91 protein-coding genes and 1 pseudogene (1 of these 92 only partly in view) are annotated in these 87,580 nt (G+C 64.2%); 46 read left to right on the forward strand and 46 right to left on the reverse strand.

Annotated features, from left to right (window positions below; genetic code table 11):
* Both LB572_RS18775 and LB572_RS18780 read right to left on the reverse strand, forming a co-directional pair.
* Window positions 1-22, reverse strand: partial view of a cold-shock protein gene (locus tag LB572_RS18775; protein WP_006202521.1) — the beginning only. The gene continues 191 nt to the left of window position 1, outside the view; only the first 22 of its 213 coding nucleotides appear in the window; it begins with the start codon at window positions 20-22; its stop codon lies off the left edge, out of view.
* A 236-nt stretch (window positions 23-258) separates the two neighbouring features.
* Window positions 259-471: a cold-shock protein gene (locus LB572_RS18780; RefSeq protein WP_006202520.1), complete on the reverse strand. Its 213-nt coding sequence runs from the start codon at window positions 469-471 to the stop codon at window positions 259-261.
* A 452-nt stretch (window positions 472-923) separates the two neighbouring features.
* Between LB572_RS18780 and LB572_RS18785 the strand changes: the two genes are divergently transcribed.
* Both LB572_RS18785 and LB572_RS18790 read left to right on the forward strand, forming a co-directional pair.
* A complete protein-coding gene (locus LB572_RS18785; RefSeq protein ID WP_224668742.1) occupies window positions 924-1,319 on the forward strand; it encodes a Kazal-type serine protease inhibitor domain-containing protein in 396 nt (131 codons plus the stop codon).
* 191 nt (window positions 1,320-1,510) lie between these two features.
* Window positions 1,511-3,145 (forward strand): tetratricopeptide repeat-containing sulfotransferase family protein, encoded by a 1,635-nt coding sequence (locus LB572_RS18790; RefSeq protein ID WP_140808764.1) that lies wholly within the window; start codon window positions 1,511-1,513, stop codon window positions 3,143-3,145.
* Window positions 3,146-3,217: 72 nt separating this feature from the next.
* Here LB572_RS18790 and LB572_RS18795 read toward each other — a convergent pair whose 3' ends face one another.
* From LB572_RS18795 to LB572_RS18830, 8 genes are all read right to left on the reverse strand, one after another.
* Entirely contained in the window at window positions 3,218-3,787 is a 570-nt protein-coding gene (locus tag LB572_RS18795; RefSeq protein WP_140808763.1) for a dihydrofolate reductase family protein, read from the reverse strand.
* 155 nt (window positions 3,788-3,942) lie between these two features.
* A complete protein-coding gene (locus LB572_RS18800; protein WP_224668743.1) occupies window positions 3,943-4,296 on the reverse strand; it encodes a DUF1428 domain-containing protein in 354 nt (117 codons plus the stop codon).
* Window positions 4,297-4,488: 192 nt separating this feature from the next.
* A complete protein-coding gene (locus LB572_RS18805; protein WP_140808759.1) occupies window positions 4,489-4,905 on the reverse strand; it encodes a VOC family protein in 417 nt (138 codons plus the stop codon).
* Window positions 4,906-5,055: 150 nt separating this feature from the next.
* Complete coding sequence (locus tag LB572_RS18810; protein WP_224668744.1) at window positions 5,056-5,238, reverse strand: hypothetical protein; 183 nt, start codon at window positions 5,236-5,238, stop codon at window positions 5,056-5,058.
* Window positions 5,239-5,331: 93 nt separating this feature from the next.
* Entirely contained in the window at window positions 5,332-5,721 is a 390-nt protein-coding gene (locus tag LB572_RS18815) for a nuclear transport factor 2 family protein (RefSeq protein ID WP_224668745.1), read from the reverse strand.
* A gap of 110 nt (window positions 5,722-5,831) precedes the next feature.
* Entirely contained in the window at window positions 5,832-7,358 is a 1,527-nt protein-coding gene (locus tag LB572_RS18820; RefSeq protein ID WP_224668746.1) for an ABC-F family ATP-binding cassette domain-containing protein, read from the reverse strand.
* Between the two features lie 434 nt (window positions 7,359-7,792).
* The gene (uvrB, locus tag LB572_RS18825; protein WP_318014047.1) at window positions 7,793-10,903 is read right to left on the reverse strand and encodes an excinuclease ABC subunit UvrB; all 3,111 of its coding nucleotides are present in this window, start codon (window positions 10,901-10,903) and stop codon (window positions 7,793-7,795) included.
* 99 nt (window positions 10,904-11,002) lie between these two features.
* Window positions 11,003-11,938: a LysR substrate-binding domain-containing protein gene (locus LB572_RS18830; protein ID WP_224668747.1), complete on the reverse strand. Its 936-nt coding sequence runs from the start codon at window positions 11,936-11,938 to the stop codon at window positions 11,003-11,005.
* A 164-nt stretch (window positions 11,939-12,102) separates the two neighbouring features.
* On the opposite strand from LB572_RS18830, the gene LB572_RS18835 reads away from it, so the two are divergent.
* Window positions 12,103-13,266: a clavaminate synthase family protein gene (locus LB572_RS18835; protein ID WP_224668748.1), complete on the forward strand. Its 1,164-nt coding sequence runs from the start codon at window positions 12,103-12,105 to the stop codon at window positions 13,264-13,266.
* Between the two features lie 226 nt (window positions 13,267-13,492).
* Here the strand turns inward: LB572_RS18835 and LB572_RS18840 are convergent, their stop codons facing one another.
* Window positions 13,493-14,743: a hypothetical protein gene (locus tag LB572_RS18840; RefSeq protein WP_224668749.1), complete on the reverse strand. Its 1,251-nt coding sequence runs from the start codon at window positions 14,741-14,743 to the stop codon at window positions 13,493-13,495.
* A 134-nt stretch (window positions 14,744-14,877) separates the two neighbouring features.
* Here LB572_RS18840 and LB572_RS18845 point away from each other — a divergent pair, with 134 nt between their 5' ends.
* Together LB572_RS18845 and LB572_RS18850 are read left to right on the forward strand one after the other, a co-directional pair.
* A complete protein-coding gene (locus LB572_RS18845; RefSeq protein WP_224668750.1) occupies window positions 14,878-15,921 on the forward strand; it encodes a CapA family protein in 1,044 nt (347 codons plus the stop codon).
* 80 nt (window positions 15,922-16,001) lie between these two features.
* Window positions 16,002-16,973 (forward strand): DUF3137 domain-containing protein, encoded by a 972-nt coding sequence (locus LB572_RS18850; RefSeq protein WP_224668751.1) that lies wholly within the window; start codon window positions 16,002-16,004, stop codon window positions 16,971-16,973.
* Between the two features lie 3 nt (window positions 16,974-16,976).
* Here LB572_RS18850 and LB572_RS18855 read toward each other — a convergent pair whose 3' ends face one another.
* Window positions 16,977-17,459 (reverse strand): YegJ family protein, encoded by a 483-nt coding sequence (locus LB572_RS18855; RefSeq protein ID WP_224668752.1) that lies wholly within the window; start codon window positions 17,457-17,459, stop codon window positions 16,977-16,979.
* A gap of 173 nt (window positions 17,460-17,632) precedes the next feature.
* On the opposite strand from LB572_RS18855, the gene LB572_RS18860 reads away from it, so the two are divergent.
* A complete protein-coding gene (locus tag LB572_RS18860) occupies window positions 17,633-18,259 on the forward strand; it encodes a hypothetical protein (RefSeq protein ID WP_224668753.1) in 627 nt (208 codons plus the stop codon).
* 58 nt (window positions 18,260-18,317) lie between these two features.
* Here LB572_RS18860 and LB572_RS18865 read toward each other — a convergent pair whose 3' ends face one another.
* Window positions 18,318-18,833, reverse strand: coding sequence for a hypothetical protein (locus LB572_RS18865; protein ID WP_224668754.1), 516 nt, complete (start codon window positions 18,831-18,833; stop codon window positions 18,318-18,320).
* Between the two features lie 158 nt (window positions 18,834-18,991).
* On the opposite strand from LB572_RS18865, the gene LB572_RS34440 reads away from it, so the two are divergent.
* On the forward strand, window positions 18,992-19,525 hold the full coding sequence (locus tag LB572_RS34440; RefSeq protein WP_263498140.1) for a hypothetical protein: 534 nt from the start codon (window positions 18,992-18,994) through the stop codon (window positions 19,523-19,525).
* A gap of 582 nt (window positions 19,526-20,107) precedes the next feature.
* Here the strand turns inward: LB572_RS34440 and LB572_RS18870 are convergent.
* Complete coding sequence (locus LB572_RS18870) at window positions 20,108-20,305, reverse strand: hypothetical protein (RefSeq protein WP_224668755.1); 198 nt, start codon at window positions 20,303-20,305, stop codon at window positions 20,108-20,110.
* Between the two features lie 805 nt (window positions 20,306-21,110).
* On the opposite strand from LB572_RS18870, the gene LB572_RS18875 reads away from it, so the two are divergent.
* Window positions 21,111-22,049 carry a diacylglycerol/lipid kinase family protein gene (locus LB572_RS18875; RefSeq protein ID WP_224668756.1) on the forward strand — a complete coding sequence of 313 codons (939 nt, stop codon included), beginning with the start codon at window positions 21,111-21,113 and terminating at the stop codon, window positions 22,047-22,049.
* A 15-nt stretch (window positions 22,050-22,064) separates the two neighbouring features.
* On the opposite strand, the gene LB572_RS18880 is transcribed toward LB572_RS18875, so the two are convergent.
* The 5 genes from LB572_RS18880 to LB572_RS18900 form a co-directional block, all read right to left on the reverse strand.
* The gene (locus tag LB572_RS18880; protein WP_224668757.1) at window positions 22,065-23,546 is read right to left on the reverse strand and encodes an ankyrin repeat domain-containing protein; all 1,482 of its coding nucleotides are present in this window, start codon (window positions 23,544-23,546) and stop codon (window positions 22,065-22,067) included.
* 125 nt (window positions 23,547-23,671) lie between these two features.
* Window positions 23,672-24,589 carry an NAD(P)-dependent oxidoreductase gene (locus LB572_RS18885; protein WP_224668758.1) on the reverse strand — a complete coding sequence of 306 codons (918 nt, stop codon included), beginning with the start codon at window positions 24,587-24,589 and terminating at the stop codon, window positions 23,672-23,674.
* The gene (locus LB572_RS18890; protein WP_224668759.1) at window positions 24,586-25,797 is read right to left on the reverse strand and encodes a mandelate racemase/muconate lactonizing enzyme family protein; all 1,212 of its coding nucleotides are present in this window, start codon (window positions 25,795-25,797) and stop codon (window positions 24,586-24,588) included. The genes LB572_RS18885 and LB572_RS18890 overlap by 4 nt, the downstream gene beginning before the upstream one ends.
* Window positions 25,794-27,410: a GMC family oxidoreductase gene (locus LB572_RS18895; protein WP_224668760.1), complete on the reverse strand. Its 1,617-nt coding sequence runs from the start codon at window positions 27,408-27,410 to the stop codon at window positions 25,794-25,796. Before LB572_RS18895 ends, LB572_RS18890 begins: the two co-directional genes overlap by 4 nt.
* A gap of 110 nt (window positions 27,411-27,520) precedes the next feature.
* Window positions 27,521-27,895 (reverse strand): VOC family protein, encoded by a 375-nt coding sequence (locus tag LB572_RS18900; RefSeq protein ID WP_224668811.1) that lies wholly within the window; start codon window positions 27,893-27,895, stop codon window positions 27,521-27,523.
* A 138-nt stretch (window positions 27,896-28,033) separates the two neighbouring features.
* Between LB572_RS18900 and LB572_RS18905 the strand changes: the two genes are divergently transcribed.
* Window positions 28,034-28,429: an acyl-CoA thioesterase gene (locus LB572_RS18905; protein WP_140803985.1), complete on the forward strand. Its 396-nt coding sequence runs from the start codon at window positions 28,034-28,036 to the stop codon at window positions 28,427-28,429.
* 116 nt (window positions 28,430-28,545) lie between these two features.
* Window positions 28,546-28,749 (forward strand): hypothetical protein, encoded by a 204-nt coding sequence (locus tag LB572_RS18910; RefSeq protein ID WP_224668761.1) that lies wholly within the window; start codon window positions 28,546-28,548, stop codon window positions 28,747-28,749.
* Between the two features lie 170 nt (window positions 28,750-28,919).
* On the opposite strand, the gene LB572_RS18915 is transcribed toward LB572_RS18910, so the two are convergent.
* The gene (locus LB572_RS18915; RefSeq protein ID WP_140803969.1) at window positions 28,920-29,288 is read right to left on the reverse strand and encodes a winged helix-turn-helix transcriptional regulator; all 369 of its coding nucleotides are present in this window, start codon (window positions 29,286-29,288) and stop codon (window positions 28,920-28,922) included.
* A gap of 90 nt (window positions 29,289-29,378) precedes the next feature.
* Between LB572_RS18915 and LB572_RS18920 the strand changes: the two genes are divergently transcribed.
* Window positions 29,379-29,984: an NADPH-dependent FMN reductase gene (locus LB572_RS18920; protein ID WP_140803968.1), complete on the forward strand. Its 606-nt coding sequence runs from the start codon at window positions 29,379-29,381 to the stop codon at window positions 29,982-29,984.
* Between the two features lie 51 nt (window positions 29,985-30,035).
* Here LB572_RS18920 and LB572_RS18925 read toward each other — a convergent pair whose 3' ends face one another.
* The gene (locus LB572_RS18925) at window positions 30,036-30,443 is read right to left on the reverse strand and encodes a winged helix-turn-helix transcriptional regulator (RefSeq protein WP_224668762.1); all 408 of its coding nucleotides are present in this window, start codon (window positions 30,441-30,443) and stop codon (window positions 30,036-30,038) included.
* A gap of 97 nt (window positions 30,444-30,540) precedes the next feature.
* On the opposite strand from LB572_RS18925, the gene LB572_RS18930 reads away from it, so the two are divergent.
* From LB572_RS18930 to LB572_RS18945, 4 genes are all read left to right on the forward strand, one after another.
* A complete protein-coding gene (locus LB572_RS18930) occupies window positions 30,541-31,521 on the forward strand; it encodes a quinone oxidoreductase family protein (protein ID WP_224668763.1) in 981 nt (326 codons plus the stop codon).
* A 151-nt stretch (window positions 31,522-31,672) separates the two neighbouring features.
* On the forward strand, window positions 31,673-32,221 hold the full coding sequence (locus LB572_RS18935) for a winged helix-turn-helix transcriptional regulator (RefSeq protein WP_140803963.1): 549 nt from the start codon (window positions 31,673-31,675) through the stop codon (window positions 32,219-32,221).
* Window positions 32,218-33,312 carry an HlyD family secretion protein gene (locus LB572_RS18940; RefSeq protein WP_224668764.1) on the forward strand — a complete coding sequence of 365 codons (1,095 nt, stop codon included), beginning with the start codon at window positions 32,218-32,220 and terminating at the stop codon, window positions 33,310-33,312. Before LB572_RS18935 ends, LB572_RS18940 begins: the two co-directional genes overlap by 4 nt.
* 7 nt (window positions 33,313-33,319) lie before the next feature.
* A complete protein-coding gene (locus tag LB572_RS18945) occupies window positions 33,320-34,882 on the forward strand; it encodes a DHA2 family efflux MFS transporter permease subunit (RefSeq protein WP_224668765.1) in 1,563 nt (520 codons plus the stop codon).
* A 24-nt stretch (window positions 34,883-34,906) separates the two neighbouring features.
* Here LB572_RS18945 and LB572_RS18950 read toward each other — a convergent pair whose 3' ends face one another.
* Window positions 34,907-36,217, reverse strand: coding sequence for a hemolysin family protein (locus LB572_RS18950; protein WP_224668766.1), 1,311 nt, complete (start codon window positions 36,215-36,217; stop codon window positions 34,907-34,909).
* A 189-nt stretch (window positions 36,218-36,406) separates the two neighbouring features.
* Window positions 36,407-37,234 carry a helix-turn-helix transcriptional regulator gene (locus LB572_RS18955; protein ID WP_224668767.1) on the reverse strand — a complete coding sequence of 276 codons (828 nt, stop codon included), beginning with the start codon at window positions 37,232-37,234 and terminating at the stop codon, window positions 36,407-36,409.
* A 171-nt stretch (window positions 37,235-37,405) separates the two neighbouring features.
* Between LB572_RS18955 and LB572_RS18960 the strand changes: the two genes are divergently transcribed.
* Window positions 37,406-37,768, forward strand: coding sequence for a hypothetical protein (locus tag LB572_RS18960; RefSeq protein WP_224668768.1), 363 nt, complete (start codon window positions 37,406-37,408; stop codon window positions 37,766-37,768).
* Window positions 37,769-37,788: 20 nt separating this feature from the next.
* Entirely contained in the window at window positions 37,789-38,124 is a 336-nt protein-coding gene (locus LB572_RS18965; RefSeq protein ID WP_140803954.1) for a putative quinol monooxygenase, read from the forward strand.
* Window positions 38,125-38,127: 3 nt separating this feature from the next.
* On the opposite strand, the gene LB572_RS18970 is transcribed toward LB572_RS18965, so the two are convergent.
* Window positions 38,128-38,835 carry an LssY C-terminal domain-containing protein gene (locus LB572_RS18970; protein WP_140803952.1) on the reverse strand — a complete coding sequence of 236 codons (708 nt, stop codon included), beginning with the start codon at window positions 38,833-38,835 and terminating at the stop codon, window positions 38,128-38,130.
* A gap of 112 nt (window positions 38,836-38,947) precedes the next feature.
* Between LB572_RS18970 and LB572_RS18975 the strand changes: the two genes are divergently transcribed.
* Window positions 38,948-39,655, forward strand: a complete 708-nt coding sequence (locus LB572_RS18975) for a gamma-glutamylcyclotransferase (RefSeq protein WP_224668769.1) — start codon at window positions 38,948-38,950, stop codon at window positions 39,653-39,655.
* Between the two features lie 7 nt (window positions 39,656-39,662).
* On the opposite strand, the gene LB572_RS18980 is transcribed toward LB572_RS18975, so the two are convergent.
* The 3 genes from LB572_RS18980 to LB572_RS18990 form a co-directional block, all read right to left on the reverse strand.
* Complete coding sequence (locus tag LB572_RS18980) at window positions 39,663-40,493, reverse strand: extensin family protein (RefSeq protein ID WP_224668770.1); 831 nt, start codon at window positions 40,491-40,493, stop codon at window positions 39,663-39,665.
* Window positions 40,494-40,631: 138 nt separating this feature from the next.
* Complete coding sequence (locus LB572_RS18985) at window positions 40,632-41,621, reverse strand: extensin family protein (RefSeq protein ID WP_224668771.1); 990 nt, start codon at window positions 41,619-41,621, stop codon at window positions 40,632-40,634.
* Between the two features lie 133 nt (window positions 41,622-41,754).
* On the reverse strand, window positions 41,755-42,180 hold the full coding sequence (locus LB572_RS18990) for a DUF3775 domain-containing protein (RefSeq protein ID WP_140803944.1): 426 nt from the start codon (window positions 42,178-42,180) through the stop codon (window positions 41,755-41,757).
* Between the two features lie 178 nt (window positions 42,181-42,358).
* Between LB572_RS18990 and LB572_RS18995 the strand changes: the two genes are divergently transcribed.
* Together LB572_RS18995 and greA are read left to right on the forward strand one after the other, a co-directional pair.
* The gene (locus tag LB572_RS18995) at window positions 42,359-42,895 is read left to right on the forward strand and encodes a tetratricopeptide repeat protein (RefSeq protein ID WP_224668772.1); all 537 of its coding nucleotides are present in this window, start codon (window positions 42,359-42,361) and stop codon (window positions 42,893-42,895) included.
* A gap of 264 nt (window positions 42,896-43,159) precedes the next feature.
* Window positions 43,160-43,633 carry a transcription elongation factor GreA gene (greA, locus tag LB572_RS19000; RefSeq protein ID WP_027168132.1) on the forward strand — a complete coding sequence of 158 codons (474 nt, stop codon included), beginning with the start codon at window positions 43,160-43,162 and terminating at the stop codon, window positions 43,631-43,633.
* A gap of 174 nt (window positions 43,634-43,807) precedes the next feature.
* On the opposite strand, the gene waaC is transcribed toward greA, so the two are convergent.
* Genes waaC through rfaD form a run of 3 tightly spaced genes read right to left on the reverse strand, consistent with a single transcriptional unit; the run spans window position 43,808 to window position 46,736 of the window.
* Complete coding sequence (gene waaC, locus LB572_RS19005) at window positions 43,808-44,809, reverse strand: lipopolysaccharide heptosyltransferase I (RefSeq protein ID WP_224668773.1); 1,002 nt, start codon at window positions 44,807-44,809, stop codon at window positions 43,808-43,810.
* Window positions 44,806-45,813, reverse strand: a complete 1,008-nt coding sequence (gene waaF / locus LB572_RS19010; RefSeq protein WP_224668774.1) for a lipopolysaccharide heptosyltransferase II — start codon at window positions 45,811-45,813, stop codon at window positions 44,806-44,808. The genes waaC and waaF overlap by 4 nt, the downstream gene beginning before the upstream one ends.
* A complete protein-coding gene (gene rfaD / locus LB572_RS19015) occupies window positions 45,786-46,736 on the reverse strand; it encodes an ADP-glyceromanno-heptose 6-epimerase (protein WP_224668775.1) in 951 nt (316 codons plus the stop codon). The genes waaF and rfaD overlap by 28 nt, the downstream gene beginning before the upstream one ends.
* A gap of 141 nt (window positions 46,737-46,877) precedes the next feature.
* On the opposite strand from rfaD, the gene LB572_RS19020 reads away from it, so the two are divergent.
* From LB572_RS19020 to LB572_RS19040, 5 genes are all read left to right on the forward strand, one after another.
* Window positions 46,878-47,114 carry a type II toxin-antitoxin system Phd/YefM family antitoxin gene (locus LB572_RS19020; RefSeq protein WP_140803934.1) on the forward strand — a complete coding sequence of 79 codons (237 nt, stop codon included), beginning with the start codon at window positions 46,878-46,880 and terminating at the stop codon, window positions 47,112-47,114.
* A gap of 47 nt (window positions 47,115-47,161) precedes the next feature.
* Window positions 47,162-47,794, forward strand: a complete 633-nt coding sequence (locus tag LB572_RS19025) for a LysE family translocator (RefSeq protein WP_224668776.1) — start codon at window positions 47,162-47,164, stop codon at window positions 47,792-47,794.
* 153 nt (window positions 47,795-47,947) lie between these two features.
* Complete coding sequence (rfaE1, locus tag LB572_RS19030) at window positions 47,948-49,432, forward strand: D-glycero-beta-D-manno-heptose-7-phosphate kinase (protein ID WP_224668777.1); 1,485 nt, start codon at window positions 47,948-47,950, stop codon at window positions 49,430-49,432.
* Window positions 49,433-49,440: 8 nt separating this feature from the next.
* Window positions 49,441-50,013, forward strand: a complete 573-nt coding sequence (locus LB572_RS19035) for an SIS domain-containing protein (protein ID WP_224668778.1) — start codon at window positions 49,441-49,443, stop codon at window positions 50,011-50,013.
* Window positions 50,006-50,638 (forward strand): D-glycero-alpha-D-manno-heptose-1,7-bisphosphate 7-phosphatase, encoded by a 633-nt coding sequence (locus LB572_RS19040; protein ID WP_224668779.1) that lies wholly within the window; start codon window positions 50,006-50,008, stop codon window positions 50,636-50,638. Before LB572_RS19035 ends, LB572_RS19040 begins: the two co-directional genes overlap by 8 nt.
* A 69-nt stretch (window positions 50,639-50,707) precedes the next feature.
* On the opposite strand, the gene LB572_RS19045 is transcribed toward LB572_RS19040, so the two are convergent.
* Window positions 50,708-51,184, reverse strand: coding sequence for an Lrp/AsnC family transcriptional regulator (locus LB572_RS19045; protein WP_140803924.1), 477 nt, complete (start codon window positions 51,182-51,184; stop codon window positions 50,708-50,710).
* A gap of 278 nt (window positions 51,185-51,462) precedes the next feature.
* On the opposite strand from LB572_RS19045, the gene trxB reads away from it, so the two are divergent.
* On the forward strand, window positions 51,463-52,437 hold the full coding sequence (gene trxB, locus LB572_RS19050; protein ID WP_140803922.1) for a thioredoxin-disulfide reductase: 975 nt from the start codon (window positions 51,463-51,465) through the stop codon (window positions 52,435-52,437).
* Between the two features lie 72 nt (window positions 52,438-52,509).
* A complete protein-coding gene (locus LB572_RS19055; protein ID WP_040989587.1) occupies window positions 52,510-53,406 on the forward strand; it encodes a LysR family transcriptional regulator in 897 nt (298 codons plus the stop codon).
* A gap of 17 nt (window positions 53,407-53,423) precedes the next feature.
* Here LB572_RS19055 and LB572_RS19060 read toward each other — a convergent pair whose 3' ends face one another.
* The 3 genes from LB572_RS19060 to LB572_RS19070 form a co-directional block, all read right to left on the reverse strand.
* Window positions 53,424-53,924 carry a methyltransferase family protein gene (locus tag LB572_RS19060; RefSeq protein WP_224668780.1) on the reverse strand — a complete coding sequence of 167 codons (501 nt, stop codon included), beginning with the start codon at window positions 53,922-53,924 and terminating at the stop codon, window positions 53,424-53,426.
* A gap of 742 nt (window positions 53,925-54,666) precedes the next feature.
* Window positions 54,667-56,715, reverse strand: a complete 2,049-nt coding sequence (locus tag LB572_RS19065) for an elongation factor G (RefSeq protein WP_140803918.1) — start codon at window positions 56,713-56,715, stop codon at window positions 54,667-54,669.
* Between the two features lie 224 nt (window positions 56,716-56,939).
* Complete coding sequence (locus LB572_RS19070) at window positions 56,940-58,469, reverse strand: putative bifunctional diguanylate cyclase/phosphodiesterase (protein ID WP_224668781.1); 1,530 nt, start codon at window positions 58,467-58,469, stop codon at window positions 56,940-56,942.
* Between the two features lie 308 nt (window positions 58,470-58,777).
* Between LB572_RS19070 and LB572_RS19075 the strand changes: the two genes are divergently transcribed.
* Window positions 58,778-59,173, forward strand: coding sequence for a cupin domain-containing protein (locus LB572_RS19075; RefSeq protein WP_140803914.1), 396 nt, complete (start codon window positions 58,778-58,780; stop codon window positions 59,171-59,173).
* Between the two features lie 118 nt (window positions 59,174-59,291).
* On the forward strand, window positions 59,292-60,809 hold the full coding sequence (locus LB572_RS19080) for an MFS transporter (RefSeq protein ID WP_224668782.1): 1,518 nt from the start codon (window positions 59,292-59,294) through the stop codon (window positions 60,807-60,809).
* A 66-nt stretch (window positions 60,810-60,875) separates the two neighbouring features.
* Here the strand turns inward: LB572_RS19080 and LB572_RS19085 are convergent, their stop codons facing one another.
* The gene (locus LB572_RS19085) at window positions 60,876-62,078 is read right to left on the reverse strand and encodes a pyridoxal phosphate-dependent aminotransferase (protein ID WP_224668783.1); all 1,203 of its coding nucleotides are present in this window, start codon (window positions 62,076-62,078) and stop codon (window positions 60,876-60,878) included.
* 219 nt (window positions 62,079-62,297) lie between these two features.
* On the opposite strand from LB572_RS19085, the gene LB572_RS19090 reads away from it, so the two are divergent.
* The 3 genes from LB572_RS19090 (at window position 62,298) to LB572_RS19100 (ending at window position 64,784) form a co-directional block, all read left to right on the forward strand.
* Window positions 62,298-63,200, forward strand: a complete 903-nt coding sequence (locus LB572_RS19090; RefSeq protein WP_224668784.1) for an EAL domain-containing protein — start codon at window positions 62,298-62,300, stop codon at window positions 63,198-63,200.
* Window positions 63,197-64,057 carry an EAL domain-containing protein gene (locus tag LB572_RS19095; protein ID WP_224668785.1) on the forward strand — a complete coding sequence of 287 codons (861 nt, stop codon included), beginning with the start codon at window positions 63,197-63,199 and terminating at the stop codon, window positions 64,055-64,057. Before LB572_RS19090 ends, LB572_RS19095 begins: the two co-directional genes overlap by 4 nt.
* Window positions 64,058-64,175: 118 nt before the next feature.
* Window positions 64,176-64,784, forward strand: a complete 609-nt coding sequence (locus LB572_RS19100; protein ID WP_224668786.1) for a glutathione S-transferase family protein — start codon at window positions 64,176-64,178, stop codon at window positions 64,782-64,784.
* Between the two features lie 296 nt (window positions 64,785-65,080).
* On the opposite strand, the gene LB572_RS19105 is transcribed toward LB572_RS19100, so the two are convergent.
* Both LB572_RS19105 and LB572_RS19110 read right to left on the reverse strand, forming a co-directional pair.
* Complete coding sequence (locus LB572_RS19105; protein ID WP_140803903.1) at window positions 65,081-65,281, reverse strand: hypothetical protein; 201 nt, start codon at window positions 65,279-65,281, stop codon at window positions 65,081-65,083.
* A gap of 329 nt (window positions 65,282-65,610) precedes the next feature.
* Window positions 65,611-65,823 carry a cold-shock protein gene (locus tag LB572_RS19110; protein WP_027168154.1) on the reverse strand — a complete coding sequence of 71 codons (213 nt, stop codon included), beginning with the start codon at window positions 65,821-65,823 and terminating at the stop codon, window positions 65,611-65,613.
* 292 nt (window positions 65,824-66,115) lie between these two features.
* Here LB572_RS19110 and LB572_RS19115 point away from each other — a divergent pair, with 292 nt between their 5' ends.
* Window positions 66,116-66,442, forward strand: coding sequence for a hypothetical protein (locus LB572_RS19115; RefSeq protein WP_224668787.1), 327 nt, complete (start codon window positions 66,116-66,118; stop codon window positions 66,440-66,442).
* Between the two features lie 13 nt (window positions 66,443-66,455).
* Here LB572_RS19115 and LB572_RS19120 read toward each other — a convergent pair whose 3' ends face one another.
* Window positions 66,456-67,025, reverse strand: a complete 570-nt coding sequence (locus LB572_RS19120; protein WP_224668788.1) for a methylated-DNA--[protein]-cysteine S-methyltransferase — start codon at window positions 67,023-67,025, stop codon at window positions 66,456-66,458.
* Between the two features lie 165 nt (window positions 67,026-67,190).
* Between LB572_RS19120 and LB572_RS19125 the strand changes: the two genes are divergently transcribed.
* The 5 genes from LB572_RS19125 to LB572_RS19145 all read left to right on the forward strand — a co-directional run bounded on the left by LB572_RS19125 (window position 67,191) and on the right by LB572_RS19145 (window position 72,145).
* A complete protein-coding gene (locus tag LB572_RS19125) occupies window positions 67,191-68,168 on the forward strand; it encodes a lytic transglycosylase domain-containing protein (RefSeq protein WP_224668789.1) in 978 nt (325 codons plus the stop codon).
* 35 nt (window positions 68,169-68,203) lie between these two features.
* A complete protein-coding gene (locus LB572_RS19130) occupies window positions 68,204-68,701 on the forward strand; it encodes a GNAT family N-acetyltransferase (RefSeq protein WP_224668790.1) in 498 nt (165 codons plus the stop codon).
* A 423-nt stretch (window positions 68,702-69,124) separates the two neighbouring features.
* Window positions 69,125-70,381 carry an ABC transporter substrate-binding protein gene (locus LB572_RS19135; RefSeq protein ID WP_224668791.1) on the forward strand — a complete coding sequence of 419 codons (1,257 nt, stop codon included), beginning with the start codon at window positions 69,125-69,127 and terminating at the stop codon, window positions 70,379-70,381.
* A 65-nt stretch (window positions 70,382-70,446) separates the two neighbouring features.
* Window positions 70,447-71,319, forward strand: coding sequence for a carbohydrate ABC transporter permease (locus LB572_RS19140; protein ID WP_224668812.1), 873 nt, complete (start codon window positions 70,447-70,449; stop codon window positions 71,317-71,319).
* A gap of 1 nt (window position 71,320) precedes the next feature.
* A complete protein-coding gene (locus LB572_RS19145; protein ID WP_224668792.1) occupies window positions 71,321-72,145 on the forward strand; it encodes a carbohydrate ABC transporter permease in 825 nt (274 codons plus the stop codon).
* Window positions 72,146-72,160: 15 nt separating this feature from the next.
* Here LB572_RS19145 and LB572_RS19150 read toward each other — a convergent pair whose 3' ends face one another.
* Complete coding sequence (locus LB572_RS19150) at window positions 72,161-72,499, reverse strand: hypothetical protein (protein ID WP_224668793.1); 339 nt, start codon at window positions 72,497-72,499, stop codon at window positions 72,161-72,163.
* Between the two features lie 156 nt (window positions 72,500-72,655).
* Here LB572_RS19150 and LB572_RS19155 point away from each other — a divergent pair, with 156 nt between their 5' ends.
* The 5 genes and pseudogenes from LB572_RS19155 (at window position 72,656) to LB572_RS19175 (ending at window position 76,476) form a co-directional block, all read left to right on the forward strand.
* A complete protein-coding gene (locus LB572_RS19155) occupies window positions 72,656-73,411 on the forward strand; it encodes a DUF899 family protein (RefSeq protein ID WP_224668794.1) in 756 nt (251 codons plus the stop codon).
* A gap of 101 nt (window positions 73,412-73,512) precedes the next feature.
* Window positions 73,513-74,073: a DUF4142 domain-containing protein gene (locus tag LB572_RS19160; protein ID WP_224668795.1), complete on the forward strand. Its 561-nt coding sequence runs from the start codon at window positions 73,513-73,515 to the stop codon at window positions 74,071-74,073.
* 316 nt (window positions 74,074-74,389) lie between these two features.
* Window positions 74,390-74,854 carry a cupin domain-containing protein gene (locus tag LB572_RS19165; protein WP_224668796.1) on the forward strand — a complete coding sequence of 155 codons (465 nt, stop codon included), beginning with the start codon at window positions 74,390-74,392 and terminating at the stop codon, window positions 74,852-74,854.
* 282 nt (window positions 74,855-75,136) lie between these two features.
* Window positions 75,137-75,545: pseudogene (locus LB572_RS19170) on the forward strand (Rid family hydrolase).
* Window positions 75,546-75,687: 142 nt separating this feature from the next.
* Window positions 75,688-76,476 carry a type I restriction enzyme HsdR N-terminal domain-containing protein gene (locus LB572_RS19175; protein WP_224668798.1) on the forward strand — a complete coding sequence of 263 codons (789 nt, stop codon included), beginning with the start codon at window positions 75,688-75,690 and terminating at the stop codon, window positions 76,474-76,476.
* Window positions 76,477-76,517: 41 nt separating this feature from the next.
* Here LB572_RS19175 and carB read toward each other — a convergent pair whose 3' ends face one another.
* The 4 genes from carB to LB572_RS19195 form a co-directional block, all read right to left on the reverse strand.
* The gene (carB, locus tag LB572_RS19180) at window positions 76,518-80,021 is read right to left on the reverse strand and encodes a carbamoyl-phosphate synthase large subunit (RefSeq protein ID WP_224668799.1); all 3,504 of its coding nucleotides are present in this window, start codon (window positions 80,019-80,021) and stop codon (window positions 76,518-76,520) included.
* Between the two features lie 225 nt (window positions 80,022-80,246).
* Complete coding sequence (locus LB572_RS19185) at window positions 80,247-81,041, reverse strand: SH3 domain-containing protein (RefSeq protein ID WP_224668800.1); 795 nt, start codon at window positions 81,039-81,041, stop codon at window positions 80,247-80,249.
* 11 nt (window positions 81,042-81,052) lie between these two features.
* Window positions 81,053-81,832 (reverse strand): metallophosphoesterase family protein, encoded by a 780-nt coding sequence (locus LB572_RS19190; RefSeq protein WP_224668801.1) that lies wholly within the window; start codon window positions 81,830-81,832, stop codon window positions 81,053-81,055.
* A 3-nt stretch (window positions 81,833-81,835) separates the two neighbouring features.
* A complete protein-coding gene (locus tag LB572_RS19195) occupies window positions 81,836-82,192 on the reverse strand; it encodes an ArsR/SmtB family transcription factor (RefSeq protein ID WP_140808036.1) in 357 nt (118 codons plus the stop codon).
* 194 nt (window positions 82,193-82,386) lie between these two features.
* Between LB572_RS19195 and LB572_RS19200 the strand changes: the two genes are divergently transcribed.
* On the forward strand, window positions 82,387-83,565 hold the full coding sequence (locus LB572_RS19200) for an MFS transporter (protein WP_224668802.1): 1,179 nt from the start codon (window positions 82,387-82,389) through the stop codon (window positions 83,563-83,565).
* A 47-nt stretch (window positions 83,566-83,612) separates the two neighbouring features.
* Here the strand turns inward: LB572_RS19200 and LB572_RS19205 are convergent, their stop codons facing one another.
* The gene (locus tag LB572_RS19205) at window positions 83,613-84,077 is read right to left on the reverse strand and encodes a MarR family winged helix-turn-helix transcriptional regulator (RefSeq protein WP_224668803.1); all 465 of its coding nucleotides are present in this window, start codon (window positions 84,075-84,077) and stop codon (window positions 83,613-83,615) included.
* A 190-nt stretch (window positions 84,078-84,267) separates the two neighbouring features.
* Here LB572_RS19205 and LB572_RS19210 point away from each other — a divergent pair, with 190 nt between their 5' ends.
* Window positions 84,268-85,062, forward strand: coding sequence for an SDR family NAD(P)-dependent oxidoreductase (locus LB572_RS19210; protein ID WP_224668804.1), 795 nt, complete (start codon window positions 84,268-84,270; stop codon window positions 85,060-85,062).
* A 176-nt stretch (window positions 85,063-85,238) separates the two neighbouring features.
* On the opposite strand, the gene LB572_RS19215 is transcribed toward LB572_RS19210, so the two are convergent.
* Window positions 85,239-85,838, reverse strand: a complete 600-nt coding sequence (locus LB572_RS19215) for a LysE family translocator (RefSeq protein ID WP_140808044.1) — start codon at window positions 85,836-85,838, stop codon at window positions 85,239-85,241.
* Between the two features lie 100 nt (window positions 85,839-85,938).
* Here LB572_RS19215 and LB572_RS19220 point away from each other — a divergent pair, with 100 nt between their 5' ends.
* Window positions 85,939-86,805, forward strand: a complete 867-nt coding sequence (locus LB572_RS19220) for a LysR family transcriptional regulator (RefSeq protein ID WP_224668805.1) — start codon at window positions 85,939-85,941, stop codon at window positions 86,803-86,805.
* Window positions 86,806-86,817: 12 nt separating this feature from the next.
* Here the strand turns inward: LB572_RS19220 and LB572_RS19225 are convergent, their stop codons facing one another.
* Window positions 86,818-87,468 (reverse strand): glutathione S-transferase family protein, encoded by a 651-nt coding sequence (locus tag LB572_RS19225; RefSeq protein WP_140808048.1) that lies wholly within the window; start codon window positions 87,466-87,468, stop codon window positions 86,818-86,820.
* Window positions 87,469-87,580 lie beyond the last annotated feature (112 nt).

Here is an 87,580-nt window from a genome sequence, read left to right on the forward strand (position 1 = left end):
TGACGGTGCCGGTCTGCGGCATGGGAAACTCCTTTGATCCCATCAAGTCAAGTCTCGGGCCGGCAAACTGCCCGAGAGGAAATTTGTCCTTTATTTTAGCGCTATCGGCAAGAGAAAGTTTTCGCCTGCCGATCCATGCATTTGCGCGCAAAAAAGGCGCGACCGAAAGGGTCGCGCCTTCGCAATTTCAGGCCTGTCCAGACGCCGGTTCATCAGCCTGCCGCCCATTGCATCCGCAAGGACGGGCTGTCCCGGCGATCAGGCGGCGCGCAGGTTGACCGCCTTCGGGCCTTTGCCCATGCGGTCCGGCTCGACGTCGAAGGTGACCTTCTGGCCGTCGACCAGCGTGCGCAGGCCAGAGGCCTCGATCGCGGAAATATGGACGAACACGTCCTTGGCGCCGCCATCCGGCGTGATGAAGCCGAAGCCTTTGGTGGCATTGAAGAACTTTACGGTACCGGTCTGGGCCATTGGGGAAAACTCCTTCACCCGTGTCAGTCTTGGTGGTTCGCCCGCTGCCTCGCGCCTTGGGCAAATCCCGGTGGTTGCTTCGGCGGTCATGCATTTGCGCATGGTCAAACCCCCCGCCGAAAAACGGGGCTGTCAGAGATTCACACTTGTCGGGGAAAGGTCGTCCAAAACGTGCCGCTCTCCGGGTCGCAAATGCCCGAACATGGCTTTTATTACACGGAAACGTGATGGTTGCAATATGACGCTCGCGGGCGGCCCGCGGCGCGTCCAACGCTGGGGCCTCGATAGACCCCGTGCCACCGCGGGTCATCGGCCAGAGGCGGGCCAAGCATAGGCCAGTATGAGGGCGGCGACGACGGGTTCCGCGGCTCCGCAAACGGTGGTTGCGTTTACCACGCAGGATGCGAGGATATCGCGAGCCGGCATCACGCGCCGGGATGGAGGAGGGGCATATGCGGTTTCTTGCGGTGTCACGGCAGGGCGTTGTCATTTTCATGCTGTCCGCGCTGCTGGCGGCCTGTACCGTCGTCGTCGACGATGGTCCGCGCCCGCGGCCGCCCCGGCCGCATCCGCAGCTCTGCACCATGCAATACGAACCGGTCTGCGCCCGGCGCGGCGGCGACCGCCAGACCTTCGCCAATGCCTGCCTGGCCGAAAGGGAAGGCTACCGCATCGTGCGCGACGGCCCTTGCCGCGACGGTGGCGACGGTGGCGGTGGAGACCAAGCCTTCTGCACGCGCGAATACGCTCCGGTCTGCGCCAGGCGCCATGGGCAAGTGCGGACCTTCCCGAACGCGTGCGAGGCGCGCGCGGCAGACTATCGCATCGTCGGCGACGGGCCCTGCTGAAAGGCGGCGGTATCCATCTGCGCAGATGGATACCGCGACGCGCGCTGACGCTTTGTCTTGAATCTCTTGCCCGCATGGCTTAGGTCCGGCGGACCAACGAATACGGCAGGTTTCCCATTAGCAAAGATCACAGAAGAGCGGCAAACGCCGGCGGCAGGCCAGGTGGCTCGGCCAGCCCGCTCGACCCGTATGTGCAAAAGGCGCTGCAGCTGCATCAGGCGGGGCGCCGCCAGGAGGCCGAGGCGCTCTACCGGCAGGTTCTGGGCCAGCAGCCGAACCATGCCGCCGCGCTGCATTTCCTCGGATTGCTGCTGCACCAGACCGGCAGGAGCGAGGAAGGGCTCGATCTCCTCGAGCAGTCGGTGACGCTGCAGCCGGAGAATGCCGACTTCCTCAACAATATGGGCACGGTCATGCGCGACCTCGGGCGCGTCCCCGCCGCGATCGATTTCTTCCGCGGCGCGGTGGATATCCGGCCCGACCAACTGGCCGCGCGCGACAATCTCGGTTCGTCGCTGACGCAGCTTGGGCAGTTCGACGCGGCCGAGGAGATCTATCGCGGCACGATCGGCCGGAACCCGTTCCATGTCCGCGCGCGCATCGGCCTTGCCGAGACCCTGCAGGAAGCCGGGCGCCTGGACGAGGCGATCAAGCTGTTCCGCGAGGCGCTGTCGATCCGGCCGAAGGACGCCGAGCTTCTCTACGGGCTGGGCGTCGCGATGATGGAGAAGGGCAAGCTCGACGAAGCGGCCGATTTCGCCCGCCAGGCATTGGCTGTCGCCCCCAACATGGCCAGGGCCTGGCTGCTGCTCACGCAGGTCAAGCGCCAGACCGAGCGCGACAAGGAGCTTGCCGGCATGGAGGCCGAGCACGCCAAGGCACCGCAGGGCAGCCTGGCGCGCATGCAGCTCTCCTTCGGCCTGGGCAAGGTCAATGACGATCTCAAGGATTATGGCCGCGCCTTCGACTATTTCGCCGAGGGCAATGCCATCCGCCGCAAGGGCATCGGCTACGATACTGCGCGCACGCGCGGCGAATTCGAGGCGATGAAGGCGGCCTTCGACACGGCCTTCTTCGAGAAGCACAAGCCAAGCGGCATTTCCGACGACACGCCGATCTTCGTCGTCGGCATGCCGCGTTCCGGCACCACGCTGGTCGAGCAGATCATCGCCAGCCATCCGCAGGTCCTTGGCGCCGGCGAGTTGAACATCCTGAAGACGGCCGTCGGCAAGCAGTTTCCGATGAACATGCCGGGCGGCTTCCCCGCCGGCATCGCCGACATGCCCGACAAGGCGTTCGCCGAAGCCGGCCAGGCCTATCTCGACATGCTGCATAGCCGCTATCCGGGCTATCGCCATGTCACCGACAAGATGCCGGGCAACTTCCTTCTGGTCGGCTTCCTGCACATGATGCTGCCGAAGGCCAAGATCGTCCATTGCGCGCGCGACGCCGCGGCGACATGCCTGTCGATCTTCAAGGTGCATTTCCGCGGCGACAGCCATCGCTATGGCTATGATCTCGGCGAGCTCGCCGATTTCCACAACCTCTACACCGACATCATGGCGCATTGGCACAAGGTGCTGCCGGGCGTCGTGCACGATGTGCGCTACGAGGATTTCGTCGCCGACCAGGAAGGGCAGACGCGGGCGCTGATGGCGTATCTCGGCCTGCCCTGGGACGACAAGGTGCTGTCGTTCCACGAGACGGACCGGCCGGTTCGCACCGCCTCGGCGGCGCAGGTGCGCCAGCCGATGTACCAGGGCTCGGTCGATCTGTGGAAGCGGTATGGGGACCGGCTGAAGCCGCTGCTCGACAAGCTGGACTGAACAGCCAGACCGATGTTGCGTCCCGGATCAGGATGACGTCGGTTGAAACGTCGTCCTGACCCTTTGGATGCATCAGGCGGCCCGCGCCTTCTGCTCATAGCGCAGGAAGACGTTGCCGTTGCCGAAGGCCTGTGACCGGGCCAACTTCACATTGAGCCGGTTGCCGATGCCTTCGAACATCGTCCTGCCGGCGCCAAGCATGACCGGAACGATGACGAACTGGTATTCGTCGATCAGGTTCTCCTCGGCCAATTGAGCGACGAGATTGCCGCTTCCCAGGATCGTCATGTGATTGCCCGGCTGCTCCTTCAGGTGTCGAAGCTTCGCCACCGCCCCGCTTTTGACCAACTCGGTGTTGTTCCAACTCGCCGTGTCGAGCGTTCGGGAAAACACGACCTTGGGCATGGCGTTCATGCGTTCTGCCACCACCGGTGCGATCTGCGCGGCCAGCGGCGTCGGCCAGAACTGGATCATCAGATCGTAGGTAACGCGGCCGAGCACCAGCATGCCTCCGCCCTTGGCATTGTCGGCCACGAAAGCGTTCCATTCCGGATCCTGGCTGTGCGCCCAGTCCATGGCGCCGTGCCCGTCGGTAAAATAGCCGTCGAGCGATATGCTGTTGAATACGATCAGCTTGCGCATACATCGGTCCTATCTTGAGAAATGAAGACGAGTTTCGGCGCCGGCACCCGCCTAAAGCGCGTCGCGATCCTTCAGATTCGCTCCACGCGCTTTAGGCTCTTGATTTTATGCATGTCTTCGTCCCGAAACCGGTTCCCACTTTCGGGAGACATGCCTTAAAGCTCGACGAACGGCTGGAAGCCGCCGAAGATCATGCGCTTACCGTCGAACGGCATGGCGGACCAGTCCATCTTGAGGCGCTCGTCGGCCATCACCTTGGCCATCACCGCATCGCGGCTCTGTTTGGACTCGTAGACGACCCAGGCGAAGATAACGACCTCGTCGTCCTTGGCCTGCACGGCGCGCGGGAACGAGGTCAGCTCGCCATAGGGCACATCGTCGCCGATGCATTCGACATAGGAGAGCGCGCCGTGCTCCATCCACACGGCGCCGCCATTCTCGGCTAGCTTCTTATACGCATCGAGATTTGCCTTCGGCACGGCAAGCACGAAACCATCGACATAGGACATGATGAAACTCCTTGGTTGGGCGCGGCTTTGCCTTCTCCCCCTGTGGGAGAAGGTGGATCGGCGCGCAGCGCCGAGACGGATGAGGGCGCTCCAGCTTGGCGCCAAGCTTACCCCTCACCCGGATTGCCAACCGAATTGCGAAGGGCAATTCGGGGCAATCCGACCTCTCCCACAGGGGAGAGGTAGACAGTCTCACTTCACCGGCGCATTCATCGCCCAGGCGACGCCGAAGGGGTCTTTCACCTGGCCCCAGCGGTCGCCCCAGAACATCACCTGCAGCGGGGTGACGACTTCGCAGCCGGCATCGACCGCGCGCTTCCACCAGGCATCGATATCGTCGCTGCCGAGATGGAGCTGCAGCGTATAGCCCTGCGCTGTCTGATGCGGATGGCCGTGTTCGGGGTAGGCGTCCCCCAGCATCAGCGTCGAGCCGTTGACATAGAGATGGATGTGCATGGTGCGGCCCTGGTCGTCCGGCGGATAGGCGAACACCTCCTCCGCGCCGAAAGCCTTCTTGTAGAATTCGGCGGCCTTGATGGCGCCGTCGACCTGCAGATAGGGGGTCAATCCGCCAAGGACCTTGGCGCGGGGCGGGGTCTGGTCGTTCATTCTCGTGTTCCTCTTCACGGGGTCTGATCTGGTTTGCCACCCAAGGACGGACGAACCGGCGGCGATCCTACATGCCTCCCGAAAATTTCTTAAAGGGCCGATTCCCGGCAGCCCGGGCGACCGGCGAACGATCGCATTGGATATGCCGCGTTATATGACCTTTGCCGAAAAGGTGGCGGCGCGGCGGCTTTCGCGCGTTTCGAAAATCTCCGGGAAGCCGATGTCCTTGCGCAGCTCGGCAGGCAGCGAAAGCAGGACGCGCTCGCTGCGGTGACGGGCGCGCGCCTGGGCATACCGGTTGGCAAGACGGCCGATGGATGACAATACCGACATGTTGGTTCTCCCTGGTTGATGCCGGCATCATCGTGTCGGCATCCCAAGGACGGGGCGGCAACAGGCGATCCGACAGATCGCCCCAATCTTTTTTCAGAACACCGACGCGGCCAGCGCGGTGTCGTAATATTCCACCATCTCAATGATCTCGCCGTCGCGGACCGTCCAGAAATTGGCGGTGCGCATGATGAACTCCTCGCCGGTGGCGCGGCGCGTCATGTGGATCTCGACCTGTGCCGCGACCTTTTCGCCGCCGTCGACGATCTCGACCGGGACGAAGTGCCGGTATTCGAAGTCGTCGTCGAGCGCCAGCAGCTTGGTGAGGAATTCCTGCTTGCCGTGCGCGGTGCCGGCATGACGCGATTGCCGCGGATCGGCAATCCATCGGAACACGACATCCTCGGCGCACTGCGCCAAGGCGCCCTCGATGTCGCGGTCCGCATAGGCCTGGTAGAGATTGCTGATGATGTCCACTGCACGCATGGCCCGTTCCCTCCATGGCTGAGCAATTAAAGATGCTCCTTTTTTAGCAGATGGAAAAGTATGCCGGGCCGGCATTGCTTTGAATGCCGGCCCAGCAGATGCATCATCGCTCAATTCGGCGTTTCGGCGACCGAGCGGAAGAACGCTTCCGGGTCGTCGACCCCGGTCAGCCGCCGCCTGTCGATCAGCCAGAAGCGGTTGCCGACCGCGCGGATGAAGGAGCGGTCGTGCGAGGCAAGCAGGCAGCTCGCCTGATGCTTCAGCAGCTCGTCCTCCAATGCTTCCTGGCCGTCGATGTCGAGATGGTTGGTCGGCTCGTCGAGCAGATAGAAATTGGGATGGATGAGCCTGAGCACCAGCATCATCAGCCTGGACTTCTGTCCGCCGGAGAGCACGCCGATCTTCCGCTCCTGCATTTCGATCGCGACGCCAGCGCCGGCGAGCAGCGAACGGGCGCGTTGCTCGCCGATCTCGAAGCGGCGCGAGACCATCGCCAGCGGGGTGTCGTCGCCATCGATGCCAGACAGCGCCTGGTCGCCGTAGCCGAGCACGGTCGACGGCGTCACCTTGATGTTCGCAACCGAACCCGGCTCGGCGATGGCGTCGCGGATCATGGCGATGAAGCGCGTCTTGCCGACGCCGTTGCGGCCAAGCAGCACGATGCGATCGCCCTGGCAGATGTGGTGCTTGCCGGTCCTGAACAGCAGCGTGCCGTCAGGCGTCTCGACCGCCGCGTCCTCGAGCGTGATCAGCACCTTGGCGTGAGTGCCGCGGTTCGCCAGCTTGATCGCGCCGGCCGAGCGCTCGCGATGCGCTTGCACGGCGGCATCCTCCAGCTGTTCCGCCCGCCCCTTGAGCTGCTTGGTTTTCACCGTCAGAAGGTCGCTGCCGGAGTTGATGCCGATATTGTTCAGCTTGGCGGCCTGCTTGCGCAGCTGTTGGGCGATCTTCATGTCGCGCTCGAACTTGCGCGCTGTGGAGGCATCGAGCTCGTCGAGCGCCTGCCTGGCGCGGGAATAGGGTAGCGCGAACACCGGCGAGTCTTCGGGACGCAGGAACAGCGTGCGGTTGGTGGTGGCGTCGAGGAAGGCGCGGTCGTGGCTGGCGATGATCACCGGCACCTCGCGCGGCAGCGCGTTGAGCCATGTTTCCAGCTGGCTGATCCTGGCGAGGTCGAGATGGTTGGTCGGCTCGTCGAGCAGGAGCACGTTCGGATCGGTGACCCAGGCGCGGGCGATCAGGGCCAGCCGCTGCCAGCCGCCGCTCAGCGCGCGCATCGGCCGGCCGCGCATGTCTTCCGGCACTTCGAGCGAATCCAGCACGACGTCGACGCGCCACGACTCGCTGTCGCGCTGATCGGCCGGCAAGGCCTCGGCGACGACGTCATGGAAGCCGCGGTCGAACAATGCGTCGGGGACGGATTGCTCGACATGGCCGACGCGCAGGCCGCGCGAACGGGTGATGTCGCCGGCGGTCGGTTCGAATTGGCCGGCCAGGCATTTGAGAAGCGTGGATTTGCCACGGCCATTGGCCGCGACGATGCCGAGCCGGTCGCCGGCGCCGATGGTGAGGTCAAGTTTGGAAAACAGCGGCGCACTCATGGTTACGCCGAGGGATTTGAGGCTGATCAAGGCCATGTCGATTTCTCTGGTCAGTCCGGAAAATCCGGCTCAATGCACTTTGACGGTGCGCCGGCAGGCCATCAGGCCAGGCTCAACAGCACCACGAAGGGCAGACCAAAAATCGAAGCGGGAAAACCCGGACCGTTTTAGTCAGCCCTGCAAGCAAGCTCGCAGGGCACAAATCGGGCCACGCGGACGATGGTGGTAGTAGTTCACGCAGCCCTCCTTCAGGATGTTCGAGTTGGGGATTGGGTACACCGGGGGAGAAGTGGTGGCAAGTGGACCTTTACCTTCTCCCCTCGTGGGAGCGTGGGAGAAGGTGTCGCCGAAGGCGACGGATGAGGGGTGTTCCAGGGAAAGCCAACGTCTCACTCCGCTGGAACACCCCTTATCCGTCTCGGCGCTGCGCGCCGATCCACCTTCTCCTACAAGGGGAGAAGGAAAAGGCGCTACTGCCCCGGCCGCCCGGTCTTGCTCGTCCGGCGTTTCTGGCGACGCTCGTCGGCCGGGTCCTCGTAGGAGCCGATGCCGGAGCGTTGGCGGACAACCGGTTTGTCGTCGCGCGCTTCGGTTCTGCTGGCATTCGCCTCCGGTGAGACTGGCTGGGGCTTTGACGGCTTCTTGCCTTCAACCGGCTTTTCCGTCCGCCGTACCGTCATCTCGTCGAGCGAGTTCTTGCGGAAGAGGGGCTTGGTGCGGTCGCCCGGAATGCCGAAGTCTGACCCATGCGCTTCCGCCGCCGACTGCTTCTTGAACAGCGAGCGCGACACGGCACCCGCCGGCGTCGTCATGTCGGTGCCGGGACCCATGTCGTCGATCGACGGCTTGGCGAAGAGCGGCTTCTTCACCGGCACGGCGCCGTCGGCGCCCATCTCGTCGAGATGCGGCTTGCGGAAGAGGTTGGGCCGGGCAGCCTTTGCCGCCTCCTCGGCGGCACGGGCTTCGTCGAGCTTGCGGAAGCGTTCCTGTTCCTCGGCCGTACGATGCTTGGCCACGCCCTTGTTGTGCTTGCCCTTCTCGCGGCCCGAGGCTGGACTCTGGCCTTCCACCTCGCGCGCCAGCGGGTCGTCGGAGATGGCAAGCTCCATCTCGCGCAGCCGCTTGATCTCGTCGCGGACACGCGCGGCTTTCTCGAAATCGAGATTGGCGGCGGCATCGCGCATCTGCTTGTCCAGCGCCTCGAGATGGGTTTTCAGATTGTTGCCGATCATTGCGCCGGCATCGTCGGTGAACTGCGAGATGTCGGCGCGGACATGGTCCTTCTCGTAGACCGAGTCGAGGATGTCGGCGATGCGCGACTTGACCGATTCCGGCGTGATGCCGTTGGCGGTGTTCCATTCCATCTGCTTCTCGCGGCGGCGGTTGGTCTCAGCCATCGCCCGCTCCATCGAGCCGGTGATCTGGTCGGCATAGAGGATGACCTTGCCGTCGACGTTGCGGGCGGCGCGGCCGATGGTCTGGATCAGCGAGGTTTCCGAACGCAGGAAACCTTCCTTGTCGGCGTCGAGGACGGCCACGAAGCCGCATTCGGGAATGTCGAGGCCCTCGCGCAACAGGTTGATGCCGACCAGCACGTCGAAGGCGCCGAGGCGCAGGTCACGCAGGATCTCGATGCGCTCCAGCGTATCGATGTCGGAATGCATGTAGCGGACGCGGATGCCGTTCTCATGCAGATATTCGGTGAGGTCCTCGGCCATGCGCTTGGTCAGCACCGTCACCAGCGTGCGATAGCCGGCACGGGTGGTGTCGCGGATCTCGCCGACGACATCGTCGACCTGGCTCTTGGCCGGACGCACTTCGACCGGCGGATCGATCAGGCCGGTCGGGCGGATGACCTGCTCGGCGAAAACGCCGCCGGACTGCTCCATCTCCCAGCCGCCCGGCGTCGCCGAAACTGCGACCGAAAGCGGACGCATGGCGTCCCATTCCTCGAAGCGCAGCGGCCGGTTGTCCATGCAGGAGGGCAGACGGAAGCCGTATTCCGCCAGCGTCGCCTTGCGACGGAAGTCGCCGCGATACATGCCGCCGATCTGCGGCACGGTGACGTGGCTTTCATCGACGAAGACCAGCGCGTTGTCGGGGATGTATTCGAACAGCGTCGGCGGCGGATCGCCCGGCTGGCGGCCGGTGAGATAGCGCGAATAGTTCTCGATGCCGGCACAGGAACCGGTCGCCTCCAGCATCTCCAGGTCGAAGCGCGTGCGCTGCTCCAGGCGCTGCGCTTCCAGAAGACGGCCAGCTTTTTCAAGCTCTTGCAGGCGCTGCTTGAGTTCTTCCTTGATCGACTTGATGGCTTGATTCAAGGTCGGGCGCGGCGTCACATAGTGCGAGTTGGCGTAGATCTTGACGCTTTTCAGCTCGCCGGTCTTCTGGCCTGTCAGCGGATCGAATTCGGTGATCTGCTCGATCTCGTCGCCGAACATCGAGATGCGCCAGGCGCGGTCTTCCAGGTGGGCCGGAAAGATCTCGATGGTGTCCCCGCGCACGCGAAAAGAGCCGCGCACGAAGTTGATGTCCTGGCGCTTATATTGCTGGGCGACGAGGTCGGCGAGCAGGGAACGCTGATCGAGCCGGTCGCCGACCTGCATCTGGAAGGTCATCGCCGTGTAGGTCTCGACCGAGCCGATACCGTATATGCAGGAGACCGAGGCGACGATGATGACGTCGTCACGCTCGAGCAGCGAGCGCGTCGCCGAATGGCGCATGCGGTCGATCTGCTCGTTGATCGAGGATTCCTTCTCGATGAAAGTATCGGTGCGCGGGACGTAGGCTTCAGGCTGGTAGTAGTCGTAGTAGGAGACGAAATACTCCACCGCATTGTCGGGGAAGAATTTCTTGAACTCGGCATAGAGCTGCGCGGCCAGTGTCTTGTTGGGCGCCAGGATCAAGGCAGGGCGCTGCGTCTCCTCGATCACCTTGGCCATGGTGAAGGTCTTGCCCGAGCCGGTGACGCCAAGCAGCACCTGGGTGCGGTCATTGTTGTCGACGCCCTCGACCAGATCCTTGATGGCGGTCGGCTGGTCGCCGGCGGGCTCGAAATCCGAGACCATCTTGATGGCGATGCCGCCTTCGGATTTGTCGGGGCGGGCAGGGCGGTGCGGCGTCCACAGCACGCCGTCCTTGTGTAGCGGATTGCCGGATTCGATCAGCGCCGACAGCGCCGCGACCGTAGCGGTAACGCCACTGGAGGTCATGGTCTCGGCGTCTTCGAGCGAGATGTCGAGACCGGCGACCGGGTTGAGGCCCGCCGCCGTGCGTTCGCGGGCCGACGCCGCGCCGCCCATCGAGGTGCCGCGCGCCGTGCGCCCCGGCGCGGACGAGCGCTCGGGGATCTTCTTCGGCGTCTTCGCCTTCGGCTGCTTTTCCGCCTCGCGCTCGATCTGTCCGGCCCAATCGGCAATCGAGCCGGTCAGCGGCGCGCCGGAAAACTCGGCCTGCGGCGCCTCGGCAAAGCCACCGGGCTTCAACGGCTCGGCGGCGTCGAGGAATTCGGTCAGCGGACTGCGCCGCTTCGGCGCGCCGTCTTGCGAAGGCGTCTTCTTGCCAGGATGTTTGGCCATGACCCGAATATGGGAGGACTCGGCCAAAATGGAAAGAGCCGAGTGAATGGGCGCCGACCGGGCGCGGACGCTGCTGACAGAAGGCTGTCAGGAGAGGCGTCATGACTTGGTGGGCCAGGGACCGTCCGCCTCCGCGATTGCGGTCGCGGCAAGCGCCGCGGCGACGGCGGCGGCATGACGGGCCTTCGGTCCATCCACCGGCCAGACCAGACGACGCCTGATGGTCAATGCCGGAACCTCGCGGGCAATCTCGATGAGCTGACCGGAGCGGAAATGCTCCCGTAGCACCAGTTCGCTGGCAAGCAACGCGCCCATGCCGGAAATCGCGGCCTGCGCGGCCAGCACGGTCAAGGGGAAGCGCGATCCGTGGTCGATGTTCTTGCGCTGGCGGCCGGCAGCAGTGAACCAGTTTCCCCATGTGGGATAGACGTCGTCGCCCATGGTCTGGTCGATATGGAGGAGGGGCAGGCGGTCGAGCTTCCCGGCGCCGTCCCGGTCGGAGCGGCTTCCGATCAACGCAGGGGCGCAGGCCGGGATTACCCTTTCGGTGAAGAGGTCGGCCGATGCCAGATCCCTGGCCGAACTCTTCCGGTAGCTGATGGCGAGGTCGATGCCTTCCTCCAGCATCGAGTCCAGCGTGATCGACAGGACGATGCGCACGTCCAGCCTGCCGAGCGCCGCACGGACCCTGTCGAGGCGTGGCGCCAGCCAAAGCGAAGAGAAAGAAGGATCGGCTGCGATGGTGAAGGTATCGGCACGGCGCTCGAAACGCAGCCGCCTAAGCCCGGAGGCCAGCGCGTCGAAGCCGCGGTCGATGTCGGGCAACGCCGCCTCGGCAATGCGCGTGAGCGCGATGCCGTTGCCTTCGCGGCTGACCAGCTTGACGCCAAGCCGGTCCTCCAGCTGCCGCAACTGATGGCCGACGGCGCCCGGCGTGACGCCGAGCTCGTCGGCGGCGCGCGTGAGACTGCCGGTCCGCGCGGCGGCGGCCAGCGCCCGCAAAGCCGACAAAGGGAGGTCGCGAAGAAGCGTCATGGATTGAGCTTACCTCAAAATTCGCGAAAGCAAACTCGTTTGCAAACACAGCCGCCATAGACCTAATTTTGTTGAGGTCAGTTCAATCCAAGGAGGGCTTTGCCATGCTCGATATACAGACACGGTCAGCCTCCGTCGGCCGGGCCCTTGAGGCACAGCCCTCCTTGCGAGCGATTCGCAACGAAGGAACACGCATCGCGGTCGAATTCGATGACGGCAGCGCCGGCCGGCTGTCGATGCGCTGGCTGCGGCTTGCCTGTGAGTGCGAGACATGCGGCGACACCGCTTCCGGGAAACGCTGGCTGACGCCCGCGGACGTTCCCGCCGATATCCGGGCAATGTCGATCGAAATCTCGTCCGGCGGGACAATGGATGTGATCTGGCAGGACGGTCATGCCTCGCGCTTCGCGGCGGGCTTTCTGGCTGTCCATGCCGGGCGGCCCGGCGATTTCGGCGCGCCACGCTTTCAGCCGGAACTGTGGAATAGCGATCTCGCCAGCCGGCTCGGCCGCTTCGCCTTCGAGGCCGTGGTCGAGGACGACGAGACGCTTTTTCGATCGCTGCGCGCCTTGCGCGACCACGGCATTGCGATGCTGACCGGCGTTCCGGCCGAGCCCGAGGCGACGCTGCGCGTCGCCGGCCGCTACGGTCCGGTACGCGAGACCAGCTACGGCAAGGTCTTCGACCTCGTCTCACGGCCCGACGCGCGGGTGGCCGGCGAGACGGCGCGGGCGCAGATCCCGCACACCGACGAGCCGTTCCGCTATTCGCCGCCGGGCTTCATCTTCTTCCATGCCATCAGGACCGGCGCCGGCAGCGGCGGCACCTCGCTGATGGTCGATGGTTTCCAGGTGGCCGAGCGAATGCGCAAAAACACGCCGGAACTCTTCGACCTGCTGACCCGTCATGGCGTCACTTTCCATCGCGAGCATGCCGGCGACGTGTTCTTCAGCGCCGAGGCGCATGTCATCAGCCTTGACGCGACCGGCGCTGTCACCGGCATGCGCTTCAACGACCGTTGCCTGGCGCCGCAGACAGGTGCCGTCGATGAGATTGACGGGCTGATCGAAGCGCTTGCCGAGCTGACGCGGCTGATCCGCGATCCGGCGAACCAGTTCCAGCACCAGCTGCAGCCCGGCGAGGTGCTGGTCTTCGACAATCAGCGGGTCCTGCACGGGCGCACCGAATTTGATCCGACCCTGGCCGTCCGCCACCTCAGAAGCTGCAACCTAGACCGCGACGGCGTCCACAGCGCGTTTCGCACGCTGGCGCGGCGTTTCGCGCCGGAAGAAGCGGAGGCGGTGCTCTATCAGGGGGCTATTTTCTGACAATAGCTATGGGTTGGCGCCAACCTCGAAGGTTCGGTTCCTCATCCCCGCCAGGGGCGGGGGAGAGGTGTCCGCGAAGCGGACGGAGAGGGGGCTTCATAAGGCGCAAGCCCTTCTCTTCGAGGCGCTTTCGCCGCCCGAACCGGCGCTCCCCTCTCCGTCTCGGCTTCGCCGAGCCACCTCTCCCCCATTTCATGGGGGGCGAGGAATCCAAGACTTGCGACCCTCAATTGAACCATAGCGCAAACGTCAAGAATCCGGCGCCGCCGAACTCGCGCTGGATCTGGTCGAAATCCTCGCTGGTGAGGATCTTGCCGCTTTCGAGATAGGGCGCGATGCCGGGGCCGGTGATCGACAGGACGAGGTCGAAAGGTTTCGGCTCGTCGAAGAAGCGCTTCATGTTGATGCCCTTGCCGGCGATGCGGAAATGCGGCAGCAGCACGCGACCTTCGAGAAGGTCCTCAGCCACCGTCAGCGTGGCGAGCCAGGCCTGCACCTGCTCCGCGCCGACCTCGAGGCCGGTCAGCGGGTTGACGCCCTTCTGCTGCGGTCCCGGCAGCCATTCGCGGTCATTGTCGGTCTCGGCCAGGATCGATTTCCAGTCCTCGCGCGACAGCCGGATCATCTCCAGCAGGTGGCGTCGCGCGGCTTGCCGGCGTTCCGGCTCGATCACCGGCCAGTTGACGAGATGCACCAGCGAAATGAAGTCCGCAAAGCGCCATTCCGAGGCGAACATGTTGCCGCTCATGCCACCGTCCAGCGGCACCAGCGCGTCCTGCAGCGGCAGTTTGGCACGCGGGAACAGCATGTGGAAAGAGCCGTCGAAGGCATTGCGGAAATCATGCGCCAACCAGAAATCGGCCTGCGCCATCAGGAACTCGGCGTAGCCTTGCAGCCAAAACCCGTCGGCGCGGTCGAAGCGGAAGATAAGCGAAGGCGCGGCATTGCCCGTGTCGATGCTGCCGCGTGAGAGCGACGCCATGATGGCCGCGATGCTTTCGTCGGGAGCGAGCGTGCCATCCTCGTTGAGGTCGATGCCGACACGGGTGAGATCGACCACCATACCGATATCGGTATCTTTTGGCACGGAGCCGAGCGTGGCGGCCGACTTTTCGAGCCGGTCACGGAAAGTGACCAGTATGGCGCGGAATTCTTCGTAGGTCAGCGGCTGCGGGTTGGGATTGTCGGGCACGGGCAGCTGCATCAGCGGCAGCATGAAGGATTTCGGGCTCTCGAAACCGTGGCGATGCAGGCCGCTGGCGAGGAACTCGAGCGCGGTGAAGAATTCGCCGGCGCCTGCCGCATAGGCCGAGGCCGGGTCCTTGGCAGCTGCCGCCTCCAAGGTAGACAGCGCCGTGTTCCGGTCGGCCACGCTCTTCGCCTCGAACATGGACTTAGCCGCGTCCGGCATCTCCGCCCAGGCAAACGACGCCGGCAGGAATGCAAACAGGGCTGCTGCAAGGATCGCTCTACGCATCGTCGTCGCCCTCCACCGCATGATACGCGAGCATACACGTATTTCGATCAGCCCGAGAGCCCGTCGCAGGATCGCCGGTGACCGCTTCAACCGGCCCGTCAGACAGTCTACACAGGGCGAAAATGGATGGACCCGTGTCGAACTATCCGCTTGCCTACAAACTGTCGTGGCTGCCGCGCCTGCTGAGACCGTCGCTTGCCGGCGACAGGAGCGGTTTGGCGGCGCCGGCGGCGAATTTGCTCGATCCGCAGCCCATGCGAAAGGTGCGGCTGGCCTTCGTCGGCGACATTTCGGCGGTCGCCAATCGCGATGCGCCGGAATGCGATCCGGCGATCGCGGCGCTGCTTTCATCCGCCGACCTCGTGGTCGGCAATTGCGAAAGCCCGATCGTCGAACGCCCACATGCGGTGGCCGGCACGTGGCTCGGCACGCATCATGCGATGAGCGAGCGTTTCCTGGCCGATGCGCTGGCAACGGCCGGCATTGAGCGCGACAGGCTGGTGCTGTCCTTGGCCAACAACCATATGCTCGATCAGGGCATAGCCGGTTTCGAGGAAACGCTCGCGGCGCTGAGCCGGCTCGGGATCCGAACCATCGGCACGGTTGCCGGCGGACCGGTCCAGCGCCATTCAGCCGGACCGCTGACGATCGGCTTCGCGGCTTTCACACTCTGGCGCAACACGAACGCCGTGTCGTTCGAGGCGCGCATCTCGATGCGTGCCGCCGAATGGCCGCGCGACGCCGTTTCCGGCATCGATCTCGCCTGCGCCCTGCCGCACTGGGACTGGGAGTTCCGGCATTTTCCGCGGCCGGCGACGCGGGCGCTGGCAGGGCGGCTGGCGGATCAGGGCGCCCGGCTGGTCGTCGGGCATCATGCCCATGTCGTGCAGCCAATCGGGCGGATCGGCGGCAGCGTGATCGCCTACGGCCTTGGCGATTTTCTCGGCACTGCCTTTGCAAGGCTGCCATGGCCGGCACGCGTCGGCTCGATTTTCGTGGTCGATGTCAGCGCCGATCCGGCCACGCGCGGCGCCATCGCCGCCTACAAGATGCATTTCTTCATGCGGCTGCGGGCAGGCAGCCATGAGCGGCTGGTGCCGGTCGAGGCTCTGGATGGCGCGCTCAAGCAGAGGGTCGCGGTCCGGCTGGAAGCGATTTCTCCCACGTCAGCGGCCTAGCTGCAGATCGCAGCGAGCGCAGGCGACTTTCGCGCAAAAACCGCTATCATGGCCGCATCTCAGCGGCGGCCGGGGTGGCCATGGAAGCAGCGGATTTCATGCCGAGCGAGGCGGTGATCGCAGGCATCAGGCGCGGCATCGAGGGTTATGAGGCGAAACGGGCGTCGGCCCAGCGACAGGTGCGCTGGCGGGTGCCGGTGTTCGTCGGCATCGTCGTCGTCTTCGTCGTGCTCATCGCCTGGCTGTTCAACGCTGCCGCCGATCCTCACGAACAATGGTTCTCGACGCCGCATGTCTTTCTCTATCTCGGCGGCCTCGTCGTCGCGGTGCTGCTCTATTTCCAGGCGCTGAGACCAGCGACCCGGCTGCAGCAATCGTTCCGCGACACGCTGCTGCCGATGATCTTCGGCTTCGTGCGCGACGTGCGCTACCAGCATGGCACGCGGCCGAACTCCTTCGACAGGATGCCGCGCGAAACCGTCGCCGCTTTCAGCCGCCAGAGTTTCGACGACGTCATTTCCGGGCGCTACGAGGATTTTCCCTTCGAGCTCTACGAGGCGAAGCTCTGGGAGGGCTCCGGCAAAAGCGAGACGACCGCTTTCAAGGGCGTCATCGTCGCCTTCGAGACCATCGAGCCGTTCCCGGGCACGCTGGTGGCGGCGCGCAAGGCCGGCAAGGTAGCGCATTTCTTCCGTGGCGTGTTCGCCAGCAAGATGCAGGAGCTGTCCTCCGGCGTCGAAGACCTCGATGCCACCTATGAATTCCGCACCGACAATGTCGAGGCGGCGCGGCCGCTGGTCACCGGCCGGATGGCGCAGGCGCTGACCTGGCTGCGCGAGACATGGCCCTACGACCAGGCGCGGTTGGCGCTCAGCGGCAGCGACGGCTTTCTGCTGATGCCGAGGTCCAAGAACTTCTTCGAGCTGCCGGACATCTCGCAGCCGATCGATTACAACATGCACGTCGCGCCAATGATCACCGATTTTGGCGCGATGCTGGCCACCGCTGCACTGGTGCGCAAGATCGGCGCGAGGGATGAAGTGAGCGGATAGACCTCAGCAGTCGAAGCCGTATTGAGTACGCATGTAGTCGGCCTCTTCCTTCGACATCTTCTTGAGCATCACGCAGACGGTGAAGCTGCCGACCTGATGGCCGTTCCTGGTGTAGCCCCAGTCGGAAATATCGTCCCTTGTGAATTCGATGTTCTGGCCGAGGACGACGTTTTGAACGACTTCAGGCTCATTCGCCAATATGCCGACGAAGCCGGTCTCGGTCCGTTTGAAGGGGATGACCCAGAAATGCTCCGTCGCATTGCCGTCGGCGATCATCACCTTCAGCTTGAACTTGTCGGTTCCGGGCGGCGGGGTGTCGGACAAAGCCAGGAATTCATCGAGGCTCGATCGCGCCTTTTCGATCGCCGCCGCCATCTCGGCGTCGTCGGAGGCGATCATCATGGCCTTGTCGTCGCTTTGCGCCCGAGCATGCGAAGGAGCGAGCGCCAGCAGCAGGCATAGCGCGATACGAACGGCAATTGTCATGACATCCCCCAACCCGGTCAAGACCACTATCTTCCTGTAATATGTCGGGATTATCAATCGAACTGCGGCTCGCCGCCGTCGCTGATCTTCATCGGGGCATGATAAGCGGGAATGGCTTCGGCAGCCGAAGCGAAGGCCACCAAATGCGTCCAATTGCGCGGAGAGGACAGGATATGCGACTGAGATTTGCGGCAGTGGCGTTCGCAGCGATCGTGCTTTGCACCGGGCTTGCCCGTGCCGAGGACCCGAAGGCCTTCAAGCTGACGATCGACGGCGTGACCGTCGACATCGATCCCGGCGAGGATGTCGAGGTGACCTTGCCCGGCGGCAAGACCAGCAAGGTGCGGATCGAGCACAATGATTTCGCGACCTTCTCGGGCGGCACATTCTCTTTCGTCCATCCGAGCACCAATTCGGTCACCAAGACCGATCTCGGCGACGGCATCGCCCAGTATCTGATGGCATCGGCGCTCGGCACCCTGGTCGTGGTGCAGAAGTACGACAAGATGAACCCCGTCTCGCTCAACCAGCTGATGCTGCAGGAGATGACCAAGGAAACGATCCAGGCGGGCGGGCAGCTGACGCAGCAGCCGACGAGCCGCAAGTTAGCCGACGGCAAGGCGTTAACGGGGCTCAAGGCGACCGTGAAGACGCGTACCGACAGCGCGGATTTCGAGATCGTAGGCTTCGGCACCGCCGATCAGGGACTGCTCTTCATCACGCGCATCGGCGATCCGGACAACGCCACGGAACAGCCGCTGATCGACAAGTTTTGGGAGACCTTGAAGATCAAGCTGTAAGGCGGACGATATTCAGGTGAGGGCGGCCTGACTTGAATCTGACGCGCCTTGAATTGGCTTACAGACCCGTCAACCCGGCCAGCCAGCTCGCCGAGCGCTTCGCCGCGTCGACCGTTGCGCCGGCGGCGCGGCTGAGATCGGTCTTGACCACGGCATAGCCGGTTTTGGTACGGTAAATCACGGCGCGACCGCCATCCACCGATCCGTCGAAGGCGACGGGCTTCGCGGCTTCCGTCTCGCTGGCGGTCACCGTTCCTCCGACCGGAGCGCTCGGGCGATGGTCGAGCTCGGGCGGCAGCGGGGCGATGGTTTCGACAACGCGGTTTTTTGGCGTCAGATCCGGCCTGGAGGCTTTCGCGGCAAGCTCGGAGGAAGAGGCCGAGCCCTTGACGCGGCAGATGCCCGAAACCAGCGGATAGTTGAAGTTGCGCTGGTGCAGCATCTGGCTCTTCATCGCCGCCTCGCAATCGGCGACCGTCGCCCATTTGGCCGGCGTCTCGCCGATATATTCGCACAGCTTGGCATCGCAGTCGCAGCCGACAATGGTCATGGCGACAAGGGCGGTCTTGATCACGGTCTTGTCCCTTCGAAATTTCTCCCCACCCCGCTCGCATCAATCCATGCCGAACAAGGCGGGATTTGGCCGCCATTGTGAAATGTGGATGACGGCACGTTTCCGAAGGTTGCTCAGCCGGCGACTGTGACCGAAATGCCTCAGTCGTCGGCGTAGACATGTTCCAATTTGGCACCGGCCTTGGCCAGAGCCGGCAGGACCAAGTGCAGCTTGCCACGGCGACGGCCAGCGCGGTGCGGCGCGTGTCGGGCGGTATCGGGATGGGCTGGCTGAACAGGATGCGCGCGCCTTCGGGGGCGGCGATCTCCGCGCCCGAGGTCACCGTGATCATGATCTCGTCCTTGCCGCCGATCTCGACGAAGGAGATTCCCTTGTCGATGAGGCGCGGGATCATCCCGGTAAAGGCCTGCGAGCGGCTGGTGACGAAGATGGTGCCGTCGCCGCCGAGATCGCGTTCGAGAAGCGTGTCCGGCTCGTTGCGCGCCGCCTCGCCGACCGGGCCCTTGGCCCAGACATGGATGTCGGGCGGGCTCGGATCGCCGGCGCTGGCCAAAACCGATCTGCTGAGATCGGCGCACCATTGCTTGATTGTGTCGGCCAGGCCGAAGGCGAGCTTGCGTTCGCTGGTGCGGATGGAGTCGTCGCCGGCGGCGGGCTCGACCGCAAACAGGCCGGCGCGCTTTTCGGCATAGGGAAAATCGGACCAGGGCGCCTTGTCGAGAAAGCCGGCGTAATCGCCGGCGACCTTGGCCTGGTAGATGTCGGCCGCGACGCGCTTGCCGGCGGTTGCTTCGGTTACTCGGCCGACCGTGTTCTCGTAGGCCCACTGGATGGCGTGGTCGATCGTCAGGCCGGTGCCGATGAGCGTCGGCGCGACGTAATCGAGGGTGTCGATGCCACGAGCAGACGTCACACGGATGATCATCGCATAGTCCTGCCAGTAATGGCCGACATAGGCCCAATAGGGAAAGCCGCTGGGCTGATCCTTGCCGACAAAGGCGGCGTAGTCGTGCGCGGCATGGATGGTTGCCCATTTCGGATAAGCGAGCCAGGTCGACGGCGCGGGCGACTGATAGTCCGGTATCGCTTGCCGGACCTTCGCGGCGAGTTGTGCCGGCGGAGCTCCGTCGGCGATGCCGGGCAATGGGGTCTTGTCGAGCGCCGGGGTGGTGAGAAAGCCGTAGGCCAGCCCGACGACCGGGATCAGCACCGCGATAACGACCAACCAGAGAATTGTCTTGATGAGCCGTCTCAGCCAGCGCAGCAGGAACATGTCAGGCCGTGCCCGGATCGTGACGGCGTTTCGTTGAATCGCCATCACGATCCAGCTCTTTGCTGGAGCATGATCTTGCCCCGAAAACCGGTTCCCACTTTTCGGGATCATGCTGTGGATCGAGGGGTCGGCATATCGGCAAAAGGCCGGCACGGTCGGCGAAGATGCCGGCGATGGCAAGCTTGCGGCTCAGCGGCATGAAGTATCCCCCTTCACGTCACGCCGAACGTTAGCCGATTTTGGCGCGGGGAACAGCCCGGCTCCGCAACAAAGCGCGAAACCGGTTACCGGCGCGGGCGATCCCCGGGAAGCGCCTCTCGTCCGCTTGGCAGCGCATCGCGACAACCAGTCGGGAAGTCGTCCCCAAAAAGACAGTCGGCGCTGGGATTTCTCCCAGCGCCTCCCTGTCAGATCAGAACCGGTTAAGGCAGCAACTTCCGTAAAGTCGTCGCGCCAGGCCAGCCTTGATTTTGACGGTCCTGCCAGTCGCCACCCGAGGGCAGCTCCCGTTCCAGACCACGCCGATCTCCACCCTTGCGGGCTTCGCCCAGCGTGCCATCGAAGGTTTTTCCCGGCCTTCATGGCAGCATCGGTCCGCCGTCGGCGTTGGCACGCTTTCCGCGGCACCCGTAGGTCTCGGCATCCGTCCCTGAAACAGGCAAGCCTGCTCTCGTTCCGGGCCGTACGGGCCTCAGGAAATCCGCCTTGCGCTTTTGCCTTTCGGCTGGGGCGTTCAGTGGCCGCCTGAGATGGGTTTAACGTACGCCGGGTAAGGGGTTTGGGGAATGCCGGCAGCCCTGTGGATAGCGGGATTATCGGGGACCAATGGCAAAAGCCTCGGAATCTTTCGGCTGAGCCCCTTAGACAGCCTGCCCGTTTTTTTAGCGACCCTGGACGTTGGAGCCTTGCCCCGCCGCCCCGTCCGCGTTTCAATGCCGGCAAAAGACTTTGGTCGCAGCGCGGGTGCCGCCGCATATTTGCGACGTGCCTCGGGGGAGGTCGGCTTGAAGGTCGGGGTGGTTCTCAATCCGGTTGCCGGAGGCGGCAGGCTCAAGCGGCATTGGGCGGAGGCAGCGGCGTCGCTCAAGGCGAATTTCGGCGATTTCGACCTGCGCGAGACGCAAACCGGCGGCGATGCCGAGCGGCTGGCGATCGACCTCGCAGCCAGCGGGTGCGAACTGGTGATCGCTGCCGGCGGCGACGGCACCGCCAGCGAGGTGGCCGACGGGCTGCTGCAGGCGCGGCAGGAAAGTGGCCGCGAAAGCGCGCTTGGGCTCCTGCCTTGTGGCACCGGCATCGACTTCGCGCGCGGGCTTGGCCTGCCGCGCGGCATAGGCGCCTCGGTCAAGAAAATCGCCGACGCCGAGGGGCGCAAGATCGATGCCGGCCGCATCTGCTACATCGACGACCATGGCGCGCTGGCCAGCCGGCATTTCATCAATATCGCCAGCCTCGGCCTGTCCGGCGCGACGGATCGCGCCGTCAATACCGACAAGCGCATGGGCAGGGTCTCGGCCAAGGCGCTGTTCTTCTGGCGCACCGTGCTGGAGTTCGTCCGCTATCGCTTCCAGGACGTCCGGATCACCATCGACGACGGCGAGCCGGTCGAGGCGCGCGTGGCGCTGGTGGCGGTGGCGAACGGCAAATTCTTCGGTGGTGGCATGATGATCGCCCCGGACGCCGAGCTCGCCGACGGCCAGTTCGACATCGTCATCCTGCGCGCCGCCGGCAAGCTCGGCCTGATAAGGGACATCCGCCTGCTCTATGGCGGCCGGCATCGCAACCATCCGGCGATCACCATCCTGCGCGGCCGCAAGGTGCTGGTCGAGCCATTGGGCGATGCGGAGAAGAACGGCGCGCTGGTCGACATAGACGGCGAGTCGCCGGGCCGGATTCCGGCGACGTTCGAGATCCTGCCCGGCGCGCTGACGCTGAGAGGTTGACGCGTTGCGGTCGATCTAGTGTTTGGTATTGGCCTTCAGCAACTCGACAACTCGCTGATCGGCCTGTGTCCCAACGGCTATATCGACAGGCTTTTGTCCGGCGCTGTCTGGAATGTTGGGATTCGCGCCCTTCTCAAGCAGCCATTTTATGTAGGCGAACTGCTGGTCGCCGGCCGGCTGCCCCGGGCCATTGTAGGAAGCATTGGCGAGCAGGGTCTTTCCCTTTTCAACTTTGTTGATATCCATTCCACGATCAAGCATGAGCTGGGTGATTTCTATATCCCGCCTGTATCCAGCGCCCGATACCGGCCCCCATCTTTGCTCATCATTCAATTCGAAATCCGCACCTTGGATCAGAGCCTGTTTGACGCCCTCCACATTGCCCCAAAAGGCATAGGTTCCAAGCATGGCTTTGGCATTTGCCCACTGAGGGGCGATACCGTGCGCCTTGGCAGCTTTCACCCTCTGATAATCCGTGACGGCTTTTTGATATTGAGGGGAGTTTGTCAGCGTGGCCATATAGGTGATTTTCTTCCGGTGCTTCGGCGAGAATTTCTCGTAGCCGTAAACACCTCTAGCACCGCAACTCATTGCCCGGCACTGGCCTGTCGGGTCGTTCAAAGTCACGCTCGTCGGCGTCGGGACGACATGCAGCACGCACCCGTTTCCATAGGTCGTATCATAGTAGGTAAACTGTCCCTGATCCCGTTCAGCTATTCCGGAAATCGAGCAGGAATGACCGTTGGAAAATTGCAGCGACGCCCGAAAATACATTGAGTCCTTGTCGTATGGAACCAATTCCAGGACGTCAGTAGCGTCGTGCTTTTCCGTCTTCCCGTTGTCAAAAAAGTCGGTCTGGAAATTATACCAGTACATCCCCTCCAGCTTGCTCAAATCCTTTGGAAGGACGGATGAGGCTGTGTGCGTTTCCGCAGCCGTAGAAGCGTTGTCAAATCCACACAACGCCAGACATACGAGCAAAGTCAGTCTCTTCATATCTGGTTCCGCCAACGCGATGAGTTGCTGACTAAGCTGACTTGAAAATCGTCGCGGCAAGATAGAGGAGCAGAACCAGGAAAATGAACAGGTCCGAGACCATGGCGATGTTTCGTTGGTGTTGCGATCGGCTTTGCGCAGGTGCAGCGCTCCCGCCAGACCATAGAACAGGCCGCCGGCGATGGCCGCCGGCACGACCCATTCGCGGTTCAGCAGCGACAGGGCGCCGAGCGTGCCGATGGCGAAGTTGCCGAAGCCCAGTTCGCGCACGATGGTCTCCGCCGCCTTGTCCTTGATGCCGAAGATGCTGTCGGCGGTGAAGGCGGGATTGGCCATCTGCCTTATGCCGGCGAGAAGCAATCGAATGCCAACGCCCCAGAAGACGAACCATTTTCCGATGAGAAACCAGAGGCCGGCATCGCTGTGAAGCCCAAAGGCTTCGATCAGGATGGAGGCGACGGGAAAGACGCCCATCAAGAGCACAACAACCGCCAGATACATCAGCTACCCCCCGAGCTTCGATCCAAAGATATCTGACGGGAACTGAGATTTTGAATCAAGCGGCTGAGAGGTTGATTCGAGGATTTGCGCTAAGCGGCTGAGAAAGCTGGCTAAATACTTGCCGGTTATAGTTCGAGCCTGGCCGGAAAACCCGGCGCGCGAAGCTCAGTGCCGACCGTATCCTCGAGCAATTTGACGATTTGCGTCGACCAGGCATCGCCGCCATAGGCGCGCTTGCCCTCCTCGAAGATTGCGTTGACGCGCGATGCCAGATCGAGCGGCGCGCCGAAATCCCTGCCCATTGCGAGCGCGAAGCCGAGGTCCTTCAGCGCCAGGTCCATGGTGAAGCCGATGTCGTAGGAGCCGTTGAGCACGAGCTGGCTTTCGGTCTCATGGACGAAGCTGTTGCCGGAAGAGGCGACGATGGCATGATAGGCCTGGGCGAGGTCGAGGCCGCCCTGCTTGGCCAGCATCAGCGCCTCGCCGGCGGCGACAAGATGGATGAAGGCCAGCATGTTGGTGATGACCTTGATCACCGCCGCCGAGCCGACCGGCCCCATCAGGAAGGATTTTGCGCACATCGCCTCGATCGCCGGCCGATGGTGTTCGTAGAGGGCGGCGTCGCCGCCGACGAGCGCGGTGATCCTGCCCACCGCCGCCAGATGCACGCCGCCGGTGACCGGGCATTCGAGCGTCTCGATGCCCTGGGCCGAGGCGAGGGCCGCCAGCCGCAGGATCTCGTCGCGGCCATTGGTCGACATCTCGATCCAGGTGCCGCCCTTGGGCAGACCCTGAAGCAGTCCGTCGGGGCCGACGAGCACCGCTTCGCTGACCTTCGGCGAAGGCAGGCAGGTGATGGCGTTGCCGGCGCGAGAAGCGGCTTCGGCCGGGCTCGCCGCCGCAATGGCGCCGAGCGCGACGAGGCGCTCAACCGCCGCCGGGTCGCGGTCGAAGACGGTGACGGCGAAGCCGTTGCGCAGCAGGCTGGCGGCAAGGTTGCCGCCAAGATGGCCAAGGCCGATGAAGGCGTAAGCGAGGGTCACGGCATCAACGGCGTCTGCATCATCTGCAGATGCAGGTCCTTGCCGCTGTAGGGATGCGCATCGCAGACCGCCTCGTCGAGCTCGACGCCGAGGCCCGGCTCCTTCGAGGGGATGACGTTGCCGTCCTGCCATTCGATCTTCTTCTTGAGCAGCTTTTCGTGGAAGCCGTCCCACTGCTTGAGCGATTCCAGGATGAGGAAATTGGGCAGCGTCACCGCGAGCTGAATGTTGGCCGCACCCACGATCGGGCCGCAATAGCAGTGCGGCGCGACCTGGATATGGTAGGCCTCGGCCATGGCTGCGATCTTCTTGGTTTCAAGAATGCCGCCGGAACGGCCGAGATCCGGCTGCAGGATGGTCGCGGCGCGGTTCTCGATGACGCGGGCGAACTCGAACTTCGTCGTCAGCCGCTCGCCGGTGGCGATCGGGATCGAGGTCTGGCGGGCGACCTGAGCCATCACCTCGGGCATATCAGGCGGCACCGGCTCCTCGAACCACAGCGGATCGTAGGGCTCGATGGCGCGGGCCATGCGCAGCGCGCCCGAAGCCGTGAACTGGCCATGCGTGCCGAACAGGATATCGGCCCTGGTGCCGACCGCCTCGCGGATCGCCTTGATCATGCGCGCCGACAGATCGATGTCGATGAGGCGCGGCTGGTGGCCGTCATAGGCGGTGTAGGGTCCGGCCGGGTCGAGTTTCACGGCGTTGAAGCCCTGTTCGACATATTCCAGCGCGCAGGCGGCGGCCATGTCGGGGTCGTTGTAGACGTTCTTGCCGCGCGCGTCCTCGGAATGAACGCTGCCGGTGTGCGGATAGAGATAGGTGTAGGAGCGCAGCGTCTCATGCACCTGGCCGCCGAGCAGCTTGTAGACCGGCTTGCCGGCCTCCTTGCCGACGATGTCCCAGCAGGCAATTTCCAGCGCCGAGAAGCAGCCCATGCCGGAGACGTCGGGGCGCTGGGTGAAGCCGGAGGAATAGGCGCGGCGGAAGAAATTCTCGATGTCGTGCGGATCGCGGCCGACGAGATAGCGTTCGGCCATGTCCTCGATCATCCTCGCGGTGACATGCGCCGAGAAGGTGGCGTTATAGGCCTCGCCATAGCCGACCACGCCGCCATCGGTGGTGAGCTTGACGAAGATGAAATATTTGCCGCCGATGCCGGGCGGCGGGTTGCCGACAACCCAGGTCTTCACGTCGGTGATTTTCATTTGTGATCCTCCAGAACCAGTTCGGCGCCCTTCCATCCGGTCAGGATCGAGGCGGCGTTGGTGTTGCCCGTGATGTTGTCGGGGAAAATCGAAGCGTCGATGACGCGCAAGCCGTCCAGCCCGTGTACCTTGAGCCGCGGATCGACGACGGCGCGCAACGCATCGGGGCCCATGCGGCAGGTCGAGACCGGGTGGTAGACGGTGCCCGAGCGCTTCCTGAAATCCTGGATCAGGTCGGCGTCCGACCGGATCGAGGGGCCGGGCAGCACCTCTTCCTCGATGATCTCGGCCATCGCCGGCATCGCGGCGATCCTGCGCACGAACTTCACCGCCGCCAGCATTTCGTCAACATCGGCATTGGTCGAATAGGCGTTGGGCGTGATCCTCGGATAGTCGCGCGGATTGTTCGAGCGGATCATGATCTCGCCGCGGCTCGAGGGCCGGCAGTTGGACAGGCCGATCGAGAAGCCCGGCCAGGGGTCGGGCGTCAGGATCGGACGCTCGCCGCTCTTCGGGATGACGGTCGAGAAGGCCTGGAAATAGAGCTGCATGTTCGGCCGCGTCATCGAGGAGTCGGTGCGGAAGAAGCCGCCGGCATTGTTCATCGACAGCGACAGCGGACCGGAGCGCAAGAGGATGTATTGCATGCCGACCAGCAGCTTGCCCCACCAAGGCCTAAGGATCTGGTTCAGCGTCGGCAGCTTGCCCTTGAAGGTGTAGTTGATGCCGACATGGTCCTGCAGATTGGCGCCGACATTGTCGTTTACGCGGACGACCGGGATGCCGAGATTGCCGAGCAAGGTCGAGGGACCGACGCCGGACAGCTGCAGCAGTTGCGGCGAGTTGATCGAGCCGCCCGATAGGATCACCTCGCGGCCGGCGCGCGCCGTCTTCCTCTCGCCACTCTGCTCATATTCGACGCCGACGGCACGCTTGCCCTCGAATAGGATTTTTGTCGCCAGGGCGTTGGTTTCGACGCGGACGTTGGCGCGTTTCATCGCCGGCCGCAGGAAGGCACGGGCGGCCGACATGCGGCGGCCGTTCCTGGTCGTGATCTGGTAGACGCCGACGCCTTCCTGGGAGGCGCCGTTGAAATCCGGATTGAACGGCAGGCCCGCCTGCTGCCCGGCTGCCAGATAGCGCTTGGTCAGCGGGTGAACCGCGTTGGTGCAGTCGGTGACGTGCAGCGGTCCGCCGACGCCGCGCCACCGGTCGGCGCCGGCCGCATTGTCTTCCATCGCCTTGAAGGAGGGCAGGAGATCGTCATAGCTCCAGCCGGGATTGCCGGCGGCGGCCCAGGCGTCGAAATCCTCGCGCGCGCCGCGGATGAAGACCATGGCGTTGATCGAGCTCGATCCGCCGAGCAACTTGCCGCGCGGCCAGTGGTCGGTGTTGCCGGCGAGGCCAGGATCCGGTTCCGTCTTGTAGTTCCAGTTGACGGCCGGGTCGAAGAAGGTCTTGCCGTAGCCGAGCGGCATCTGGACGTAGAACCGCTGGTCGGTTCCGCCGGCCTCTAGCACCAGCACGGAGAAACGGCCGGAAGCCGACAGCCTGTCGGCAACGACCGAGCCGGCCGAGCCGGAGCCGACGATAATGAAATCATAAGTCTGCATGGTGGGCGGGCGCGCTCCGAAATTCGCGGCCTAGCCTAGACATTGCCGGCTCGCGGCGTCGCCGTGGCTTCCGGCATGGCTTGTGAAAAAAGCGACCGGCGTCTTTGCGCTCAACCGACGGTACTGTCGTTTTTGCGAAAGGCGCGGCTCGAGATCGATATCGGGTTGTCGCTTGGATCGCGGGCGTTGGCGAAGACATAGCCGTCGGCCCGGTGCAGGGCGCCGAATTCCAGCCCTTCCTTTGCGCTGCCAGCGGCAAAGGTTTCGATGTCCTCGACATCGAAGACCAATTTGACGGTCGATTGTCCTCTTTTCTGCCCCTTCGCCGCGAGATGAAGCATGAGACTTGCACCGCCGGCTGGATTGACCAGTTCGACGATCCTGTCACCTTCCTCACGATGCGCTTTGAAGCCGAAGTGCCTTTCGTAAAAAGTCACCGCCGTTTCGATGTTTCTGACGTAAAGGATGATGCGATTGAGCGGCAAAGCCAATTCCTTCCCCCCAGGCCGTTCTGCGGACATAGCCTAGGATCGAAAGCTCCAGCTGTCAGCAGTGCGCGCGTTGACGGGTGAAGGGAGCGACGCTACGGGGATGAGGTGATCGCTTCAGGAGAGGATTTCGCCATGGTGCACTACGCGGACGGAAGACCTCTCGGCGATCTCACTTTGAGGACGCTCGCCATGCCCTCCGACGCCAATGCTGCCGGCGACATCTTCGGCGGCTGGGTGATGGCGCAGATGGACCTTGCCTGCGGCATCCGCGCCGCCGAGCGCGCCAAGGGCCGCGTCGTGACGGCGGCCGTGAAGGAGATGTCCTTCGCCAAGGCGATGAAGATCGGCGACACGCTCTGCATCTACACCCATGTCGAGCGCGTCGGCCGCACCTCGATGGTGCTCAAGGTCGAGGCCTGGGCGCAGCGCTACCTTTCCGACCTGATGGAAAAGGTCACTCATGCCGATTTCGTCATGGTGGCGCTCGACGGCGAAGGCAAGCCGAAGCCGGTTCCGGCCGAGAGCTGACGGGTCCCTGATTCTCCCAGGCTTGCGGTTTTGTAACAACAGCCGCGCGGGAGATGCGCTTCGCGACATCCAATGGTTGCCTTCGCGCCCCAGTTTGAGGGCGCGGGGGGAAAACAATGCGTCAACACATGCTGAACGGCTGGCTCGTGGCAGCCCTAATCGCGCTGGTCTGCCTGCTCGGTATAACGGCCTATATGGAGGTCAGGAAAGACCTTCCGCGCGTCGCCTGCATGCGGGATCAGGCAGTGGCCGGCAAGAGAGCCGCGCAATCGGAAAGCTGCTCGACGGCGTGCTGCGGCAGCACCGCTCCAAGCGCCTGATCGGCAGTCGGCTAAAGACAGTCGTCCTTGTCGAGACGGTTGCGCGGTGACGCCGGCGAGGCTGGCGGCGAGGCCGCAGCGGAGCTGATCAAAGCCGGAAGGTGCGACAGGGCCGGCGCTGTGATGCACGGTTCATCCAATGGTTCATAAACCTTTGAACTACAAGGGTTTCAGGCCTGCTGGCCGTCGAATTTCGCGCGCGCTTCGCGGACCCGATTGGTGTTCTTGCGCGCCCATTCGCCGAGCGCGCCGACCGGCACGAGCAGCTCGTGGCCGAGCTCGGTCAGCTCGTAATCGACACGTGGCGGAATGGTCGGAAACACTTTGCGCGTGACGAAGCCGTCGCGCTCCAGGCCGCGCAAGGTGGTGGTCAGCATCTTCTGCGAAATGCCGCCGACGGCGGCGCGCAATTCGTTGAAGCGCATCGCCCCGTCGCCCAGCTTGCCGACGACGAGCACGGTCCATTTGTCGCCGACCCGTTGCAGGATTTCCGACACTGCACGGCAGTCCTCGGTGATGTGCGGGTGCCTCAGTAACAAAAACGTGCCTCCTTGCGCGCTGGTTTGTCAGTATCACATATAGCGCCGGTATCCAAACGATACCAGAAATTCCCGCAAGGAGAGCCCCTTATGTCCAAACCCAAAATCGCCATTGTCGTCGGTTCGACGCGCGCCGCCCGCTTCGCCGACGTGCCGACCCAGTGGATCGCCAAGATCGCCAAGTCGCACGCCGATATCGACGTCGAGATCGTCGATCTGCGCGACTGGCCGCTGCCCTTCTTCGACGAGGTCGCTTCCTCCGCCTGGGCGCCGTCGCAGAACGAAGTGGCGCAGCGCTGGCAAAAGAAGGTCGCCGAGTTCGACGGCTTCATCTTCACCGCCGCCGAATACAATCACGCTCCGACCGGTGTCCTGAAGAACGCCATCGATTACGCCGCCAATGAATGGAACAAGAAGCCGGCCGGCTTTGTCGGCTATGGCTCGGTCGGCGGCGCGCGCGCGGTCGAACAGCTCCGCCTGATCGCCGTCGAGTTGCAGATGGCGCCGGTCAAGTCGGCCGTCCATATCGCCTGGGGTGATTTCCTTGCGGTGCGCCAGGGCGAGAAGAAGCTCGATGATCTCGAACATCTGAACCAGGCCGCCGCGGCGCTGGTCAATGACGTCGCCTGGTGGGCCAAGGTGCTGAAGGCGGCGCGTGCCGCCGACGCGATCGCCGGCGAAGCCCAGGCCGCTTAAAGAGCCCGACTGTAGTCATCCTCCCGAAGGGCGGCGCTTGCGCCGCCCTTTTTAGTTTGCGGAAGCCTCGATGGCCTGCCTTGGCCTGATGATGCAATCGGCAAGATGTGCCTGCTCGTCCAGCGCGTCGGCGTGGTGCTGTCCCCACTGGCAAAGCGCCAGCAGGATGGGCTCGAGGCTGAGGCCGAGCGCCGTCGCGGAATATTCGACCCGCGCCGGGATCTCGGCGAAGATCTCGCGGTCGACCAGCCCGTGCTCCTCCATCTCGCGCAGCTGGTCGATCAGCACCTTCTGGGTGATGTCGGGCATCTGAGCCTTGAGCGCCGAAAGCCGGCGCGGACCGTCGAAGAGATAATAGAGGATCACCGCCTTCCAGCGGCCGGAGATCACCTTCAGCGCGCGTTCCGCCGGCAGCATCGGCAGGCGCTTGATCACGCGTCGTTTGGCGATTTGGGCCATGGTCACCTCCTGGTGTGCAGCGGACAAATCCGTGTGTAGCTGCGACAGCGCAGATAGTGGCAAAGGGCGGCCGACGCCATAGCGATCGGAGCCTGCCATGAAAGCCATCCAGTTCAGCCGTTTCGGCGGTCCCGACGTGCTGGAGGTCGTCGACGCGCCAACGCCCGTCGCGGGACCCGGCGAGGTCCTAGTCAAGGTTGGGGCCGCCGGCGTCAACTTCTTCGAAGTGCTGATGCGTGCGGATCGCTACGCCGTCACGCCGAGCCTGCCGGTGTTCCCCGGCGTCGAAGTCGCCGGCACGGTCGAGGCGGTCGGCGAGGGCGTTAACCGGCGACTTTTAGGAAGCCGCGTGGCGGCACCGCTGTTCGTCTCGGCCAGGCCATTCGGCGGCTATGCCCAATATGTGACGATCGACGCCGGCCTCGTCGTGCCGCTGCCGGGCGCGCTTTCCTTCGAAGATGCGACCGCCTTGATGGTGCAGGGGCTGACCGCCTTGCATCTTTTGCGGCAAAGCCCGCCGGCCGGCAGGACGGTGCTGGTTCCCGCTGCCGCCGGTGGCGTCGGTTCGCTGCTTGTCCAACTGGCCAAGGGGCAGGGCGCTCGTCGCGTCATCGCGCTGGCCGGCGGTACTTCCAGGCGCGATTTCGCCCTGTCGCTCGGTGCCGATCTGGCGATCGATACCAGCGAAGCGGATTGGCCGGCGCGGGGCCGCGAGGCGAGCGACGGCCTGGGCGTCGGAACCGTCTACGACACCGTCGGCGGCGCATTGACCAAGCAATTTCTCGACCTCCTGGCGCCCGGCGGCGAGCTGCTGTTCGCGGCGCTCGGCCGCTTTCGACTGTCGGCCTCAGACCTCGAAGCGATGATCGGCCGCAATCAGTCGCTCAAGGGCTTTGCCCTGTTGCCGCTCTTGTTTCCCGATAGTCTCAGGACGGACCTGTTGCAGCTGTTCGACCTCGCAGCGAGCGGCCGGCTGAAGGTGACGATCGGCGGCCGCTTTCCGCTCCATCAAGCAGGCAACGCGCATCGATTGCTGGAAGAGCGCCGCGCTACCGGCAAGGTCGTGCTGCTGCCCTGATCGATGACTTCGTCCGCGGCTTTCCCGACTCGCCTGCCGTGCGCCCTCACGACTTTGTGTCGGCCGGTCCCAGAGCCTTGCCGCTTAGTGACTTGCATTATGCAATTGACTCGGCTATTTGTGACTTTCATCTTGATAGTGAGTCACGAAGATGGTTGCGAAGACGAGCTTCGAAACGCGTCCATGCCCTATCGCCCGCAGCCTCGACGAGGTCGGCGAGTGGTGGAGCATCCTTTTGCTGCGCGACGCATTCCAGGGCCTCACACGCTTCGACCAGTTCCAGAAGAGCCTGGATATCGCCCCGAACATCCTGACGCGGCGGCTGAACAGCCTGGTCGAGCGCGGGCTGTTCGAGAAGCGCGCCTACTGCGAGCGGCCGCTTCGGCATGAATATGTGCTGACCGCCAAGGGCCGCGATTTCCGGCCGGTGCTTCTTTCGCTGCTCGCCTGGGGCAACAAGCATCTGGCGCCCGAGGGGCCGAGCCTGGTCGTGGTGGACAAGGCGGACGGGCGCTGGGCCGAGCCGGTCCTGGTCGACCGGGAGACCGGCAGGGATCTGGACGGCGGCGGCTTCGCCATGGCGACCGCCCCGATGGCCACCGACCGAATGCGGCAGCGCTATCGTTTCAGCACCGAAGGTTCGGGCTTTCCGCTGGTCGAGAACGCTGATGGCGGCCAGGAGGAGGCGAAAAGCAGATGAACAAGGCCCTTTCCCCGGCCGAATTGCAGACCACGGTCGTTGATATCCCGAAGCCGGCCAGGAAGCGGCGCAAGCCGTTGCTGCTCGGCGCTGCGCTGATCGCGATCGCTGCCGCCGGATGGTATGGCGTCGGGTGGTGGCAGGCCAACCGCTTCCTGGTGACGACGGACGACGCCTATGTCGGCGGCAACGTCACGCCGCTGGCGCCGCGTGTCGCCGGCCATATCGATCAGGTCCTGGTCGAAGATAACCAGCATGTCACCGCCGGCCAGCCTGTCATCCGCATCGACGACAGGCCTTTCAAGGCCGCGCTGGAACGCGCGCAGGCATCGGTGCAGCAGAAGCAGTCGGCGCTCGACAATCTGCGCGCCCAGGTCTCGCTACAGAACTCGCTGATCGAACAGGCCAGCGCCGATCTCGATGCCAAGAGCGCCGCCGCCGCTTTCACCGCGCAGGATGCCAAGCGCTACGCGGTGCTTGCCAGCGCCAGGACCGGTTCGCAACAGGACGCCCAAAAGAGCGCCGCGGCCGACGGCCAGGCGCAGGCATCCGTCGCCGCCGCGCGGGCGGCGCTTGCCGCGTCGAGGCAGCAGCTCGATGTCCTCAACACCCAGATTTCGGAAGCGACCGCGGAAGTCGCGGCCGCCAAGGCGGATCTCGATACGGCGCAGCTCGACCTCGGCTTCACCGAAATCCGCTCGCCGATCGACGGCATTGTCGGCAATCGGCTGGCGCAGGTGGGCACCTATGTCTCGCCGGGCAGCTACCTTTTGACCATCGTTCCTGCTTCGGGCCTGTGGGTCGACGCCAATTTCAAGGAAGACCAGTTGCGCGCCATGGCCGACGGACAGGCCGCCACCGTCTATGCCGATGTCGCTCCCGACCAGCCGCTCAAGGGCCATGTCACCAGCCTGGGACCGGCCACCGGAGCGATCTTCAGCGTGATCCCGCCGCAGAACGCGACCGGAAATTTCACGAAGATCGTGCAGCGGGTGCCGGTCAGGATCACCATCGACGCCGACCAGGCGAGCAAGGTGGCGCTGCGGCCTGGCCTGTCGACTGTCGTCACCGTCGATACCGGATCGCGCTGAGGGCGCCATGTCAGCGCCGGCCGCCCCGCAATCCTTCATCGCCAGCATCCTGCCGTTCATGGTGATGTGCGTGGGGATGTTCATCGCGCTGCTCGACATCCAGATCGTGGCCTCCTCGCTGCAGGATATCGGCGGCGGCTTGTCGGCCGCGCAGGACCAGATCGGCTGGGTCCAGACCTCCTATCTGGTGGCGGAGATCATCGTCATCCCGCTGTCGGGCTGGCTCACCCGCGTCTTCTCGACCCGGTGGCTCTTCACCATCTCGGCGGCTGGTTTCACTTTGGCGAGCATGCTGTGCGGCTTTGCCTGGAATATCGAAAGCATGATCGTGTTCCGGGCGCTGCAGGGGCTGCTTGGCGCCTCGATGATCCCGACGGTGTTCACCTCGTCCTTCCATTATTTCCAGGGCCCAAGGCGGGTCTATGCGGCCGCGGTCGTCGGCAGCATCGCCTCGATCGCGCCGACGCTCGGGCCGGTCATCGGCGGCTGGATCACCGACACCTTGAACTGGCACTGGCTGTTCTACGTCAATGTCATCCCCGGCGTGGTCATCACCGTCCTCGTTGCGCTGCTGGTCAAGATCGACAAAGCCGATCCGTCTTTGCTCAAGGGCGCGGACTATATCGGCATGGCGCTGATGGCGGTCAGTCTCGGCACGGCGGAATATGTGCTCGAGGAAGGCTCGCGCTGGAACTGGTTCGACGACGCGACGATCCGCAACGGCGCCGTCGTCGCCGTGGTCACGCTCATCCTGTTCGTCGTCCGCAGCCTGACCTATGCGCAGCCGGTGGTCGACTTCCGCGCCTTCGGCAACCGCAACTTCGCCATTGGCTGCTTCCTGTCCTTCATCACCGGCATCGGCATCTTCGCGACGATCTACCTGACGCCGCTATTTCTGGGTTACGTGCGCGGCTACAACGCGCTCGAAACCGGACTGGCGGTGTTTTCCACCGGCGTCGCATCGATGGTGGGCGTTCCGGTCTACATCTTCCTCGCCAAGCGCTTCGATACGCGCTGGCTGATGATGTTCGGCCTGGCGTCCTTCGGCGCATCGATGTGGAGTTTTTCCGCCATCACCAGCCAGTGGGGCTCGGCCGAACTCCTCATCCCGCAACTGTTCCGCGGCTTCCCGCAGGTCTTCGCCGTGGCGCCCAGCGTCAATCTCGGGCTCGGCAGCCTGCCGCCGGACCGGCTGAAATATGCCAGCGGCCTGTTCAACACCATGCGCAACCTCGGCGGCGCGGTGGGCATCGCCATCTGCGGCGCGATCCTCAACAACCGCACCAACTTCCATTTCCTGACGATCGCCTCGCACCTGACGCCGCAGAACGAGACGGCGATGCGCCTGCTCGACAATGTGGCGCAACGCTATGGTCAGCTGCCTGGCGCCATCGACGACGGTCACGCCGCCGCGCTGAAGCAACTCTGGCAGCTCGCCTATCGCGAGGCTTCCACCATGGCCTACGCAGATGCGTTCCTGGTCATCATGGCGGCTTTCGTCATCGCCACGGCGCTGGTCCCGTTCCTGCGCAACGTGACGCCGAAGGCACCGCCGCCGGATGCGCATTGAGCGCCGCCGAGTTGAAGCGGTCTATCAGCGCGCCACTGGGCGATGGCCGTCGGGCAGGCGGGTGGCGATCAGCTTGTCGATACGGCGGCCGTCGAGGTCGACCACCTCGAAACGCCAGCCTTGCGCGTCGACGCATTCGCCGGTAGTCGGCAGATGATGCAGATGCGACAGCACATAGCCTGCGACGGTCTCGTAGTCGCGGTTTTCGGGCAGGTCGATGCCGAGCACCTCGGCCATCTCGTCGGCCTGCATGTAACCGGCAAGCAGCCATGAGCCGTCATCGCGCTTGACGGCGTTCTCTTCCTCGCCGGCCTCGAGGTCGGAGCGGAACACGCCGGTGATCGCTTCGAGGATGTCGGCCGGCGTGACGATGCCTTCGAAATGGCCGTATTCGTCATGGACCAGCGCCATCGGCACGTCCGATTCCCTCAGCTTCTGCAAGACGTCGAGCGCGTCGGCCTGGTCATGCACGATGGGGGCGGCGCGCACGTGCTGGCGCGGATCCAGCACCCTGCCGGCCAGCAGGGCGGCCAGCACGTCGCGCGTCTGGATGACACCGACCATGGCGTCGACATTGCCGTCGCCGGCAGGCAGGCGCGAATGCTGGGTATCCATCAAAAGCTTTCGAACCACCGGTTCGTCGGATTGCAGGTTGAGCCAGTCGACCTCGGTGCGCGGCGTCATCACGGCGCGCACGGCGCGGTCGCCGAGGCGCATGACGCCGGCAATCATGCGGCGCTCGTCGGATTCGATGGTGCCGTGATGCTCGGCCTCGGCGACCAGCATCTTGATCTCCTCGTCGGTGACCTTCTCTTCCGCCTCGCCGCTCTGGCCCAGCAGCCAGAGAATGGCGCGGCCGGAAATATCGAGCAGGAAGACAAGCGGCGCCGAGATCGTGGCAACGACGGTCATTGCGGGCGCCGCGCGGGCGGCGACGCGCTCGGGATCGCGCAAGGCGATCTGCTTCGGCACCAGCTCGCCGACGATAAGCGAGGCATAGGTGATCAAAGCGACGACTATGCCGACGCCGACGGGGTCGGCGATGTTTTCGCGGATACCGGTCGAGGCCAGATATTGCGCCAGCCGTTCGCCGAGCGTGGCGCCCGAGAACGCGCCCGAGAGAACGCCGACCAGGGTGATGCCGATCTGCACCGATGACAGGAACTTGCCGGGATTGGAGCCGAGCGCCAGCGCGCGGCCGGCGCCCTTGACGTTGCGGTCGATCATCGCCTTGAGGCGGGCCGGCCGCGACGAGACGATGGCGAGCTCCGACATCGACAAGAGGCCGTTCACCAGAATGAGGACGGCCACAACGGCGATTTCAACATAAAGCATGGGCGTCAATAGCATTGCTGCAGTGCATTCGAAAATAGCCTGCCGGTATTTTTGGAAGATGACAATCTGGAGCATGACGGACCGGCCTGGAGCACGGCGTGGAGCGCCATCACATGTTGCAGGCATTTGGAGAAAGAGAAGGGTCGTTCGGCGATATGGTCATTTTCAACGATTGCACTCGCGCCCAGATCAGCCGGCTCTTTGCGAAGGAGTGTCGTTGCCGGCGCTCTCCTCGACCATCGCCTTGACGATTGCAATCGTCGCGTCGTCGGCCGGGAAAAGCATCTCCATCGTCAGCTCCGACAGGGTGACGTCGGTCGGTGTGCCGAAGATCATGTTGGTGTTGAGGAACGAGACCGTTCCCAGGCGCGTCGCGATGCGAAGCGGCGTCGCGTAATGCCGCGACGCAGCCGCGGGCACCGGCTCGGCGCCTGCCAGAGGCACCGGATAGGCCATAATTTCGGCGAGCAGGGCATGAATGGCCGGGTCATGCGTGGCATCGATCTGTTGCCGCAACACCGCGACCGAATGCGCGCGCCATTCGGCGAAGTTGACGATCCGCAGCCCCATGCCGAGCGGATGCAGGATCAGGCGGATGGCGTTGATCGGCGGGCAAAGCAGCTCGGGCGAGCATCCCTCATAGAGCTGCGGCAGGGCGCCGTTCGAAAGCACGACATTCCAATGCCGGTCGATCGCGAAGGCAGGATAAGGCTTGTGCGCCTGGAGAACCTGATCGATCGCCTGGCGCGCCGACGCAAGCTCGGCCAGCGATCGCTCCTCGAACGATGGCGCGAAGCCCGCCGCGAGCAGCAACGCGTTTTGCTCCCGCAACGGGACATCGAGATGCTGCGCGAGCAGAAGCACCATCTCCCGGCTCGGCTGCGATCGCCCGGTCTCCAGGCAGGAGAGGTGGCGCGTCGAACTGCCGGCGCTGAGCGCAAGGTCCGCCTGGGTCATGCGGCGCCTCTCGCGCCAACGGCGAAGGAGCACCCCAAATGGCGGCTGTCGAACGGTCATGCCGGCCATCCTAGGGCAGCCGGAAAGCATGGGCCATGACCTCGCAGGTCAAATGACGCCTTGCGCGGCGATCGCTTTTTGACCCGAGGGGTCATCGATCCCGGCCGTGGCCCGGCCGCATAGTCGGCGGGCAATCAAATCGAAGAAGGCCTCAAGCCGAAGGAGAATGTCATGGACGATGCACAGCAACTTGCCGATCGTTATGTGGCCGTTTGGAACGAAACCGATGACGAGCGCCGCCGCCAGGCAATCGCCGAGCTCTGGGTGCCCGAAGGCGAGCACTATGTCGAGTTGCGGGAGGTGCGCGGCTACGCGGGGCTCGAGAAGCGCATTATCGAATCGCATGTGAAATGGGTGCGGGACGGAGGTTTTCGCTTCCGGGCGGCGAAGGACGCTCGGGGGCTGCACGATGTCGTCACCTTCCACTGGGAAATGGTGCCGAAAGACGGCGGCGAGGTTGCCGCCAGCGGGCTCGAATTTCTGGCTGTCGACAAGCAGGACCGTATCCTCGTCGACTACCAGTTCCCGCTCTAGAACCAGGACAGGCGTGAAGCATGGCCGTCACCTATACAATTCAGTTCCAGGTCGTGCCCGGGCGGCGCGCCGATTTTCTTGCCCTCCTCGGCGATGTGCTCGATGCCATGCGCGGCGAGCCGATGTTCCACGAGGCGGTGCTTCATCGGGATCCGGCGTCGGACCACCGTTTCATGCTCTACGAGACCTGGGAGAGCCATGAGGACGTGCTGAACGTCCAGTTGCACAGGCCCTATCGCCGCGACTGGCATGAAGCTTTGGCCAGCGTGCTGGAGAAAGACAGGGAAATAGCCATCTGGGAACCCATGCGTGCGGACCGCAGCGCTGGTCCGACGAATGGTCAAGGGCAAGACTAGCCGTCACTGCTGCGTCTTCAGCACGCCGATCACGGCCATGCCGTCGGTGAAATAGGGATCGCCGCCGCCGTTGTGTCCGGCCTTGGTGGCGCCGATGCCCGGTATCTGGCTGGTCGACGCCAGCAGGCCGGCGGCTTTCAGGTCGCCGATCAGGAAGTCGCGCTCGGCGTCGATGTCGGGGCCGATATGGTGGGTGACGGCGCCGGTGTCGTGGCTGAGGCCTACGCCGCGATCGAAGCTCGCGGCGCCCAGCCAGAGCGGGCGGCCGTCGTCGCCGACCGTATCCGTCTGCCAGAAGCGGACGTGATGGCGCCGGTCGGCGCTGTCGCCGACCGGTTTCTCGAAGGCGAGATCCTGGGCGCGGCCCTCGAACAAGAGGCGGCTCATCGGCGCATCGGGGTAGGGGCGGGAAAACAACACGCTTTCGCCGATGTCGATCGCGGTCCTGAGCGTGACGGCATCGGCCGTGTCCCAGCCGGCGACGGCGAAGGCGTGGACGACTTCCTTTTCGGTGCCGACCAGGCCAACATTGATCGGATCGCCGGGAATGCCCTGCGGCGTATGCGTCACCATCTCGAAGGGCCGGGTACGAAAACCGCGCTCCCGCCAGGTCCAGAATTCCGGCGCGGCGACATAGGCGAGCGCCAGATAGAAGGCGCAAACCGTCGCGAGCCACATCCCCGCACGTCGTCTCAAGCTGCGTTGGCTCATGAATGCCGCCCGATGCCCTATGGCATCTGTTGCGCTACGATCATGGGAAATCAATGGCCAGCGATAAGGAGAACATTTATCATCCGGTTGTCGTTCGAGCGGGGTGCGGCGAATGAAGCGGACCAAGGCTGGCCACGGGGCAATGGCGCTGACTGGCAGCCTTGTTGCCAGAGTTGAGCGCACCGAGCCAGACCCTGGGACTACCGAGCACAGCGATGCGGAATATGACGGCGTGGTCGAAAGGCTGCTGTCGCAATATCGACCCGAAACGCTTTGGGTCTTTGCCTATGGCTCGCTGATCTGGAATCCGGAATTCGACCACATCGAGCAGCGCGCAGCAACGGCGGTCGGATGGCACCGCTCGTTTTGCCTGAAGTTGACCCGCTGGCGTGGAACGCGCGAATTGCCGGCGCTTATGCTTGCCCTCGATAGGGGAGGCAGCTGCAACGGCATCGTCTACCGCCTACCAGGACATGACCATTTCGGACAGCTCGGCCAGCTGATGCGCCGGGAAATCGACGCTAACCCGCCTACCAACGTGCCCCGCTGGATAAAGGTCCGCACCAGCCAAGGGCCACTTCGTGCCCTGGCCTTTGTCGCTGCCACTGAAGGCCGGGCGTACGCCGGACGGCTGCCTCCGGAGCAGGTCGCGGATACGCTGGCGCGCGCCGCGGAGCATTGGGGTTCATCGGCGCAGTATCTGTTCCGAACCGTCAGCAAGCTCGAGGAAAGCGGTATACGCGACAGGAATCTGTGGCGCATCCAGGAACTGGTCGCACGGCAGATTCTGGCGGCCACCAGTTCCGAGCCCGGCGCCTGATTTTAAGTCAGCGGCAGGCGCGGTAACCGCTTTTGCGGTTCTTGATGTCGAAATGGAAATGGTTGCGGTGGTCGTAATTGTAGCCCGGGCCGAGCACCGTGGTGAAATATTCGCAGCCGTCGGCGCGCACATTGTTGAGGAAGCCGCGGGTGCGGAAGGCGAACAAGCCGGGCTTGCGGACGTCGATGTCGTCGCCGTTGTTGAGCTCGATGCTCATGACGTCGAGAGCGTTGCCCTTGCCGTGCTCGGACAACACACCTTCCCCGGCGATGTTGCGGCAGGAATAGCTGGAGCCCTGGTGGATCGCCTTGACGCCGGAGAAATAGCGCCAGCGGGCGGCCGGCTGCAGCTCGTTCTTGGTCCAGGCGGCGAAGGTGGCGGCCATGCCGCAGGTCAGCGTCGCCGCCGGCTTCATGGCGACGCTGCCGATGGCCGAGACTTTTACCGGGAAATCGATGCCGCACTGTCCCTCGTGGATCGGCTGGACGTCCTGGTAGACGACGCCCATCCGCTTCAGCTCGCTGCGGCAGTCGATCTCGCTGGCAGGCATCTGCTCGGCCGGCGACATCGGCTCGTCCATGCGCGGATAGGCGGCCTGGGTCATATAGGGGTTGGAGGGAACGAGGCGCTGCATGCCGGAATATTGCGGCGCGTCGGGCTGCGGCACCGCTGCCGTCTGGCTGCCGACATCGACGGCCGGCTGCAGCGCAAAGACGTCACCGGTCGTGCAGGCCGATATCGTCGCGATGGCAACGCCTGCGGCCAGCCCGACGAGCGTGATGCGCGCATGCTTGTTCCGTCGCGCCGCTGCCAGCACAGCGCCAAGTGTTCGAGCCATTGAAAGGCATCCTTGTCCCCGAATGGCACAAGGTTAACCCTCAACAGTAAAGGAAAGATCAGCACCGGCATTCATGCATAGGGCGGAATTGCGGCGCTGTTCTTGCCGTGACGTGGCCCGAAACTTTCGAGATCGTGCCTACTGGCAAAAAGTGCCGCCATGGCGGCGCGGTTCCAGGTCGAGGTGGAAATGCAAGGCGTGGTCGGGGTCGGCGCCTGGACCGAGCACCGTCTTGAACGGCCCGCAAGCAGCCTTGCGCACCGCGTTGAGGAACTTCGCGTCCTTCTCCGGCGGCGCCGGCCCGATTTCTATCTTCCTCCCATCCGACAAGGTGAAGCTGGCGATGTCGAGCGCATTGCCGAAAGCGTGTTCCGACAGTTTGCGCGTGCCGTGGCGCGGCCGGCAGACAAAGGCAGAGGTCTGGTTGATCGACTTCAGATCGGCGCCGAGTTCGGCCTTCGCCGTGGGCTGCACGACATCGGCCATGAAGCGCGCCGCCGCCTCGGCCATTGGGCAATTGAGCTCGGTGCCAGAGCTGATGCCGATGGATTTGCCGAGTGTCCTTATGACGACGGGGTAGGGGATCGAGCAGCCGATTTGCGCGTCGTGCTCGGCCTTGTGCTCCTCGAATTCGACGCCGAGCGCCTTCAGCCGCTCGCGGCATGCGGTTTCTTCCGGCGGCATCTTGTCGGCCGGCATGTCGGCGGAACGTGGATCGGAGAGCATCTTTTCCTCCGCCGGCTGAGCGGGTTTTTCCGGCGGTTGTGGCGCGGTTTCCGGCGGCTCCGGCTCCAGCTCGGTGGGCTTCTGCGGCGGGGTGGGCACGACGTCCGGCGTCTCAGCCTCGGATTCCGTCCGCGGCTCGGATCGAGCGCCCTTCGAACGCGGCGGGTGGGCATCCCATTTCGGATGCGACTTCTCCTGGTTGAGGAAGTCGTCATTGCTGTCGAGGCGGCTTTTGTCCTGCCTGGACTTGTCGGCGCCGTTCTCCATATCCTGCGGACGGGACCCTGGAACCGGTGTCGCCACCGGCATTTCCGGCGCCGGAGCGGCGCTCTGGCTGGCCGGCGGCAGGTGTCTTTTCTGCCGATGATGATGCTTGGCCACGGCCGGCGTAACCAGCAGCATCGCAGCCGCCACAGGCAGCGCCAGTCTGCAAAGTCGTGAAAGGCTGAGCGTTGCCATCGCCCGGAAACGGCGGTCGCGTTGCGAAGTTGCCTGCGCAGGCCCGCCTTGCCGATCACAATCGGTTACCGGCGCGTTACGCGCCGATGGCTTCAAGGCCTTCCTCCAGCCAGTCGGCGAGCATCGGCAGGCCGAGCAGGTATTTGGCCGTGCGCTTCCTGGGACGCTCCCTGGCGGCGGCCACCGCGTCCGCCCATTCGGATGCGTCGTAGTCGCCGCGCCCAACCCAGGCGAGCGCGATCAGCTCGGCCGCCTCGTCGATGTTGAGATCGTTGATCAACTCGCGGAATTCTTCTTCGGTGAGGTCTTCCGAGGCTTCCTCGACAAGGCCGTCATGGTGATGGCTGGCATGCGTGTCGCCGTCGAACTCGACCTCATGCTCGGCGCCGTCGTCATAGTCCTCGTTGACGGCGGCGCTCAATGCCTTCGCCTTGAGGATGAACAGGCGCACGGTGTCCGGATCGATCGAAAGTTCCCACTCCTTCTCGAGGCGCTGCTGCACGGTCCTTCTCCACGTGATGCGCTTGGTCCCGATGATAGCGGAATTAAAGCGCGCGTCACGTCCGCAGGTAACGGCTTCTTTCCGGCCGTTCAAAATAGTTCGGCAGCCGCCCGCATTTCGGGATGAAACCGCGCCAGAGCGGCGTTAATCTGCCATTGTCACGCTCATGGAGGCTTCGATGCGCAGACGTTTGCTTGTTCAGGTCATGGCTATCGCGGCGCTGCCGCTGTTCGTAGCGCCGGCTTATACGGCCGGTGAAGGTGGAAGTAGCGGTGGCCAGACGACCACCACCTGCAAGAAGGGTGAGGTCTGGGACAAGAAGAAGAACAAATGCGTAAAGCCGCAATATGGCATGCTGGACGACGACAGTATCTATGAGGCCGGCCATGACCTGGCGATGGCCGGGCGCTATGAAGAGGCGATCTCGGTGCTGACGCTCGCCGCCAACAAGCAGGATCCGCGCATCCTCAACTATCTCGGCTACTCGCACCGCCATTCCGGCCGCGTCACGGTCGGCCTTGGCTATTACGAGGAAGCGCTTCGCATCGACCCGAACTACACGCTGGTGCGCGAATATCTCGGCGAGGCGCATCTGCAGATCGGCGATCTTGCCGGCGCCCAGCAGCAGCTCCAGGAAATCGAGAAGCGGACCGGCAAGGGCTCGCGCGAATACGGCATGCTGTCCGAGCAGATCGACCATTTCCTGAGGAGCTGAACAGGGCTTCGACGCTCCTCAAACCGGCTGTGAGCGATCACGGCCGGTTTTTTGCTGTCCGCCGCTGGTCAACGGCCCGCGAAAGCGGTGATCATTTTGCCGAATTTCATTTTTGGGCGTGAAAATCGCGCCAAGATCGCTATATTCAGGGAAATTGTGGTGAGACGGTTCCGTTAGCCCGAGGCTGCCGGACCGTTTTCTTTTTGTACCCATTTGACAAGGCCGCTCCCGAAACCGGGGGTGGCGGCAGGAAAGGTCAGGCATATGATCAAGGTCCCGATGACAGGCGAGGGGTTCGCGTCATTGAAGGAAGAACTGCGTTGGCGCCAGCAAGAGGAGCGTCCGCGGATCATCGAGGCGATTTCCGAAGCGCGCTCGCATGGCGACCTGTCCGAAAATGCCGAATATCACGCGGCGAAAGAGTCGCAGAGCCACAATGAAGGCCGCATCAACGAACTCGAGGACCTGATCGCGCGGGCCGAAGTCATCGACGTCTCCAAGCTTTCCGGCGACAAGGTGAAGTTCGGCGCGACCGTGGTGCTCGTCGACGAGGACACCGAGGAAAAGAAGACCTATCAGATTGTCGGCGACCAGGAAGCGGACGTGAAGTCCGGCCGCATCTCGATCTCATCGCCGATCGCGCGTGCACTGATCGGCAAGGAAGTCGGCGACGCAATCGAGGTCAACGCACCGGGCGGCGCCCGCGGGTACGAGATCGTCCAGGTGCAGTTTATTTAGCTCCCAATCTCCCCCCTTGTGGGGGAGAAAGCGGTTTCAAGATCTTAGCCGAAGGCTAAGTGTTAGAAATCGCAAGTGAGGGGATAGCGCCGCCTTATGAGGACGTGACGCCTGCGCCCTACGAAATCCCCTCTCTTGGATTTTCTACGACTTAGCCTCCGCGAAGTGCTCCGGCTAAGGCCGTGAAAATCCATTCTCCCCCACAAGGGGGGAGATAGCGCGCTGCGCCAGCAGGCGCTCAGCCTCCGCCATCACCTCAGCAGGCGTTACCTTGCTGTCGGCCGGCGCAAGCAGCGTCGACGCAAACGGCCCGCGCGGGCCCGTGAGGCCCGGCTCCGTCGCCAAGAAGATGGCGACCGTAGGCAGGCCGAAGGCGCTGGCGAGGTGAGTGAGGCCGGTGTCGGCGCCGATGACCAGCGTCGAGCGGCCAAGGATCGCGGCGATGTCCGCCAGCGGCGATTTCGCAACCAGCACCGTCTCGGGCACGGCCGCGGCAACGGCTTGCGCCACCTTCCTTTCCGCCTCGTTCGACCAGGTGACCACCGGCGTGAATTGCCGGTCGGCCAGTCGGCGCGCGGTTTCGATCCAGTTCTCGACCGGCCATTTCTTGTCTTCGCGGCTGGTGCCGTGCAGCAGGAAGGCGGTTCTGCCTTCAACGCCAGGCAGGCCGCCCGCCGGTGGCACGATGCCTGACTCGAGCGCCGACAGGTCGGGCTGATAGCCAAGCGCCAGGCCGAACAGCCGTCTGGTTCGCTCGATGGCGTGCAGGTCGCGCGGCACGGCGTATTTGTGTTGGTAAAACAGCGTTGCCGAAGGCTCGCGGGCGCCGGCCCGATCGAAGCCGGCTATCGGCGCGCCGGCCTGGATGGCGACCAGGGCCGACTTCAACAAGCCTTGGGCGTCGATGACAAGATCGTAGCGGGCGGCGCGGAGCGCTTTGCGTAACCCGGCCATCTCGCGCCACGTGCCGCCGTCAAACGGTCGCTTGCGCCAGCGCCGGACCGCCACCTTGTGAATGGTGCCGATCGCCGAATGCAGCGCCACGATGCCGGCAAACGGCTCCTCCACGCACCAGTCGAAATCTATGTCGGGGCGGTTGCGCACCGCGTCCTCGACGGCGGGAAAAGTGTGGATGACATCGCCCATCGACGATGTCTTGACGATCAGCACTTTCATGCGGCCGCCGGAACCTCGAGCAAGCGGTCGGCCGCGGCCGTGACGCGGGCGACATCGAGCGTCTTCAGGCAGTTGAGATGGCCGAGCGGGCAGACCTTCTTGTGGCAGGGCGAGCAGGACAGATGCAGCCAGATCAGTTCGGAGCGCTCGCTGAGCGGCGGCGTGTTTTCCGGCGAGGTCGAACCGTAGACGGCGACGATCGGCGTGCCGACGGCGGCCGCGACATGCATCAGCCCGCTGTCGTTCGAGACCGCCAGCTTCGCCGCGGCGATCAGGTCGATGGCGTCCTCGAGCCGCGTCTTGCCGGCGAGGTCGACCGCGCCCGGCGCAAGTGCGCCGATCTCAGCCGTCACGTCGGCATCGTTCTTCGAGCCGAGCAGCGCGACTCCCAGGCCCTTTGCCATCATGTCCCGGGCAAGCCCGGCATAGTGGTCGCTCGGCCAGCGTTTTGCCGGGCCGAACTCGGCGCCGGGCATGAGCGCGACGAATTTCTTCCCGGTCAGCCCGAAGCGCGCCAGCAGATCGGCCTGGTTGGCCTTGTCTACGCTAAGATGCGGCGCGCGAAAGGTGCCGCCGCGCGCGAGGCCGAAATAGGCGCGCGCCGTGCGCCGCTTCAGCGCTTCGGGCAGCGGCACGACATCCGTCAGCAGGCCGTAGCGCATCTCGCGCAGATTGCCAACGCGGTGCGGGATGCGGGCAAAGAACGGGATCAAGGCCGATTTCCAGCTTCCCGGCAGCACATAGGCCATGTCGTAGCGGCCGCGCAGCAGGCGGCCGAAGCGCCTGCGGCTGCGGAATTCCAGCGCCCCCGGCATCAGCGGAAAGTCGATCTGGCTGCGTATCTCGGGCATGCGCCTGACCAAAGGTGCTGCCCAGGCCGGCGCCAGCACGTCGATCGCCGCATTCGGATGTTTTTCCTTCAGTGCCGCAAACAGGCACTGCGCCATGACCATATCGCCCACCCAGCGTGGGCCGATCACGAGGATCGTTGGGCCTTCAGCCATTCGACATAGTCCCTGACGCCGGTTTCGACTGTGCGGAATTGGCCATTGTAGCCGGCCGCGCGCAAGCGGGACATATCAGCCTGCGTGAAACTCTGGTAGCTGCCCTTGAGATGGTCGGGGAAGGGGATGAACTCGATCTCGCCCTTGCCCAGCGTGTCGATCACCGTCTCGGCGATGGCGCGGAACGGCTGGGCGCGGCCGGTTCCGCAGTTGAAGATGCCGCTCAAACCGCGTTTCCACAGCCACAGATTGACCTCCGCGACGTCGCCGACATGGATGAAGTCGCGGCTCTGCTCGCCGGGTCCGAAGTCGCCATAGGCGCCGAACAGCTTCGGGTTTTCGCCGCGCTCGACCTGGTTGAACAGATGGAAGGCGACGGAAGCCATGGCGCCCTTATGCGCCTCGCGCGGTCCATAGACGTTGAAATAGCGCAGGCCGGCGACCTGCGAATGATCGGTATCGAAGACGGTGCGGCGGACGTAATCGTCGAACAGCTTTTTCGAATAGGCATAGACGTTGAGCGGGCGCTCGAAGTCGGGCTCCTCGCGAAATTCGCTGCCGCCGCCATAGACCGAAGCCGACGAGGCGTAGAGGAAGGGTACGCGCAGCTTCAGGCAGGCATGCAGGAGCCGCTTCGAATAGGCGTAGTTCACCTCCATCATGAACTTGCCGTTCCATTCGGTGGTGGTCGAGCAGGCGCCCTGATGGAAGACGGCTTCGATGCGGCCGAGCGCGCCGTCCTCGAGCCGGGCGAGAAATTCGTCCTTGTCGAGATAGTCGGCGATGCGAAGGTCAGCTAGATTGGCGATCTTGTGGCCTTCGGTCAGATCGTCGACGACGACGATGTCGTCATGGCCCCCGGCGTTGAGCGCGGCGACGATGTTGGAGCCGATCATGCCGGCGCCGCCCGTGACGATGATCATGAAGGCCTCTGCTGCTTACGATTCCGGCTCTTATAGGGGAGGTGGGCTGGGCTGTCGATAAAGCAGGCGCTGCCCGTCTCATGGTCCCTCGTTCTTGTCTATTTTGTCTTTTTTGTCTATTATGTACAAAACGGAGCGCCCATGAAACACTATCCGTCGACCGATCTGAAACAAAATCTCGGAGATGTGCTTGCGGCGGCGAGCCAGCAGCCTGTCTCCATCACTCGTCACAACAAGCCGAGATACGTCCTGATGAGCATCGAAACTTACGAGGCTCGCTTCGCCAACGATGGCCGCCGCGTCTACGCGGCGAAGGATGCTCCGGCCGAACATGTCGAGATGCTCGAGCAATACACTGCCGAGCTGGACCGTGATTAGGCCATAGCCGCCGACGTCTGGCGATATCCGGATCATGAGGGACCAAGATGCCGTCGACCGAATTGCTGATCGCGTTTTTCGCCACCACCGCGATCTTCGCCTACATTCCCGGTCCCGCCATGCTCTACGCCGCTGCGCAGACGATAGCGCGCGGCCGTTGGTCGGGGCTGACGGCGGCACTCGGCATTCACCTTGGCGGTTATTTCCATGTCTTCGCGGCCGCCGCCGGCCTGTCGGTGCTGTTTCACGCCGTGCCGCCGCTCTATCTGGCGGTCAAGCTCGGCGGCGCGCTCTACCTGATTTGGCTCGGCGTCTCCATGTTCCGCAAACGGACGGATGGCGATACGGCTCTGCCCGCGATCGAGCGTAAATCGGCCCGTCGCGCATTTTTCGAGAGCATCACGGTCGAAGTGCTCAATCCCAAGACGGCGATCTTCTTCATGGCGTTCCTGCCGCAATTCATCGACGCCTCGACGGCGTTTCCGGTCTGGCTGCAGTTCGTCGTGCTTGGAATCATCGTCAATCTGATGTTCTCCTCCGCCGACATCGTTTGCGTCTTTCTTGCCGGCGCGATGATTGCGCGGCTGCGGCGTTCGGGACGCGCGCAGCGGCTGATGCAGCGGGCGGGCGGCGCCGTGCTGGTCGGCCTCGGTGTCCATGTCGCCCTGCAGAGGAGCTGATCGCCCGGCTGCCTCCGGCTGGGTTCCGCGCCGGGCCTGCCGTTGCGCTCGCCCGAATTGCGGTATATCGGCATCGCCTTGAGTAGCCCACGCCACAATTCCGGCGCTGAAATCTAATCAAGTCCGGCCGTCTTCAGGCATAGCTCGAGTGAGATGATCCAGCACAATCCGCCTTCTCCGGAACCTTTGCATCGCACCATCGCCCGGTTCGGCGACGTCACCGTGCTGGTGGTGGGCGATTTCATCCTCGACCGCTTCGTCAGCGGGGTGATCGAGCGCATCTCGCCGGAAGCCCCGATCCCCGTTCTGCATGGCAAGGGCGAGACGCTGAACATGGGCGGCGCCGGCAATGTCGTCTCCAACATCGTTGCGCTCGGCGCGGCCGCGATCCCCGTGTCGGTGATCGGCACCGACCAGGCGGGCAACAATCTGATGCGCATGCTGGGCGAGATCGGCGTCGACACCGACGGGCTCCTGCAGCGCCGGGACCGCATGACATCGTCGAAAAGCCGCTTCAGCGCGCTCAACCAGCAGGTGCTGCGTTTCGACGAGGAAGAGATCAAGTCGCTCACTTCCACCGAGCGGGCGAAGCTCATCGACCATTTCCAGGCGGCGCTTGGCCGCGCCGACATCGTCATCCTCTCCGACTACGGCAAGGGCATTCTGCTCGAGGGCGTCGCGGGCGAGCTGATCGCGATCTGCCGCGACGCCGGCAAGCCGGTGCTGGTCGACCCGAAGGGGCGCGACTACGCGCGCTATGCCGGCGCCACCGCGGTGACGCCGAACCGCAAGGAACTTGGCGAGGCGGTCGGGCGCAAGGTGTTCGGCGACGACGAGATCGTCGCCGCGGCGCGCGACCTGATCGCAGCGCATGATTTCGAGTTCATCGTCGCCACGCGCAGCGAGAAGGGCATGAGCGTCGTTTCGGCCGAGGATGCCCGCCACATCTCCACCCAGGCGCGCGAAGTGTTCGACGTTTCCGGCGCCGGCGACACGGTCATTGCCAGTTTCGCGCTTTCGCTCGCCGCTGGCGCCGATCGGGTGCATGCGGCCGTCATCGCCAATGCGGCCGGCGGCGTCGTGGTGGGAAAACGCGGCACGGCGCGGCTCAACGTCGAGGAACTGTCGGGCGCGCTGTTCCGCTCGCACGGGCCGACGGCTCATACGGATGCCATTCTCGACGCCAACGCCGCGGCCAGGATGGTCGCGGCCTGGAAGCAGGAGGGGCTGACCGTCGGTTTCACCAATGGCTGTTTCGACATCCTGCATGCCGGGCATGTCAGCCTGCTGCATGCCGCGCGCAGCCAGTGCGACCGGCTGGTGCTCGGCCTCAACAGCGATGCCTCGGTGCGCCGGCTGAAAGGGCCTGGGCGTCCGGTCAACGACCAGCATGACCGCGCCTGCGTGCTGGCCGCGCTTGCCTCGGTCGATGCTGTCGTCGTCTTCGAGGAAGACACGCCGCTGAAGCTCATCGAGGCGCTGCTGCCCGACATCCTGGTCAAGGGCGCGGACTACACGGTCGAGACCGTTGTCGGCGCCGATGTGGTGCAGAAGGCGGGCGGGCGCGTGGTGCTGGTCGATCTCGTCGCCGGCAAGAGCACGACCAACACGATCGGTAAGATGCGCGCCGCAAACTGAGGGATTTCATGTCCGAACTGAACGACTATCTGGTCCGCTCCGCGGCCGCGATCACAGCAACGGTCGAGCGCGATCTGACCAGCGAGATGGAGCGCGCCGTGGACAAGACGGTGACGGCGCTGTCGTCCGGCAAGGCCTTGCTGATCTGCGGCAATGGCGGCTCGGCCAGCGATGCCATCCACATCGCCGGCGAGCTGGTCGGCCGCTTCCTGAAGGAGCGCAAGGCCTACAATGTCATCGCGTTGCCGGCCAACGCCGCGGTGCTGACGGCCTGGGGCAATGATTACGGCTTCGAGACCGTCTTCTCGCGCCAGGTCGAGGCGCATGGGTCGGAAGGCGCGGTGCTGCTTGCCATCTCGACCAGCGGCAATTCGCCGAGCATCCTTGCCGCGGCCGAGCAGGCGAGGGCGATGGGCATGACGGTGATCAGCCTGACCGGCGAGACCGGCGGCAAGCTCAAGCCGCTGACCGACATCCTGCTCAACGTGCCGTCGACCTCGACGCCGATCATCCAGCAGGGGCATCTGTGCCTCTACCATTATCTCTGCGAAGCGGTCGAAGCGCGTCTCAGCAATGGCTGACGACGGCGCGGTCGATCCGCTTGTCGAGCCGGGCCTGTGGATCGAGCGGATCGGCGACAGGATCTTTCCAGGCGGCCGGCCGGCGCTGTTCCTCGACCGTGACGGCACGATCAATGTCGATACCGGCTATCCCGACGATCCGGCGGCCATGGTGCTGCGCGACGGCATCGCGCCGGTGATCGAGGCCGCGAACCAGCGCGGCATTCCGGTCGTTGTCGTCACCAACCAGTCCGGCATCGCGCGCGGCTATTTCGGCTGGGATGCGTTCGCCAGGGTCAACGGGCGCGTGCTCGACCTCTTGGCTGAACAAAACGCGTTTGTCGACATGGTGCTTGCCTGCGCCTACCACGAGGCCGGCAAGGGTCCGCTAGCGGCTGCCGACCATCCGATGCGCAAGCCCAATCCGGGCATGCTGCTGGAGGCGGATCGCCGCCTCGGCCTTGATCTCGAGCGATCGCTGATCGTCGGCGACAAGCCGGCCGATATCGAAGCCGGCCAGCGCGCCGGGCTCAAGCGCGGCTGGCTGGTCGATGGCGAAGGCTCGACGATGGGCGGGCTTTCGGTGTCGCCTCTGCGCGACGCGGCGGACCTCAAGGGGCTGCTTGCCGCGATAGGGTCGCTCTGATCGCGGATTGATTCAAAAGCTGGCGCTAAGCCCTTTGTTTGTGCGGGGGAATTTCCGGAAGCCGGCACATTAAGTTGGAAAGGCCACCAGCCCTTCGTCCTTGATGCGGCGGATGGTCAGGGCGGTGCGCACGGTGTCGACATTCGGGGCCGAGGCCAGTTCCTCGATGACGAAGGTCTGGAAGGTGCCGAGGTCGCTCGCCACGCAATGCAAGAGGAAATCGGATTCGCCTGAAACCATCCAGGCGTCGCGGACGATCGGCCAGCCGCGCGTGCGCTCGGCGAAGGTTTTCAGTTCGGCGTCGGCCTGATGATGCAGGCCGATCAGGCAGAAGGCGACGACATCCATGCCGAGCGCCGGCGCATTCAGGAGCGCGCGGTAGCCACGGATGATGCCGGCCTCTTCCAGCCGCCTGACACGGCGCAGGCAAGGCGGCGCCGAGATGCCGACCCGGTTGGATAGCTCGACATTGGTCATGCGGCCGTCACCCTGCAACTCGCGCAGGATCTTCCAGTCGATGGCGTCGAGATCGGCTTTCAGCGGCATGAACGGCTTTCGCGCAAGAATCTTTCGCAATTTTGTAATTTGGTTTCGCGCCGGAGGCCATAGCTTTGCGATGATTTTCTCCTTGTTTCGATGCATGCAGTGATCCCGGGGTCGGGCGCACCTCTGCGCGACATGCATTGATGACGGTCGGCGATATGGCCCGATATGCAGCGGACGAAGCTTTCCGGGGACGAAGGCCAACTTGCCTTGCTGGTCCCACGGGCAACACTTACATTATGCGCAACAAACCACGGCCGTGCGCCGCAGGGGACTTTTCAATGAACACCAAACATGCGCCCGTTCTTATCATCGGTTCCGGCCCGGCCGGCTACACGGCGGCGATCTATGCCGCCCGCGCCATGCTGAAGCCGATGCTGGTCGCCGGCCTGCAGCAGGGCGGCCAATTGATGATCACCACCGATGTCGAAAACTATCCGGGCTTCGCCGATCCGATCCAGGGCCCGTGGCTGATGAGCCAGATGCTGGCACAGGCCGAGCATGTCGGCACCGACATCGTCAACGACATCATCACCGAGGTCGATCTCAATGTGCGGCCGTTCCGCGCCACCGGCGATTCCGGCACCGTCTACACGGCGGATGCGCTGATCATCGCCACCGGCGCGCAGGCCAAGTGGCTGGGCATCCCGTCGGAACAGACTTTCATGGGCTTCGGCGTTTCGGCCTGCGCCACCTGCGACGGCTTCTTCTATCGCGGCAAGGATGTCGCGGTGGTGGGCGGCGGCAATTCCGCGGTCGAGGAAGCGCTCTATCTGTCGAACCTCGCCAAGAGCGTCACCGTCATCCACCGGCGCAGCGATTTCCGCGCCGAGCGCATCCTGCGCGAGCGGCTGCTCAAGAAGGACAATGTCCGCGTGATCTGGGACACGGTCGTGGACGAGATCACCGGACGCCCAGGCAAGGCGCCGCTGCCGCCTTCCGTCGAAGGCCTGACGCTGCGCAACGTCGTGACCGGCCAGGAATCGAAGCTGCCGGTCGACGGCGTGTTCGTCGCGATCGGTCATGCGCCGGCGGTCGAGCTTTTCGCCGGCAAGCTGAAGCAGAAGCCGAACGGCTATCTGTGGACGGCGCCCGATTCCACCCGCACCGACGTGCCCGGCGTGTTCGCCGCCGGCGATGTCACCGACGACGTCTACCGCCAGGCGGTGACGGCGGCGGGGCTTGGCTGCATGGCGGCGCTCGAGGCGGAAAAATATCTGGCGGGCATCGAGGTTCACCGCGAAGCGGCGGAATGACAGATCGGCTGAGAAAGGCCGTTTAAAAGCCTGATTTTTCATTCAGACGCCAAAGGCAACGCGAGGGGAATCATGGCGCTGGACTGGGACAAATTACGCGTATTTCACGCAGCGGCGGAGGCTGGGTCGTTCACCCATGCCGCCGAGACTCTGCACCTGTCGCAATCGGCTATTTCGCGGCAGGTCAGCGCGCTGGAGCATGACGTCGGCGTCGCGCTGTTCCACCGCCATGCGCGCGGCCTGGTGTTGACCGAGCAGGGCGAGATGCTGTTCCGCACGGCGCATGACGTGCTGATGAAGCTGGAAACCATCAAGACGCGGCTGACCGAAACCAAGGACCGGCCGTCAGGCGTGCTCAGGGTAACGACGACAGTGGGCCTCGGCGCCGGCTGGCTGACCGAACGGGTGCAGGAGTTCATCGAGCTCTATCCCGAGATCAGCCTGCAGCTGATCCTCGCCAATGAGGAGCTCGACCTCACCATGCGCCAGGCCGACTGCGCCATCCGGCTGCGCCAGCCGCAACAGCCGGACCTGATCCAGCGCCGGCTGTTCACGGTGCATTTCCACCTCTACGCGGCGCCGTCCTATATCGCCAAGTTCGGCAAGCCGGCCTCGATCGCCGAGCTCAGGAACCACCGCATCGTCACCTTCGGCGTGCCGGTGCCTTCGCATCTGTCGGAGCTGAACTGGCTGGAGACGGTCGGCGATTTCGAGGGCGCGCAACGGGTGCCGACGCTGCAGATCAACGACATCCTTTCGATCAAGCGGGCGGTGCAGGGCGGCGCCGGCATCGCCATGCTGCCCGACTACGTCATCAGCAAGGACACGAACCTGGTCCAGTTGCTGCCTGAGACCGAGGTGCCGTCCTTCGACACCTATTTCGCCTATCCCGACGCGATGAAGAACCAGGCGAAGCTGCATGTGTTTCGCGATTTCATCATCGCCAAGGCGCGCAGCTGGTCTTATTGAAACGCCCGGCCGGGAAACTACTGCCCACGCCACGGCGTCAGCCGCGGCAGCCATCCGGGGACGGCGCGGCGGTAGGTTTCGTATTCCGCGCCGTAGCGGCTGGCGAGCGTCGGCTCCTCGTAGACTTTGACGAAGGAGATCATCACGGTCGCGGCGATGAGGCCGTAGACCAGCACCGCCCAGCTCGAAAAGATCAGCACCTGGCCAAGGATGATCGCCAGCACCGCGACATACATAGGGTTGCGCACATGGCGGTAGATGCCGCCTACGACCAGTTTCTCGGTCGGCGCCACGGGAGCGGGCGTGCCCAGGCCCTCAAGGGCAAAGCGGGCGAAGGCATGAAGCAGGATGGCAGCCGCCCCGACCACAAGGATCGCGCCCGCAGGCACGAAGCCCGGCAGAGCCGACAGGGGCTTGCGATAGTGGTCGGTCAACAGCCACGGCGCCAGGCCGGCGACAATGCCGGGCGCCGCGACAAGGAACAGCACGCTGCCGGCGATTGCTGAAAAAGTTCGCATCATCGGTCTCCTGCCGTAAAAATAAACTCGGCTTGCCGAAATCGGCATCATTTCTCCGGCTCGCATATTTCCGAGCAAAATCGGCTCGATTTCGCATTTAAGCAGTCGCTTTAGGGTCGAAAACGCACCGGAATTGGCGATTTTTCTGGTCCTATGGGTTCCAGGAATAGGTTGGACCACAGCCTGCGTCTTTTTGCATGCGTGTGTTGCAAAATAGATGCTTGTTTCTTGGGCATGATGAGCACATATATAGTCACATCTCCAGGGCGCGTTCTCCTCCCATTAGCGCCCTCGAGTGTTCCCCTCTGGAGGTTAGCCTTAATCGGCACTTCCAATCAAACTCAGCCGGATCTTTATTGATCCGGCTTTTTTGTTGCCCGCGTGCCTACAGGCCGGGAAAAAAACGACTGGATCCACCACGTAACAGTGACATGTAACATCGGGTAACATGTCGCAGACGCAGTCTATGGTTTAAGTAGACCATAGGACGCGGTTGGTCGGTTCGGGAGATGGGGGCATCACTCGGAAGACCGGGCTCAGGCAAGCACCGCGTCCGAACCATTTTTCCGGATGCGGCGGACCAGCCGTTGCCTCCCAGGAAAACGGTCCGCAATAGGAACGGCGTCCGGATCATCCGGACGCCGTTTTCATTTCGCCCGCAAATCTCAAAGCGCGATGCGCCTTAGTCCCTGCTTCGATGTATGCCGCCCAAAACCGCTAGGCACTTTTTGGGCGACATGCATCAGGCAGCCTTGCCGTTGGCGTTCATCGCCTCGTCGGCGAGCCGGCCGGTGAGTTCGGCCATGTGGTCGAAAGCGGCCTTGTAGCTGGCGACGCCGGCGGTGGCCGAGCGCAGCTCGATGATCAGGTCGCCGATTTCCGCCAGCGGCATGGTCGCCTCGACCACGTCCCAGCCCGGCCAGTCGGGCCGCGCGTCATAGCCGAGGATCTGGCCGCGGCGCTGCGGGATCAGCGCGATGATCTTCGAGGTCGCGTCGGAGGGCGTGACGATCTCGACTTTCATGACAGGCTCCAGCAGGACCGGCGAACAGGCCGCCATGCCTTCCTTCATGGCGAGCTTGGCCGCCATCTGGAAGGCCATGTCGGAGGAATCGACCGCATGGTAGGAGCCGTCCGACAGGTTGACGGCGACATCGACCACCGGGAAGCCGAGCGGGCCGGTCTTGAGATAGTCGCGGATGCCCGTCTCGACCGACTGGATATAGGTCTTCGGCACCACGCCGCCGGTGATGGTGTCGGAGAACTGGAAGCCGGAGCCGCGCGGCAACGGCTTGATCTCGATCACCACGTCGCCGAACTGGCCGTGGCCGCCCGACTGCTTCTTATGGCGGCCGCGTTGTTGCGCCGATTTGCGGATCGTCTCGCGGTAAGGCACCGCCGGGGCATGGCCTTCGATCGGAATCTGGTTCTTGCCCTCGAGGCGCTCGCGCACGACGCGCAGATGCATCTCGCCGTGGCCCGACAGGACGGTTTCGGCGGAGTCCTGGTTGTGACGCAGGCTGAGCGACGGATCTTCCTCGGCCAGCCGTTGGATCGCCGCCGACATCTTGACCTCGTCCTTGCGCTCCTTGGGGCGAAGCGCGAAGGCAAAGACGGGCTGCGGCGGCTCAAGCGTGGCCAATGGCCGGATGCCGCCCTTGGCCGAGCTTAGCGTCTGGCCGGTCTGGACGTTGTCGAGCTTGCCGAGCGCAACCGTGTCGCCCGCCTTGGCGGATGTCAGCTTCGACTGGTCCTTGCCGAGCATCCTGTAGATGCCGGAGACCTTCGCGGTATCGCCGTTGGAAAGGTAGAGCTCGGCCGCGTCGGCCAACTGGCCGGACAGCACGCGCGATACCGAGAGCTTGCCGCCATGCGCGGTGTGGACGGTTTTCATCACCTGCACCACCGTCTGGCCGTCCGGCGCGCCGAGACGCTTCCTCGTTGCCTCGACATCGGGCGCGTCGTGGCGAATGGCCTTCAGCAGGCGCAGCACGCCATTGCCCTTCTCGGCCGTGCCGATCAGCACCGGCGTCACCGCGCCGGCGCGCAGGTCGGCCGAAAGATCGTCGAAGATCGCATCCTTCGGCGGCTCGATCTCCTCCAGCAACTGCTCCATCAGGTGATCGTCATGGTCGGCGAGCGTCTCCAGCATGGAGAACCGTGCCTCCAGCTCGCGCGCCTTGTCGTCGTTTGCGATCTCGGCGACCTGGCTTTCGGCATATTCGCGGTAGATGTAGGCGCGCTCCAGCGCCAGATCGATCGAGCCGACGACCACGCCATCCTTGCGGACCGGAATCTGGCGCAGCAGCAGTGGCACCGAACTTGCGGGCTGCAGCATCTTCAGCGTCTCGCGCACGCCCGCGATCGCCTTGTCTACCTTGTTGAGGAACAGGATGCGCGGAATGGCGAGATCGTCGAGCTTGCGCATGATCAGCTGAAGCGCCGGGATCTTCTTCTCGTCGGCCTCGGCCACGACGACCGCGAGGTCGCAGGCGGCAAGCACGGGTTCGGCCTCGAAGGCGAATTCGATGGAACCGGGGCAGTCGACGAAGGTGATCTGCTCGCCCATGAAATCGGTGGTGGCGAAGGTCGCCTCGACGCTCATGGCGTGGGCGCGGGCCTCTGGCGAATGGTCGGAAACGGTGTTGCCCGATGAAACGGGTGACTGGCGGGGAATGGCGCCCGTGCGGGCGAGGATTGCTTCGAGAAGTGTCGTCTTACCGCTTGCGAAGGGACCGATTATGGCGATGCATTTCGGTCCCGTGCGTCGTCCTCCGGCGCGAGTACCCATGGCTGACCTCCACTCAGGCGTTTCCCAAGAGAGCGATCAGCAAAAGTGAAAACCGGTTTTGCGTCCGATCGCACCCTATGCAGAGCGGCGGCCGGCCTGTTCGGCCGTCGCGGGCGGGGTTTATCCACCCCTACCCAAAGCCATCGTCACACGGGTTCGCTGGAAGGGCAAGAAAAATAGGACGTTCGCCGGCTTGGGTTCGTCAGGCCGGCATTTCCTGTTTGTCAGGCTGTGAGGGCAAGCGGTTCGCGAGTGGCGACGCACAACGCGCTTGCCTTGTCGCGCGGTGCCGGCTTGCCGAAGAAATAGCCCTGGAAGCGACTGCAGCCGGCGGTCCTGGCGAGGGCGAATTCCTCCGCCGTTTCGACGCCTTCCGCGACGATGGCGATGTCCTGGATGCGGGCGATCTGGGCAAGCGCCGAAACGAAGATCTGCGCCACCTGGTCATGGGCGAGGCTGCGGATGTAGGAGCGGTCGATCTTGACGCTGTCGATGGGCAGCGACTTCAGATAGTTGAAGCCGCAATGGCCGGTGCCGAAGTCGTCGAGGGCGATGTGGAAGCCGAGACCGCGCAGCGCCTCCAGGCGCCTCAGCACCTCGGGCGTCGCGGCCGTCGCCACTGTCTCGGTGATCTCGATGATGAATTGCGATGCGGACCGGCCGGCTTCGCGCAGGACCCGGTCGCACATCGTCACGATCTCGTCGCGCTTCAGCTGCTCGCCGGAGACGTTGATCGAGATGCGCCGCCCGGGAAAATGCCCGACATCAGCGCAGGCGCGCTTGAAGACCCATTCGCCGATCATGTCGATCAGCGTCGAGCGCTCGGCGATCGGGATGAATTCCGCCGGCGAGATCAAACCGCGCACGGGATGGCGCCAGCGGATCAATCCCTCCAGCGCGTTGACCGAGCCGTCGGGATCGACGATCGGCTGGTAGTGCAATTCCAGCTCGCCGAGATAGACCGCGGCGCGCAGCTCGCGTTCCACCAGCCGGCGATAGCGGTTGTCCGACAGCATCTCCTCGTCGAAAACGGTGATGCGGCCGCGGCCGCCCGCCTTGCTCTCGTAGAGCGCGAGATCGGCCAGCAGCATCAATTCATTCGCATTCGAAGCATGCAGCGGCGCGAGCGCGACGCCCACCGAGATCGACAGCGGAATGATCTTGCCTTCGTGCCTTTTGCCGGCCCGCATGGCATCCAGCAGCCGGCGCGCGTCCTTGTTGATGACAGCCACGTCGCCATGCGGAACCATGACGCCGAACTCGTCGCCGCCGAGCCGTCCGACGATGCCATCCTCGAAAATGCGCTGCGCTTCCGCAACCAGATGGGCCAGCGCCAGATCGCCGAACTGGTGGCCGAACGTGTCGTTGAGCTGCTTGAAATGATCGAGGTCGATCAGAAGCAGGCTTGCCTGGCGACGGTTGCGCAAGCCGCCCAGCCAGTCGCCCAGCGCTTCGATGAAATAGCGCCGGGTCATGGCGCCGGTCATGGCATCGACAGTGAGAAAGCGATGCTTCTCGGCCTCGGCATCCGCCGCCGATTGCAGCCGCTGGACGATGGTCGAGCGCATATACATCAAGACCAGAAGCGCCATCGAGGTCGATGTCGCCGACATCGCCAGCGCGCCGGCGCGGGAGGCGTTCTCCGACAACGCGAAAGCGGCAAGCCCGGTGGCGGCGATGCTCGCCACGAGCAAGGCCTGGATGCCGCGATAGATACGGCCGCTGTGATCCTTGATTGTCGCCAAGATACTCATGTCCGCGCCCCCACAGCACGCGACATGGCTAGGACCTCAGCCGTTAACAAACGCTGAGCTTGGCTGCTGTCCCGCTCCATTCTTTCGCGGCCGAGTGGTGGTTGCGATTTTATGGTTAAAAAGCAACGATTTATGACAGTTCTTAGACACTCTAATGCTGCAATTCGCTCGATGCCCGAACGCGGAATCGAGGCTGTCGCCCAGCAACAGTTCGAAGGCGGTTGCAACGACCTCCTTGCGGGGCGAAACTGCGGCCCGAGACGCCGTGCGCGGCGCTTTGTTCGACAATGCTTTCGAGGATCTGAACCATGAAGATCATTGCGTGCGGCAGTGTGCCGACGATCGTCGCGCCGGAGACCTATTTCACCGGGCGGGTGCTGCAGACGCCGATCATCGAGAAGGAAACGCCGGCGCGTCTGAGAGCCACGCTGGTCAGCTTCGAGCCCGGCGCACGCACCCATTGGCACACGCATCCGCTCGGGCAGACGCTCTATGTCACCGCCGGCGCCGGTCTGGCGCAGAGCTGGGGCGGCGCTGTGCAGGAGATCAGGGCAGGGGATGTCATTTCCTTCGCACCCGGCGAAAAACACTGGCATGGCGCCGGAGGGAAAACCGCCATGACCCATATCGCCATGCAGGAGGCGCTGGACGGCGTCCACGCCGACTGGCTGGAGCAGGTTTCCGACGAGCAATATGGCGGCTGAACGGGACGCTGTAAGCCAACTTCCAGCATCTCGACAGTCCGGTCTGTCGCGTCTGCCGCACTCAATCGTATCGCCCCTCCATGCAGCCCTCCGGGCGGTTACGCATCTGGAATTCATAATGCCTAAAAGCCGATTGCCGCTCGTTGCCGCCATTTATCTCGGCTCGTTCGTGGCGCTTCTCGATGTCAGCATCGTCAATGTCGCCCTGCCGACCATCCAGCAGGCCTTGCAGACCGATTTTGGCGGGCTGCAATGGGTGGTCGACGCTTACACGCTCTGCCTTTCAGCCTTCATGCTGTCGTCCGGGCTGATCGGCGACCGTTATGGCCGCAAGCGTTCCTGGCTCTGGGGCGTCGGCATCTTCGTGGCCGGCTCGCTGATCTGCGCGGTGGCGCCGAACCTGACGGCATTGCTTGCCGGCCGGGTGGTGCAAGGGATCGCAGGCTCGCTGCTCATCCCGGGCGCGTTGTCGATCCTGACGCAGGCTTTTCCGGATCCCCGCGAGCGCGCCGGCGTCATCGGCGGCTGGGCCTCGTTCGCCGCCGTCTCACTGCTGGTCGGCCCGGTGCTGGGCGGCATCCTGGTGCAGACTGTCGGCTGGCAGAGCATCTTCCTGATCAACCTGCCGCTCGGCCTGGTTACGGTCGTGCTCGGCGCCGTCTCCATCAGCGAGACAGCGCATCCGGAACATGCGCATCTCGATCTCGTCGGCCTTGCGCTCAGCATCCTGTGGCTCGGCGCCTTGACCTTCGGCCTGATTTCCGCGGGCGAGAACGGCTGGAGCGATCCCTGGACCGTCGCCGCGCTCGTCGTCGGCATCGCCGGCCTGGCGATCTTCCTTGGCTTCGAGGCGCGCACGCCGCGGCCGATGCTCCCGCTCGGCCTGTTCCGCGACGTGCGCTTTGCCGTCGCCAATGTCGCCTCGTTCGCGCTCGGCTTCACCTCCTACACCAGCGTCTTCTTCTTCTCGATGTTCCTGCAGCAGGTGCAAGGCTGGTCGCCGACGCAGACCGGCCTGCGCATGGCCCCGGCCTTCATCGTCCAGATCATCGTGTCGCCGTGGATCGGCAGGCTCAGCGCGCGCTACGGCCATTCGCTTTTGATGACGGCGGGCTATGCGCTGATCGGCCTTTCCATGCTCGGCATGTGCTGGGCCGAGCGGTCGACGCCCTACGCGATGCTCTGCCTGCTGTTCGCGATCAACGGCCTCGGCAACTCGCTGGCGATCCCGACGGGAAGTGCCGCGGCCATGTCCTACGCGCCGCGCGAGCGTTCGGGCATGGTGTCGGCGGTGATCAACGCCACCCGCCAGAGCGGCCTTGCCATCGGCATCGCGCTGCTCGGCGCGCTGATGAGCATGCGGGCGGCCAATCTGCTCGCCGGCTATCTCGGCGACGCCGGCGTCGCCAATGCCGAAGCGGTGGCCCGTGCCGCCATCTCGCGGCATGATTTCACCACCGACGCGGCGATGGGCGCGAGCGGCGTGCACGCGCTTTTCACGGTTGCTTATGCAGGTGGCTTCCACGCCGCGATGCTGACCGCGGCGATCGGCGCGTTCCTCACCGCCGCCCTGCTGATTGCCGTGCTCACGCCGGCCGAGGCGCGATCGGCCAGGCAAGCCAAGCAGCAGGCATGACATCGAACGCCGCTCAATAAAAACCCGGCCGCAGCCGGGTTTTCTCGTTCGGCGGCTTTGCGCCGATCAGGTCAGCGACGCGGTGAAGCGCTGGATGCGCGTGCAGGCTTCCTCGAGCAGCGCGTCCGACGTGGCGTAGGAGATGCGGAAGTTCGGTCCGAGGCCGAAGGCCGAGCCGAACACCACCGCGACGCCTTCCGCCTCCAGCAGTTCGGAGCAGAAGGCTTCGTCATTGTCGATCACCTTGCCCGCCTTCGTCTTCTTGCCGATCAGCTGGGCGCAGGACGGATAGACGTAGAAGGCGCCTTCAGGCGAGGGGCAGGAGATGCCGCGCGCCTGGTTGAGCATCGAGACCACGAGGTCGCGCCGGCCCTGGAAGATCGCCTTGTTCTTCGCGATGAAATCCTGCGGCCCGTTGAGCGCTTCGACGGAAGCCCATTGCGCGATGGTGCAGGCGCCGGAAGTCTGCTGGCCCTGGATCATGTCCATCGCCTTGATCAGCGGCACCGGGCCGGCGGCATAGCCGATGCGCCAGCCGGTCATGGCATAGGCTTTCGACACGCCGTTCATGGTCAGCGTGCGCTCGTAGAGGTTCGGCTCGACCTCGGCGATGGTCTTGAAGACGAAGTCGCCATAGGTCAGGTGCTCATACATGTCGTCGGTCAGCGTCCAGACATGCGGATGCTTGAGCAGCACATCGGCCAGCGCCCGCAGCTCGGCCTCCGTGTAGGCGGCGCCCGACGGGTTCGACGGCGAGTTCATCAGCAGCCATTTGGTTTTCGGCGTGATCGCCTTTTCCAGCACTTGCGGCGTCAGCTTGAAGCCGTTGTCGATCGAGGTGTCGGCGAAGACCGACGTGCCGCCGCAGATCGCCACCATCTCGGGATAGCTCACCCAGTAGGGGCGCGGGATGACGACCTCGTCGCCGGGGTTCAGCGTCGCCATGAAGGCGTTGAACAGGATCTGCTTGCCGCCGGTGCCGACGATGGTCTGCTCCGGCCGGTAGTCGAGATTGTTCTCGCGCTTGAATTTCTTCGCGATCGCCTCGCGCAGCGGCACGATGCCCGAAACCGGCGGATATTTGGTCTCGCCGCGGCGGATCGCCTCGATCGCCGCGTTCTTGATGTTGTCGGGCGTATCGAAGTCCGGCTCGCCGGCGCCGAGGCCGATCACGTCACGGCCGGCATTTTTCAGCTCGCGCGCTTTCTGCGTCACCGCGATGGTCGCGGAAGGCTTAACGCGGGAAAGGGCGTCGGCGAGAAAGGCCATGACAAAATGTCTCCTAGGAAAGGCGGCCAGGAGCGGCCGCGGCGCCTCTCATGTCGCATCATCGCGCGGAGCGCAAGCATTGTGCGATGAGCCAGAGGTCAAGGAGGCGTGACCAAAGTCAGCCTGCGTGAGCGGCAACGCTAAATTCATCAACGGCCGGTAAACCCTTTGCTGGCAGGATCGCAGATCGGATTGCGCCTATTCGCGGAGCGAGAGACCTTGTCGCGCAGCATCGGGCTTGCCCACATCGTCCGTCATGACGACGGCACCTCGACGGGTGTCTGGGGCATCTATACGCTGCAGAGCGCGTTCCAGCCAATCTTCGCCTTCCAGGAGGGCAAGCTCTCGGTCGCCGCTTTCGAGGGGCTGATCCGGCCGTTTCGCGACGGCGAGCCGCAGTCGCCGGGGGCATTTTTCGGTACCTGCCCGGCGGCCGACCGGCTGCATATCGAGGCGCTGACGCGCACGCTGCATCTCCTGAACGCCGGCGCCTGCCTGCCGGAAGAGGCATCCATCTTCGTCAATTTCGATCCGTCGGTCTTCACCGATCGCAGCATCGCCGACAAGGCGTTGCGCGACATGCGGCTGGTGCTGCACGAAGTCGGCATCGATCCGCGCCGCATCGTCTGCGAGGTCACCGAGCAGAAATCCGCTTCGCAGGAAACGCTCTACGGCTTCGTCGAGGCGCTGAGGGCCAATGGCTTCCGCATCGCGGTGGACGACTATGGCGCCGATGATTCCGACATCAACCGGATCAAGGAACTCAAGCCCGACATCGTCAAATTCGATGCGCATTGGATCACCCACCTGATGGAGTCCGGCGCCGGCTTCGCGTTGCTGACGGCGATGGTGCAGAGTTTCGAGAACCAAGGCATCCGCACCGTCTTCGAAGGTATCGAGGAAGGCTGGCAGCTGGAGCTTGCCGAGAGGTCCGGCGCCTCGATGGTGCAGGGCTATGTGCTTGCCCGGCCGGAACTTGCCCCCACCAGCTTTCGCGTTTTCAGCAAGGTCGCGCCACAGGCCGCGACCGAAGCGAGCAAGCCAAAGGCCGCCGCAAGCCCGGCGGCACCGATCCGGCAGCCGCGGCCGGCAAGAGTGTTCGGGCGCAAGGTCGCGCCATGAGCCAACAACCGGACAGGCGGCGCAACGTCGCCGAGGCGATCTTCGTCGACGAGATCGGCCTTCAGTTCGGCGTCTATGGCGAGTTCCGGCTGTGGAGCGCCTATCAGCCGATCTTCGCGCCGGAGGGCAAAGCACTCAGGGCGGTTGCCGTCGAGGGGCTGATCGAGCCGCGGCGCATCGCGGAGCCTATGGCCCCGTCGATATTCTTCGACGGCGTTCCCGCGTCCGACCGGCTATTTGTCGAAACGATGTGCCGGATGCTGCATCTGGGCAACTACCGTAACATCGGCGTCGAGGGACTGACGCTATTCTTCAACTATAATCCGAACGTCAACGACCACCTCGGACGGGCGCTTGCCGAGATCCGGCTGATGACCAGGCATCTCGGCGATTTCGAACTCGAGCCCGGCCTGCTGGTTTGCGAGATCACCGAACAGGCTGCCGACGACCGCGTTCTTGCCAGCCTGGTGCGCGAAATGCGGCGCGACGGGATCCGTATCGCCATCGACGATTTCGGCACGGGGCATTCGACCGAGGCGCGCATCAATCTGCTTGCGCCCGACATCGTCAAGATCGATGGCGCCTGGTTTGGCGAGCTCTGCCGCCATGCCGCCGCCGAGCGTTTCTTCCGGCCATTGGTGGCTACGCTGCACGAACGCGGCGCCAAAGTGCTGGTCGAGGGCATCGAGAACGCACAGCACCTGCGCGTCGCGCTCGAGGGCGGCGTCGACCTGCTGCAAGGTTTCCATCTCGCCCGCCCCGCGACCGCCGGCACGATCTTCAGGGAAGGCCCGCTTTCCGTCGACGCTCTGCTCGACGCCGGCAACAAGGTCGTGCCCCTGCATCAGCGTCGCTGATGCCCGACCTCCAGGAACGCATCAGCGCCGCTGATGGTTCTTCGCAAAAACAAATCACTGGATGGGACCTAGCCGTGCGCGTTAGAGCGTTCCCAGGAGACCGTGAGAGGGCAAGAGCATGATCCTTTACGACATGGCCGACAGCGGCAATTGCTACAAGCCGCGGCTGTTGATGGCCAAGCTCGGCATCCCCTTCGACCGCATAGAGGTGAGCTCGCACACCGGTGAGACGCGCAGGCCCGACTACGTCGCCAAGAATCCGAACGCGATGGTGCCGATGCTGGAGCTCGACGACGGCAGGTGCATCGCCGAGAGCAACGCCATCCTGCTCTACCTCGCCGAAGGCACGCGCTTCCTGCCGGCCGAGAAATACGAACGCGCCTTGGCGTACCAATGGCTGTTCTTCGAGCAATACAGCCATGAGCCCTATATCGCGGTGCGCAAGGCGCTGCTGACCTTCCCGGAACGGGCGAAGGACGCGACGCCGGAACGCTTGGCGCAGACCTTGGAGCGCGGCAACAAGGCGCTTGGCGTGATGAACAGACACCTGGAACAGAACGCATTCTTCGCGGGCAATTCCTACAGCGTCGCCGACATCGCTCTATACGCTTACACCCACACCGCTGGGATGGGCGGCTTCCAGCTCGACGCTTATCCGGCCGTCGCCGCCTGGCTGAAGCGGGTCGAGGCCGACAAGGGGCATGTATCGATCGGGTGGAAAGAATGATCTGGCCGTCTGCTAGCCGCTTTCGCTGGAGCAACAGCGCGAGGGGCCATTTGATAAGTCGATCGTATTCGGCATGGGTGCCGATCCAGATCCAGTCAAAGCCATCACCGCTTTCGAGGGCCAAGGCCCGATAGTTGTCGTCTATCCTCGCCGACCAAAGCTCTCCCACTTTTTTGAAATGCAGGGACGGGTGCCGGGGATTGGTCTTCATTAACGTGAAGCTCTTGTCGGCCGCGCGACGAACAGCCTTCGGCAAGGAGTTATATTTTTTCCAAAGCTCGCTGTAGCGCGATGCCTCACAGGTCGCGCAACTTGCCGGCAGCTATTTCGGCGCGGGCTTCGGCCACCAATTTGTCCAGCCGGCCCGCCTTCGCATCGGCTTCGATTTGTCTATCCCATAAATCAGCCTGCAGGGCCTCGAACCAAGCGGCAAAGGCCTTCAGCTCTTCGGGGCTCAGTTCGGCGACGGATTTCTCGATCTGTTCAAGCTTGGTCATAGGTCAATGGCAGCACACGCAGGGCCAAAAGTATCGCCAAGTGATACTGTTGGATCCTGGCGGCAAATTACCGGAAATCAGGCAACAAAAAAGGCGGGCAATGCCCGCCTTCCTCTGTCGGTAGCCTGATCGGGAGCGTCCGGTCCGGGCTGGCAGCTATCTGCTGTTCCAGCTTGTCGGGTCTTTCCGCTCCGGCGCGCTTCTCGCGCGACCGTCAGTACATCCGTGACTTGCCGCGTGCCCCGAACCTTCGTCCGGCGCGCGCCTTTACTTAGTTGCACTCTGCTACGCCAAGCGGTTACGCTTGGCTGCAAAATGCTTAAGCCAAATCAGGCTGCCTTGCTCAGAGACCCAGCGGCGGACTTGCCGGTGCGGCGGTCCTGCTCGATCTCGAAGTTGATTTTCTGGCCTTCAGCCAGGCTCGTCATGCCAGCGCGCTCGACAGCGGAGATGTGGACGAAAACGTCCGCGCCGCCATTGTCAGGCTGGATGAAGCCGTAGCCCTTGGTGGCGTTGAACCACTTGACCGTACCAGTTGCCATTTAGAATGCCCTTCACATTTGCTTTTGTTTGACCTGACCAATGTCCGGCCGGCGGTATCGAAATTTTGGAGATAGACGTCAGCAAACGCGAAGATCGCGGCCCGATCGATCGGCCAAATTCAATGGAGCGGATATAGGATAGTTTGAGCGAGAAAACAAGACGGGTCGCTTGAGGCGCCGACGGCATGTCGTCCCCGTCGAAGGCAATGGAAGTTTTGACAGCAGCCGCGCGTTGTGGAGGGATGAGATGCTTGCCGTACGAGAGCGCCTGGGTTGCTTTGGGAGAGGAACCATGAAGACCATTGTGCTTGCCGCTTCTTTCTTGCTGCTGGCCGCAGAAGCCCAGGCGGTGTCGCGTTACGATCCGACACGCATGAGCTGCGACCGGGTGCAGGCAACGATCGCCAGACAGGGCGCCGTCATCCTGCGCTACCAGTCGACGCGCGTGCCAGGTCTGCCGCTCTACGACCGCTATGTGAGCGATGAGCGCTTCTGCAATGCGGGCGAGGTGCGATCACGGGCCTATGTGCCGAGCGCCGACACCAGGTCCTGCATGGTCTATGTCTGCAAGCGTCCGGATTTCGACCGGCGCTTCCGCCGCCGGTTCCTGCACGACTGATACGCAGCGTCCCTCAGAACCCGAACGAGGCCTGCGCGGCCGGCGGCGGGCCGACGCGAACGCCTTCCATGGCCAGCATCTTTTCCTTGGTGGTCGAACCGCCCGGCGCGGAGAAGCCGCCGATCTTGCCGCCGGCCGCCAGGATGCGGTGGCAGGGAATGACCAGCGGCACCGGATTGGCGCCGAGCGCGGCGCCCGTCTCGCGCGGCAGGCCGGCATGGCCGGCGCGTTTCGCCAACTCGCCATAGGTGGTGGTCTCACCGAAGCCGAGCTTGCGCGCCGCATGGTAGATGGCGAGGCGGAAATCATCGACGCCGTCGAGATCGACCGGCACGTCGGAGAAGTCGACATCCTCGCCGGCGGCGTATGCCTTGATCGAGGCGATCAGCTCGACCACCCATCGCGGCTGGTCGGTCGAGGTCGAGACGCCAGGGTGGCGGAGCAGCCGGCGCTCGACCGCTTCGCGGCTGCGCTCAGGCAGGCAAAGTCGGATCAGGCCTTTCTCGCTCCAGGCGATGCCCATGAAGCCGATCACTGTTTCTAACACTGCGTGGCCGGCCGTGATCTCAGATGTGGGTTTCATGACGTATTCCTTCCGCAAAACGGCGAAAAACGAGTACATATCCAGAACAATATGGCACTTCCGCCCTGTTGTCGCCACCCGAAAACCGCCGGGTGGCCCCGATTGCCGGGGGTGAATCGCTGGTGTAAGGACTTCTTAACAACCGACAAACCGGACCCGCACGGCTTGCCAGCTAAAATCATCATCACCGCGGTCGGCGTGCTTATCGCAGCAGCCGGTCTCAGCGGGTGCACATCGACCTCGCAGATGAAGGCCGCGCCCGCGCTTGCGGCGGCTTCGACGCCTGTCGTCGCGGACGATACGCCAACGCTTGCGCTGCCCGAAACGGTGGCCGTATTGCCGGAGCCTTCCGGCCTCGCGCAGGTGCAGACCGCGGCGCTGACCGGCGATGCCGTTGCCATGGCGACCACGCCCGGCGCCCCCGCGACGCAAAGCGCGGTTTTGCCGCCACCTGTCCAGCCCGGCGCGCCCCAGTCCGACGCAGCGCTGGCGCAGCCGGCAGCTTTCGCCGGCTCGACGCCGGTCGCCGGCCAGTTCCCGCCGCCGCCGGTGCTGACGGCCGGTGGCTCGCCGACCGGTCCTGGATCCATCAGCCGTGCGGCGGCGTATACGACCGCGGGCGTCGCCATGCCGGTCACCGGCAAGTCGGCGAAAATTGCCCCGATGCCCGGCGTCCAGCAGGTCGCCTATGTGGTGCCGGGGAACCCGGCGCTGCTTGCGGCACCCGGCCAGCCCGAGCAGCACGCCAGCGGACCGCGTGGCGAGATCGAAAGGCTGATCGAGAAATATTCGGCGATCTATGAAGTGCCGATCGACCTTGTGCGCCATGTCGTCAACCGCGAGAGCACCTTCAACCCGAAAGCTTATAATCACGGCCATTGGGGCCTGATGCAGATCAAGCACGCGACGGCGCGGGGCATGGGCTATGACGGGCCGGCGACCGGCCTGTTCGACGCCGAGACCAATCTCAAATACGCGGTGAAATATCTGCGCGGCGCCTGGCTGGTTTCGGGCGGCAACGCCAAGCGGGCCGACATGCTCTACCAGACCGGTTATTACTACGACGCCAAGCGCAAGGGCCTGCTCGGGGCGACGGGCCTCGGCGTCGACCGCAAGCGGCGCCGTCTGCAACCCGACGCCTGAGCGGACGGTTCCGCGCGGCGTTTCGAGACAGCGCCATGCATGAAAACACGACGCCCCGCCCGCCGGCTCCCAACGACATCCGCCTGCGCAAGGTCCTCGACGATACGCTGACCGCGCCGCATTGGCCGGAGGGCTCCGTCATGCGCTCGTTCGAACACCGGGACGCGCAGGCTTTGTACGCGCTGCTGGAAGAGGTGTTCGACGACGGCGCCGACGGGCCGTTCGACGAATGGTGGCCGCGTATCGCCGGCGATGCGGAGTTCGATCCCGCTCTCTGTTTCCTGGTGATCGACGGCAAGGGCCTGCTGGCGGGGGCGGCGCTCTGCTGGACGTCGGGTTTCGTCAAGGACCTCGCCGTCCATCCGGACTCCAGACGGCAAGGCATCGGCGAGGCGCTGATGCGACACGCGTTCCTGACGTTTCGCGAGCGCGGGGCGGGCCATGTCGATCTCAAGACCAACACGGTGAAGAACACCGCGGCCTTCAGGCTCTACGAGCGGCTCGGCATGATCCCGGTCGACTGGGAGGGCTGACGCCCAAGGCACGTCGGGCCGGATCGGAGGCCCCCAGCGCCGCGTTGCAACCACCTGCTCGCCAGCATTGTGAACTCCTTCACATAGGCTGACGTTAGGGCATGCTAATTCGTCGTCGTGCCGGGCGGCCGATCGGCGGATCGACGCGGGCAAGGCGTCGGAGGAGGCTGTGCCGGCATGCGTCAGCCACTCCCAGGCGGGCTCCGGGGCGGGGGTTTCGGAGCCCGTCCGCTTTGCGTGGAGCAAGGTGGACGGAACGGGATAACGACGCGGTCGGGCGGACCGAGATCGGCTTCACCCACCCGCCGGCCTGGTCGGCACGCACAAGCGCGGGAACCCTAAGCGGCGTCGCGCATTCAACGCAGGGGCCTTGATGACCCGCGACCCTGAGCGTCGCCGGTCGCGCAGGAGGTCCGCAACCCCGTGAAACTTGCTTTAGCATTCCTGGCCGCCTGCATCCTGCTGGGCGCTGTCCAAGCGCGAGCCGTGGAATTGTCGATCGTGTCGGGCGATACCGGCAACGGCATCAAGGTGTTGCGCGAGATACTCGATCGTTATGAGAAGAAGAGCGGTAACAAGGTCGACATCGTCGTCATTCCGCCTTCGACCACCGACCAGTTCGGCCAATACCGGCTCTGGCTCGCCGCCGGCAGCAGCGATATCGACGTCTACCAGACCGACGTCATCTGGGCGCCACAGCTAGCCAGTCAACTGGTCGACCTCACGCAGGCGACGAAGGACGTCGTCGGCGCGCATTTCCCGTCGATCATCAAGTCGCAGACGGTCGACGGCAGGCTGGTCGCGCTGCCGATCTTCACCGACGCGCCGGCGCTCTATTACCGCAAGGATCTGCTGGCCAAATATGGCGCCAAGGTCCCGGCCACCTGGAAGCAATTGCAGGATACCGCCAGGCTGGTCATGGACAAGGAGCGGGCGGCCGGCAACCAGGACATCTGGGGCTACGTCTTCCAGGGCAACGCCTATGAGGGGCTGACCTGCAACGCGCTCGAATGGGTGATGTCGAATGGCGGCGGTCAGATCATCGAGCCCGACGGCGAAATCTCCATCGACAACCGACAAGCGGCTGCGGCGCTCGATAGGGTCAAGGGTTGGATCGGCACCATCGCGCCGCCGGGCGTGCTTGCCTATCAGGAGGAAGAAGCGCGCGGCGTCTGGCAAACCGGCAATGCCGTCTTCATGCGCAACTGGCCCTATGCCTATGCGCTCGGCAACAGCGAGAGCTCGCCGATCAAGGGCAAGTTCGACGTGGCGCCGCTGCCGGCCGGCGACGGCGGGCGGCCGGTCGCCACGCTTGGCGGCTGGAACCTTGCCGTCTCCAAATATTCGAAGCACCCGAATGCTGCGATCGATCTGGTCAAGTTCATCGCGTCGCCGGAAATGCAGAAATACCGGACGCTGAAGACGGCTAACCTGCCGACCATCGCGGCGCTCTATGACGACCCCGACATCGCCAGGCAGCAGCCGATCGTGCCGCGCTGGAAAGAGATATTCCTTAACGCGCAGCCGCGTCCTTCGGCAACCGCCCGGATCAAATACAACGAGGCATCGAGCCAGTTCTGGACGGCCGTGCACGACACGATCTCCGGCCAGGGCGGCGCCGCCGACAATTTGGCCGATCTCGCGGCGAGGCTGACCAGGCTGAAAGGCAAGGGCTGGTGACCGCGGCAAGGCGATCGCCGCTGGCGCGCCGGCGCGTGCGCACGGCCTGGCTGTTTCTGGCGCCGATGCTTTTCGTGCTCGCCGCCGTCGCCGGCTGGCCGTTCCTGCGCACGGTCTATTACGGCTTCACCGACGCTTCGCTTGCCGATCTCGACGCCCGGCAATGGGTGGGCTTCGATAATTACTTGTCGGTGCTGCGCCTGCCGAGCGGCCGGGTGCTTTATGATGGGCTGCTCGTCGATCCGGTCTGGTGGCGGGCGGTGTGGAACACGGTGCGCTTCGCCGTGGTCTCGGTGGCCTGCGAGACGGTGCTCGGCATGGTCGTGGCGCTTGCGCTCAATGCCGAATTCCTGGGGCGCGGCATCGTGCGGGCCGCGATCCTCATTCCCTGGGCGATCCCGACCATCGTCTCGGCCAAGATGTGGCAGTGGATGCTCAACGACCAGTTCGGCATCATCAATGTCGTTCTCCTCAATCTCGGCCTGATCCACGAGAAGATCGCCTGGACCGCCAGCGCCGACACCGCGATGATCGCCGTGTTGATCGTCGATATTTGGAAGACGACGCCGTTCATGGCGCTGCTGATCCTGGCGGCCCTGCAGATGCTGCCACGCGAGATCCTCGAAGTGGCAAAGCTCGATGGCGCCAACCCGTGGCAGATCTTCTGGCGCGTGACGCTGCCGCTCATCCGCCCTGCGGTGATGGTGGCGGTGATCTTCCGCGCGCTCGACGCGCTGCGCATCTTCGACCTGATCTATGTGCTGACGCCCAACAATGTGCAAACCAAGTCGATGTCGATCTTCGCGCGCGAGAACCTGTTCGAGTTCGACAAGTTCGCCTATGGCTCGGCCGCCTCGACGCTGCTGTTCCTGATCATCGGCCTGCTCACCATCGCCTATATCCGGATCGGCCGGCTGAGCCTGGACGGAGGCCGCTGATATGAGATTGCTGAAGCGCGCCGCCTTCTACCTGCTGCTTCTGGCGATCGTCTTCGTCGCGGTGTTTCCGTTCTACTACGCCATCGTCACCAGCCTGAAATCGGGAACCGAGCTGTTCCAGGCAGGGCTCTGGCCGCGATCGTTCAGCCTTGCCAATTACCGCAACGTGCTGACCGAAGGTCCCTTCCTGCGCAATCTGATGAATTCGCTCGTCGTCTCCGGCGCGGTGGTCGCGGTCTCGCTGCTGCTCGGCGTCACCGCGGCCTACGCGCTGGCGCGCATCCGTTTTCGCGGGCGCTCGGCGCTGATGCTCGCCATCCTGTCGGTGTCGATGTTTCCACAGGTCGCCGCGTTGGCCGGGCTGTTCGAGATCGTCAGGGCGCTGCACCTCTACAATTCGCTGCTCGCGCTCATCCTGTCCTACATGATCTTCACCTTGCCGTTCACGGTCTGGGTGCTCACCACCTTCGTGCGCGACCTGCCGGTCGAGATCGAGGAGGCGGCGATCCTCGACGGCGCCGGACCATGGATCATCCTGACCCGCATCTTCCTGCCGCTGATGTGGCCGGCGCTGGCCACCACCGGGCTGCTCGCCTTCATCAGCGCCTGGAACGAGTTCCTGTTCGCGCTCACCTTCACCTCGACCAACGCGCAACGCACCGTGCCGGTGGCGATCGCGCTTTTATCGGGCAATTCGCAGTTCGAGATCCCCTGGGGCAACATCATGGCCGCCTCGGTCATCGTCACCGTGCCGCTGGTGGTGCTGGTGCTGATCTTCCAGCGCAGGATCGTGTCGGGCCTCACCGCGGGCGGGGTGAAGGGCTGAGGCGATCGCCGCCGTTCAGATATCGGGAGCGTTGCCGACCTTCTTCTTCATGTCGAGCGCCCAGGCGCGTCCTTCGTCGCCGCCCCACAACAGCCATGCGATGTAGCCGGCGGAAGGATTGTCCTCGTTGCCGTAGTTCTTGCCCCTCTTGCCGACCTCGTGGCGGGCGAAATAGCTGACCATGCGCCGGATCGTCGAAGGCGACAGGTTCCTGCGGTTCTTGAGCTCGGTGGCCCGGGCGACGCCGATCTCGGTGCCGCCGCGGCCGAACTGCTTGCGCAGCCGCAAGCCCTTGGCGGCATTGTCGGCAATGATCCGCGGGCAGCGCAGGTCGATTTCTTCGGTCTCGGACATTTCTCCCCCGCTTCCCGAAAGGTTTTAGCCAATGGAAAGGAATGCCGCAAAGCGGGCCTGGTTCCGCTGATGAAAAAATGTCGGAAGGCATCCGGACCGCACGTCCTTGGGTCGTAAAGCAATCCGCGTCGGGACGCCGATGTGAAGGAGAAGATCATGATCACCTTTCCCAATGAATCCGCCAAATACCGCACCGCGCGCGAAAAGCTGCTGCGCAAGGAAATCGAGCTGCGCCGCGCCATGGAGGCGGTGGCTGAAGCAAGGCGCGCCTTGCCGCCGGGCGGGCTGGTGCCGCAGCATTATGTCTTCGACGCGCTGGACGCCGAGGGCCGGCCGGCGAAGGTGAAGCTCTCGGACCTGTTCGCGCCGGGCAAGGATTCGCTGATCCTCTACCAGATGATGTTCCCGCGCCATCCGCAGGAGACGCGCGAGGCGGCCGCAGGCGGCGCGACGGCGAAACTGGCCCGGCAGGACCAGCCATGCCCGTCCTGCACCGCGCTGCTCGACCAGTTCGACGGCGCGATCGGCCATCTCGAGGGCGCGGGCTTCAACTTCACCGTGGTGGCGAAGACCGCGCTCGACAATCTGACCGCGCTTGGCCGTGATCGCGGCTGGCGCAACATGCGGCTTGTCTCCTCGGCCGGCAACGCTTTCAAGCGCGACTACAATTCCGAAACCGCCGAGGGCGCGCAGCTTCCTCTGCTGTCGGTCTTCCATCATGACGCCGACGGCATCCGGCATTTTTGGTCGTCGGAGCTCGGCTTCGCGCCGACCGAGCCAGGACAGGACCCGCGTGCGATCGGCACCTGCGAGATCCTCTGGAACCTGATGGACTTCACGCCGGAAGGCCGCCCGGACTGGTACGAGCAATTGCAATATGCCGGCCACGATGCCGGCGCGCGCTGCCACTGACGGACGATGCGGGCGCTCAGCCCGCGCGCCTTTTTGAGGCAACCCCGACGCCAATGCTGCGTTGGGGATGGCAGAGGGGCTGTTTCGGATCGGAGATTGAGATGAAAACGCTGCTGCCCCTGGTCGCCGTCGCGCTCCTTGCCGGCGCGCCGGCCGCTCTCGCCCAATCGGACGACACCAATACAGACGCGGTCGGGCCGATGGTGACCGACAACAAGGTCGACACCCAGACCTTCGTCGCGACAGTGCCCAACGCCAACGAATTCGAGATCCAGTCGAGCAAGCTGGCCGAGGAGAAGTCGGCATCGGCCGACGTCAAGGCTTTCGCCGGCCAGATGATCAAGGATCACACCAAGGTTGCTGAGGATTTCAAGACCGCAATGAGCCAGGGCCAGACCACCGCGTCGATCAAGCCCGCCGGCCCGGCGCTGCAGCCCAAGGAGCAGCAGATGCTCGACGAATTGAAGGGTGCGAGCGGTAAGGAGTTCGATGCCAAATACATCAAGATGCAGACCGACGCGCACAGGCAAGCGGTGGCGCTGTTTTCCACCTATGCCAATTCCGGCGACGACCCGACGATGAAGGAATTCGCCAAGAAGACGCTGCCGGTGCTGAAGACGCACGAGAAGCATGTGAAGGAACTAGCGGTGGCGCATCAGTGAAGGGGTTGGGAGGCTAACCGGTTGGGGACAGCGCTCTACGGCCCCCCTCTCTGCCCTGCCGGACATCTCCCCCTCAAGGGGGGAGATTGGCAGCTTCGGCGCCTCGCCTGTTCTGCACCGTTGGCGATTGGCGAAAGCCGGCGTGACGGCTGATCTCCCCCCCTTGGGGGGGAGATGTCCGGCAGGACAGAGAGGGGGGGCGAAGGATCGCTGCGTTGCGCATTTCCCCAACCTTGGCAAATTCCAAACCGTCCGCCTGGCTCTTCGCCTTCCGCCACCCCGCGTTAAACTCCCCGCATCAACCTGCGAGGCCTCCATGCCCAAAATCGACCTCTCCGCCGTCCCCGTCCGCAAAGGCTCGCCTTATCCATCTCCCTTCGACATCCCTTGCGCAGACCGCACCCGCCGGCGCCTCGGCGATGCCGGCGGTCTCACCGATTTCGGCGTCAACCTGATGGAATTGCCGCCCGGCGGCTGGTCGAGCCAGCGCCATTGGCACAGCCATGAGGACGAGCTCGTCTATGTGCTGGAGGGCGAGCTGACGCTGGTCGAGGACGGCGGCGAAACGCTGCTCAAGGCCGGCGACGTCGCGACCTTCGCCAGGAACAGCGGCAATGGCCACCACATGATCAACCGCTCATCGGTGACGGCGCGCTACCTGGAAGTGGGCTCGCGCAACATGGAGGATGTCATCACCTGCTCCGACATCGACATGATGAGCCCGAATTCGGATGGACGGTTTTTGCACAAGGATGGGACGCCGTATCCGGGGCAGGGGTGAAGGTAATCGCTTGGGGCAGTGCCAGCCCCCGCTCCGTCTCGGCGCTGCGCGCCGAGCCACCTCTCCCCCATTTTATGGGGCGAGGAAACGCCAACCGCCGATGTCGCGACCTTCGCAAGCCTGGTTCCTCGCCCCCGCCAGAGGTGGGGAGAGGTGGCTCGGCGAAGCCGAGACGGAGGGGGAACGCCCTAAGCGATTATCTGCGTCGGCGCTGGACCATGCGTCGCCGCTGGCGTTCCCTTGCCGCCGCGATAAGCTCCCCGCCAATCAGGGAGGACCACCATGGACAAGGAAGTCATCGAACTACCGTGATGTCGGTGAAGTGCGCTCGCTCGGCCTGCCGTGTTCGACGGCGGTGCGGGCCAACGGCTTCGTGTTCATCTCGGGGACGCCGCCGGTCGACATGGTAACCGGCGAGATGGTGCGCGGCGACATCGAGGTCCAGACCGAGGCGTCGCTGAAGGCGCTGAAACATTGCCTGGAAGCGGCCGGCACCTCGCTGGACAAGGTGGTGATGGTGCGCATCTACGCCGTCAATTCCGGCTTCTACAACGCCATCAATCGGGTCTACGCGGTGTTTTGCGACCAACCCGCCGGCGCGGAGTTCGTGCCGGTGGCGTCTTGGCCGATGGAGTTCGATATCGAGATTGAGTGTGGCGGTGGCTTGAGGTTCATTCCCCTCTCGAACTGACGCTTGTCGAGGACGGCGACGAAGGCTCCTAAAGTCTGGAGATTGCGTTACCGACTGACACATTTTTCAAGCCGGCGTAATTTCTACTTGTCTTTAAAGTAAAGTCGTTCTCAAATCCCGCCGGGGATAGGGAGGGCAAGCCGTGAATAAGCTACCCAAGAAATTCGTCGACCGTATTGCGTCGAACATAAAGAAATACCAGCGCATTGCTGTGACGCAGCAAAAGTCAGATGTGGCCGAGGCCGACACCGTTACGCTGGTAAAAGACATCCTCGCCGAGGTGTTTGGTTACGAAAAATACGAGGAACTTACCTCCGAGCATCAGATCAAGGCCACTTATGTCGATCTCGCGATTAAAATAGGTGGTAAGCTTCGGTTGCTCGTCGAGGTAAAATCAGCGGGTGCCGAGCTTGCCGACAATCATTTGCGCCAGGTCATAGATTATGGAGCCCATCAAGGCATTCACTGGGTAATTCTGACGAACGCCGTCGAATGGCGACTGGTTCGGATTTACGTCGCCAACCAGATAAGCCACGAAGAAGTCTGCCGCATCGTTCTGGCGGACGTGAATCCCAAAAACGACGATCATCTGCAGTGCCTTTTCCTATTCGCAAAGGAAGGGCTGACAATCGACGCAATGGACGCATTTCACCAGCAGGCGCAGCTTTTCAACAAATTCACCGTCTCCGCAATCATGCGCTCCGAACCGGTAATCTCACTTGTGCGACGAGAAATTCGAAGGCTCTTTCCTGATATCAGGGTTGGCAACGAAAACCTCTCGCAGCTTATCGAGAACGAGGTAATTAAGCGTGATACAATTGAGGGTGATAAGGCAAAGGAAGCGGCTGCAAGAATAAAGAAGGCCGCAGGTAAGTTGGAGCGGGCTAAAAATAAGGTTGAAAAGACGATTGTATCTGAGTCTGTGAGCTAACGAGGAAGCTCAGTCGTAGCGAGATTTATCTCGCTGCGACTCTAGCTAAAATACTCCTGCAACGGCCGCACCTCGAGGTTCCCCGCCCGCAGCGCCGCAATCGCCTCGGCCACGGCCGCCGCGCCTGATAGCGTCGTGTAATACGGCACCTTCTGCATCAGCGTTGCCCGGCGCAGCGACTTCGAGTCCGACACCGCCTTCTGGCCGTCGGTGGTGTTGAAGACGATCTGGACCTGGCGGTTGCGGATGGCGTCTTCGATGTGGGGGCGGCCTTCCAGCACCTTGTTGATCTTTTCGGCGACCACGCCATTTTCGGCGAGGAAGCGGGCGGTGCCGGAGGTGGCGAGCACCTTGAAACCCTGGCCGGCGAGGCGTTTTACGGCCGGCAGGATGCCTTTCTTGTCCTCGTCGCGCACCGAGACGAACAGCGTGCCCGCGCGGGGGAGGTCGACACCCGCTCCAAGCTGGCTCTTGGCGAAGGCCAAGGCAAAATCGCGGTCGAGACCCATGACCTCGCCGGTCGAGCGCATTTCCGGCCCGAGCAGGATGTCGACGCCGGGGAAGCGGGCGAAGGGGAAGACGGCTTCCTTGACCGCGATGTGGCCGGGCCGCCTGGGGTCGGGCATGGCGCCGTAATGGGCGAAGGCATCTTCCAGCGTCTCGCCGGCCATGATGCGGGCCGCGATTTTTGCAATCGGCCTCCCGATGGTCTTGGCGACGAAAGGCACGGTGCGCGAGGCGCGGGGGTTCACCTCCAGCACATAGACCGTGCCGTCCTTGATCGCGTATTGCACGTTCATCAGGCCGCCGACATTGAGCGCGCGGGCGAGGCTTGCTGTCTGGCGCTCCAGCTCGTCGACGAGGTCCGACGGCAGCGAATGCACCGGCAGCGAGCAGGCGCTATCGCCCGAATGGATGCCGGCCTCCTCGATATGCTCCAGGATGCCGGAGACGAAGGTGCCTCGGCCGTCGCACAGGCAGTCGACGTCGACCTCGATGGCGCCGGACAGATAGGTGTCGAACAGCAGCGGGTTCTTGCCCAGCAGCGTGTTGATCTGGCCGGTCTTGTCGTTGGGGTATTTCTGCTTGATGTCCTCCGGCACCAGGCCGGGCACGGTATCGAGCAGGTAGGTCTGCAGCATACCCTCGTCATGGATGATCTGCATGGCGCGGCCGCCGAGCACATAGGACGGGCGCACGACCAGCGGGAAGCCGAGCTCGCCGGCGACAAGGCGGGCCTGCTCGACCGAATAGGCGATGCCGTTCTTCGGCTGGCTGAGGTTGAGCTTGTGCAGGAGCTTCTGGAAACGGTCGCGATCCTCCGCCAGGTCGATCATGTCGGGCGAGGTGCCGAGGATCGGGATGCCGGCCTTTTCCAGCGCGTCGGCCAGCTTCAGCGGCGTCTGGCCGCCGAACTGGACTATGACGCCGACCAGCTCGCCCGAGGCCTGCTCGGCGCGCAGGATCTCCAGCACGTCCTCCGCCGTCAGCGGATCGAAATAGAGGCGGTCGGAGGTGTCGTAGTCGGTCGACACCGTCTCCGGGTTGCAGTTGATCATGATCGCTTCATAGCCGGCGTCGCGCAGCGCAAACGCCGCATGGCAGCAGCAATAGTCGAACTCGATGCCCTGGCCGATGCGGTTCGGGCCGCCGCCGAGGATGACGACCTTCTTGCGCGACGACACGCGCGCCTCGCTGGCGAGCTCGCCGACGAAGGGCACTTCATAGGTCGAGTACATGTAGGCGGTCGGCGAGGCGAACTCGGCGGCGCAGGTGTCGATGCGCTTGTAGACCGGATGGACGTCGAGCTTCTGCCTGGCCTTCTGGACGGCATCGGCATCGGTCTTCGTCAACGAGCCGAGGCGGGCGTCGGAAAAACCCATTGCCTTCAGCATGCGCAGATTGACGGCATCCTGCGGCAGGCCGTGCTCACGGACGCGCTCCTCCATGGCGATTATGCCGGCGATCTGGTCGAGGAACCACGGATCGATCTTGCACATGGCGTGCACGTCTTCGAGCGAGGTGCCCATGCGGATCGCCTGCGCTACCATGCGCAGCCGGTCCGGCGTCGGCGTGCCAAGGGCGGCGCGGATGGCGTTGCGGTCGTCGGCGTGATTGGCGGCGGTGCCGCCGTGACCGAGGCCCGGGATCTCGATCTCGTCCAATCCCGTCAGCCCGGTTTCCAGTCCACGCAGGGCCTTCTGCAGCGATTCCTGGAAGGTGCGGCCGATGGCCATCACTTCGCCGACGGACTTCATGGCGGTGGTCAGCACCGGCTCGGCGCCCGGGAATTTTTCGAAGGCGAAGCGCGGGATCTTGGTGACGACATAATCGATGGTCGGCTCGAACGAGGCCGGCGTCGCGCCGCCGGTGATGTCGTTCTCCAACTCGTCCAGCGTGTAGCCGACGGCAAGCTTGGCCGCGACCTTGGCGATCGGGAAGCCGGTGGCCTTGGAGGCAAGTGCCGACGAACGCGAGACGCGCGGGTTCATCTCGATGACGACGAGGCGGCCGTCGGCCGGGTTGACGGCGAACTGCACGTTGGAGCCGCCGGTCTCGACGCCGATCTCGCGCAGCACCGCGATCGAGGCGTTGCGCATCATCTGGTATTCCTTGTCGGTCAAGGTCAGCGCCGGCGCTACGGTGATGCTATCGCCCGTATGCACGCCCATCGGGTCAAGGTTCTCGATCGAGCAGATGATGATGCAGTTGTCCGCCTTGTCGCGGACGACCTCCATCTCATACTCCTTCCAGCCAAGCACGCTTTCCTCGATCAGCACCTCGGTGGTGGGGGAGGCATCGAGGCCCGACTGGACGATGTCGTAGAATTCGGCGCGGTTGTAGGCGATGCCGCCGCCGGTGCCGCCCATGGTGAAGGAAGGGCGGATGATCGCCGGAAGGCCGACATGGTCGAGCGCCTGCGCTGCGATCGCCATGCCATGGCTGATATAGCGCTGCTTGCGGTCGCCTTCGCCGAGGTTCCAGCGCGTTTCCAGCGCATCGAGCGCGGCGTCGAGGTTTTCCGGGTTCTCCGCCTTCAGCGCCGCGCGCTCGGCTTCGTGGGTCTTGCGGTCGGCGTTCTTGACGTCGGTGGCGTTGGCCAGCATCGACTTCGGCGTTTCGAGCCCGATCTTGCTCATCGCCTCGCGGAACAGCGCGCGGTCCTCGGCCTTGTCGATGGCGTGCGCGTCGGCGCCGATCATCTCCACTTGATAGCGCTCCAGCACGCCCATGCGGCGCAGCGAAAGCGCTGTGTTGAGCGCGGTCTGGCCGCCCATGGTCGGCAGCAGCGCGTCCGGCCGCTCCTTGGCGATGATCTTGGCCACCACTTCGGGCGTGATCGGCTCGATATAGGTGGCGTCGGCCAGTTCCGGGTCGGTCATGATCGTGGCCGGGTTGGAGTTGACCAGGATGACGCGGAAGCCCTCTTCCTTCAGCGCCTTGCAGGCCTGGGTGCCGGAATAGTCGAACTCGCAGGCCTGGCCGATGACGATGGGGCCGGCCCCGATGATCAGGATCGACTTGATGTCGGTGCGTCTTGGCATATTCGAAAAATCCGTTCGGCGAGCGGCTTGCACGAAAAACCGGGACGGGGGAGGACCCGGCCGGTTGTGCTTGCGATTCTGGTATCAGGCTAGGAGGGCCTTATAGGGAAGAGTTTTGGCGGATGTAACCCCGAAAATGAGGGGAGTAGGGGAGTAGGGGAGCATGGATCCGTGCCGGCTCTAAACATATTCCCTTACTGCGCTATTCCCCTACTCCCCTAAATTCTAATCCCCCAACGCCAGCGTGTCGGTGATCTCGAAGCGCTCGGAAACGCCGACGCGGATCATGTTGAGGCTGCCTTCACGCGTGAAGCGGAATTCGTCGGAGGAGTCGGAGCCGGCGGGCTTGCCGTCGTGGAAATTGATGACGCGGCTACCGCCGTCCGGCCAGGTCACCGTCACAGTGCTGTCGCCGCCGGCGCGCGCGACGCTTATCTCGCAACGGGTCATTGGCTGGCCGACACGACGAGCGCAGGGGATGCCGGCGTCCGGGGCAGGGGCGTCGGACTGAGCGTTTGCCGCGGCCGCGAAAGCGAGACCATAGGCATCCTGCATGGCGGTCCTGCCGATCTCGGTCGCGGAAGGCGGCTTGGCCGGCTCGCCGCCGCCCAGGCGCGCCGCTATATCAGGCTGCGCCTCCTCGGGAGGTGGTTGAGGCGCGGCGGCGACGGTCGCCGGCGCGGCGGCGTCAGGGGGCGGGGCCGGATTATTGGGACTGAGATAGCGGCCCGGCGCCCAGCCGATTATGTGGGCGTCCTGCGTGTCCTCGACCTTGCACCATGGATAGTTGTTGACGGCCTTGCAGCCGTAATTCTTGACGGCCGCGCCGTTAGGCAGGCGCGCTTCGATCTTTCCTGCCGACGAAGCGGTGGCGCGGATGTTGAGGAGATCGTCGGGCGCGAGGCCGCCGATAATCGAGATGATCGGTCCCGGCGCTTCCTGAGCCAAGGCCGGCAGGGCGGCGAGCAGCAATGGGGCGGCCAAGAGCAGCGTCGATGGGAGCGTGACCTTGCGCTTCATATGAGCTCCGCTCAATCGGGATATGAGCTTCGCTCAATCCTCACAAATCCGGTCCGCAGCGCTTGTGCCCACTCCGGCCGTCCCGCCTGTTCGGCCTGCTTTGCGGCGGCTTCATGGTCGTAGTCCACGGCGATCGCCTCGAAGCGGCTGGGGCGGCCGGTCGCACCCAGTTCGACGATGCCGTAGCGGGCGTGCGGCGAGCCCTGTTCGGAGACATGCGCCGGCGGCGTATCATCGTCATAGGCCGGGCAACCGACGCTGCCGGGGTTGAAGATCACCGGGCCGCCGGGGATGCGGATCAGCTCGTTGCGGTGGCTGTGACCGCACAATACCAGGCGGCTGCCGGGATCGAGCGGCTTCAGCCGACGTCGGATCGCGGCGAGCGGCGCTCGCACCAACTGGCCGTCGACAATGGCATCGGCAAGATATTTCTCGTCATGGTCCGGCCGGGCGTGGAAGGCGACGACGCCGGGCGCGACCTCCAATGTCAGCGGCAAGGCGAGCAACGCCTCGCGCTGCGACTTGGTCAGCCGTTCCTGGGCGTAGCGATCGGACGGCCACACGGTTTCGTCGGCTACGTCCTGGGCCACGCGGCGATCGTGATTACCGCGCACCGTCGGCAGGTTCAGCGCCTCCAGACGCTCCATCGTCTCGCGCGGCCAGAGTGGGCCGGAGACGCAGTCGCCGAGATTGACGGTGATGTCGAAGCCGCCGCGCGACCGGAGATCTTCCAGCACTGCATCCAGCGCCAGCACATTGCCATGGATGTCGGCGATAACCGCGATGCGCATGGATCAGGCCGAAACCTCGACCTCGGACGTCCCGACCGCGGGCAAGGCAGTGTCGCCCTCAGCCGCGGCAATCACGCTGTCGAGCAGCCCTGGGAAACGCTTGTCGAGGTCGTCTCGGCGCAACGTGATCAGCCGGCTGGTGCCGACCGCTTCGCTGCGGGTGACGCCCGCCTCGCGCAGCTTGGCGAGGTGGTAGCTGAGATTGGTCTTGGAGGCGAGGTCGAGGAACTTGCTGCAGTTCAGCGGCACGCCTTCCTTGCTCGCCAGATAGCGCACGATGGCAAGGCGGGTCGGGTCGCCGAGCACGGCAAGCACGATCGGCAGGCTGATCTGGTCGGCGGTTGGATGGGGCAGGCTCATGATCCAGAATTAAGCACAAACGGCACGAACTTCAACGCGGCTCCTCTTTGCGCCGATAGGCGCTGCTTCTTCATTCTCGGCCCGTCCTGACACAGGGCTGTCAGCAGGGTCCTGCTATTTTGTCCTGGCTCGGTTGACATCATGCCCTGCTATGTCCAATTGTTCAATAACTTTTGAACTAAGGACAATTCCCCATGGACAAGCGGATCTTTTGGCTGGCGCTCGGATCGTTTGCGATCTCGACCGAAGGCTTTGTCATCTCGAGCCTTCTTCCCGATATCGCATCCGATGCCGGCATATCCGTGCCGCTCGCCGGCTCGCTGATCACCGCCTTCGCGCTTGCCTATGCGATCGGCGCGCCGGTGCTGGCGACGCTGACCGGCGAATGGGACCGGCGGCGCGTCATCCTGTGGACGCTGGTGTTCTTCGTGATCGGCAATCTGGTGGCGGCGGTGAGCTCGTCCTTCGAGCTGCTGTTGATCGCGCGCATCGTCATGGCGCTGTCGTCCGGCCTGTTCGCGGCGACCGCGCAAGGCACGGCCGTGGCGCTCGTCGACGACCACCATCGGGCGCGCGCCATCGCGGTCGTCGTCGGCGGCACCACGGTGGCCGTGGCGGTCGGCGCGCCGCTCGGTGCGCTGGTCGCGGCGATCGCCGGCTGGCGCGGCACGTTCTTCGCCATCGCCGGGCTCGGCGCGCTGTCAGGCGCGATCCTGTGGTGGCGGCTGCCGCGCGGCATCGTCGGCACCAGGCTGCCGCTGAAGCGCAGGCTGGCGGCGGCCGTGCGGCCCGGCGTCATGCCGATCCTGCTGACGACGGCGCTTGCGCTGGTCGGCGCGTTCACCGTTTTCAGCTTCATCGCGCCCTTAGCCATAGAAGGCGGCGGGTTGTCGCCGATCGCGCTGCCGGGCATGCTGCTCGCCTTCGGCGTCGGCGCCGTCATCGGCAACATCGCCGGCGGGCAGGCCGCCGACCGCTTCGGCGCGACCCGCACCGTCGCCTGGTCGCTGGGGCTGTCGGCCGGGATGCTCGTCACCTTCTCGCTGATCCCGGCCTTCCTGCCGCATCATCTCGCCGGACCGGCGCTGATGGCCATGATGGTGCCGTGGGGCATCGTCGGCTGGGCCTTCCCGCCGGCGCAGGCGAGCCGCATCATCAAACTGGCACCCGACGCCGCGCCCATCGTTTTGTCGCTCAACGCATCGGCGCTTTATTTCGGCGTCGCGCTTGGTGCCATTGTCGGCGCCGCGGTGCTGCGCTTCGGCGCGCCGGCCGATCTCGGCCTGATCGCGGCGGCGTTCCCGATCGTCGGCCTCAGCATCGTGCTTGCCGGCCGGGCGCTGGCGCGGCCGGTGGCGATGCCGGCCGAATAATTGCTCCAAACACTGACTGGCGGCCGCTTCTTCAGTTCGCCGCTTCTTCAGTTCGAAGGAGCGGCCGTTGGCATTTCCAAGTTCAAGTCGGCGACCGCGTCCAGCGCCGCGCGCAGCTTCGCCGCTTGCTCCGCGCCGACCTTGTCCTCGAATTGCTGCTGGGCGACGCTCCACAGCTTGATCGCTTCGTCCAGCTTGACCTCGCCCTGTGGGGTCAGCCGCACACGCTTGACGCGGCGGTCTTCCTTGTCGGCAAAGGTCTCGACATAGCCATCTCTAATCAGCGGCTTCAGCGTGTGGCCGAGCGCGGAAAGATCCATGATCAGCGCCTCGGCAATGGTTCCCATCGCCGGCTCGCTGCTGACATGGATCTGAAACAGCAGGCCAAATTGCGTGCCCTTCAGGCCCGAAGGCGCCACCGCGTCGTCGTAGAAGCGGCCGAGGCTGCGCGCGGCGCGGCGCAGGGTGGCGTTGTTGCAACGGCTAAATCCGGGCATCCGAGCTTCGGTCATGTTCACTCCTTGCCGGCGCACAGGAGCGCCGGCCTGCCGCAGAAATAGTTTTCGCCGCCGCCGTTGACAAGATAGTGGCATATACCTATTTCCGCAAAAGTGGCATATGCCACTAATTGAAATTATAGGTTCGACTGGTGATACGATCATCGGCGCCGAGCCGAGCGAAGCGAACAAAAGGAACAGGACAATGAGCACGAAGGACAACAAGGGCACGGCCGTCATCACCGGCGCGTCGTCGGGCATAGGCGCGGTCTATGCGGATCGGCTGGCGGGGCAGGGCTACGACCTGGTGCTGGTGGCGCGGCGCGCCGACCGGCTGCGGGAGCTGGCGGACAAGCTCGCCTACGCCTATGGCCGCAAGGTCCAGACGATCGTCGCAGACCTTGCGCTCGATGCCGATTTGCGCCGCGTCGAACAGGCGGTGTCGACGGACGACAGCGTGACGCTGTTGATCAACAATGCCGGCGTGGGTGGCCTGGAGACGATTGCCGACGCCGACGCCGACGCGGCCGAGCGCATGATCAAGGTCAATGTCGTGGCGCTGACCAGGCTGACCCGCGCAGTGCTGCCGGGACTGCTTGCGCGCAACCGCGGCGCGATCATCAACATCGCCTCGGTCGTCGCCTATGGCATTGCCGTCGGCGGCATCTACAGCGGCACCAAGGCCTATGTCGCCAACTTCACGGAAGCGCTGCAGAAGGAAGTCGCCGGCACCGAAGTGAAAGTCCAGTCGGTCGTGCCCGGACCGGTCCGCACCGAGCTATGGGACGTCTCCGGAATCAGCCTCGACAGACTCAATCCGGACTGGATCATGAGCGCCGACGATCTGGTCGACGCGGCACTTGCCGGGTTCGCCCAGGGCGAGACCGTCACCGCGCCCGGCCTTGCCGACGCGGCCGGGCTGACCACCTATCTCGGTGCCCGGGACCAGTTCTTCGGCAGCTTGTTCTCAGGCAAGCCGGCGGCGCGCTACGCCGTCTGAGCGCTGGTTCCTCGCCCCGCAAAGCGGGGAGAGGTGGCCGCGGAGCGGCCGGAGAGGGGCTTTCGTAGGGTGATCCCGTCACCGAATAATTGGCAACCTTGGGCGCCAGTCCCCCTCTCCGTCTCGGCTTCGCCGAGCCACCTCTCCCCCACCTTCGTGGGGGCGAGGAACTGGCATCACACGGGCCGCCACATCTGCAGGATCGAGGCGGCCAGCAACAGCCCGAGCACGATGTTGAGCGAGCGCCACTGGCGCTCCGTCTTGAGCAGGCGGGCAAGCAGGGTTCCCGCCACGCACCACAGAGACAGCGAGAATGCCGCGGCCAAGCCGAATACCGCGCCCAGCAGCAGCGCGAGCTGCAACGGACCATCCGCCAGCGCCGCGAAAGATGCGGCGGCGCCGAGCCCCATCGCCCAGCCTTTCGGATTCATCCACTGGATGCCGGCGCCACCGAAAAAGCTGTTCGGCCTGGCCATGCTGATGTCGAGATTGGGCGGACCGCTGCGGCCGATCTTGACCGCAAGCCAGATGAGATAGAGCGAGCCGGCGATTTTCATGGCAAGCTGCAGGGATGGAATGGCGGCTAAAAGTCCAGCCAGACCGGCGGCGCCCGCAGCCGCCACGGTAGCCAGCCCGGCGGCGCTGCCGGCCATCAGCGGCACCGAACGGCGAAAGCCGAATTGCGCGCCGGAAGCGGTCGAGAGCGTCGTGGCGATACCGGGCGTCGAGGTCGAGATCAGCGCGAACAGGACCAGCGGGATGATGGTTTCGGACATGCGGGCTTTCCAGTCGAAGGAGCCGGCATGCTTAGGCGCTTCACGACATCAGTAAATGCAATGTTTGATATAGTTTGCATTATGGATTATAATACCAGCCATGATCCGCGATCTCGACACGACCCTCATCCGCACCTTCGTCACCAGCGCCGACAAGGCCAGCATGACGGCAGCCGCCAATGCGCTTCACCTGACGCAAGGCGCCGTCAGCCAGCAGGTCAAACGGCTGGAGGAGGTTCTCGGCCAGAGCCTGTTCGAGCGTGATCGGCGCGGCCTGAAGCTGACGCGCTCCGGCGAGCGGCTGCTCGACAAGGCCAGGCGCCTGCTGCAGCTCAACGACGAGATCCTCGCCGAGATCAAGGGCCGGGCGGTGGCCGGACAGGCGCGAATCGGCGTGCCTTACGATCTCGTCGGTACGCTGCTCGCGCCGGTGCTTAAAGCTTACGCCGAAGCCTATCCGCAGGTGGAGATTTCGCTGGTCTGCGCGTCCTCGCCGGAGCTCGCGGCGGCACTGGCGGCGGGCACGATTGATCTCGCAATTATCGAGGAACGCGCCGGTCCGACCGCCGGCGAATGCCTGCTCGTCGACCGGCTGGTCTGGGTCGGCGCCCGAGGCGGCTCGGCGCGTCTGAAACGGCCGCTGCCGGTTTCGATCGTCGCCGACACCTGCGCGTTCCGCCCGGCGGTGCTTGCCGCGCTCGCCGAGCACGGGCTCGATTGGCGCACCGTGTTCGAGAACGGCAACATCGATGCCACGACCGCGACGGTGCGGTCGGACCTTGCCGTGACCACCTGGCTTGCCTCGACGGTTCCGGCCGATCTCGACATCCTGTCCGATGCCGGCCTTCCGGCGCTGCCGAACTTTTCCGTCAACCTGCATCTGCCCAAGCACGCCACCCAACCGGCCGCGCAGGCTTTCGCCAGCTATATCCGCGAGGGTCTTTCGCGCTATCGCCAGGCGGCGTGAACGGCCGGGCGATCAGCCGTTCGACGCAGCCATGGCGACCGCCAATTGGGCATCGAAAGCGCGCTTGAAGGCCGGCCGCGCCTCGCCGCGGGCGACATAGGCGGCAACGTTCGGGAATTCGTTCAGCAGCCCGGATCTCTGCAGCCGGCGCAGAACGCCCACCATGACGAGGTCGCCGGCGCTGAAGGCGCCATCGAGCCATTCGCTATCGCCCAGGTGGCGGGAGAGTTCGGCCAGCCGCTTGCGGATCCGGTCGTCGACCAAGGGCAGGCGCTCATCATGCCACGGCGCGTCGCGCTCCAGGATCACGGCTGTCGTACGGTCGAGGACCGGCTGCTCGATGGTGCTGAAGGCCGCGAACATCCAGGCGATCGCGCGGGACTGGGCGTTCGCATCCTCAGGCATCAGGCCCGGGTGGCGCACCGCGATGTGAAGGACGATGGCCCCTGATTCGAACAGAGCGAGATTGCCTTCTTCATAGGTCGGGATATTGCCGAAGGGGCTGATCGCAACATGTGCGGGTTGCTTCATCGCATCGAACGAAACGAGACGAACGTCATAAGGCTGGCCGACTTCCTCGAGCGCCCAGCGCACGTGCATGTCGCGCGCCAACCCCCTGCCGCCGTCGGGCGATCGTTCGAAGGCGGTAATGGTGGGCATCATCGGCGGGCTCCTGATCGTTCAGTCGTCGTTGCAAAAGGGAGGCTTCATAAGACGAGTGCGCGGCAGGCCCGGCCGGCCGCGCGCCTGGACGATTTGCAGTTGTTGCGCCGTT

The sequence above is a fragment of the Mesorhizobium sp. BH1-1-5 genome (assembly GCF_020165615.1).
Taxonomy (GTDB): Bacteria; Pseudomonadota; Alphaproteobacteria; order Rhizobiales; family Rhizobiaceae; genus Mesorhizobium.

Excerpts from the sequence above, each read along its gene's own strand:
- LB572_RS18780 (WP_006202520.1), bottom strand. The coding sequence starts at position 471 with ATGGCCCAGACCGGTACCGTAAAGTTCTTCAATGCCACCAAAGGCTTC.
- LB572_RS18785 (WP_224668742.1), top strand. The coding sequence starts at position 924 with ATGCGGTTTCTTGCGGTGTCACGGCAGGGCGTTGTCATTTTCATGCTG.
- LB572_RS18795 (WP_140808763.1), bottom strand. The coding sequence starts at position 3,787 with ATGCGCAAGCTGATCGTATTCAACAGCATATCGCTCGACGGCTATTTT.
- LB572_RS18800 (WP_224668743.1), bottom strand. The coding sequence starts at position 4,296 with ATGTCCTATGTCGATGGTTTCGTGCTTGCCGTGCCGAAGGCAAATCTC.
- LB572_RS18805 (WP_140808759.1), bottom strand. The coding sequence starts at position 4,905 with ATGAACGACCAGACCCCGCCCCGCGCCAAGGTCCTTGGCGGATTGACC.
- LB572_RS18810 (WP_224668744.1), bottom strand. The coding sequence starts at position 5,238 with ATGTCGGTATTGTCATCCATCGGCCGTCTTGCCAACCGGTATGCCCAG.
- LB572_RS18815 (WP_224668745.1), bottom strand. The coding sequence starts at position 5,721 with ATGCGTGCAGTGGACATCATCAGCAATCTCTACCAGGCCTATGCGGAC.
- LB572_RS18820 (WP_224668746.1), bottom strand. The coding sequence starts at position 7,358 with ATGGCCTTGATCAGCCTCAAATCCCTCGGCGTAACCATGAGTGCGCCG.
- uvrB (WP_318014047.1), bottom strand. The coding sequence starts at position 10,903 with ATGGCCAAACATCCTGGCAAGAAGACGCCTTCGCAAGACGGCGCGCCG.
- LB572_RS18830 (WP_224668747.1), bottom strand. The coding sequence starts at position 11,938 with ATGACGCTTCTTCGCGACCTCCCTTTGTCGGCTTTGCGGGCGCTGGCC.
- LB572_RS18840 (WP_224668749.1), bottom strand. The coding sequence starts at position 14,743 with ATGCGTAGAGCGATCCTTGCAGCAGCCCTGTTTGCATTCCTGCCGGCG.
- LB572_RS18850 (WP_224668751.1), top strand. The coding sequence starts at position 16,002 with ATGGAAGCAGCGGATTTCATGCCGAGCGAGGCGGTGATCGCAGGCATC.
- LB572_RS18855 (WP_224668752.1), bottom strand. The coding sequence starts at position 17,459 with ATGACAATTGCCGTTCGTATCGCGCTATGCCTGCTGCTGGCGCTCGCT.
- LB572_RS18860 (WP_224668753.1), top strand. The coding sequence starts at position 17,633 with ATGCGACTGAGATTTGCGGCAGTGGCGTTCGCAGCGATCGTGCTTTGC.
- LB572_RS34440 (WP_263498140.1), top strand. The coding sequence starts at position 18,992 with ATGTTCCAATTTGGCACCGGCCTTGGCCAGAGCCGGCAGGACCAAGTG.
- LB572_RS18870 (WP_224668755.1), bottom strand. The coding sequence starts at position 20,305 with ATGCCGCTGAGCCGCAAGCTTGCCATCGCCGGCATCTTCGCCGACCGT.
- LB572_RS18880 (WP_224668757.1), bottom strand. The coding sequence starts at position 23,546 with ATGTATCTGGCGGTTGTTGTGCTCTTGATGGGCGTCTTTCCCGTCGCC.
- LB572_RS18890 (WP_224668759.1), bottom strand. The coding sequence starts at position 25,797 with ATGAAAATCACCGACGTGAAGACCTGGGTTGTCGGCAACCCGCCGCCC.
- LB572_RS18895 (WP_224668760.1), bottom strand. The coding sequence starts at position 27,410 with ATGCAGACTTATGATTTCATTATCGTCGGCTCCGGCTCGGCCGGCTCG.
- LB572_RS18905 (WP_140803985.1), top strand. The coding sequence starts at position 28,034 with ATGGTGCACTACGCGGACGGAAGACCTCTCGGCGATCTCACTTTGAGG.
- LB572_RS18910 (WP_224668761.1), top strand. The coding sequence starts at position 28,546 with ATGCGTCAACACATGCTGAACGGCTGGCTCGTGGCAGCCCTAATCGCG.
- LB572_RS18920 (WP_140803968.1), top strand. The coding sequence starts at position 29,379 with ATGTCCAAACCCAAAATCGCCATTGTCGTCGGTTCGACGCGCGCCGCC.
- LB572_RS18925 (WP_224668762.1), bottom strand. The coding sequence starts at position 30,443 with ATGGCCCAAATCGCCAAACGACGCGTGATCAAGCGCCTGCCGATGCTG.
- LB572_RS18930 (WP_224668763.1), top strand. The coding sequence starts at position 30,541 with ATGAAAGCCATCCAGTTCAGCCGTTTCGGCGGTCCCGACGTGCTGGAG.
- LB572_RS18935 (WP_140803963.1), top strand. The coding sequence starts at position 31,673 with ATGGTTGCGAAGACGAGCTTCGAAACGCGTCCATGCCCTATCGCCCGC.
- LB572_RS18940 (WP_224668764.1), top strand. The coding sequence starts at position 32,218 with ATGAACAAGGCCCTTTCCCCGGCCGAATTGCAGACCACGGTCGTTGAT.
- LB572_RS18945 (WP_224668765.1), top strand. The coding sequence starts at position 33,320 with ATGTCAGCGCCGGCCGCCCCGCAATCCTTCATCGCCAGCATCCTGCCG.
- LB572_RS18950 (WP_224668766.1), bottom strand. The coding sequence starts at position 36,217 with ATGCTTTATGTTGAAATCGCCGTTGTGGCCGTCCTCATTCTGGTGAAC.
- LB572_RS18955 (WP_224668767.1), bottom strand. The coding sequence starts at position 37,234 with ATGACCGTTCGACAGCCGCCATTTGGGGTGCTCCTTCGCCGTTGGCGC.
- LB572_RS18960 (WP_224668768.1), top strand. The coding sequence starts at position 37,406 with ATGGACGATGCACAGCAACTTGCCGATCGTTATGTGGCCGTTTGGAAC.
- LB572_RS18965 (WP_140803954.1), top strand. The coding sequence starts at position 37,789 with ATGGCCGTCACCTATACAATTCAGTTCCAGGTCGTGCCCGGGCGGCGC.
- LB572_RS18970 (WP_140803952.1), bottom strand. The coding sequence starts at position 38,835 with ATGAGCCAACGCAGCTTGAGACGACGTGCGGGGATGTGGCTCGCGACG.
- LB572_RS18975 (WP_224668769.1), top strand. The coding sequence starts at position 38,948 with ATGAAGCGGACCAAGGCTGGCCACGGGGCAATGGCGCTGACTGGCAGC.
- LB572_RS18980 (WP_224668770.1), bottom strand. The coding sequence starts at position 40,493 with ATGGCTCGAACACTTGGCGCTGTGCTGGCAGCGGCGCGACGGAACAAG.
- LB572_RS18985 (WP_224668771.1), bottom strand. The coding sequence starts at position 41,621 with ATGCTGCTGGTTACGCCGGCCGTGGCCAAGCATCATCATCGGCAGAAA.
- LB572_RS18995 (WP_224668772.1), top strand. The coding sequence starts at position 42,359 with ATGCGCAGACGTTTGCTTGTTCAGGTCATGGCTATCGCGGCGCTGCCG.
- greA (WP_027168132.1), top strand. The coding sequence starts at position 43,160 with ATGATCAAGGTCCCGATGACAGGCGAGGGGTTCGCGTCATTGAAGGAA.
- waaC (WP_224668773.1), bottom strand. The coding sequence starts at position 44,809 with ATGAAAGTGCTGATCGTCAAGACATCGTCGATGGGCGATGTCATCCAC.
- waaF (WP_224668774.1), bottom strand. The coding sequence starts at position 45,813 with ATGGCTGAAGGCCCAACGATCCTCGTGATCGGCCCACGCTGGGTGGGC.
- rfaD (WP_224668775.1), bottom strand. The coding sequence starts at position 46,736 with ATGATCATCGTCACGGGCGGCGCCGGCATGATCGGCTCCAACATCGTC.
- LB572_RS19020 (WP_140803934.1), top strand. The coding sequence starts at position 46,878 with ATGAAACACTATCCGTCGACCGATCTGAAACAAAATCTCGGAGATGTG.
- LB572_RS19025 (WP_224668776.1), top strand. The coding sequence starts at position 47,162 with ATGCCGTCGACCGAATTGCTGATCGCGTTTTTCGCCACCACCGCGATC.
- rfaE1 (WP_224668777.1), top strand. The coding sequence starts at position 47,948 with ATGATCCAGCACAATCCGCCTTCTCCGGAACCTTTGCATCGCACCATC.
- LB572_RS19035 (WP_224668778.1), top strand. The coding sequence starts at position 49,441 with ATGTCCGAACTGAACGACTATCTGGTCCGCTCCGCGGCCGCGATCACA.
- LB572_RS19040 (WP_224668779.1), top strand. The coding sequence starts at position 50,006 with ATGGCTGACGACGGCGCGGTCGATCCGCTTGTCGAGCCGGGCCTGTGG.
- LB572_RS19045 (WP_140803924.1), bottom strand. The coding sequence starts at position 51,184 with ATGCCGCTGAAAGCCGATCTCGACGCCATCGACTGGAAGATCCTGCGC.
- trxB (WP_140803922.1), top strand. The coding sequence starts at position 51,463 with ATGAACACCAAACATGCGCCCGTTCTTATCATCGGTTCCGGCCCGGCC.
- LB572_RS19055 (WP_040989587.1), top strand. The coding sequence starts at position 52,510 with ATGGCGCTGGACTGGGACAAATTACGCGTATTTCACGCAGCGGCGGAG.
- LB572_RS19060 (WP_224668780.1), bottom strand. The coding sequence starts at position 53,924 with ATGCGAACTTTTTCAGCAATCGCCGGCAGCGTGCTGTTCCTTGTCGCG.
- LB572_RS19065 (WP_140803918.1), bottom strand. The coding sequence starts at position 56,715 with ATGGGTACTCGCGCCGGAGGACGACGCACGGGACCGAAATGCATCGCC.
- LB572_RS19070 (WP_224668781.1), bottom strand. The coding sequence starts at position 58,469 with ATGAGTATCTTGGCGACAATCAAGGATCACAGCGGCCGTATCTATCGC.
- LB572_RS19075 (WP_140803914.1), top strand. The coding sequence starts at position 58,778 with ATGAAGATCATTGCGTGCGGCAGTGTGCCGACGATCGTCGCGCCGGAG.
- LB572_RS19080 (WP_224668782.1), top strand. The coding sequence starts at position 59,292 with ATGCCTAAAAGCCGATTGCCGCTCGTTGCCGCCATTTATCTCGGCTCG.
- LB572_RS19085 (WP_224668783.1), bottom strand. The coding sequence starts at position 62,078 with ATGGCCTTTCTCGCCGACGCCCTTTCCCGCGTTAAGCCTTCCGCGACC.
- LB572_RS19095 (WP_224668785.1), top strand. The coding sequence starts at position 63,197 with ATGAGCCAACAACCGGACAGGCGGCGCAACGTCGCCGAGGCGATCTTC.
- LB572_RS19100 (WP_224668786.1), top strand. The coding sequence starts at position 64,176 with ATGATCCTTTACGACATGGCCGACAGCGGCAATTGCTACAAGCCGCGG.
- LB572_RS19105 (WP_140803903.1), bottom strand. The coding sequence starts at position 65,281 with ATGACCAAGCTTGAACAGATCGAGAAATCCGTCGCCGAACTGAGCCCC.
- LB572_RS19110 (WP_027168154.1), bottom strand. The coding sequence starts at position 65,823 with ATGGCAACTGGTACGGTCAAGTGGTTCAACGCCACCAAGGGCTACGGC.
- LB572_RS19115 (WP_224668787.1), top strand. The coding sequence starts at position 66,116 with ATGAAGACCATTGTGCTTGCCGCTTCTTTCTTGCTGCTGGCCGCAGAA.
- LB572_RS19120 (WP_224668788.1), bottom strand. The coding sequence starts at position 67,025 with ATGAAACCCACATCTGAGATCACGGCCGGCCACGCAGTGTTAGAAACA.
- LB572_RS19130 (WP_224668790.1), top strand. The coding sequence starts at position 68,204 with ATGCATGAAAACACGACGCCCCGCCCGCCGGCTCCCAACGACATCCGC.
- LB572_RS19140 (WP_224668812.1), top strand. The coding sequence starts at position 70,447 with ATGCTTTTCGTGCTCGCCGCCGTCGCCGGCTGGCCGTTCCTGCGCACG.
- LB572_RS19145 (WP_224668792.1), top strand. The coding sequence starts at position 71,321 with ATGAGATTGCTGAAGCGCGCCGCCTTCTACCTGCTGCTTCTGGCGATC.
- LB572_RS19150 (WP_224668793.1), bottom strand. The coding sequence starts at position 72,499 with ATGTCCGAGACCGAAGAAATCGACCTGCGCTGCCCGCGGATCATTGCC.
- LB572_RS19155 (WP_224668794.1), top strand. The coding sequence starts at position 72,656 with ATGATCACCTTTCCCAATGAATCCGCCAAATACCGCACCGCGCGCGAA.
- LB572_RS19160 (WP_224668795.1), top strand. The coding sequence starts at position 73,513 with ATGAAAACGCTGCTGCCCCTGGTCGCCGTCGCGCTCCTTGCCGGCGCG.
- LB572_RS19165 (WP_224668796.1), top strand. The coding sequence starts at position 74,390 with ATGCCCAAAATCGACCTCTCCGCCGTCCCCGTCCGCAAAGGCTCGCCT.
- carB (WP_224668799.1), bottom strand. The coding sequence starts at position 80,021 with ATGCCAAGACGCACCGACATCAAGTCGATCCTGATCATCGGGGCCGGC.
- LB572_RS19185 (WP_224668800.1), bottom strand. The coding sequence starts at position 81,041 with ATGAAGCGCAAGGTCACGCTCCCATCGACGCTGCTCTTGGCCGCCCCA.
- LB572_RS19190 (WP_224668801.1), bottom strand. The coding sequence starts at position 81,832 with ATGCGCATCGCGGTTATCGCCGACATCCATGGCAATGTGCTGGCGCTG.
- LB572_RS19195 (WP_140808036.1), bottom strand. The coding sequence starts at position 82,192 with ATGAGCCTGCCCCATCCAACCGCCGACCAGATCAGCCTGCCGATCGTG.
- LB572_RS19200 (WP_224668802.1), top strand. The coding sequence starts at position 82,387 with ATGGACAAGCGGATCTTTTGGCTGGCGCTCGGATCGTTTGCGATCTCG.
- LB572_RS19205 (WP_224668803.1), bottom strand. The coding sequence starts at position 84,077 with ATGACCGAAGCTCGGATGCCCGGATTTAGCCGTTGCAACAACGCCACC.
- LB572_RS19210 (WP_224668804.1), top strand. The coding sequence starts at position 84,268 with ATGAGCACGAAGGACAACAAGGGCACGGCCGTCATCACCGGCGCGTCG.
- LB572_RS19215 (WP_140808044.1), bottom strand. The coding sequence starts at position 85,838 with ATGTCCGAAACCATCATCCCGCTGGTCCTGTTCGCGCTGATCTCGACC.
- LB572_RS19220 (WP_224668805.1), top strand. The coding sequence starts at position 85,939 with ATGATCCGCGATCTCGACACGACCCTCATCCGCACCTTCGTCACCAGC.
- LB572_RS19225 (WP_140808048.1), bottom strand. The coding sequence starts at position 87,468 with ATGATGCCCACCATTACCGCCTTCGAACGATCGCCCGACGGCGGCAGG.